At 62.4% G+C, this 112,352-nt stretch carries 111 protein-coding genes and 3 tRNA genes (2 of these 114 cut by a window edge); 49 read left to right on the top strand and 65 right to left on the bottom strand.

Going from position 1 to position 112,352, the window contains the following annotated elements; all coding sequences use genetic code 11:
* The 11 genes from flgL to flgB all read right to left on the bottom strand — a co-directional run.
* A protein-coding gene (flgL, locus tag F0185_RS02510) for a flagellar hook-associated protein FlgL (protein ID WP_167221235.1) crosses the window boundary here: on the bottom strand, positions 1–613 show its 5' portion. Its footprint begins 626 nt before the window's first position; only the first 613 of its 1,239 coding nucleotides appear in the window; the start codon lies at positions 611–613; the stop codon falls past the left edge of the window.
* Between the two features lie 37 nt (positions 614–650).
* Positions 651–2,615, bottom strand: a complete 1,965-nt coding sequence (flgK, locus tag F0185_RS02505) for a flagellar hook-associated protein FlgK (protein WP_167221233.1) — start codon at positions 2,613–2,615, stop codon at positions 651–653.
* A 69-nt stretch (positions 2,616–2,684) separates the two neighbouring features.
* Positions 2,685–3,671, bottom strand: a complete 987-nt coding sequence (flgJ, locus tag F0185_RS02500; protein ID WP_167221231.1) for a flagellar assembly peptidoglycan hydrolase FlgJ — start codon at positions 3,669–3,671, stop codon at positions 2,685–2,687.
* Between the two features lie 10 nt (positions 3,672–3,681).
* The gene (locus tag F0185_RS02495) at positions 3,682–4,788 is read right to left on the bottom strand and encodes a flagellar basal body P-ring protein FlgI (protein WP_166896863.1); all 1,107 of its coding nucleotides are present in this window, start codon (positions 4,786–4,788) and stop codon (positions 3,682–3,684) included.
* A gap of 11 nt (positions 4,789–4,799) precedes the next feature.
* A complete protein-coding gene (locus F0185_RS02490) occupies positions 4,800–5,444 on the bottom strand; it encodes a flagellar basal body L-ring protein FlgH (RefSeq protein WP_167221229.1) in 645 nt (214 codons plus the stop codon).
* A 16-nt stretch (positions 5,445–5,460) separates the two neighbouring features.
* A complete protein-coding gene (gene flgG, locus F0185_RS02485) occupies positions 5,461–6,243 on the bottom strand; it encodes a flagellar basal-body rod protein FlgG (RefSeq protein WP_167221227.1) in 783 nt (260 codons plus the stop codon).
* A gap of 74 nt (positions 6,244–6,317) precedes the next feature.
* Positions 6,318–7,064, bottom strand: a complete 747-nt coding sequence (locus tag F0185_RS02480; protein WP_167221225.1) for a flagellar basal body rod protein FlgF — start codon at positions 7,062–7,064, stop codon at positions 6,318–6,320.
* Between the two features lie 154 nt (positions 7,065–7,218).
* Positions 7,219–8,739, bottom strand: coding sequence for a flagellar hook protein FlgE (locus F0185_RS02475; RefSeq protein ID WP_167221224.1), 1,521 nt, complete (start codon positions 8,737–8,739; stop codon positions 7,219–7,221).
* Positions 8,740–8,778: 39 nt separating this feature from the next.
* Positions 8,779–9,492 (bottom strand): flagellar hook assembly protein FlgD, encoded by a 714-nt coding sequence (locus F0185_RS02470; RefSeq protein WP_167221222.1) that lies wholly within the window; start codon positions 9,490–9,492, stop codon positions 8,779–8,781.
* Positions 9,493–9,518: 26 nt separating this feature from the next.
* Complete coding sequence (flgC, locus tag F0185_RS02465) at positions 9,519–9,920, bottom strand: flagellar basal body rod protein FlgC (RefSeq protein WP_166896851.1); 402 nt, start codon at positions 9,918–9,920, stop codon at positions 9,519–9,521.
* Positions 9,921–9,922: 2 nt separating this feature from the next.
* Positions 9,923–10,345, bottom strand: coding sequence for a flagellar basal body rod protein FlgB (gene flgB, locus F0185_RS02460; RefSeq protein WP_166896849.1), 423 nt, complete (start codon positions 10,343–10,345; stop codon positions 9,923–9,925).
* Between the two features lie 183 nt (positions 10,346–10,528).
* Between flgB and flgA the strand changes: the two genes are divergently transcribed.
* From flgA to F0185_RS02445, 3 genes are all read left to right on the top strand, one after another.
* Positions 10,529–11,233, top strand: a complete 705-nt coding sequence (gene flgA / locus F0185_RS02455; protein ID WP_167221220.1) for a flagellar basal body P-ring formation chaperone FlgA — start codon at positions 10,529–10,531, stop codon at positions 11,231–11,233.
* A gap of 107 nt (positions 11,234–11,340) precedes the next feature.
* On the top strand, positions 11,341–11,646 hold the full coding sequence (gene flgM, locus F0185_RS02450) for a flagellar biosynthesis anti-sigma factor FlgM (protein WP_167221218.1): 306 nt from the start codon (positions 11,341–11,343) through the stop codon (positions 11,644–11,646).
* A 29-nt stretch (positions 11,647–11,675) separates the two neighbouring features.
* Positions 11,676–12,149 (top strand): flagella synthesis protein FlgN, encoded by a 474-nt coding sequence (locus F0185_RS02445; RefSeq protein WP_167221216.1) that lies wholly within the window; start codon positions 11,676–11,678, stop codon positions 12,147–12,149.
* Between the two features lie 84 nt (positions 12,150–12,233).
* Here the strand turns inward: F0185_RS02445 and F0185_RS02440 are convergent, their stop codons facing one another.
* From F0185_RS02440 to F0185_RS02430, 3 genes are all read right to left on the bottom strand, one after another.
* The gene (locus tag F0185_RS02440) at positions 12,234–12,521 is read right to left on the bottom strand and encodes a type II toxin-antitoxin system Phd/YefM family antitoxin (RefSeq protein ID WP_167221214.1); all 288 of its coding nucleotides are present in this window, start codon (positions 12,519–12,521) and stop codon (positions 12,234–12,236) included.
* A gap of 173 nt (positions 12,522–12,694) precedes the next feature.
* Positions 12,695–13,195, bottom strand: coding sequence for a hypothetical protein (locus F0185_RS02435; protein WP_167221212.1), 501 nt, complete (start codon positions 13,193–13,195; stop codon positions 12,695–12,697).
* An 11-nt stretch (positions 13,196–13,206) separates the two neighbouring features.
* Complete coding sequence (locus F0185_RS02430; protein WP_167221211.1) at positions 13,207–15,087, bottom strand: amidohydrolase; 1,881 nt, start codon at positions 15,085–15,087, stop codon at positions 13,207–13,209.
* Between the two features lie 332 nt (positions 15,088–15,419).
* On the opposite strand from F0185_RS02430, the gene F0185_RS02425 reads away from it, so the two are divergent.
* The gene (locus tag F0185_RS02425) at positions 15,420–16,523 is read left to right on the top strand and encodes a M35 family metalloendopeptidase (RefSeq protein ID WP_167221209.1); all 1,104 of its coding nucleotides are present in this window, start codon (positions 15,420–15,422) and stop codon (positions 16,521–16,523) included.
* 73 nt (positions 16,524–16,596) lie between these two features.
* Here the strand turns inward: F0185_RS02425 and F0185_RS02420 are convergent, their stop codons facing one another.
* The 6 genes from F0185_RS02420 to flhF form a co-directional block, all read right to left on the bottom strand.
* Entirely contained in the window at positions 16,597–17,097 is a 501-nt protein-coding gene (locus tag F0185_RS02420) for a hypothetical protein (protein WP_167221206.1), read from the bottom strand.
* 134 nt (positions 17,098–17,231) lie between these two features.
* A complete protein-coding gene (gene motD / locus F0185_RS02415) occupies positions 17,232–17,990 on the bottom strand; it encodes a flagellar motor protein MotD (protein ID WP_167221204.1) in 759 nt (252 codons plus the stop codon).
* A gap of 2 nt (positions 17,991–17,992) precedes the next feature.
* Positions 17,993–18,739 (bottom strand): flagellar motor protein, encoded by a 747-nt coding sequence (locus tag F0185_RS02410; protein ID WP_167221202.1) that lies wholly within the window; start codon positions 18,737–18,739, stop codon positions 17,993–17,995.
* Positions 18,721–19,452, bottom strand: coding sequence for an RNA polymerase sigma factor FliA (locus F0185_RS02405; protein WP_167221200.1), 732 nt, complete (start codon positions 19,450–19,452; stop codon positions 18,721–18,723). The genes F0185_RS02410 and F0185_RS02405 overlap by 19 nt, the downstream gene beginning before the upstream one ends.
* 15 nt (positions 19,453–19,467) lie before the next feature.
* Entirely contained in the window at positions 19,468–20,250 is a 783-nt protein-coding gene (locus tag F0185_RS02400; protein WP_370663962.1) for a MinD/ParA family ATP-binding protein, read from the bottom strand.
* A gap of 37 nt (positions 20,251–20,287) precedes the next feature.
* On the bottom strand, positions 20,288–21,616 hold the full coding sequence (gene flhF, locus F0185_RS02395; protein WP_167221198.1) for a flagellar biosynthesis GTPase FlhF: 1,329 nt from the start codon (positions 21,614–21,616) through the stop codon (positions 20,288–20,290).
* A gap of 243 nt (positions 21,617–21,859) precedes the next feature.
* On the opposite strand from flhF, the gene F0185_RS02390 reads away from it, so the two are divergent.
* A complete protein-coding gene (locus tag F0185_RS02390; protein WP_229476666.1) occupies positions 21,860–22,165 on the top strand; it encodes a GIY-YIG nuclease family protein in 306 nt (101 codons plus the stop codon).
* Between the two features lie 203 nt (positions 22,166–22,368).
* Here the strand turns inward: F0185_RS02390 and flhA are convergent, their stop codons facing one another.
* A complete protein-coding gene (flhA, locus tag F0185_RS02385; RefSeq protein WP_167221196.1) occupies positions 22,369–24,453 on the bottom strand; it encodes a flagellar biosynthesis protein FlhA in 2,085 nt (694 codons plus the stop codon).
* Positions 24,450–25,628, bottom strand: coding sequence for a flagellar biosynthesis protein FlhB (gene flhB / locus F0185_RS02380; RefSeq protein ID WP_167221194.1), 1,179 nt, complete (start codon positions 25,626–25,628; stop codon positions 24,450–24,452). The genes flhA and flhB overlap by 4 nt, the downstream gene beginning before the upstream one ends.
* Positions 25,629–25,800: 172 nt before the next feature.
* On the opposite strand from flhB, the gene F0185_RS02375 reads away from it, so the two are divergent.
* Entirely contained in the window at positions 25,801–26,289 is a 489-nt protein-coding gene (locus F0185_RS02375; protein WP_167221192.1) for a DUF6328 family protein, read from the top strand.
* A gap of 6 nt (positions 26,290–26,295) precedes the next feature.
* Here F0185_RS02375 and F0185_RS02370 read toward each other — a convergent pair whose 3' ends face one another.
* Together F0185_RS02370 and F0185_RS02365 are read right to left on the bottom strand one after the other, a co-directional pair.
* Positions 26,296–27,294, bottom strand: coding sequence for a fumarylacetoacetate hydrolase family protein (locus F0185_RS02370; RefSeq protein ID WP_167221190.1), 999 nt, complete (start codon positions 27,292–27,294; stop codon positions 26,296–26,298).
* Between the two features lie 19 nt (positions 27,295–27,313).
* Positions 27,314–28,030 (bottom strand): pseudouridine synthase, encoded by a 717-nt coding sequence (locus F0185_RS02365; RefSeq protein WP_167221189.1) that lies wholly within the window; start codon positions 28,028–28,030, stop codon positions 27,314–27,316.
* Positions 28,031–28,268: 238 nt separating this feature from the next.
* Between F0185_RS02365 and F0185_RS02360 the strand changes: the two genes are divergently transcribed.
* On the top strand, positions 28,269–28,679 hold the full coding sequence (locus F0185_RS02360; RefSeq protein ID WP_167221187.1) for a hypothetical protein: 411 nt from the start codon (positions 28,269–28,271) through the stop codon (positions 28,677–28,679).
* Positions 28,680–29,065: 386 nt separating this feature from the next.
* On the opposite strand, the gene F0185_RS02355 is transcribed toward F0185_RS02360, so the two are convergent.
* Genes F0185_RS02355 through F0185_RS02340 form a run of 4 tightly spaced genes read right to left on the bottom strand, consistent with a single transcriptional unit; the run spans position 29,066 to position 32,188 of the window.
* A complete protein-coding gene (locus F0185_RS02355; protein ID WP_167221185.1) occupies positions 29,066–30,064 on the bottom strand; it encodes a S49 family peptidase in 999 nt (332 codons plus the stop codon).
* Positions 30,065–30,108: 44 nt separating this feature from the next.
* Complete coding sequence (locus F0185_RS02350) at positions 30,109–30,483, bottom strand: Rieske (2Fe-2S) protein (protein WP_167221333.1); 375 nt, start codon at positions 30,481–30,483, stop codon at positions 30,109–30,111.
* Complete coding sequence (locus F0185_RS02345) at positions 30,483–31,142, bottom strand: HAD-IIIA family hydrolase (RefSeq protein ID WP_167221183.1); 660 nt, start codon at positions 31,140–31,142, stop codon at positions 30,483–30,485. The genes F0185_RS02350 and F0185_RS02345 overlap by 1 nt, the downstream gene beginning before the upstream one ends.
* 53 nt (positions 31,143–31,195) lie before the next feature.
* A complete protein-coding gene (locus F0185_RS02340) occupies positions 31,196–32,188 on the bottom strand; it encodes an RluA family pseudouridine synthase (RefSeq protein ID WP_187362416.1) in 993 nt (330 codons plus the stop codon).
* A gap of 685 nt (positions 32,189–32,873) precedes the next feature.
* Here F0185_RS02340 and F0185_RS02335 point away from each other — a divergent pair.
* The 6 genes from F0185_RS02335 (at position 32,874) to F0185_RS02310 (ending at position 41,694) form a co-directional block, all read left to right on the top strand.
* Positions 32,874–36,086: an Rne/Rng family ribonuclease gene (locus F0185_RS02335; RefSeq protein WP_167221181.1), complete on the top strand. Its 3,213-nt coding sequence runs from the start codon at positions 32,874–32,876 to the stop codon at positions 36,084–36,086.
* Between the two features lie 74 nt (positions 36,087–36,160).
* Entirely contained in the window at positions 36,161–37,495 is a 1,335-nt protein-coding gene (gene chrA, locus F0185_RS02330) for a chromate efflux transporter (protein WP_167221179.1), read from the top strand.
* On the top strand, positions 37,488–38,600 hold the full coding sequence (gene moaA / locus F0185_RS02325) for a GTP 3',8-cyclase MoaA (RefSeq protein WP_167221177.1): 1,113 nt from the start codon (positions 37,488–37,490) through the stop codon (positions 38,598–38,600). Before chrA ends, moaA begins: the two co-directional genes overlap by 8 nt.
* Positions 38,601–39,212 (top strand): molybdenum cofactor guanylyltransferase MobA, encoded by a 612-nt coding sequence (mobA, locus tag F0185_RS02320; RefSeq protein WP_167221175.1) that lies wholly within the window; start codon positions 38,601–38,603, stop codon positions 39,210–39,212.
* A gap of 20 nt (positions 39,213–39,232) precedes the next feature.
* Positions 39,233–40,516 carry a molybdopterin molybdotransferase MoeA gene (gene moeA, locus F0185_RS02315; RefSeq protein WP_187362415.1) on the top strand — a complete coding sequence of 428 codons (1,284 nt, stop codon included), beginning with the start codon at positions 39,233–39,235 and terminating at the stop codon, positions 40,514–40,516.
* 308 nt (positions 40,517–40,824) lie between these two features.
* A complete protein-coding gene (locus F0185_RS02310) occupies positions 40,825–41,694 on the top strand; it encodes an MHFG family PEP-CTERM protein (RefSeq protein ID WP_167221173.1) in 870 nt (289 codons plus the stop codon).
* Between the two features lie 187 nt (positions 41,695–41,881).
* On the opposite strand, the gene F0185_RS02305 is transcribed toward F0185_RS02310, so the two are convergent.
* Genes F0185_RS02305 through cqsA form a run of 3 tightly spaced genes read right to left on the bottom strand, consistent with a single transcriptional unit; the run spans position 41,882 to position 44,901 of the window.
* Entirely contained in the window at positions 41,882–43,219 is a 1,338-nt protein-coding gene (locus F0185_RS02305) for a DNA recombination protein RmuC (RefSeq protein ID WP_167221171.1), read from the bottom strand.
* A 15-nt stretch (positions 43,220–43,234) separates the two neighbouring features.
* Positions 43,235–43,624 (bottom strand): group II truncated hemoglobin, encoded by a 390-nt coding sequence (locus F0185_RS02300; protein WP_167221169.1) that lies wholly within the window; start codon positions 43,622–43,624, stop codon positions 43,235–43,237.
* Between the two features lie 32 nt (positions 43,625–43,656).
* On the bottom strand, positions 43,657–44,901 hold the full coding sequence (cqsA, locus tag F0185_RS02295; RefSeq protein ID WP_167221167.1) for an alpha-hydroxyketone-type quorum-sensing autoinducer synthase: 1,245 nt from the start codon (positions 44,899–44,901) through the stop codon (positions 43,657–43,659).
* A gap of 152 nt (positions 44,902–45,053) precedes the next feature.
* Between cqsA and F0185_RS02290 the strand changes: the two genes are divergently transcribed.
* Positions 45,054–46,352: a sensor histidine kinase gene (locus F0185_RS02290; protein WP_167221165.1), complete on the top strand. Its 1,299-nt coding sequence runs from the start codon at positions 45,054–45,056 to the stop codon at positions 46,350–46,352.
* Positions 46,353–46,371: 19 nt separating this feature from the next.
* Positions 46,372–47,364 carry a response regulator gene (locus F0185_RS02285; RefSeq protein ID WP_167221163.1) on the top strand — a complete coding sequence of 331 codons (993 nt, stop codon included), beginning with the start codon at positions 46,372–46,374 and terminating at the stop codon, positions 47,362–47,364.
* An 11-nt stretch (positions 47,365–47,375) separates the two neighbouring features.
* Here the strand turns inward: F0185_RS02285 and F0185_RS02280 are convergent, their stop codons facing one another.
* Together F0185_RS02280 and F0185_RS02275 are read right to left on the bottom strand one after the other, a co-directional pair.
* Entirely contained in the window at positions 47,376–49,910 is a 2,535-nt protein-coding gene (locus tag F0185_RS02280) for an ABC transporter permease (RefSeq protein ID WP_167221161.1), read from the bottom strand.
* Positions 49,911–49,940: 30 nt separating this feature from the next.
* Entirely contained in the window at positions 49,941–50,972 is a 1,032-nt protein-coding gene (locus tag F0185_RS02275) for an adenosine deaminase (RefSeq protein ID WP_167221159.1), read from the bottom strand.
* 708 nt (positions 50,973–51,680) lie between these two features.
* Between F0185_RS02275 and F0185_RS02270 the strand changes: the two genes are divergently transcribed.
* The 15 genes from F0185_RS02270 (at position 51,681) to F0185_RS02200 (ending at position 69,090) form a co-directional block, all read left to right on the top strand.
* Positions 51,681–53,603: a PrkA family serine protein kinase gene (locus F0185_RS02270; protein WP_099875539.1), complete on the top strand. Its 1,923-nt coding sequence runs from the start codon at positions 51,681–51,683 to the stop codon at positions 53,601–53,603.
* A gap of 103 nt (positions 53,604–53,706) precedes the next feature.
* Positions 53,707–54,975 (top strand): YeaH/YhbH family protein, encoded by a 1,269-nt coding sequence (locus F0185_RS02265; RefSeq protein WP_166896784.1) that lies wholly within the window; start codon positions 53,707–53,709, stop codon positions 54,973–54,975.
* A 30-nt stretch (positions 54,976–55,005) separates the two neighbouring features.
* Positions 55,006–56,532: a SpoVR family protein gene (locus F0185_RS02260; RefSeq protein ID WP_166896782.1), complete on the top strand. Its 1,527-nt coding sequence runs from the start codon at positions 55,006–55,008 to the stop codon at positions 56,530–56,532.
* Positions 56,533–57,181: 649 nt separating this feature from the next.
* Entirely contained in the window at positions 57,182–57,844 is a 663-nt protein-coding gene (locus F0185_RS02255; RefSeq protein ID WP_167221157.1) for an energy transducer TonB, read from the top strand.
* An 88-nt stretch (positions 57,845–57,932) separates the two neighbouring features.
* Positions 57,933–58,865, top strand: a complete 933-nt coding sequence (locus F0185_RS02250) for a MotA/TolQ/ExbB proton channel family protein (RefSeq protein ID WP_223164431.1) — start codon at positions 57,933–57,935, stop codon at positions 58,863–58,865.
* A 6-nt stretch (positions 58,866–58,871) separates the two neighbouring features.
* Positions 58,872–59,312 (top strand): ExbD/TolR family protein, encoded by a 441-nt coding sequence (locus F0185_RS02245; protein ID WP_167221155.1) that lies wholly within the window; start codon positions 58,872–58,874, stop codon positions 59,310–59,312.
* Between the two features lie 78 nt (positions 59,313–59,390).
* Positions 59,391–59,819 (top strand): ExbD/TolR family protein, encoded by a 429-nt coding sequence (locus F0185_RS02240; RefSeq protein ID WP_187362414.1) that lies wholly within the window; start codon positions 59,391–59,393, stop codon positions 59,817–59,819.
* Between the two features lie 67 nt (positions 59,820–59,886).
* A complete protein-coding gene (locus F0185_RS02235) occupies positions 59,887–61,125 on the top strand; it encodes a tetratricopeptide repeat protein (RefSeq protein ID WP_167221153.1) in 1,239 nt (412 codons plus the stop codon).
* A gap of 258 nt (positions 61,126–61,383) precedes the next feature.
* The gene (locus tag F0185_RS02230; RefSeq protein ID WP_167221151.1) at positions 61,384–62,355 is read left to right on the top strand and encodes a bifunctional riboflavin kinase/FAD synthetase; all 972 of its coding nucleotides are present in this window, start codon (positions 61,384–61,386) and stop codon (positions 62,353–62,355) included.
* Positions 62,356–62,427: 72 nt separating this feature from the next.
* A complete protein-coding gene (gene ileS / locus F0185_RS02225; RefSeq protein ID WP_167221149.1) occupies positions 62,428–65,355 on the top strand; it encodes an isoleucine--tRNA ligase in 2,928 nt (975 codons plus the stop codon).
* A 21-nt stretch (positions 65,356–65,376) separates the two neighbouring features.
* Positions 65,377–65,895: a signal peptidase II gene (gene lspA, locus F0185_RS02220; RefSeq protein ID WP_167221146.1), complete on the top strand. Its 519-nt coding sequence runs from the start codon at positions 65,377–65,379 to the stop codon at positions 65,893–65,895.
* 17 nt (positions 65,896–65,912) lie between these two features.
* Positions 65,913–67,133: a bifunctional phosphopantothenoylcysteine decarboxylase/phosphopantothenate--cysteine ligase CoaBC gene (gene coaBC, locus F0185_RS02215; RefSeq protein ID WP_167221327.1), complete on the top strand. Its 1,221-nt coding sequence runs from the start codon at positions 65,913–65,915 to the stop codon at positions 67,131–67,133.
* A 14-nt stretch (positions 67,134–67,147) separates the two neighbouring features.
* Positions 67,148–67,597: a dUTP diphosphatase gene (gene dut / locus F0185_RS02210; RefSeq protein ID WP_167221144.1), complete on the top strand. Its 450-nt coding sequence runs from the start codon at positions 67,148–67,150 to the stop codon at positions 67,595–67,597.
* A 12-nt stretch (positions 67,598–67,609) separates the two neighbouring features.
* Complete coding sequence (locus tag F0185_RS02205; protein ID WP_167221142.1) at positions 67,610–68,701, top strand: M48 family metallopeptidase; 1,092 nt, start codon at positions 67,610–67,612, stop codon at positions 68,699–68,701.
* Positions 68,698–69,090 (top strand): surface-adhesin E family protein, encoded by a 393-nt coding sequence (locus F0185_RS02200; RefSeq protein ID WP_167221140.1) that lies wholly within the window; start codon positions 68,698–68,700, stop codon positions 69,088–69,090. Before F0185_RS02205 ends, F0185_RS02200 begins: the two co-directional genes overlap by 4 nt.
* A 12-nt stretch (positions 69,091–69,102) precedes the next feature.
* Here F0185_RS02200 and F0185_RS35140 read toward each other — a convergent pair whose 3' ends face one another.
* Positions 69,103–69,237, bottom strand: coding sequence for a hypothetical protein (locus tag F0185_RS35140; protein WP_267875896.1), 135 nt, complete (start codon positions 69,235–69,237; stop codon positions 69,103–69,105).
* 50 nt (positions 69,238–69,287) lie between these two features.
* Here F0185_RS35140 and F0185_RS02195 point away from each other — a divergent pair, with 50 nt between their 5' ends.
* The 3 genes from F0185_RS02195 (at position 69,288) to F0185_RS02185 (ending at position 72,419) form a co-directional block, all read left to right on the top strand.
* Positions 69,288–70,295: an XdhC family protein gene (locus tag F0185_RS02195; protein WP_167221138.1), complete on the top strand. Its 1,008-nt coding sequence runs from the start codon at positions 69,288–69,290 to the stop codon at positions 70,293–70,295.
* 132 nt (positions 70,296–70,427) lie between these two features.
* Positions 70,428–71,324 (top strand): DNA-3-methyladenine glycosylase family protein, encoded by an 897-nt coding sequence (locus F0185_RS02190; RefSeq protein WP_167221136.1) that lies wholly within the window; start codon positions 70,428–70,430, stop codon positions 71,322–71,324.
* Positions 71,325–71,390: 66 nt separating this feature from the next.
* Positions 71,391–72,419, top strand: a complete 1,029-nt coding sequence (locus tag F0185_RS02185; protein WP_167221134.1) for a MerR family transcriptional regulator — start codon at positions 71,391–71,393, stop codon at positions 72,417–72,419.
* 80 nt (positions 72,420–72,499) lie between these two features.
* Here the strand turns inward: F0185_RS02185 and F0185_RS02180 are convergent.
* Positions 72,500–72,576: transfer RNA gene (locus tag F0185_RS02180), tRNA-Met, on the bottom strand.
* A 181-nt stretch (positions 72,577–72,757) separates the two neighbouring features.
* Here F0185_RS02180 and F0185_RS02175 point away from each other — a divergent pair.
* From F0185_RS02175 to F0185_RS02155, 5 genes are all read left to right on the top strand, one after another.
* Positions 72,758–73,342, top strand: coding sequence for an NUDIX hydrolase (locus F0185_RS02175; protein WP_166896687.1), 585 nt, complete (start codon positions 72,758–72,760; stop codon positions 73,340–73,342).
* Between the two features lie 3 nt (positions 73,343–73,345).
* Positions 73,346–74,074 carry a leucyl/phenylalanyl-tRNA--protein transferase gene (gene aat / locus F0185_RS02170; RefSeq protein ID WP_167221132.1) on the top strand — a complete coding sequence of 243 codons (729 nt, stop codon included), beginning with the start codon at positions 73,346–73,348 and terminating at the stop codon, positions 74,072–74,074.
* Positions 74,075–74,157: 83 nt separating this feature from the next.
* Positions 74,158–74,886, top strand: coding sequence for an arginyltransferase (locus F0185_RS02165; protein ID WP_167221130.1), 729 nt, complete (start codon positions 74,158–74,160; stop codon positions 74,884–74,886).
* Between the two features lie 77 nt (positions 74,887–74,963).
* Positions 74,964–76,001, top strand: coding sequence for a quinone-dependent dihydroorotate dehydrogenase (locus F0185_RS02160; protein ID WP_167221128.1), 1,038 nt, complete (start codon positions 74,964–74,966; stop codon positions 75,999–76,001).
* Between the two features lie 10 nt (positions 76,002–76,011).
* On the top strand, positions 76,012–77,058 hold the full coding sequence (locus F0185_RS02155) for an aldo/keto reductase (protein WP_167221126.1): 1,047 nt from the start codon (positions 76,012–76,014) through the stop codon (positions 77,056–77,058).
* 108 nt (positions 77,059–77,166) lie between these two features.
* Here the strand turns inward: F0185_RS02155 and F0185_RS02150 are convergent, their stop codons facing one another.
* The 7 genes from F0185_RS02150 to cysT form a co-directional block, all read right to left on the bottom strand.
* Complete coding sequence (locus tag F0185_RS02150) at positions 77,167–77,664, bottom strand: DUF6714 family protein (RefSeq protein ID WP_167221124.1); 498 nt, start codon at positions 77,662–77,664, stop codon at positions 77,167–77,169.
* Between the two features lie 126 nt (positions 77,665–77,790).
* Complete coding sequence (locus tag F0185_RS02145; RefSeq protein ID WP_167221122.1) at positions 77,791–79,017, bottom strand: DUF2325 domain-containing protein; 1,227 nt, start codon at positions 79,015–79,017, stop codon at positions 77,791–77,793.
* A gap of 10 nt (positions 79,018–79,027) precedes the next feature.
* Positions 79,028–79,303 carry a hypothetical protein gene (locus tag F0185_RS02140; protein WP_187362413.1) on the bottom strand — a complete coding sequence of 92 codons (276 nt, stop codon included), beginning with the start codon at positions 79,301–79,303 and terminating at the stop codon, positions 79,028–79,030.
* A 233-nt stretch (positions 79,304–79,536) separates the two neighbouring features.
* A complete protein-coding gene (locus F0185_RS02135; RefSeq protein ID WP_167221120.1) occupies positions 79,537–80,475 on the bottom strand; it encodes a CysB family HTH-type transcriptional regulator in 939 nt (312 codons plus the stop codon).
* Positions 80,472–81,545, bottom strand: a complete 1,074-nt coding sequence (locus F0185_RS02130) for a sulfate/molybdate ABC transporter ATP-binding protein (protein WP_167221118.1) — start codon at positions 81,543–81,545, stop codon at positions 80,472–80,474. Before F0185_RS02130 ends, F0185_RS02135 begins: the two co-directional genes overlap by 4 nt.
* A complete protein-coding gene (gene cysW / locus F0185_RS02125; RefSeq protein ID WP_167221116.1) occupies positions 81,542–82,477 on the bottom strand; it encodes a sulfate ABC transporter permease subunit CysW in 936 nt (311 codons plus the stop codon). Before cysW ends, F0185_RS02130 begins: the two co-directional genes overlap by 4 nt.
* Complete coding sequence (gene cysT / locus F0185_RS02120) at positions 82,474–83,376, bottom strand: sulfate ABC transporter permease subunit CysT (RefSeq protein ID WP_167221114.1); 903 nt, start codon at positions 83,374–83,376, stop codon at positions 82,474–82,476. Before cysT ends, cysW begins: the two co-directional genes overlap by 4 nt.
* Before the next feature lie 216 nt (positions 83,377–83,592).
* Here cysT and F0185_RS02115 point away from each other — a divergent pair, with 216 nt between their 5' ends.
* Positions 83,593–83,994: a hypothetical protein gene (locus tag F0185_RS02115; protein ID WP_167221112.1), complete on the top strand. Its 402-nt coding sequence runs from the start codon at positions 83,593–83,595 to the stop codon at positions 83,992–83,994.
* A 22-nt stretch (positions 83,995–84,016) separates the two neighbouring features.
* On the opposite strand, the gene F0185_RS02110 is transcribed toward F0185_RS02115, so the two are convergent.
* The 4 genes from F0185_RS02110 to F0185_RS02095 all read right to left on the bottom strand — a co-directional run bounded on the left by F0185_RS02110 (position 84,017) and on the right by F0185_RS02095 (position 86,720).
* Positions 84,017–84,790 (bottom strand): sulfite exporter TauE/SafE family protein, encoded by a 774-nt coding sequence (locus F0185_RS02110; protein WP_167221110.1) that lies wholly within the window; start codon positions 84,788–84,790, stop codon positions 84,017–84,019.
* A 160-nt stretch (positions 84,791–84,950) separates the two neighbouring features.
* Complete coding sequence (locus F0185_RS02105; protein WP_167221108.1) at positions 84,951–85,589, bottom strand: peroxiredoxin; 639 nt, start codon at positions 85,587–85,589, stop codon at positions 84,951–84,953.
* A gap of 54 nt (positions 85,590–85,643) precedes the next feature.
* On the bottom strand, positions 85,644–86,204 hold the full coding sequence (locus F0185_RS02100) for an RBBP9/YdeN family alpha/beta hydrolase (protein ID WP_167221106.1): 561 nt from the start codon (positions 86,202–86,204) through the stop codon (positions 85,644–85,646).
* Between the two features lie 129 nt (positions 86,205–86,333).
* Positions 86,334–86,720, bottom strand: a complete 387-nt coding sequence (locus tag F0185_RS02095) for a diacylglycerol kinase (RefSeq protein ID WP_166896715.1) — start codon at positions 86,718–86,720, stop codon at positions 86,334–86,336.
* 148 nt (positions 86,721–86,868) lie between these two features.
* Between F0185_RS02095 and F0185_RS02090 the strand changes: the two genes are divergently transcribed.
* Positions 86,869–87,648, top strand: coding sequence for an IclR family transcriptional regulator (locus F0185_RS02090; protein WP_167221104.1), 780 nt, complete (start codon positions 86,869–86,871; stop codon positions 87,646–87,648).
* A 79-nt stretch (positions 87,649–87,727) separates the two neighbouring features.
* Here the strand turns inward: F0185_RS02090 and pbpG are convergent, their stop codons facing one another.
* The 3 genes from pbpG to F0185_RS02075 all read right to left on the bottom strand — a co-directional run bounded on the left by pbpG (position 87,728) and on the right by F0185_RS02075 (position 90,503).
* Positions 87,728–88,801 carry a D-alanyl-D-alanine endopeptidase gene (gene pbpG / locus F0185_RS02085; protein WP_167221102.1) on the bottom strand — a complete coding sequence of 358 codons (1,074 nt, stop codon included), beginning with the start codon at positions 88,799–88,801 and terminating at the stop codon, positions 87,728–87,730.
* Between the two features lie 152 nt (positions 88,802–88,953).
* A complete protein-coding gene (locus F0185_RS02080; RefSeq protein ID WP_167221100.1) occupies positions 88,954–89,649 on the bottom strand; it encodes a nitroreductase in 696 nt (231 codons plus the stop codon).
* A gap of 8 nt (positions 89,650–89,657) precedes the next feature.
* Entirely contained in the window at positions 89,658–90,503 is an 846-nt protein-coding gene (locus F0185_RS02075) for a DMT family transporter (RefSeq protein WP_229476664.1), read from the bottom strand.
* A 426-nt stretch (positions 90,504–90,929) separates the two neighbouring features.
* Between F0185_RS02075 and phaP the strand changes: the two genes are divergently transcribed.
* Positions 90,930–91,499, top strand: a complete 570-nt coding sequence (gene phaP / locus F0185_RS02070) for a TIGR01841 family phasin (protein WP_166896724.1) — start codon at positions 90,930–90,932, stop codon at positions 91,497–91,499.
* Between the two features lie 117 nt (positions 91,500–91,616).
* On the opposite strand, the gene F0185_RS02065 is transcribed toward phaP, so the two are convergent.
* The 7 genes from F0185_RS02065 to F0185_RS02035 all read right to left on the bottom strand — a co-directional run bounded on the left by F0185_RS02065 (position 91,617) and on the right by F0185_RS02035 (position 97,286).
* Positions 91,617–92,342 carry an ABC transporter ATP-binding protein gene (locus F0185_RS02065; protein ID WP_166896726.1) on the bottom strand — a complete coding sequence of 242 codons (726 nt, stop codon included), beginning with the start codon at positions 92,340–92,342 and terminating at the stop codon, positions 91,617–91,619.
* A complete protein-coding gene (locus F0185_RS02060) occupies positions 92,339–93,112 on the bottom strand; it encodes an ABC transporter ATP-binding protein (protein ID WP_167221096.1) in 774 nt (257 codons plus the stop codon). The genes F0185_RS02065 and F0185_RS02060 overlap by 4 nt, the downstream gene beginning before the upstream one ends.
* Positions 93,113–93,133: 21 nt before the next feature.
* Positions 93,134–94,342, bottom strand: a complete 1,209-nt coding sequence (locus F0185_RS02055) for an ABC transporter permease subunit (RefSeq protein ID WP_166896729.1) — start codon at positions 94,340–94,342, stop codon at positions 93,134–93,136.
* A gap of 18 nt (positions 94,343–94,360) precedes the next feature.
* The gene (locus F0185_RS02050) at positions 94,361–95,290 is read right to left on the bottom strand and encodes a branched-chain amino acid ABC transporter permease (RefSeq protein ID WP_166896731.1); all 930 of its coding nucleotides are present in this window, start codon (positions 95,288–95,290) and stop codon (positions 94,361–94,363) included.
* 274 nt (positions 95,291–95,564) lie between these two features.
* Entirely contained in the window at positions 95,565–96,512 is a 948-nt protein-coding gene (ispH, locus tag F0185_RS02045; RefSeq protein WP_187362412.1) for a 4-hydroxy-3-methylbut-2-enyl diphosphate reductase, read from the bottom strand.
* Positions 96,513–96,573: 61 nt separating this feature from the next.
* Positions 96,574–97,029, bottom strand: a complete 456-nt coding sequence (locus tag F0185_RS02040; RefSeq protein ID WP_167221094.1) for an FKBP-type peptidyl-prolyl cis-trans isomerase — start codon at positions 97,027–97,029, stop codon at positions 96,574–96,576.
* A gap of 104 nt (positions 97,030–97,133) precedes the next feature.
* The gene (locus tag F0185_RS02035) at positions 97,134–97,286 is read right to left on the bottom strand and encodes a hypothetical protein (protein ID WP_167221092.1); all 153 of its coding nucleotides are present in this window, start codon (positions 97,284–97,286) and stop codon (positions 97,134–97,136) included.
* Between the two features lie 192 nt (positions 97,287–97,478).
* Between F0185_RS02035 and radC the strand changes: the two genes are divergently transcribed.
* The 3 genes from radC (at position 97,479) to rpmG (ending at position 98,734) form a co-directional block, all read left to right on the top strand.
* On the top strand, positions 97,479–98,153 hold the full coding sequence (gene radC, locus F0185_RS02030; RefSeq protein ID WP_167221090.1) for a RadC family protein: 675 nt from the start codon (positions 97,479–97,481) through the stop codon (positions 98,151–98,153).
* A 163-nt stretch (positions 98,154–98,316) separates the two neighbouring features.
* Positions 98,317–98,553: a 50S ribosomal protein L28 gene (gene rpmB / locus F0185_RS02025; protein ID WP_054264245.1), complete on the top strand. Its 237-nt coding sequence runs from the start codon at positions 98,317–98,319 to the stop codon at positions 98,551–98,553.
* A 10-nt stretch (positions 98,554–98,563) separates the two neighbouring features.
* Complete coding sequence (rpmG, locus tag F0185_RS02020; protein WP_197422130.1) at positions 98,564–98,734, top strand: 50S ribosomal protein L33; 171 nt, start codon at positions 98,564–98,566, stop codon at positions 98,732–98,734.
* Between the two features lie 77 nt (positions 98,735–98,811).
* Here rpmG and F0185_RS02015 read toward each other — a convergent pair whose 3' ends face one another.
* The 6 genes from F0185_RS02015 to F0185_RS01990 form a co-directional block, all read right to left on the bottom strand.
* A complete protein-coding gene (locus tag F0185_RS02015; protein WP_167221088.1) occupies positions 98,812–99,312 on the bottom strand; it encodes a low molecular weight protein-tyrosine-phosphatase in 501 nt (166 codons plus the stop codon).
* A 172-nt stretch (positions 99,313–99,484) separates the two neighbouring features.
* On the bottom strand, positions 99,485–100,696 hold the full coding sequence (locus tag F0185_RS02010) for a DesA family fatty acid desaturase (RefSeq protein ID WP_166896743.1): 1,212 nt from the start codon (positions 100,694–100,696) through the stop codon (positions 99,485–99,487).
* A gap of 212 nt (positions 100,697–100,908) precedes the next feature.
* Positions 100,909–102,261, bottom strand: coding sequence for a mechanosensitive ion channel family protein (locus F0185_RS02005; protein WP_167221086.1), 1,353 nt, complete (start codon positions 102,259–102,261; stop codon positions 100,909–100,911).
* 13 nt (positions 102,262–102,274) lie between these two features.
* A complete protein-coding gene (locus F0185_RS02000) occupies positions 102,275–103,591 on the bottom strand; it encodes an RsmB/NOP family class I SAM-dependent RNA methyltransferase (RefSeq protein ID WP_167221084.1) in 1,317 nt (438 codons plus the stop codon).
* Between the two features lie 12 nt (positions 103,592–103,603).
* Positions 103,604–104,221, bottom strand: a complete 618-nt coding sequence (purN, locus tag F0185_RS01995) for a phosphoribosylglycinamide formyltransferase (RefSeq protein WP_167221082.1) — start codon at positions 104,219–104,221, stop codon at positions 103,604–103,606.
* A gap of 112 nt (positions 104,222–104,333) precedes the next feature.
* Positions 104,334–104,732 carry a barstar family protein gene (locus F0185_RS01990; protein ID WP_166896751.1) on the bottom strand — a complete coding sequence of 133 codons (399 nt, stop codon included), beginning with the start codon at positions 104,730–104,732 and terminating at the stop codon, positions 104,334–104,336.
* 410 nt (positions 104,733–105,142) lie between these two features.
* Here F0185_RS01990 and F0185_RS01985 point away from each other — a divergent pair, with 410 nt between their 5' ends.
* The 5 genes from F0185_RS01985 to F0185_RS01965 all read left to right on the top strand — a co-directional run bounded on the left by F0185_RS01985 (position 105,143) and on the right by F0185_RS01965 (position 108,851).
* Positions 105,143–105,676 carry a YMGG-like glycine zipper-containing protein gene (locus tag F0185_RS01985; RefSeq protein ID WP_167221080.1) on the top strand — a complete coding sequence of 178 codons (534 nt, stop codon included), beginning with the start codon at positions 105,143–105,145 and terminating at the stop codon, positions 105,674–105,676.
* Between the two features lie 243 nt (positions 105,677–105,919).
* Positions 105,920–106,702 (top strand): spermine/spermidine synthase domain-containing protein, encoded by a 783-nt coding sequence (locus tag F0185_RS01980; protein WP_167221078.1) that lies wholly within the window; start codon positions 105,920–105,922, stop codon positions 106,700–106,702.
* 27 nt (positions 106,703–106,729) lie between these two features.
* Positions 106,730–108,541 (top strand): type IV pilus assembly ATPase TfpB, encoded by a 1,812-nt coding sequence (tfpB, locus tag F0185_RS01975; RefSeq protein ID WP_167221076.1) that lies wholly within the window; start codon positions 106,730–106,732, stop codon positions 108,539–108,541.
* 76 nt (positions 108,542–108,617) lie between these two features.
* A tRNA-Lys gene (locus tag F0185_RS01970) sits at positions 108,618–108,693 on the top strand.
* An 82-nt stretch (positions 108,694–108,775) separates the two neighbouring features.
* Positions 108,776–108,851 (top strand) — tRNA-Lys (locus F0185_RS01965).
* Between the two features lie 105 nt (positions 108,852–108,956).
* On the opposite strand, the gene F0185_RS01960 is transcribed toward F0185_RS01965, so the two are convergent.
* The 3 genes from F0185_RS01960 to F0185_RS01950 all read right to left on the bottom strand — a co-directional run.
* On the bottom strand, positions 108,957–110,480 hold the full coding sequence (locus F0185_RS01960) for a hypothetical protein (RefSeq protein WP_167221074.1): 1,524 nt from the start codon (positions 110,478–110,480) through the stop codon (positions 108,957–108,959).
* Positions 110,481–110,698: 218 nt separating this feature from the next.
* Entirely contained in the window at positions 110,699–111,052 is a 354-nt protein-coding gene (locus tag F0185_RS01955; RefSeq protein WP_167221072.1) for a hypothetical protein, read from the bottom strand.
* A 211-nt stretch (positions 111,053–111,263) separates the two neighbouring features.
* On the bottom strand, positions 111,264–112,352 hold the 3' portion of the coding sequence (locus tag F0185_RS01950; RefSeq protein ID WP_370663961.1) for an alanine/glycine:cation symporter family protein. 318 nt of this gene lie beyond the right edge of the window; the window shows 1,089 of its 1,407 coding nt (coding positions 319–1,407); its start codon lies beyond the right edge, outside the window; the stop codon is at positions 111,264–111,266.

Below are 112,352 nucleotides of genomic sequence, written 5' to 3'. Positions count from 1 at the left end.
GGCCCGATCCGGTGTTGCCAGGCGCGGCGCGGGTCTGGAAGTCGCCGTTACCGGTCATATTCCGTTCAAAAATGGCGTTGCCGGTCTCGCTGACCGGCATCGTGCGCGAGGAGCCGACCTGCAACATGCGCTGGCCCTGGTCACCGTTGTACTGGGCGCCGCCGGCGGTCTGGGTGAACGGCTGGGTATTGGCGCGATGCCCGGCAAACAGATAGCCGCCAACACCGTCCTCGGTATTGGCCACCGCCAGCAAGTCCTGCATGCGCGATTCGAGGTCGATCGCGATCGCTTCGCGGTCGGGCGGGGTCAGCGAGCCATTGCCGGCGTACACCGACAAGCGCTGGATTTCCTGCATCAGGGTGGTGGCACTGGTCAGCGCGCCTTCGACCTGCCCCAGCGAACTGTTGGCGTTCATGCGGTTGACCTTGAACTGCTCGTTGACCGATTGCGATTGCGCCAGTTCAAGCGCGCGCGCGGCCGCGACCGGGTCGTCGGCGGCCGTCACGAGGCGGCGGTTGGTCGACAGCTGCATCTGGGTCTTGGCCAACTGGCTCTGCAAGCTGCCGAGCTGGCCGGTGCCGTTGGCGTAGATGGTGTTGGTGCTGATACGCATGCTGGTTTCCCCGACTTATCGAACCGACTAATGTAAATTAACGACCGATCGACAGGATCGTGTCGAACAGCGTACTGGCCATCTGCATCACTTTACCGGCCGCCTGGTAGGCTTGCTGGTACTTGAGCAGGTTGGTCGCTTCTTCATCCAGGTTCACGCCAGAAACATCCTGCTGCGCCGCCGTCACCTGCTTGAGCAGGGTGTCGCCGGCCTGGCTGTTCACCTGCACTTCGCGCGTCTTGTTGCCGACAAAGCTGACCAGCTCGGCGTAGGCCGACTGGTAGGTCGCCTTCCCGCCATCGAGAATCGGCTTGGTCTGCAGGTTGCCCAGGAGACGCGCATTGCGGTTGTCGGCCGTGCCGTTGTTGTTCGGCGCGACCGTGAAGGTGTCGCCCGCGACTGGCGTGCCCGCAAATTTCAGGTTCACGCCGCCGAAGTTGTAGTTGGCGCCGGCGGTGAAGGGAATCGAGGGGGTGCCGGCCGGATACGTGGTCGGCACGCCGTTGGTGGTGACGGTCACCGCCTGGCCCGCCGGGAAACCGGACAGGCCGGCCGGCGTACCGCCCACGGTCAGGTTGACTGGCGCCGTCAAGGCATTGCCCGGCGTCAGGTACGAGGCGTCGACAGTGCCTTCGCTGATGGTCACCGTGCCCTTGTTACTGAGCGGCAAACTGGTGCTGATCGGCGCCGCCGCCGCAATCGAGTTGCGCTCGTTGACCTTCATCGAAAAGTCGGAGGCGCCGTTGATGGTCGGGCGCACCAGAAAGCTGTCGCCGGCGCTCGCGCTGCCGGTGACGGTAAACGCCACCCCATCGATGGTCTGCGGGCCGGTCTGCGGAAACGGGGTGATCTGGAACGGTTTCTTGTCCGACAGGCGCGTGACCGTGTAATTGCTGCCGTCGTAGCTGACGCTGTAGTCGCTCTGGGTCAGCGCGGCCGGGTCGACAATGGCCGCCTTGACGTCGGTGGTGCTGCCGACCGCATTATTGATGTTGCGTCCGACCACGGGCGCGCCGACCGTGAAGAAATCGCCGCCCGGATTGCCGGCCGCGTCGATGCCGAGGCGGTGCTGCTCGTTGAAGGTCTGGGCCAGGGTGATCGCCACCCGGCCCAGCGAATTCTGGGTACGGTCGAGGGTGCCGGAACGAAATTCCATCAGGCCGCCCAGCTCGCCGCCGGTAAAGGTGCTGTCGGGCAGCACGGTAACCTTGCCGGCAGTCACCAGGCCGACCTGCACCCGGCTCAAGTCGGTCGGCGAGGTGGTGGCCGCCAGTTCGAACGCCTTGTTGCCCACCACCAGCGGCTGGCCGCTGCCGATCGCCACTGTCAGGCTGTTATTGTTGCCGCGCGTAACCGTCGTTTTGACTTCCTTGTTCAGGTCGGCGATGAGTTGGTCGCGCGCATCCATCAGGTCGTTCGGTTCGGCGCCGGAGCCGGTGGTCAACTGGGAAATCTTGTCGTTGAGCTGGCCGATTTGCTGGGCATAGGAATTAATCACCCCCACCTTGGCCGTGATTTCGCTGTTCACACCCTGGCGGATCTCGCTCAGACGGTCATTGATGCCCTGGAAACGCGCCACCAGCGACTCGCCATTCGACAGCACCGCCTGGCGCGAGGCGGCCGAGGACGGGTTCGAGGCCATGTCCTGCACGCCCTTGAAAAAATCCTGCAAGGCGGGCGATAGCCCGGACGTGCTGTCCGACAGCAAGTTGTCGACCTGGCTGATCTGGGAGTAAAAGGCGTCGAGCGAGCTGACCTGGGTCTGGGCGGAACGCACCTGGCCGTTCAGGAAGCTGTCGGAATAGCGCTTGATCTGCTCCACTTCCGTGCCGCTGCCCACAAAACCGTAGCCGTAATTCTGCGCAATACCGCTCGACTGGATGATCGTCTGGCGGCTGTAACCGGCCACGTTGGCGTTGGCGATGTTGTGGCCGGTCGTGGACAGGCCCACTTGGGCGGCGAACAGGCCGGTCTTGCCGATGTTGAGGAGATTTCCAGACATGATGTGGTTTCTTTCCTTGAATATCTATATCTACGGCAAGTTGTCAGAAAACTTGAGCCGCGCGCCCGCCTAGGCCAGGTTGCGCTGGATAATCTTGGTCAGCTTGGCCGCGTACAGCGGATCGGTGGCGTAGCCGGCTTTCTGCAAGCCCTGGGCGAAACCGGCCGCATCCTGGGCGTTGGCCAGCACTTTTTCGTAGCGCGGGTTGTTGGTGATCAGTTTCGCGTAATCCTTGAAGCTGTCGGCATACGAATCATAGGCGCGGAATTTCTCGACCCGGGTCTGCGGCTTGCCGTTGACGTATTCGGTCGTGACTGCCGTGGCAACCTTGCCAGTCCAGCCAGGGCCGGCCTTGATGCCGAACAGGTTGTGGCTGGTGGCGCCGTCGGCATTGCGGATCTCGCGCCGGCCCCAGCCCGACTCGAGCGCGGCCTGGCCGAGCATGAACTTGGCCGGAATCCCGGTGGCGCGCGCCGCTTCGTCGGCGTGCGCGCCCAGCTTTTCCTGGAACGCGCGCACATGCGGCGACTGCGGCCGCCCGCTCGCGCTCACGCCGGGGGTGGCCGGGGCGCCGCTGGTGCCTGTCGTGGTCGGCGTGAGCAGCGCGCCCGGCGACTTGATCATTTCGCCGGCATCGCGCCCGGGCGGCATGGCGATCCGCTTGGCCGGCTGGTCGTTGGCAATGGTAAACGGCTGGGCCGGCTGGGCGATCGGGTCGCCATTGATCGCCAGCGCCTGCGCATTGGCGGCCGTGGTGCTCAACTGGCGGATCAGCACGTCGGCCAGGCCGACTCCGCGCTTGGCCAGGTTCTGGCTCATCTGCTGGTCCAGCATGGTGGTGAAGGTCTTGGTTTGCTGGCTGTCGAGCATGCCTTCGCCCTGCGGCGTGGCGTCGCGCATGCTTTTCATCATCATGTTGATGAACATGGCCTCGAACTGGGTCGACGCGGTTTTCAGCGCTTCCGGAGAGCCGGCCTTGGCCGACTGCTTGAGCCCGCCCAAGGCATTGGTGTCGAGGGCGAATTTGCTGCTCAGGTCGTTCGATGGGCCGATCATGATGGCATCCTCAAATGATTTCGAGTTCGGCGCGCAGCGATCCGGCCGCTTTCAGCGCCTGCAGGATCGAGAGCAAGTCTTGCGGCGAGGCGCCAATCGCATTCATCGCCTTGACCACTTCGGCCAGCGACGCGCCGCCCTTGACCAGGACCACCTTGCCCGGGTCTTTTTTGACTTCGACCTGGGTGTTCTGGGTCACCACGGTCTGGCCGCCCGAGAACGGCCCCGGCTGGCTGACCTGCGGATCGGAACTGATCGTCACCGACAGGTTGCCGTGCGAAATGGCGCAGGTGTCCAGGGTGACGGTCTGGTTCATCACCACCGAGCCGGTGCGCGCATTCATGATGACCTTGGCGGCCAGCTTGGACGGATTGACTTCCAGCCCTTCCAGCACGCCGATGAAGGCCACCCGCTGGTCGCTCGAGGATGGCGAACGCACGCGGATCACGCGCCCGTCCAGCGCGGTGGCGATGTCCGGGCCAAAATGGTTGTTGATCGCTTCGACCACGCGCGCCACGGTGGAAAAGTCGGTGGTATTGAGTTCCAGGCGGATCTGGTTGTTCTCGCCCAGGTTCGAGGCGACGGCGCGCTCCACCGTGGCGCCGGCCGAAATCTTGCCCACTGCCAGGTGATTGACCTGCACCTGCGCGCCGCCCGCTTGCGCGCCGACCCCGCCGACCAGCACATTGCCCTGGGCCATGGCGTACACCTGGTTATCGGCGCCCTGCAGCGGCGTCATGATCAGGGTGCCGCCGCGCAAGCTCTTGGCGTTACCGATGGACGAGACCGTGATATCGATGGTCTGGCCCGGCTGGGCGAAGGCCGGCAGCGAGGCCGTGACCATCACCGCGGCCACGTTCTTGAGCTGCAAGCTGGTACCGGGCGGCATGTTCACCCCTTTTGCCTGCAGCATCGAGACGATCGACTGCACCGTGAACGGGGTCTGGGTGGTCTGGTCGCCGCTGCCATCGAGGCCGACCACGATGCCGTAGCCGCTCAGCTGATTCTGGCGCACGCCGGCAATCGTCGTCAGGTCCTTCAGGCGCTCGGCCTGGACCGCCTGCGGCAGCAGGGTCAGCGACAAGGCAAAGGCGGCGGTTTTCAGGAATGCACGCATGGAAATTCCGATCAGAATGGCAGCAGGGACTGGAAGAAACGGGACACCATCGCCGTCATTTCGGCGCGGTCGATCTGGCTGTTGGTGCGGTACTCGACCCGCGCATCGGCCACCTGGGTCGACGAGACCGTATTGCCGGCGCCAATATTGTCCGGGCTGACCATGCCCGAGAAGCGGATGAACTCGACGCCCTTGTTCATCGCCACCTGCTTCTCGCCGGCCACGATCAGGTTACCGTTCGGCAGCACTTCGGTGACGGTCACGCCGATGGTGCCGGTAAAGGTATTGCTCGCGCTCTGGTTATCCGAATCGGAAAACTTGTTGGCGCCCTCGACCCCGACGGCGGCCCCGAACACGCCCTTGATCACGCCCGGTGCGGCGAAGCTGGCCGAGCCGGACTTGTTGCCCGAACTGGCGCCGGCTTTCACGGCCGCGGTGCGCTCGGTGATGTTAATGGTCAGCATGTCGCCGATGTGGCGCGCGCGCCGGTCTTCGAACAGCGGACGGTACTGCGAACTCTGGTAGATGGCGCCGTTGGCGGGCGCGCTCTGCTCGGCCATGAGCGGACGGGCGCTGGTCGGACGCTGCACGATCGAGCTCGGGGTGGCGGCGCAGCCGCTCAGCGCCAGCAGGGAAACGATGAGGAAAGTTTTCATGGGCTAGCTCCTGGGCTTACAGCTGCGACAGCTTTTGCAGCATCTGGTCGGACGTGGTGATCGCCTTGCTGTTGATCTCGTAGGCGCGCTGGGTCTGGATCATGTTCACCATTTCCTCGACCACGTTCACGTTCGAGGTTTCCACGTAGCCTTGCAGCAGCACGCCGGAACCGTTGGTGCCCGGCGTGTTGGTGTTGGCCGCGCCCGAGGCGCCGGTTTCCACATACAGGTTTTCGCCTTTCGACTCCAGCCCGGCCGGGTTCACGAACGTGGTCAGTTGCAGGCTGCCGATCTGGGATGGCGCCCCGGTGCCGGGCAGGGTCACCGAGACGGTGCCGTCGCGGCCCACGGTCAGCGACAAGGCATTCGCCGGCACGGTGATGGCCGGCTGGACCACGAAGCCGGACGAGGTGACCAGCTGGCCGTTCGAATCGGACTGGAACGAGCCGTCGCGGGTGTAGGCGGCGGTACCGTCGGGCATGAGCACCGAGAAGAAACCGGCGCCGTTGACCATCACGTCTTTCGAGTTGCCGGTCTGCTGGGGATTGCCCTGGGTGTGGATGCGTTCGGTCGAGACCACGCGCACGCCGGTGCCGATCTGCTGGCCCGAAGGCAGTTGGGTTTGTTGCGAGGATTGGGCGCCCGGCTGGCGGACATTCTGGTACAGCAAGTCTTCGAACACGGCGCGGCTGCGCTTGAAGCCGTTGGTGCTGACGTTGGCCAGGTTATTGGTGATGACGTCCAGGTTGGTCTGCTGCGCTTCGAGGCCGGTCTTGGCGATAAAAAGGGAACGAATCATGGTCTTCTCCAGTAACGGCGGCCGGCGAACATCGCCACGCACCGATCAATGAAGAGATTATGCGCTCCGCGGTGTTAACCCAAAGCGAGGATCTGGGTGGCTTTCGCCGCGTTGTTCTCGGCATTCTTCAGCAGGTTCATTTGCAGTTCGAAGGAACGGGCCAGCGAAATCATGGTCACCATGGCGTCGACCGGGCTGACGTTGGAGCCTTCCAGCGCCCCGCCGGCGACCGCCACTTGCGGGTCGGGCTCGGCCGCCACGCCGCTTTTCAGGCGGAACAAGCCATCGTCGCCGCGCACCAGGTCCTGCTCGGGCGGGTTGACCAGTTTCAGGCGCCCCAGAATGGTGGGCGCGCCCGGCTTGGTGGTGGTGGCGATGGTCGAGATGGTGCCGTCGCCGCCGATCGAGACCGACACTTCCGGTGGCACGGTGATGGAACCGCCGTCGCCCTGGATGGCGAAGCCGGCGGTGTTGGTGAGCAAACCGTTTTCATTCATTTGCAGGGCGCCGTTGCGGGTGTAGGCTTCGCTGCCGTCGGGCATCTGCACGGCGAGGAAGCCCTTGCCCTTGAGGGCCACGTCGAGGTCGCGCCCGGTCAGTTGCAGGGGGCCGGACGAAAAATCGGTGCTGGCCGTGGTATTGACCACGAAAGCGCGGGTGGCCAGCGGCAGGTTCTCGCCGACGATCGGCACCGCGCGGAAGGCGTCGATCTGGGCCCGGAAACCGGTGGTGGTGACATTGGCCAGGTTGTGCGAGGTGGTCGCCTGCTGCTCCAGGATGTGCTTGGCGCCGCTGCCGGCTGTGTAGATGAGTCTATCCATGATTTTTCCTTTACATCGTCGTTCCCGCGCAGGCGGGAACCCAAGTACATGTTAGCGGAACGACAAAACTTGGGTTCCCGCCAAGGGGGCCGCCGAGGCCGGGAACGACGAGATAGCGGCCGAAACGACGGGGTAGTGGCGGGAACGACGGTGTTTAACGCAGGTTGACCAAGGTCTGCAACACCGAATCCTGCGTCTTGATGGTCTGCGCATTGGCCTGGTACACCCGCTGCGCCGTGATCATATTGACCAGTTCCGCCGTCAGGTCCACGTTCGAGCTTTCCACCGCCGAGGCCTGCAAATTGCCGAAACTGCCAGAATTGGGCGTGCCGATCAGCGGGTTGCCCGAGGTCGGCGTCTGCGCCCACGCATTGTTCCCCAGCGGTTGCAGCCCGTTCGGATTGGCAAAATTGGCCAGCACCACCTGCCCCAGCGGACGCGATTCACCATTGCTGTACTGTCCCAGGATGGTGCCGTCGGGACCGGCCGAAAAACGCTGCAGATTGCCGGCCGTATAGCCGTCCTGGCTCGATTTCTTTTCTTCCGTGGCGTCGCCATACTGGGTCGTACCGGCAAAATGCAGGTCGAATTCGATGGTCGGCTTGGCGCCGGTCAGCGGAAACACCGGCAATTCGATTTGCAGCGGCAAGGTCTGCGGCGCCATCGCGGCGGCGTTCAGTATGCCGTTGGTGTCGAAATTGAGGTGGCCGGCGCGCACCGCCGGCACCTTGACGGCGGCGGCGATCAGCTTGTCGATCTCGCCCGGCGTGATGCCGGGCGTGCCGCCGGCGCTGGCGGCGGCGGTGGTAATGGCGGTCTGCTGGGCGGCGGTGGCGCCAGCGGTGCCGGCGGCGGCGGCGACGGCGGCGCCGGCGGCGGTCGCGTAGGCGGCGGCGGCCGCGACCAGGTCACCCGGTGGCACGGCGGTGGAGGCGGTCTGGAAGGCGGTGCGCGCGGTGGTCGCGGCGGTATCGGTCTGGGCCGCGGCGGCCACCGCCTGGTTGGTCATTTCCACCCCGTCCGAACCGACGTACACGTCCCACGCGCCGGGACCGGTCTTGACGTAGTAGGTCGACATCACGTGCGAATTGCCGAGGCTGTCGAACACGTCGATCGAGGTCTGCTTGTTGTAGGTTTCCGGATCGGTCGCGCTGAACGGCACCTTGGTCGGCAGCGGGCTGCGCGAATCGAGGTTGAGCTTGAGATCGACCCGGCTCGTTTCGAGCGGATCCATGTCCTTGTTGTCGATCTTCAGCGGTACCGCCGAGCCAGTGAGGATGTTGCCGGTATCGCTGACGCCGTAGCCGGTCAGCTTGGCACCCTGGGCGTTGATCACGAAACCGTTCTTGTCGAGCGAGAACTGGCCATTCCGTGAATATTGCACGTCGCCGTTGACATCGGTGCGGAAAAATCCGGCGCCGTTGATGGCGATGTCGAGCGGGTTGTTCGAGCTTTCGATATTGCCTTGGGTGAACTGCTGGGCGATCTGCGAGACTTTCACCCCGATCCCGGCCTGGTTGCCGCCGGCGCCGTTGAGCGAATTGGCGTACATGTCCGCGAACTGCGCCTGCGAACCCTTGAAACCGACGGTGCTGGCGTTGGCGATGTTGTTGCCGATAACGTCGAGCGATTTGGCTGCGCCATTCAAGCCGCTAAGTCCTTGTTGAAACGACATGGTGTTTCTCCTGAAAAAGTAAAAGTAGTAGCGGCTTGTTTACAAAATTTGCTTGACGTCGCTCATGGTCACGACGCCCCGCGAGGGCAGATTGAGCTTGACGCCATCCTTGGCGCTGGTGGTGACGCTGGCGACCGTGTCGAACGACAGGGCCTTGGCGTCTTTGATGGCTTCGCCGCCGCGTTCGGCGACGACACGAATCAGGTAATTGCCATCCTTGAGCGCGATCGGCTTGCCGGCCGCGTCGAGTTTGGTCGGGTCGACCACGCCATCCCAGGCCACCGGCACGGTGCCGGCCGCTCGCTGGCCGAGGTCGATGGTCTGGACATCCTTGCCGGTTTTCGGATCGGTGATGATCAGCTGCACCTTGTCGGCCGGGGTTTCCAGGTTCACGCCCATGATGCCCTTGCCGCCGGCCAGGGTCACGCCGTTGCCGTTCACCAGCACGCCATGCCCGATCAGGTTAGCGGCCTGCAAGCCTTCCGAATTCTGGTAGCTCGACTTGAGCGATTCCATGGTCGTGTTCAGCTTGTTGACGCCGGTCACCGTCGACAGTTGCGCCAGCTGGCTGGTGATCTGCGCATTGTCGAGCGGATTCATCGGGTCCTGGTTCTTGAGCTGGGTGACCAGCAGGGTCATGAACTTGTCGGTGTCCGCCTCGACGCTGCCTTCGACCGCTTTCGGCTTCTTCGGATTGACGGCGTTAAGCAAGTCTTGCGACATCACGGGTGCATTGGAATTGACGGTTGCCATGGCGGTTTCTCAGTTTATTACTCAGGTTATTGACCAATGGTCAACGTTTTCATCAACAGCGACTTGGCCGCGTTCATGGTTTCGACATTGGTCTGATAGGAACGCGAGGCCGACAGCATGTTGACCATCTCGTCGACCACATTTACGTTCGGCATGGCCACATAGCCCTTCTCGTCGGCCATCGGATGTTTCGGGTCGTACACCTGCTTGAGCGGGGAAGGATCTTCGATCACTTCGCGCACCCTGACGGCGGTCCCGGCGCCGTTGGTCGGGATCGCCTCGAACACCACCTGCTTGGCGCGGTAGGCCTCGCCGCTGGCGCTGGTGGCGCTGTCGGCATTGGCCAGGTTGCTGGCGGTGGCGTTGAGGCGCTGGGCCTGGGCGCTCATGGCCGAGCCGGACACGTTAAAGATATTAAAGAGCGACATGATTACTGGCCTCCCTGGATCGCCGAGGTCATCCCGCGGATTTGCATATTGATGAAGGTGACCGCCGCTTCGTAGCGCAGGGCGTTGTCGGCAAACTGATTGCGCTCGACATCCATGTCGACCGTGTTGCCGTCGACCGCGCCTTGGGCCGGGGTGCGGTACTGCACCGGGGTGCCGTTGGCCAGCACGTCGCCCTTGGCGGCGCCGGTCGCCATGTGGGCCGGGGCGGTTTGCTTGAGCACGCCAGCCGGCGGCGTGCCCTTGGCCAGCACGCCTTGCAGGGCGCTGGCGAAATCAATATCGCGCGCCTTGTAGTTAGGCGTATCCGCATTCGCGATGTTCGACGCCAGCAATTCCTGGCGTTGCGAGCGCAGGCTCAGGGCCGTCTCGTTAAAGCGCATGTAATCGTCGAGTTTGCCAATCATGTCGTGCTCCGCATCTGTCGACTGCCTCCGGGTTGGCGGCAATGTACTGGTGATGACAGGATGAATCATACGGACCCTGTTGCTTGCCCAATCGAACGATCAGGAGCGCCAAAACACGGCTATTCGGAAGTTCGGCAAGGTCGCGTGAAGTCTATGATGCTCTCATTCCTGAAAGCAATCACTATGAAAATCGCCTTCTTCACTGCCCTCTTGCTTGCCTCGCAATGTTGCTTCGCGCAGCCGGCCGCCGCGCCGGCGCCCGCCTTGCAAGACCCGGCCGTGCTCAAGCGCGTGGCGGAAGACTATCTGCGCGCCCAGAACGCGGCCCTGGCGGGCGAAGTAACGGTCACCGCCGGCCCCGTCAACCAGCGCATGAGCCTGGCCTCCTGCCCGGCCCCGCAAGCCTTCCAGCAGCCCGGCGCGCGTACCTCGGGAAAAACCACGGTCGGCGTGCGCTGTACCGCGCCGCTCGCGTGGACGGTGTATATTCAGGCACAGGTGAGCGTGGTGACCGATTACGTGGCCACCGCCGTGCCCCTGGTCCAGGGCCAGACAATTGAACAATCGCAATTAGTGTTGCTTAAGGGCGACATTGGGACGATGCCGAACGGAATCGTGACCGACATGGCGCAAGCGGTCGGTCGCACCAGCACGGTGTCGCTCGCTTCCGGCACGCCGCTGCGCCTCGATGCGCTGCGCGGCAAACCGGTGGTGCAGCAGGGACAACTGGTCCGGGTGGTCTCGAGCGGCAACGGGTTCCGGGTATCGGCCGAAGCGCGCGCGATCGGCAACGCCAGCGATGGCCAGGTGGTCCAGGTGAGAACGCCGGCCGGCGCCATCCTCAGCGGGGTGGCCAGGGCGGGCGGATTGGTGGAGGTGGTCTTTTAGCCAACTGTTCAAACTCGCGCGGGAATGCGCTAAAGTTTACGCCGCATGCGCCGTTACTTACGCAGACCCTGGAGTTTTTACCGCTCCGCCCAATGAAGGATGATGCTGTGAAAATTAACGACAACCTCAAAAGTAACCCCGGCCTGCCGGCGGCGAGTACGCCCGCAGCGAACGCCAAAAGCACCGAAAAAGCGGCCAGCGCGGCCCCGGCCAGCACCGACAGCGTCAAGCTGTCCTCGCAGGGCCAGGCCATGGCCAGTGCGGTCAGCAGCAGCAATGGCGTGTTCGACACCAAAAAAGTCGAGCGCATCAAGCTGGCGATCGCCGACGGCCAGTTCCAGGTCAATTCCGAGAAGGTCGCGGATGGCTTGCTCGACACCGTGCGCGACTTGCTGCATTCCCGAAAACGCTAACCGCGCCGGTTTTCCGGCGATACCAGACCATGTCAACCGCGACCCCGAGCACCACCCTGCCGCAAGAACTTGCCTTGATCACTTCCGTGTTGGAATTGATGACGCAGGAACAGCAACTGCTGGTCAGTGCGGACACGAGCGGCCTCGACCAGCTCACGCCGCGCAAGGCGCAGGCGGTGCTCGCGATGACGACGCTGGCGCAACAACGCCACACGCAACTGGCGGCGGCCGGCTTTGCGGCGGACGAGGCCGGCATGCAGGCATGGGTGGACGGCAATGGCGCGGCCGATGCATTATCCGGCTGGCAAGCATTGCTGGACAAGACGCGCGAAGCCAAGGAATTGAACCGTATCAACGGCATGCTGATCACCAAGCAACTGTCGCACACCAAGGGGCTGATCAACGCCATGCGCACCCCGACCAGCGGTGGCGAAGCGGGGGTGTACGGCAAGAGCGGCCAGGCCGCGCCGGGCGGGCCATCGAAGCGTTACGTGGTGGGCTAGGAATCTGCGCGACAAGCTGCCTGGTCTGTTATTGACTTGACGGTCGCCTGGTGCGGCCGTTTTGCCTAGTCGCCCGGCTGCCACTTAATCTTCGCTGCCGACTTCTTCATCTTCTGCTTCCAACTCAGCAAAGAAGTTGTCGTGGTCAGTCACATTGCCGTCTTCAATCGCCTTCTGGCCGAGCGCGAGCATCTTCAGGAGCGCTATCTGGTCGCGCGTTCGTTGGTAGCTCAAAATATCCTGAACAACGACCTGGATTTTTCCGTCAACCGTGATCATGAACGGTTCCCGCGTGGCTTGCACCTGCTTGATCACATCGCTGATGTTAGTCGCAAGAAAACTGACAGCTTGAATGTGTTTCAGGGGGTTCATAGGATCTCCCATTAAGAGGCCAAGCCATCTTAGCACGGTAAAAAAGGAAGGTGGAGCTGATCTCGCAGACCGGAAAGAGGCGCCCGGGGCACTTTGCTGTTGTTGACTGAACGCTCGCCTGGTCTTCATTTTCCAGACCCCAAAAAATTCGTCACGCGCCATCAGCGCAATGATCAGCCGCTTGAATTCAGACTGGCGCAAAGGCGCGCCTCCAGCCTTTCCCACGCACCGTCCAGAAATTGCGGCGATGACGAGTAGAAATCCCTCGTTTGATGATAGTTCAACGATTTGGCTCGATCGACATAGCGCCATCCGGCCGGGATCTCCCTGTCCTCATCGGGAAAGAGCACCGACCATATCAGGTTCAGCAGCGGCACGCATTCGCTTAACGCCACCCCGAACAGCTGGCAAGCCGGCGCGAGCCCGGGGCCAGGCGGCACATGCAACAGATACTTCAATGCCTGCCGGGTCTTTTCCAGGGTCGGCGGCGCCAGCTCCGCGAACAGCGGCGCGACGATCTCTTCGACGTACAGTTGACGATAAAGCGGCTTGCGAAGGTCCAATAAAGCCAGTTCCGCTTCATGCTCGCCCAGCATCGCCTCGCGGTAAATCGGGTCCAACGCAGTATGCAGGTAAGCGGTGTTGACCCGGATCGTGGTCGCCTGGCTCGCCATCGGCAGCCGGCCTACGGAAAACCGGGAGCCTGATGGACCACCTTGCCGCCCACGACCGTCTGCAGCACCTTGATGTCGGCGATTTCCTCATCCGGTATCTGGAAGAAATTGCGGTCCAGCACGATCAGATCGGCCAGCTTGCCCACTTCCAGCGAACCGACCTGCCCTTCCTGGCGCAAGGTATACGCGGCGTTCATCGTCACCGCCCGCAACACGGCGGCGCGCGGCATGCCCGGCGCCGCTCCCAGCCTGCCCGCGAACTCCGGACCGGCCGATGGCGCGTTGGTACGGGTCACGCCGACCTTGAGCGCGAACCATTCGTCGAGCGCGTCGACCGGCCAGTCGCTGCCGAACACCACGCGCGCGCCGGCGTCGAGCAGCAGCGACTGCGGTTCCAGGATCGCGTAACGCTGCGGTCCCAGGTAATCCTTCAGGCCCGCCACCGTGTCCGGCGCCGGCTTGCCCCACTGGAAAGAGAGCACCGCGCTGGCATCGAGCGCGGCAAAGCGGCCAAAGTCGGCCGGATCGACGATTTCGGCATGCGCCAGCGCCGGGCGCGCCTCCTTGCCGCCGGGCGCGGCGCGCAGGGCTTCGACGGCGTCGAGCGTTTCGCGCACCGCGCCGTCGCCATCGACGTGCACATGGGCATCGATGCCGGCCTTGGCCAGCCCGATCAATATCGCTTTGAGCGCCTCCGGCTTGAAGTAGGTCGGCGGCCCCTTGCTGTCGCCCGGCACCCAGTGCGGATGCCCCGGCGTGCCGCGGTCCACAAAGTACGGTGCCACCATGGTGCCGGTAAAGGCCGGCGCGGCGATCACGCCATCCATGTAGATCTTGGCGTGGCGCACGCGCATGACCGGGGTGACGCCGTCGCTCTCCTGATGGTAGCGCTTAGCCATCTTCAGCACGGACGCCACCGCGCGGGCCGGGTCAAGACCGTCTTCCGTCGCTACCTCGGCGGCGAAATGGGCGCGCGCGCTCAGCTTGCCCTGGCGCGCGATGGCGGCAAAGGCCGTGAAAATTTCTTCGTCGCTGCTGGCGTCGAGAAAACTGGTCACGCCCTGGCGGCCCAGCGCCTGCATGGCGAAGCTGGCGGCGGTGACGGTCTCGGCCGGGGTGGGTTTGGGCAGCACTTTGCTGACCAGCTCCATCGCGGCGTCTTCCAGTAAGCCGGTTGGCTCGCCGGCGGCGTCGCGCACGACCTTGCCGGTGTCCGGGTTTGGTGTGGCGCGCGTAATGCCGGCCGCTTGCAGCCCGCGCGTACTGACCAGGTAAGAGTGGCCGAACGAGGAGCGCACCGCGATCGGGCGCTCGGTCTTGATGGCGTCGAGCGTGGCGCGGGTGGTTTCCGCGCCGGCCGGCAGCATGCTTTGCTGGAACCAGTTAACCACTTGCAGCCATTTCTTGTCGCTCTTGCCGCCTTTGGCGCCGCGGTCCTTGTCGGCGCAGGCCTGGATGCGCGCCTGGAATTGCGGCACGGTCAGCGCTTCGTAGTTCAGGTTGCAATGCAGGAGGCGCTTGCCGCCCGACAGCGGGTGCATGTGGGCGTCGATCAGGCCGGGCATCAACATGCGCCCTTGCAGGTCGATGACGCGGGTCTGCTTGCCCTTGAGCGCGACCGCGCCGGCGTTGTCGCCCACGTAGACGATGCGCCCGCCGCGCACGGCCAGTGCCTGGTGCACGCTATCGGCGGCGTCGACGGTGTAGATGTAGCCGTTGCGGTAGATGACCTCGGCCTGGAGCGCGTCGCTGGCGCCGCGCTGCGCCCCGGCCTGGGCCGCCGGCAAGGCGCATGCCAGCGCCAGCGCGGCGACCGTACGCTTACCCAAGGCAAGCGCGATGCGCGGCGTGATGATGTCGCCGCCGTGCGGGCGGGCATTCTTGTTGGTCATCGATTCCCCTTCGTTCAATTAGCGCAACGGCCCCGTCGAGCCCCCGGCGCCAGAATACACGCTTGCTTCGTATGCGGCACGCCAAGGTCAAAATTTAACGTTTTTGTTAATTATCGATAGAAATTTTTTCTCCCGACAAGCCTGATTTCATTGAAGAAATTGCGCGAAAGCACATTCTTTTAAGCACAGCAGTGATACGTTCAGAATTCGCCCGAATGACACAATTACCGATGATTATGACTGTCCTGTGTCGATTGGGCATGTAAGGATGGGTTGTTGAGGCCGCCTTTGGCCCGGCACTCAGAACAAGCACATCACTCACGGAGAACTGTATGAACTGGAATCACTTGGTAAAAGCAAGCGTCGGTATCGTTGCAGCAGCAGCCTGCCTGGCAGCCCAGGCGGGGTCGAACGGGGTGACTGTCAGCCTGAGTCCCGAAAAATCCTCGCTCGGCAAGCAGGATGACGTGGTCGTGCGCGTGACCATCACCAACACCTCGTCCAAGCCGCAATACGTGCTGAAATGGCATACGCCGTTTGCCGGTGTGGAAGACCATCTGTTCGACGTCACCCGCGACGGCGTGGACGTACCGTACCAGGGCCGCCATTACAAGCGCCCTGCCCCGACCGCCAAGGATTACTACCTGCTCAAGCCGGGCGCCTCGCACACCGCCAAGGTGGAGCTCTCGTCCATGTACGACATGAGCGTGACCGGCGACTACGCGATCCGCTACCACGCGGCCTCGCTCAACCTGTTCAACTCGACCGGCGACGACGAGAACAGCCTGACCGCGCAGCAGGGCCAGCGCGAGATCGGCGAGATTGAATCGGCGCCGGTGTCGCTCTGGATCGACGGGCGCCTCGAGCGCGGCACCATCGTGGCCGATCCGCTCGAGCTGGCGGCGCGCCAGCAGGCTGCGGGAACGGCCGGCATCTCGTTCGCCAGCTGCAGCTCGTCGCAGCAGACCTCGATCAACTCGGGGCTGGCGGCAGCGAAAACGATGGCCAACAGCGGCCTGACTTACTTGAACAGCAACCTGCAAGGCACGCGCTACAAGAAATGGTTCGGCGCCTACACGTCGACGCGCTACGCGACGGTCAAGACGCACTTTAACAATATCAAGAACGCGCTCGATAGCAAGCCGATCGTGGTCGATTGCAGCTGCAAGGAATCCTACTACGCGTATGTGTACCCGAACCAGCCGTACAAGATCTACGTCTGCAACGCGTTCTGGTCGGCGCCGACCTCGGGCACCGATTCGAAGGGCGGCACCCTGGTGCACGAACTGAGCCACTTCAACGTGGTGGCGGCGACCGATGACTGGGCGTATGGCCAGTCGGCTGCGGCCAGCCTGGCGACCAGCAATCCGACCAAGGCCGTCGACAATGCCGACTCGCACGAGTATTTCGGCGAGAACACGCCTTCGCTGCCGTAAGCGAGCGGGCAATGGAAAACAGCCTGGCCGCGCGCGCGGCCAGGCTGTTTTTTTATCGCCAGCTTGATGCTGCTTATTGCTCCGCCGGCTGGGCCACCTGCGTATGCGTGAACACCGTCGAGGCCGGCTTCATCGTCTCGGGATTATCCAGCTGCTGCAGATCAAGCACGTAACTTCCCGTATGACTGAGCCGGTAGCGCTGCTTGCCCGGCTGAAAATCATACGCGCGCGTGATGTCGATGGTATTGCGGTGCACGCCGTTCGGCTCCACCTTCAAGTAATCGTCGGGCTGCGGCGGCGCCCGCTTGACCACCGGGCCGATGTAATTGACCGGCGCCGCACTGCCCACCACGCTGATGTCGAAATCCGGCCCGAACAGCTGCCGGCTCTGGTACGTCACCTTCCACAGATAGATCGGCTGCCTGGTCTTGTTACTCACCGTCAAGGTCACCAGCACCTTGCCGCCGCGCGAAGCGACCGATACCTTCTCGCTCACCCCACTCATCGGCTTATCCTTCGCATAGGCCAGTCCCAGCGCCATGAGCATCAATATGCCCGCCACGGATCGTTTCATCGGCTTGCTCCTTGTCTTGTGCTTGTCTTGTCGGTCCCGGCCGGCGGCGCTTGCCTGAAGCGGGGCCGGGTCGCCCGCCTGCGCCGTTCTCGACCATTGTGCACCGTTTCAGGCCTCACGCCAGCCCGGTTGAATCAACGGGTGGGGATTTCGGTCGTGGTATCGGGCAGCGCCGACAAGATTGTCACCGCCACGCGCCGGTTGCGCGCACGCCCTTCGGGCGTATCGTTGGATGCGACCGCGATGTTGGCGCCATGCCCCACGGCAGTGAGGCGCTCGGGCGCCACGCCGCTGTCGATGAACAGGCGCACCACGCTGCTTGCGCGCACCGCCGACAGTTCCCAGTTCGAGGGGAACAGCGCATTCCTGATCGGCGTCGGGTCGGTGTGCCCTTCCACCTGCACCGCGTGCGGATCGTCCTTGAGCAGCACCGCCAGCGCGCGCAGGGCCTGGTCCGATTCGGGTGTGAGGGTGGCGTCGCCCGGATCGAACAACACACTGGCATTGATTTCCACGCTCACCCCGCGGCTGTTCTGCGTCACCCGCACCTTGCCTTCGCGCACTAGCGGCGCCAGGGTCGAGGTCAGCTTTTGCGCGAGGTTGGTCAAGCGTTCCTTTTCGCTGCGCATGGCTTCGGCGCGCCGCTTGATCAGCGGGTCGGGCAGCACGATCAGCTGCGGCACGTTGCTGCTGGCGACACTGGCCGTCTTCTGGTCCTTGCCGCCGAAGGCGTCGCCCAGCGAGACCGAAAACACCTTGTATTTTCCTTCGTTGACGACCGAAATGGCGTACATGACCACAAAAAACGCGAACAGCAAGGTGATGAAATCGGCGTACGAAATGAGCCAGCGTTCGTGATTTTCGTGCTCGGCTTCGTACTTTTTGCGCGCCATGGTCAGGGCCGCGAGAGCAGGCAGGCGACGCGTTCTTCGATCACGCGCGAATGGTCGCCGCTGGCGATATCGTGAAAGACATCGGTGAGGATTTCGTACTGGGTCACCCGTTCGGCGACGATGGTCTTGAGCTTGTTGGCGATCGGGTAGAAAAACATATTCGCCAGCCCGACCCCGTACACGGTCGAGACGAAAGCGACCGCAATCCCGCTGCCGAGCTTACCCGGGTCGCTCAGGTTTTCCATCACGTGGATCAGCCCCAGCACCGCGCCCAGGATGCCGATGGTGGGCGAGTAGCCGGCCGCCGCCTCCCAGATCTTGACGGCCTGGCGTTCGCCGAATTCGTAGGCCGTCACTTCCATCTCCATCAGGCTGCGCAGCTTGTCGGGGGCGATGCCGTCGACCACCAAGCGCAAGCCCTTCTGCACGAATTTATCTTTGTTGACCGCCATGTATTTTTCCAGCGACAGCAAGCCGTCGCGGCGCGCATGCAAGCCCCACACGGCGATCTCGCGCGCCAGGGCGGCGCGCTGGCTCGGCGGCGGCGAGAACACCCAGCGCAGCATGCGCACGCCGCGCATGAAGGTCGGCGCTTCGCTTTGCAGCAGCACGGCGCCAACGGTGCCGATGACGACGATGGCAAACGCCGCCGGCTGCACCAGCGACGACAGCTTGCCCCCTTCCAGCGCCTGGCCGACCAGCAGGCCGGCCAGGGCCAGGAAAATTCCCGCTATGCTGGCCCGGTCCACGCCTGCTCCTTCAAGGACGCGCGCAGGCGCGCGACCGCCTGGGTGTGCAGCTGCGACACGCGCGATTCCGATACACCCATGACGGCCCCGATCTCTTTGAGGTTCAGTTCTTCTTCGTAGTACAGGCCCATGAGGATTTTTTCGCGCGGCGGCAAGCCGTCGATGGCGTCGATGACGGCCTGGCGGAAATCGCCGTCGAGCAGGCTGCGCAGGGGATCGGCATCGTCCACCGCATAGCGGTCGAGGAAGCTGTCGTTGCCGCCCTCGTTATCGTGGAAATCTTCGTAGTACACCAGCTGGTGGCCGCCGCCGTCGGTGAGCATGTCCTGGTAGTCGGCCAGCGACAGTTTCAAGCTCTTGGCCACTTCCGACTCGGTGGGCGGGTGGCCTAGCTTCTGCTGCAAGGTGCTCATCGCCGTTTCGATCTTGCGCATGTTCTGCCGCATCGAGCGCGGCAGCCAGTCGCTGCTGCGCAATTCATCGAGCATGGCGCCGCGGATGCGCAGCACGGCGTAGGTTTCGAATTGGGCGCCGTGGGTTTCCTCATAGCGGCTGATGGCGTCGAGCAGGCCGATCATGCCGGCCTGGACCAGGTCGTCGACTTCCACGCTGGGCGGCAGCTTGGCCTTCATGTGGTGGGCGAGCCGCTTCACCAAGGGCATATGCTCGGTCAGTAAATGGTTCTTGTCCGATTTCCCTTTGACGGTATACATAGATCTCAGTATGTTTTAAGAACCAAAATGGGAAGTCCCCCCTGTGTGCCCGAGCTGCGGCATGGCCGACAGGGCAAAGCGCCCCGCCAGTTGGCGAAATGCAACCGAGGCTCCCGCCAACGGGAACGCATCGACCACGGCCCGGCCCAAGCGCGCGGCCCGGTGCAGGTATTCGTCCGCCGGGACCGAGCCCATCGACGTGAGCTGTACGGCAAGGTAACGACTTGCCGCAGATGACATATTATCGTATACCACCTTCGCTTCCGCTTCGGATGCGCCCGTGACCAGAATTCCGAAGGGACGGCGTCCCAACTGTTGCGAAAGTCGCTTGATGAGGGAGTAGGCGGCGGTGATCGAGGCGGCGCTGGTGGAGACCTGGACCACGATCTCGGCACTGTCCATGATGGGCACCGGAAAAGTGTCGTCGTCGCCGAATTCGCCGTCGACGATGACGATGCCGGTCTGCTTGACCAGCACGTCGAAGGTCTTGGCCAGGCGGCGCGCCTCGTCCGGACCGCCGCGCGCGCGCGCCATGCTGACCACGCCGAAGCCTTGCGGCACCTGGTGGATGATCTGGTTCAGCGCGCACTGCTGGCGCGCCACCTGCAACAGGCTGGCGCGGTCGGCCACGCCGAGGCGCTGGGCCACGCCGTATTCGCGGTCGCAGGCGTCGACGATGAGCACGTCGTTGCCGGCGCGCGCGAGCGACGCGCCCAGGTTGACCAGCATGGCGCCCTTGTCGTCTTGCGGCGTGGCGGAAAGAAAGGTGACGATGCGTGGCTTGGGGCCGGCCAGCATCCGGCGCAGGCCTTCGGCCTGGTCGAAATCGAAATGATTAGCCAAGGGACACCTCGCGCAGGCTGCGGTCGTTGCGGGCGTTGCTGGTGTTAGCCATCAGCAGCGGCAGTTCGGCGTCCGAAAACTGGGTGGCGGCGGCGTCGCGCTTGAGGCGGAAGGCGCGGTCGACCAGCATGTTGCGGTCGGCCAGGTGCAGGTCTTCCGGCACGCGCTGGCCGTTCGAGACATAGAACAGGTTCAGTTTCTGGCGAATCACGACATCGAGCACGTTGCCGATCGAGGCCGCTTCGTCGAGTTTGGTCATGATGCAGCCGGCCAGGCCGCTGCCCTGGTAGGCGCGCACGACTTCGTTGAGGGTTTCGTTGGTCGAGGTCGAGTTCAGGCACAGCAGGCGCTTGACGTCGGCGCCGGTCTCGGACAGCATCGCCACCTGTTCGGCCACGTTCTGGTCGCGCTGGGAGACGCCGACGGTGTCGATCAGCACGGTATGCTTGTTGCGCAATTCCTTGAGGGCGATGCGCAGGTCCGATTCATCCTTGACCGAGTGCACCATCACGCCGAGGATCTTGCCGTAGATGCGCAATTGTTCGTGACCGCCGATACGATAGGCGTCGGTGGTGATCAGGGCCAGTTTTTCCGGGCCGTGGCGCATCACGCAGCGCGCGGCCAGCTTGGCGGTGCTGGTGGTCTTGCCGACGCCGGTCGGGCCGACCAGGGCGAACACGCCGCCCTTTTCCAGGATTTCATCTTCGTTCGAGATGGTGGTCAGGTTGCGCGAGAGGACCGTTTTGATCCAGCGCAGGCTCTCGGCGGCGTCTTTCCCGGCCGGCAGTTTTTCGATCAGATAGCGCGACAGGCTGGCCGAGAAACCGGCGGCCAGCATTTCGCGCAGTACCCCGGCTTTTTGCGGTTCGCGCTGCTGGGTGGTGCCCCAGGCGATCTCGGCCAGTTGGCTTTCCATCAAGCCACGCATGGCGCGGATTTCATTCATCATGCCCGACATTTCGGCCGCGGCGCTATCCTTGGCCTGATTCATGGCTTGCATCATCATGGATGACATTTGCGAGGCCATCATCGACATGTCGAACGATTCGGGCTGGACGGCGTAGGCCGGGGCCGGGGCCGGAGCGACGCGGCGGTTGGCGTAGCTTTCCGGCGGGATCGACAGGGATGGGCGCGGCTGGGCCATTTCGGACTCGGGGGCCGGCGAGGAAATCGAGGCGACGTCATCGCTGGCGAGGGCGAGGATTTCGACCACGCCATCGACGGGCCGGTTGGACAGGATGACGGCGTCGGGTCCGAGCGCTTCGCGTACTTTACGCAGTGCGTCGCGTGATGTTGCAGCCGTAAATTTTTTGACATTCATCGCCAACTCCTGGGGTTCCTGCCGGGTGCTCACATGAGCACTGACAGGGTCCATTATTGACGATGCAGGATGGAAACGATCTGGGGAGGAGGAAGGGAAAAGGGGTTCATTTCGATCGCGTCGTCCCCGCGCTGAGCAAACCGCCGCTCCCCGCCGTCGTTCCCGCGCAGGCGGGAACCCAAGTACGCGTAATCTCCCACACCATTGAGCCAGGGCAGAAACCAGCACTTGTAACAGCCCACCATGAATGCCATGGAAAAGCACAGCTATGTCTATATCCTTGCCAGCGATCCGTATGGCACCTTGTACACGGGCGTGACATCGGACCTGGTGAAGCGTATCTGGCAACATCGTAGCGCCCTTGCCGAGGGTTTCACAAAGCGCTATCGGGTGGACAAGCTGGTCTGGTATGAAATGCACTTTGATATCATGGAAGCGATCAAGCGCGAGAAGCAGATCAAGAAGTGGCGGCGCAACTGGAAAGTCAATCTGGTGCAGGCCGAAAATCCGACATGGCGGGATTTGTACCTGGACTTCACTGCGGACTGAAGAGACGGTCAGAGGTTAACAGCTCTACACGTAGCTCCGTCGTTCCCGCGCAGGCGGGAACCCAAGTTTGCTCCGCAGCCGACGGCTGAGCAAGAAACTTGGGTTCCCGCCTGCGCGGGAACGACGAGGTATAGGCAGAGCGGAAACGACGGGGGTAACGCTGAGAACAGCGACGCCTTGGCGCCTGCAAAACAAGGGAAAACTTACTGCGCCCCCACCAAACTGGTCACATGAATCGTCTTGGTCTCCGGAATCTCATTGTGCGACAGCACCTTCAATTGCGGCAGCGCCCGGCGCAAGAATTTCGACAACAAGGCCCGTAACGGCCCCGGCACCAGCAACACCGGCGTCAAGCCCATCTGCTCCTGCTGCGCCGCCGCCGCACCGGCCTGCTGCGCAATCGTATCGGCCAAACCCGGCTCGATCCCGGCGCCATCGCCACCGGCGCCCAGCGCCTGCATCAACAAGCGCTCAAGCCGGTTATCCAGGGTCATCACCGACAACTCATTCGTGCCAGGGAACAACTGCTGCACGATCGCCCGGCCCAGCGCAATGCGCACCACGGCGGTCAGCTCGGCCGGATCCTGGGTTTGCGTCGCATACTCGGCCAGGGTCTCGATCACGGTCCGCATATCACGGATGTGCACGCCTTCGATCAACAGATTCTGCAACACTTTCTGCAGGGTCGACAGCGACACCAGCTTCGGCACCAGGTCTTCCACCAGCTTCGGCGCTTCCTTGGCCAGGTGGTCGAGCAGGGCCTGCACTTCCGCACGGCCGAGCAACTCCGACGCGTGCGTGGTGATCAAATGGTTCAGGTGCGTCGCCACCACGGTACCGGCATCGACCACCGTGTAGCCCATGCTCTGCGCTTCGTCGCGTAACCCGGCATCGATCCACACCGCAGGCAGGCCGAAGGCCGGATCGGTGGTCACCAGGCCCGCCAGGCTGCCGCTGGCCATGCCCGGATTGATCGCCAGGAACTGCCCGTTCATCGACTCGCCGCTGCCCACTTCCACGCCCTTGAGGGTAATGCGGTAAGCCGACGGCTTGAGTTCCAGATTGTCGCGGATGTGCACCGGCGGCGCCAGGAAACCGACTTCCTGCGCGAATTTCTTGCGAATCCCTTTGATGCGTTTGAGCAGCTCGCCGCCCTGGGTCTTGTCGACCAGCGGAATCAAACGATACCCCACTTCCAGCCCCAGGGTATCGACCGGCATGATGTCTTGCCAGCTGGCCTCTTCCTGTTCGGTCGGGGCCGGCGGCGCCGGTGCTTCGATTTCTTCCGGCGGCGGCGCCTTGGCCTTCTTGTTAATCAGATACGCAGTGCCCGCCAAGGAACCGGCCAGCAACAGGAACACCAGGTTCGGCATGCCGGGAATCAAGCCCATGCCGCCGATGATCGCGGCGGTGATGTACAGCACTTCCGGCTTGGCGAACAACTGACGCACCAGCTGGGTGCCGATGTCCTGGTCGCTGGCCACGCGCGAGACCACGATACCGGCCGCGGTCGAGATGATCAGCGAGGGAATCTGCGCCACCAGGCCGTCACCGATGGCCAGCAGGGTGTAGGTCTTGGCCGCTTCGCCAAAGGCCATGTCGTGCTGGAGGATACCGACCAGCAAGCCGCCGATCACGTTGATCACGGTCACCATGATGCCGGCCACCGCGTCGCCGCGCACGTATTTCGAGGCGCCGTCCATGGCGCCGTAGAACTCGGCTTCCTGGGCGACTTCGGTACGGCGGCGGCGCGCTTCGTCTTCGGCGATCAGGCCGGCGTTGAGGTCGGCGTCGATCGCCATCTGCTTGCCCGGCATCGCGTCCAGGGCGAAACGCGCGCCCACTTCGGCGATCCGGCCCGCACCCTTGGTGACGACGGTAAAGTTAATGATGGTCAGAATGATAAACACGACGATACCCACCGTGTAGTTGCCGCCGATCAGGAAGTGACCGAAGGCTTCAATCACTTTACCGGCCGCGGCGCCGCCGGTGTGGCCTTCGGTCAGCACGATACGGGTCGAGGCCACGTTGAGCGACAGGCGCAGCATGGTCGACACCAGCAGGATGGTCGGGAAGGCCATGAAGTCGAGCGGCTTGACCGTGTACAGGCTGGTCAGCAGCACGATCACCGACAGGGCGATGTTGAAGCTGAAGAACACGTCCAGCACGAAGGCCGGCAAGGGCAGGATCATCATCATCAAGAGCATGATGATGATGGCCGGAGCGGCCAGGGCGTTGCCGCCGCCTTTCATTCCACGCAACCAGGAGGGCATATTCAGGCGGTTCATGGTGTGGCTCCGTTCTTCGGTTCAGGTGTGGTTTGCGATGCCGGGTCGTGCGGGTCGAGCTCGGGTGGTACGCGCAGCCTGGTCGGCCGGTCGGGGTAGGCTCCGCCATCCTTCTTGTAGGCGCGCAACTGGAACACATACGCCAGCACTTCGGCCACCGCCGAGTACAGCGCTTCCGGAATCTCGTCGCCGATCTCGGTATGCTTGTGCAGCGCACGCGCCAGCGCCGGCGCTTCCAGCATGGCCACGTTGTTTTCCCTGGCCAGTTCGCGAATCTTGGCCGCCACTTCATCGGCGCCCTTGGCCACCACGCGCGGCGCGCCGCGCTGGCCGTCGGCGTACTTGAGCGCCACCGCGTAGTGGGTCGGGTTGGTCACGACCACATCGGCGGTCGGCACGTCGGCCATCATGCGGCGCTGCGACATTTCGCGCTGCATCTGGCGGATCTTGCCTTTCATCTGGGGATTGCCGTCCGACTCTTTCGCTTCCTGGATCATTTCCTGGCGCGTCATCTTGAGCTTGTTCGCGTAATGCCAGATCTGGTACGGACCGTCGATCGCGGCCACGATGCCCAGGCCGCCGACGATGAACAGGAACGCCGAGCCGATCAGGTCGACCATGTGCGCGCTGCCGCTTTTCAGGGGCTCGACGGCCAGGCCGATGACGGCGTCTTTCTGGCTCATCACGACCATCCAGGCCACCGTGCCCACCACGATGGTCTTGGCAATGGCCTTGAGCAGCTCGACCAGGGCGTTGGTGGAAATCATATTGCTCAAGCCCCGGACCGGGTTCAGCTTGTTGAAATTGGGCATGAACGACTTGCTGCTGAACAGCCAGCCGCCGATCAGCAGGGGCGACGCGAGCGCCACGACCATCACGGCGAACGCCAGCGGCAGGCAGGCCAGCAAGACCTGGGCGATATCGCTGGCCACGCGCATGATCATCACGTTCGGGTTGAGGATTTGCTCGCGGTCCATGGACATGCCCGAGACCATGGTCGCATTGAGTTGACGGACGATGCCGGCGCCGAAGAACCACAGGGTGCAGCCGGCCGTCATCAGGACCGTGAACGTGGCCACTTCACGCGAGCGGGGCACGTCGCCTTCTTCGCGCGCCTGCTCCAATCGCTTGGCTGACGCTGCTTCTGTCTTTTCTGCGTCGCTTTCGTCTGACATGCCAGGCTCCCGTTAACAGATGCCATTATTCGCGATATTGCTCTGAAGCTATCCATCGATTAAGGCGGCAAACAGGGGTCAATTCCGGGCTCGATCCACTCCCTGGCAGGCGAACGCGGCTCTGGCGCGCGCTCTCGTATAATCGAAAATTATCAACTTCTACACGATTGCCATGAATTCGCTGGTTCCGCCCGACCCACAAGAGCCGCTCGTTGCGGCCGACCTCAAGGAAGACGGCGACTTTTCCGACATGCTCAGCGAGCAGCGCATCCTGCTGCCCGGGGCGCAGATGCTGACCGCGTTCCTGATCATCCTGCCGTTCAACGGCGGCTTCAAGCAGATCGTGCAGGCCGAGAAAATCGTGTTCCTGGCGACCTTCGTGCTGGCGCTGACGAGTTTAGTGTTGTTGAGTGCGCCGGCGATCCAGCACAGGCTAATGCGCCCGCTCAATGACCGGGCCCGCTTCAAGCGGGTGGCGACACGGCAGATCGTGGCCGGCGCGTTTTCGCTGGCGATCGCGCTGATCTTGGCCACCAACCTGGTGATGTCGGAAGTGTTCGGGCACATGGTCGGGCTGGTCATGGCGGGCGGGATCGCCACCTTCATCCTGTGCTTATGGTGGCTGTTGCCAGCCTATTTGAAGCGGATGCACGGGTATTGACGGGGATTAGCGTGCTTTGCGGGCCTCGGCCTGCTTGAGCTCCTGATCGATCGCGCCGAAGATCGACTTGCCTGCCGCGTCCAGCATCTCGATCTTGATCGTGTCGCCAAACAGCATGAACGGCGTGCTTGAGACCCCATCGGCGATCATCTCCAGCGCGCGCTTCTCGGCAATGCAGGAGTAGCCGCGTTTGGCGTCCTTGTTCGACACCGTGCCCGAGCCAAGAATGGTGCCGGCGCGCGCATTGCGTGTTTTACACAGATGTGCGAGCAGTTGGGCGAAGTTAAACACCATATCGACACCCGCGTGAGGCTGGCCGACCAGCTTGCCGTTCCAGGTCGAGCGTAGGGGCAAATGCACCTTGGCGTCCTGCCAGGCGTCGCCCAGTTCATCGGGCGTGACCGCCACCGGCGAAAACGCCGATGCCGGTTTGGACTGCAAAAACCCGAAACCCTTGCCCAGTTCGGCCGGAATCAAGTTACGCAGCGAAACATCATTGACCAGCAGCAGCAGGCGAATCTGGTCGAACGCCTGGTGCGGCGTGCTGCCCATCGGTATATCGCCCGTGATCACGGCCACCTCGGCCTCGAAATCGATGCCCCACTCTTCATGCGCCAGCACGATCGGGTCGGTCGGCCCGAGAAAATCGTCGCTGCCGCCCTGGTACATCAGGGGATCTTCCCAGAACGAGGCAGGCATCTCGGCATTGCGCGCCTTTCTCACCAGCTCGACGTGATTAACATACGCCGAGCCATCGACCCACTGGAACGCGCGCGGCAGCGGCGCCATGCACTTGGCGGGATCGAAGTCGAAGCCGCGCGAGGTGCGCCCGCCATTCAGCAGAAGGTACAGCTCGCCCAACTGGGGCGCGATGAAGGCCCAGTCGTCCAGCGCCGCCTGCAGCGTGGGCGCGATGCCATCGGCCACGTGCGCCGTTTTCAGGTCGCGCGCGACCACCACCAGCTGGCCATCGCGGCTACCGTCCTTGAGCGTGGCTAATTTCATACGGTTACATAAGGCGACATCAAGCCGGCACCAGCAAGTCCCGCTGGGCCTGGTCCAGGTAGCACCATTCACCCTCGGCCAGGCCGAGCGACTCCAGGGTCAGTTGGCCGATGGCGGACCGGTGCAGCGCACTGCAATGGTTGCCGGCCGCGGCCAGCATGCGTTTGACCTGGTGATACTTGCCTTGTTCCAGCACGATTTCGAGCTGGTGCTCGCCGCGCTGCACACAACTGAGCGCCGCCAGTGGCGCCGGCTCGTCATGCAGTTTGACGCCGGACAGAAGTTGCGCAATCAGTTCAGGCGTGACGCTGTCCTGCGTGGTGGCCTGATATATCTTGGGGACGTGCCGTTTGGGCGAGGACTGGGTGTGGATGAACGGGCCATCGTCGGACATCAGCAACATGCCGGTGGTGTCGTGGTCGAGCCGTCCGACCGGTTGCACGTCGCGCCAGGTGAATTGTTCCGGTAGCAAGGTCAGTACGCCCGGATGGTGGCTCGGCTTGCGCGAACACTCGACGTTGACGGGTTTATGCAGCGCGATGTACACATGTTCGCGGTAGACCCACTCGTCGTCGAAGATCGTCATGACCAGGCCATCGGTCTCGATCGCGGTCTTGTAGTCGGTGTGCGGGGCGCCCTTGATGACGATTTCGCCATCGTCGATCAGGGTGCGGCAATATTTGCGTGTGCCGAATCCCTGCGATTGCAGGATGCGGTCCAAGGATAATTTACTCATGGGCGAGACTTTACCAGATGCGCTCCCCGGGGGATAGGAATCGGCCTACTCGGTTGTAGGAGAAAATGCCGAACGGCGCGAATTACGGAAGATCCATTACGCATCTTTGACACAGATCAAGAGTGACGAGAGTCCGATTGTTACACTGAAACTTCAGTAGGAATCGGCCTAACGCCCCCTGCTAATGCTTACGGCACCATTAGGATAACTGAACAGTACAAACATGATGAGGACCAGGATGCGCACCATTACTAACGCCGCGACGCAATTGGACAACACCGACTTCCTGGAATCGGCTGCCGACAATCTCCCCGACAATCCGCTGGCGCAGTCGGCGCTGGAAACGACGCGTGACGCGATTGCGCGCTGGACCGGCGGCATCCACCTGCCGCGCATGCTGGTGCCCGGCATGGTGCGCGTGTCGCCGCAGGCGCGCTGGTACGCCCAGGCCAATCAGGGCTTCCAGGACTGGCTCAGCCAGGGTGGTTTTCAAGGCGTCGAGGGCGATGCGGCTGGCGCCGGGCTGGCCGATGCGGGCCTGCGCGCCGATTGCGCTGGCCACCTTGCGCTTGATGTTGCGTCGTCGGAGCAGATGGGCGACCGGCTGCGCACGGTGGATGCCGAAAACAGCGATTTTTGCCTGGATTAATGCGATCTCATCGTCCTGCAATGGCGGACGGTGACGCGAGCGGCTTCACACGGCCGTTCGCGCAAGCGAAACGGGCATAGAAACGCGCATCGAAACGCGCATCGAAACCTGGCTGAATAAACATCGGTGGGAATACATCGGTTGAATACAGCGGCTGGATGGAAAACGACGGCTTTTACGCCGCCGTTCCCATGTCCCCATGCGAGGACGTCATGCGAGGAATTGTAATTCTCTCTGTACCGCATCATGATGCGGTTAGTAGTTCATTTCAAACAATATTCTGCCAACACACGCTTTACTTTTTATATCGGCCTCCCGTGGAAAGAACTACAGGTCTAATATAGAACACCTGTCCGAACTTTCAAGGAAAATATTTAAAATCAATCTCAACGCAACACCGGCCGGGCCGATGGCCCCAGCGTTTTGACCATGCCAGCCCCCACCGAAGCGCCGAATTTTTTCAGCACCCGCTCCGGCAAACCTTCATGCGCCGTGTAGTCGACAATGTCTTCCGCCTTGACCACGTCGCGCGCGGTCGTCTCGACCGTGCCAAAACCATCGGCCAGGCCCATCTCGACCGCCCTGGCGCCGCTCCAGAACAGGCCCGAGAAAGTCTCGGGTGTCTCTTTCAGGCGCTTGCCGCGCCCGGTGCGCACCACGGAGATGAATTGCTGGTGGATTTCGTTGAGCATGGCCTGGGCATGCGCCTTGTGCTTGTCCGATTGCGGGCTGAAAGGATCGAGGAAGCCCTTGTTCTCGCCGGCGGTGAGCAAACGCCGCTCGACCCCGAGTTTATCCATGGTGCCGGTAAAGCCGAAACCGTCCATCAGCACGCCGACCGAACCGACAATACTGGCCTTGTTAACAAAGATCTTATCGGCCGCCGCCGCGATGTAATAACCGCCCGAGGCGCAGATTTCATCGACCACCACGTACACCGGCTTGGCCGGATACGCCTGTTTCAGGCGCAGGATCTCATCGACGATATTGCCCGCCTGGACCGGGCTGCCACCCGGGCTGTTAATGCGCAGGACCACCGCCACCGAGCCGGCGTCGGCAAATGCCTTGTTCAGGGAGGGGATCACCACATCGGCCGATCCGCTGCCTTCCGATTCGATGCTGCCGTCGATTTCGATCAGGGCGGTATGACGTCCCAGCGTTTCCATGTCGGAACCGCTGAAATCGAAATCGAAAAACGCCCACAGCGCGAAAAACGCCAGCCCCAGGAATGTCAGCTTGAAGAAAATCCCCCAGCGGCGCGTGGCGCGCTGTTCGCGCACCGTGGCAAAAACCAGCTTTTCCAGGGTCTCGCGCTCCCAATTGCCGGTGGTCGGCGCCGCTGCCAGCATGTTGTCCTTGGCATCGCCGAAAGTGTTGTCGGTCATAAATCGCTTTACGTAAGTGGTTTCCGGTGTGTGTTGCCGCCTGCTCAGGGCGCGGGCGGCTTGATGAACTCGTCGGGATGCCAGTAAATCTGTCCGTCTTGCTCGCGCACGCCGATCGGGCGCAGGCGTCCGCCCTTGCACGGTCCGCCGGCGCAAAAGCCGCTCTCGGGAACGTAGATGGCGCCGTGGGTCGAGCACATCAGGTACACGCCGCTGGACTCGAAGAACTCGCCTTCGGCCCAGTCCAGCTCGATCGGCACGTGGGCGCAGCGGTTCAGGTAGGCATACACCGTTCCCTTGTGCCGCACCACGAAGCCGGTGGCCTTGTCGCCAAAGGCGACGACGCCAAAGCGCACCCCGCGCCCGCCTTCGAGCACCTGGTCGGACGGACAGACCAGTACCTCGCCTGGCTCGGCCATCATGCGTTCTCGCTCAGCCAGGTGCGCAGCTGGGCCACGGTTTCAGCCGAATAGACCGGGTTGCAGGCGCTGAGCTGCTCGTGCGGATGGGCGCCGTACTGCACGGCGATCGCGGCCGCGCCGGCGTTATTTGCCATGAGCAAGTCGTGCGTGGTGTCGCCAATCATCACCGTGCGCTTGAGGTCCTGCCCCAGCTCACGCGTCAGTTCCTGCAGCATGGCCGGGTGCGGCTTGGAGAATGTCTCATCGGCGCAACGGGTGGCGTCGAACAGCGACAGCAGCCCGACCGCATTCAGGGAACGATTCAGGCCCACGCGGCTTTTGCCGGTGGCCACCGCCAAAAAGTAGGCTTCCTGCGAAAGTTCGGTCAACATCTCGCGAACGCCGTCGAACAACACCAGTTCGTGGTCTTTCGATAAAAAATGAAAACGGTAACGCTCGACCATGCGCGGGTATAACGCGGGATCGATATTCGGCATCACGGCCTGCATCGCTTCGTGCAAGCCCAGGCCGATGACGTGCGAGGCGGCATCGTCGCGCGGGATCGGCAAGCCGAGGTCCTTGGCGGCGGCCTGGATGCACTTGACGATGGTGGACGTGCTGTCCATCAAGGTTCCGTCCCAGTCGAAAACGATCAGATCAAATTGCTTGCGTGCCATGTATTGCGGCCGCTTGTGGCGGCCGGCTCCTTCCAGGATTGATCAACGCGCAGTTAACGCGGTGCTGTGTTCAGCGGTTTCCCCAAGCTTACCAAGAAACGTTCGCATTCTGCGGGCAAGGGCGCATTTATCGTCACATCCTTGCCGGTTTCCGGATGGGTAAACGTGATTTGATGCGCGTGCAGGAACATCCGCTTGAGCGCGCCACGGCTGGCATCGGCCTTGAGCAACACACGGTTCAAGGCAAAATCGCCGTATTTGTCGTCGCCAAGGATGGGAAAGCCCGACGAAGCCAGATGAACGCGAATCTGGTGGGTGCGCCCGGTTTTCAGCTCGGCTTCGAGCAGGGCGAACTTGTCGAACTTGCGCAGCAGGCTGAACACGGTATGCGATTCCATGCCGCCGGCCTGCACGCACACGCGCCGTTCACCGTCGGCGGTGGTGTACTTGTGCAAGGGCAGCTTGATATGCTGGCGCGCATTTTTCCAGTCGCCGTAGACCATGGTCAGGTAGCGCTTGTCGGTCAGGCCGTCGCGCATCTGCTCGTGCAGGTTGGTGAGGGCCGAACGCTTTTTGGCCAGCAACAACAAACCCGAGGTTTCGCGGTCGAGCCGGTGCACCAGTTCCAGGAACTTGGCGTCCGGCCGGGCCGCGCGCAACTGTTCGATCACGCCATACGATACGCCCGAGCCGCCATGCACCGCCACGCCGCACGGCTTGTCGATGATGAGCAGGTGCGCATCTTCGAACAGGATGGGGAACTCGGCGCCCGGCACCACGGCGGTCGATTTCTCGGCCACGCGCACCGGCGGAATGCGCACCACGTCGCCGCTTTCGAGCCGGTACAACTGGTCGATGCGGCCCTTGTTGACGCGCACCTCGCCCGAGCGCAGGATGCGGTAAATATGGCTTTTTGGTACGCCCTTGCAGACCCGCAACAAGTAGTTGTCGATCCGCTGTCCGGCTTCTTCTTCAGTGATTGTGACAAACTGGGCTTGAACGGGGGCCTGTGATGAAGGGGGAACAACATCGTTTTGCATCTTCATTTGCTCTGTCTTCCCAGAAATTCTCTCTAAGTCCTTCATTTTGAATATATAATCGACAGGCGGCGGTCAAACCTCTGCTGGTGTAAGAATTAAAACGATATTTTACACAGGGGCGTCTCCATCGGCCCCGCCAAATTGCAAATTCGATGGAAAAAATGTGTACGCACATCCCGGCGCGAATCAAGGTTGCACCGTTGTTGTAATCGGATAACGCGCAAGGCTGCGGAATGGATTGTTTGGAATTGTAAGGATAAGTACTGGCAAGCTGTCCCTCGGGGCCAGCTCGCCGGATGATGGCGTCGATAACGCTTGTCGTTTTCGCCCGACCCGAAGTAAGCCTCATCCTGAAGGCTTGAGAATTAGGGCTGGTGTTTAAGCCCCGTATCGAAGTCTTAGTATGTTCGCTGGCGACGGTCTGGCTCACTGATTTCGCTCGGCCTGGCTTTGTCTGTACCCCGCATAATCCGGGGCTGCTGCAGCTTAGTTGCAGGCGATGCGTCACTCGGCATGTCGATCGACCCCACCGCGCCCTGTTGCGGCCGTGACGCTTTGCGTCGCTGCGCCGTGCGAAAAGGCATACCCACCCTCCACTTCCCTTCCCGCGTACATCCCCTGTACTTTTCGCCGCCCTGCGCACAGCGCAGCGTGGCACTGGAACGGCCCCCGGGTCGCGGAGTCAATAAAAATGAAACGCATGTTGTTTAACGCTACGCAGCAGGAAGAACTGCGCGTAGCGATTGTCGACGGTCAGAAACTGATCGACATCGATATCGAGACCGCCGGTCGCGAACAGCGCAAATCGAATATCTACAAGGGCGTGATTACCCGGATCGAACCGTCGCTCGAAGCCTGCTTCGTCAGCTACGGCGAAGACCGCCACGGTTTCCTGCCATTCAAGGAAGTCGCCCGCACCTATTTCCGCGAAGGCGTCGATGTCCGTACCGCCTCGGTCAAGGAAGCGCTGCGCGAAGGCCAGGAAATCATGGTCCAGGTCGAGAAAGAAGAACGCGGCAACAAGGGCGCGGCCCTGACCTCCTTCGTCTCCCTGGCCGGCCGTTACCTGGTCTTGATGCCGAATAACCCGCGTGGCGGCGGCGTCTCGCGCCGGGTCGAAGGCGAAGAACGCCAGGAACTGCGCGAAACGATGGATAAGCTGGACCTGCCGCAGGGCATGTCGGTGATTGCCCGTACCGCCGGCATCGGCCGCAACGTCGAAGAACTGCAGTGGGACTTGAATTACCTGATGCAACTGTGGCGCGCGATCGAAGGCGCCGGCAAGTCGGCCAGCGGCGCCTTCCTGATCTACCAGGAATCATCGCTCGTGATCCGCGCGATCCGCGACTACTTCCAGCCCGATATCGGCGAGATCCTGATCGATACCGACGATATCTACGAACAAGCGCACCAGTTCATGCGCCACGTGATGCCCGACATGATCCACCGGGTCAAGCGTTACAGCGACGATGTACCGCTGTTTTCGCGCTTCCAGATCGAACACCAGATCGAAACCGCGTATTCGCGCACCGTGCCCCTGCCTTCCGGCGGCGCGATCGTCATCGACCACACCGAAGCGCTCGTTTCCGTCGACGTCAACTCGGCCCGCGCCACCCGCGGCGCCGACATCGAAACGACGGCATTCAATACCAACTGCGAAGCGGCCGAAGAAGTAGCACGCCAGCTGCGCCTGCGCGACCTTGGCGGCCTGATCGTCATCGACTTCATCGACATGGAAGTGGCGAAGAACCAGCGCGAAGTCGAAACCCGCCTCAAGGATGCCCTGCACCATGACCGCGCACGCGTTCAGATGGGCAAGATTTCCCGTTTCGGCCTGATGGAACTGTCGCGCCAGCGCCTGCGCCCTTCGCTGTCCGAAGGCTCGCACGTGACGTGCCCGCGCTGCTCCGGCACCGGCCACATCCGCGATACCGAATCGTCCGCCCTGCAGGTGCTGCGCATCATCCAGGAAGAGGCGATGAAGGAAAACTCGGCCACCATCCATGTGCAGGTACCGGTCGACGTTGCCGCTTTTTTGCTCAATGAAAAGCGTGGCGAAGTGCTCAAGATCGAGAACCGCCACCGCATCAGCGTGATCCTGATCCCGAACAAGCACCTCGACACGCCGCACTACAAGCTCGAACGCATCAAGCACGACGATCCGCGCCTCGAAGACAGCCAGGCCAGCTACAACCTGGCCGAAGAAGCTGAAACCGACATGGCTTACAGCAAGCGCCAGAAGGAAGAAGTCAAGCCGCGCCAGGAAGCCGTGGTCAAGACCATCACCCCGGACCAGCCTGCCCCGGTGGTGGACCGCTCCGAAGTGCTCAAGCCGGTCGCCCCGCCAGTCCAGGCGCCGGTGCTGACCGCGCCCGAGGAAGAAGGTTTCATGGCCAAGATCATGAACTTCTTCTTCAAGAAGGAAGCACCCGCCATCGTCGCCCCGGCGCCTGTGGCCCCGGCCAAGCCGGCCGCGGCCCCTGCCGGTCGCGAAGACCGCAACGGCCGTGGTCCGCGTGCCCGCACCCGTGGCGGCAAGCCGGACGGCCGTCCCGAGCGCGAGCCGGGTAAACCTGCCGCACTGGAAGAAGCCGGCAAGCCGGGCGATGCCGCCCGCCCGCCACGTCCTCCACGTCCACCGCGCGAGCCGCGTGAGCCGCAGGTCGACGCCGCCGGTGTTCCGGTGGCGCCACGGGCGGAGCGCCCGGAGCGTGCCGAACGTCCGGAACGCGCCGAACGCCCTGAGCGTGGCGAGCGTCCGGAACGCGCCGAGCGTCCCCCGCGTCCACCGCGCGAGCGCGCCGACTACCGCACCCCGGTCGCCGAAGCGAAGACCGATGAACTGGCCGTGTCGCCCGTCGTGGCCGCCGCAGCCGCAGTCAACGTCGCCGTGCCGCAAGGCGATGACGAAGCCGCCCTGCCGAAAATGATCACCACGATCGGCCCGAACGGTGAAGAAATCGAAGTCGAAGCCGGTGGCGATGAGCCGCGTCGTCGTCGTCGTCGTGGCGGCCGCAACCGCAATCGCCGCGACCGCGACCAGGCCGAGGGCATGGACGGCGAAGACGGCGACCTTGTCAACGAAGCGAGTTTCACCGTCGAACCAGCGCCAGCGGACGCCGAAGTGTCTTTCGACAAGGTTGCAGCGCCGGTGTTCGAAGCGGCTGAGCCTGTCGTGCAGCTTGCCGCAGCCCAGCCGGTCGTTGTCGAAGCTGCCGCGCCAGTAGCAGCCTTGGAAGCCGAAGCCGCGCCTGAGCCTGTGTCGGAATACGTCGTCGCGCCAGCGCCGGTGGAAGCCGCAGCGCCGGCACCAGCGCCAGCACCAGTCGAAGCTGCAGCGGCCCCGGCCGTGGTAGTGGAAGCGGCGCCTGCGCCTGCCGAGCCGGCTCCAGTGGCCGAGGTGGTCGCCGAAGCGCCAGAAGCTGCGCCGGAAGTTGCCCCAGTACGTGAAGAAATCGTACCTGCAACCATGTTCACGCCAGCCGAACCGGTTGCCGACGTTGCCGAAGTTGCCGAAGTTGCCCCGGTACGTGAAGAAATCGTGCCTGCAACGATGTTCACCCCGGCCGAGCCGGTCGCCGAGGAAGCCGCTGCCGAGCCAGCACCTGCGCCTGTGGCGGCTCCGGCACCAGTGGCCGCTCCGGCACCCGAGCCTGTGGCAGTGGCGGAACCTGCACCGGTGCCAGTAGCGCCAGCGCCAGTGGCCGCAACACCGGTTGCCGACCTGACCGAGATCCTCGGTTCGGCCGGCCTCACCCTGGCAGCGACCGATCCTGAAAAGCTGCGCGCAGCCCGGGAAGCGACCGCCAACGCAGCGCCGCCGGTGCGCGTGCCACGCGAGCGCAAGCCGCTGCCGCCGCAAGTCGATGAGCCGCTGGTCCAGGTCGACACCAGCCGCCAGTAATCACGCGGTCACATAAAAAAGGGAAGCTTCGGCTTCCCTTTTTTACGCCACAACGTCACGTAGCGAGACTAATAATGACCCTGCCCGCCGACACCCGTCCCGATTCCGTCACCTTGCGCGTCGCCTTCTGGTACTGGCTCAAGCTCGGCTTTATCAGCTTTGGCGGCCCGGCCGGCCAGATCGCGCTGATGCACACCGAACTGGTCGAGCGGCGCCGCTGGATCTCCGAACAGCGCTTCCTGCACGCGCTCAACTACTGCATGCTGCTGCCCGGCCCCGAAGCGACCCAACTGGCCATCTACATCGGCTGGCTGATGCACAAAACGCGCGGCGGCATCCTGGCCGGGCTGCTGTTCTTCCTGCCCTCGCTGCTGATCCTGATCGTGCTGTCGTGGATCTATATGGCCTACGGCACCCTGCCGGTGGTGGCCGGCATCCTGTACGGCATCAAGCCGGCGGTGGTGGCCGTGGTGCTGGCGGCGGCCTGGCGCATCGGCTCGCGCACCCTGAAAAACCGCACCCTGCTGGCGATCGCCGTCGCCGCTTTCCTCGCCATCGCCGTGGCCGAGGTGCCGTTCCCGCTGATCGTGCTGGTGGCGGCCGCCATCGGCATGCTCGGTGGGCGGCTGCTGCCGGCCCACTTCCAGGTCGGCGGCAAGCACCCGGACAGCCGCGCCTCGTACGGCGTGGCGCTGATCGACGACGACACCCCCACGCCGGCCCACGCGCGCTTTACCTGGCCGCGCCTGGCCAGGGTGGCCCTGGGCGGCCTGGCGCTCGGCGGCGGCGTGTGGCTGCTGCTGGCCTGGCGCTACGGCGCCGCCGGCGCGCTGGCGCAGATGGGCTGGTTCTTCACCAAGGCCGCCTTGATGACGTTCGGCGGCGCCTACGCCGTGCTGCCCTACGTGTACCAGGGCGGCGTGGAGCATTACCAGTGGCTTACGGCGGCGCAGATGATCGACGGCCTGGCGCTCGGCGAAACCACGCCCGGCCCCTTGATCATGATCGTCGCCTTTGTCGGCTTCGTGGGCGCCTGGAGCCACGCCATTTTCGGCGCCGGCAGCGTGCTGCTGGCCGGCGTGGCCGGCGCCTGCGTGGCCACCTTTTTCACCTTCCTGCCCTCGTTCATGTTCATCCTGGCCGGCGCCCCGCTGATCGAAGCGACGCGCGACAATGTGCGCATGACGGCGCCGCTGACCGCCATTTCGGCGGCGGTGGTGGGCGTGATCGTCAGCCTGGCGCTGTTCTTCGGCCAGCACGTGTTCGTGCGCGCCGGGCAGGTCGACATCGCCGCCATCGCCATCAGCGCGGGCGCCTGCGTGGCCCTGTTCCGCTTCAAGGCCGGCACCATCAAACTGCTCGCCGCCTGTGCCGTCGCGGGCCTCGTGCTATCGTATCGGCATGGCTGAAAAAATTATCATGCTCAGCGACGGCCGCGCGCCGCCGCCGGCAATCCCCGCGCGGCTCGATGCGCCCACCGGCCTGTTGGCCGACGCGCTCGGGCGGCCCCTGCACGACCTGCGTATTTCGGTCACCGACCGCTGCAATTTCCGCTGCGTCTACTGCATGCCGAAAGAAGTGTTCGACAAGGACTACGCCTACCTGCCGCATTCCTCGCTGCTCTCGTTCGAGGAAATCACCCGCCTCGCCACCGTGTTCGTCGCCCACGGCGTCGAAAAGCTGCGCCTGACCGGGGGCGAACCGCTGCTGCGCAAGAACCTCGAACGCCTGGTCGGCATGTTAAGCAGCTTGCGCACCCCGGGCGGGCGCGCGCTCGACATCACCCTCACCACCAACGGCTCGCTGCTGGCGAAAAAAGCCCAGTCGTTAAAGGACGCGGGCCTGAACCGGGTCACCGTGTCGCTCGATTCGCTCGACGATACCACCTTCAAGCGCATGAACGATGTCGACTTCGCGGTGGCCGACGTGCTGGCCGGGATCGACGCCGCCCACGCCGTGGGCCTGGGGCCGATCAAGATCAACATGGTGGTCAAGGCCGGCATGAACGACCAGGAAATCGTGCCCATGGCGCGCCACTTCAAGGGCAGCCCGTACATCCTGCGCTTCATCGAATACATGGACGTGGGCGCGTCGAACGGCTGGAACCTGGCCGAAGTGATCCCGTCGGCCGACGTGGCGCGCCGCATCTCGGCCGAGATGCCTTTGGTGTCGCTGCAAGCGAACTACAACGGCGAAACCGCCGCGCGCTGGCGCTATGCCGACGGCGGCGGCGAGATCGGCCTCATCTCGAGCGTGACGCAAGCGTTCTGCAAGGATTGCTCGCGCGCTCGGCTGTCGACCGAGGGCAAGCTGTACACCTGCCTGTTCGCCAGCCGTGGCCACGACCTGCGCGCCCTGCTGCGCGACGGCCGCAGCGACGCCGAAATCTCGGCCGCCGTCGGCGCCCTGTGGAACGTGCGCGCCGACCGCTATTCCGAAACCCGTACCATCAACACGAGCGGCATTGATGAACATCGAGAAAAACGCGTCGAAATGTCGTACATCGGCGGCTAAATGACAGCACTTGACGATATCACCGGCCTGGTTCTGGCCGGCGGACGCGGCACCCGCATGGGCCACGTCGACAAAGGCCTGCAAGCCTTCCGTGGCGCCAGCATGGCGCAGCATGTGATGCGCCGCCTGGCGCCGCAGGTGGGTGCGCTGGCGATCAACGCCAATCAGAACCTGGCAACCTACGCCGGATTCGGCGTGCCGGTGTGGCCCGACCGCCTGACCGGTTTCGAAGGCCCGCTGGCCGGGCTGGCCACCGGCATGGCCAGCTGCGCCACGCCGCTGCTGGTCACCGCGCCGTGCGACTCGCCGTTCCTGCCACCCGACCTGGTGGCGCGCCTGCACCAGGCGTTGACGGCCGAGGGCGCCGACCTGGCGCTGGCCGAAACCGTGGAACCCGGCCCTGACGGCGCGCCGCGCATCCAGCCGCAACCCGTGTTCGCCCTGGTGCGCACGGCCGCCCTGCCCCGGCTCGAAGCCTACCTTGCCGGCGGCGGGCGGCGCATGGATGGCTGGTACGCCGGCATCACGGTGGCGCGCGTGCGCTTCGACGATGCCGGCGCCTTCCGCAACATCAACACGCTGGACGAACTGCGCCAGTGCGAACCAGAATAATCCCCCTACCTGCGCACACCATGACCCTGCCCACCCTGAACGACGTTACCAGCTGCCTGTCCGCCTACGATCCGGACGCCCTGCCCGTGCGCGACGCCCAGCGCATCATCCGCGACTTCATTGAGCCGGTAGGCGCAATCGAGCAAGTGCCGCTGCTGGCGGCGCTGGACCGGGTCCTGGCGGCCGACATCATCTCGCCGATCAGCGTGCCGGCGCACGACAATTCGGCCATGGACGGCTACGCGCTGCGCGGGGCCGACCTGTGCGCGACCGGGCCGCTCACGCTGGCGGTGGTGGGCACCGTGTTCGCGGGCCGTCCGTCGGCCGCGCTTCCGGCCAGCGGGCAATGCGTGCGCATCATGACCGGCGGGGTCATGCCGGCCGGCTGCGACAGCGTCATTCCGCAGGAGCTGGTGGCGGCCATCGGCGCCCACAGCATCACCATCGCCCCGAATGTGATCCGCAGCGGCGACAACCGCCGTTTCGCCGGCGAAGACCTGATGGCCGGCAGCGCCGCCCTGCGCAAGGGTAAAGTTATCCGCCCGGCCGACCTGGGGCTGCTGGCCTCCCTCGGCATTGCCACGGTGCCGGTGACGCGGCGCCTGCGCGTGGCATTCTTTTCCACCGGCGACGAACTGCGTTCGATCGGCCAGCCGCTCGACCCCGGCTGCGTCTACGACAGCAACCGCTATACGCTGCACGGCATGCTCACCCGCCTGGGCTGCGAGATCGTCGACATGGGCATCGTGCGGGACGATCCGCAAGCGCTGGAAGACGCGTTGCGCCACGCCTGCGAGAACGTGGACGCCATCGTCACCTCGGGCGGCGTGTCGGTCGGCGCGGCCGACTACACGCGCGAGATCATGGCCAAACTGGGCGACGTGAGCTTCTGGAAGATCGGCATGCGCCCGGGCCGCCCGCTGGCGTTCGGACGCATCGCCTCGCACGGCCATACCGCCTTCCTGTTTGGCCTGCCCGGCAATCCGGTGGCGGTGATGGTGTCGTTCTACTTTTTCGCGCGCGACGCACTGCTGCGCATGATGGGGGCCGACGCGCCGCTGCCGCTGTTGAAGGTGCGTTCGGCCTGCGCCATCCGCAAAAAACCGGGGCGTACCGAGTACCAGCGCGGCATCCTCGCGCGCGCCGACGATGGCGCGCAAACGGTGCGCATCACCGGCTCGCAAGGCTCCGGCATCCTGCGTTCCATGAGCGAGGCCAACTGCATGGTGATCTTGCATGATGAACAAGGAAACGTCGAGTCAGGCGATCTGGTGGATGTCATGCTGTTCGAGGGTTTGATTTAAGGAATGCCACATAGTCGATGATTATATCGATGCAGTATTTGCAACTTAAATTTATCCTAGCGGAAATTTATTGGATAATGGCATTATTTTACGCGTAATTTAGTGGCATTTTTGATAATTATGTTGTTTTCAAGTCACCCTATTTTGTCATAGCTTGTATTTATATTGCCGTGTCATCGGGGGCGTTTTCATAGGGAAATGACTTACCAGCATCATTAATAGCATTTTATTGTTATTGAAATTGCACCGTTTTTTTGAAAAACGCTTGTTAGTATTGATCTTCAGGCAAACCCATCGGGTCAGAGATCATGAAGCGCGCAAGCAGCATTACCGTCGCAAGTTACAAGGTCGCGGGGCCTATGTCGGCCTGCGTGTTGATGCTGGGAGCGGCGCTGATGCTGGCGGCCACGCCATCCCAGGCGGCCGCCGCGAGCCGCGTCGCCAAGTGCGACTGGGACCGTCCCGGCGTGAACCCGTTCATGGGCGACGTGGTAGCGGCGGTGGACCGTTACCGCGACATTCCGCCGCTGGTGCGCGCGCGCCTCAAGGAGCGCATGGCCGACCGTAATTTCGACGAATTCGTCACCATCGGACGCGATTCGATCAAGGGCCAGAACTACTACGCCCCCAAGATCCGCGACATGCATTTCGGCGCCGGCACGGTGTGCGGCAACGTCTCGCGCGCCGGCTGGAGCGCGCGCACCAGGCAAGCCGGATTGGTGTACTGCGAAGGCGATCACTGCATCCTGGTGCCGACCGTGTGCCGCAACGTGAGCCGCATCCACCGCCTGGGCACCAGCGGGCCGTCGCGGGGCCGCCCTGGAACCGGTGGGCCGGGCTCGTCGACCTCGCTGGCCGACGAGCCGGCGCCGCCCGAAAGCGAACTGGACATCGCGCTGCGCGGCGGCAGCGCCACGACCAAGCCGGTGCTGCCGGAGCGGGCGCCAGCCACGCCGCCGGGCGCGATCGCCTATCAGGGCTCGATTCCCGTGACGCCAATCGGCACCGGTGGGTTCGGGCCGCCGTTCAGGGACGGGCCGACGACGGGCATCGACCTCACGCCGGTTCCCGAGACCAACGTACCGGCGGTGCCGGTGCCCGAACCGGGACAGTCGATGATGATGGGACTGGGGCTGGTGGCGGTGTTCGGTGCGGCGCGGCGGCGCGTCCGGGTGTAATCCGTCTGCGTACGCTGTTTTTACCGCTGCCTTCAAAACCGTCTTTCCCGCGAAGGCGGGAATCCAATTTCTTACCGCAGCTACCGGCGGCTCGCCAAACTTGGCTTCCCGCCTGCGCGGGAAGTCTTTTCTGCCAGTGGCAGGAAAGACGGTTCTTGTTTGGCGCTTACGGCTTACGCGCTACGTTCTATGCCTCGCTATCCAGATCCGGCCCCAGCATCAACTGCGCCGCCTCGCTCGGCAGCGCCTCCACCGATTTCAGCTTGCGCGACATCTGGCGACTGCGCACTTCGGCGCTCTCGATATTCTTGGCCGCCTTTTCCAGCGTCAGCCTGGTCTGCGTGAGCACATCGCCGAACTTGGTGAATTCTGTCTTCACCGCCCCCAGCACCTGCCACACTTCCGACGAGCGCTTTTCCAGCGCCAGCGTACGGAATCCCATCTGCAAACTGTTCAGGATCGCCGACAAGGTCGACGGCCCCGCGATCGACACGCGCAAGGTGCGCTGCAAATCGTCGGCCAAGCCCGGCCTGCGCATCACCTCCGCATACAGCCCCTCGGTCGGCAGGAACAAAATCGCAAAATCGGTCGTCAACGGCGGCGACACGTATTTGTCGCAGATGGTCTTCGCTTCCAGCCGCACCGCCCGTTCGAGCTCGCGCCCGGCCAGCGCCACGCCATCGGCGTCGGCCCGGTCGGCCGCGTCGAGCAGCCGTTCGTACTGCTCCTTGGGGAACTTGGCGTCGATCGGCATCCACACCGGCACGCCGCCATCGACATGACCGGGCAGCTTGATCGCAAATTCGACCCGCGCGCCGGTGCCGGGAATGGTCTCGACGTTCTTCGCATACTGGTCCACCGTCAGCACCTGTTCGAGCAGCATTTCAAGCTGCACTTCGCCCCAGGTGCCGCGCGTCTTGACGTTGGTGAGCACGCGTTTCAGGTCGCCCACGCCGATGGCCAGCTGCTGCATCTCGCCCAGTCCCTGGTGCACCCGCTCCAGGCGCTCGGAGACCTGGCGGAACGATTCGGACAGGCGTGTCTCGAGCGTCGCATGCAGCTTCTCGTCGACCGTCTTGCGCATTTCTTCCAGGCGCGCGCCGTTATCGTTCTGCAGGTCGCGGATCTTCGCTTCCAGGGTCGAGCGCACTTCCAGCATGCGCTGCGCGTTCGACTCGGTCAGCGCCGACAAGGTCTGGTGCATGGTGTCGGCAAAGCGCTTGAGCGTGGCCGACTGCTCTTCGCGCCCGCTGACGCTGGCCAGGTGAATCTGCTGGCGCATGCTGTCGAGCTGCTGCACGGTGGCGCCGTGATATTGCGCGAGGCTGGCGCCGATGTCCTGGCGCGTGCCTTGCGCCCCGGCCTGCAGTTCCAGGCGCAGCTCGCGTTCCAGCCGCTCTAACTGCAGCTTGTCCGATTGCGCGCCGGCGTCGCCATTGCCGCGCGCGCGCAGCAGCATGAGCGCCTGCAAAATGATGATGACGACCGCCAGCGCGGCCAGGATCAGGAATTCGGTCTGGTTCATGGGATCAATCGGACATCAACCGGGCTGGTTGCGCATCCAGTCGGCGGTCTGGTAGAACGACTCCATCAGGCGCAGGCGCAATGCTTCGTCGATGCCGATATCTTCCATCGCCCACGCCATCGCGCGCAGCCATTGATCGCGTTCGCTGCTGCCGATGGCAAACGGCAGGTGGCGTGCACGCAGGCGCGGGTGGCCGTACTGTTCGACAAACAGGTCGGGCCCGCCCATCCAGCCGCTCAGGAACATGAACAGCTTGTCGCGCGAGCCTTCCATGGACGGCGGATGCAGCGCGCGGATGCCGGCAAACTCGGGTTCGAGTTCCATCAGGTCGTAGAAGCGGTCGACCATCTCGCGCACGCGCGCTTCGCCACCGATGACGTCATACAGGGTTTGTGGTTCACTCATGCCGCCATGATAGCGCAGCATGCGCGCCGCTGTCAGACCAGTGTGAGGCGGCGCGGGCGCCGTGTCGACGGCCAGCTGTCCATCCCGACCTCCAGGCGCATGTCGGCGCAGGCCGCGAGCAGGCGCGCGCACTGCGCATCGGTCAAAGCGCTATTGAGCGTGAGGCGCACCAGCGAGCGGTTCTTGGCGGTGGCCGGGGCGCAGAACACGGCGCCGTAAATCCCGCGCTTTTCCAACGCCTTGCGCAGCGCCAGCGTGCGCGGTTCCGGCCCGGCTTCGAGCGCGATGATTTGTTCGCTGCCGTCGTCGACGTTGTAGCCCAGGGCGCGCAGGCCGTCGCGTACCGTGCGCGTGACGCGCGCCAGCGCGGCGCGCCGCCCGTCGGCCCCGGCGATGAAGTCGAGCGCGGCGTCGAACCACGCCAGCTCGTGTTCGAGCAGGCAGGAGCTGAAAATCGCCGGGCGCGAGGCCGACAGGAAGTAGCCCTTGAAGTGGCTGGAACAGGTAATGAAGCCGGCGCGCCCGGCAAAGCTCTTGGCCAGCGAAGCGGTGCGAAAATGCACCTGGCCGGCCAGGCCCAGTTGCGCCACCAGCCCGGCCCCGCGCGGGCCGTGCGTGCCGAGCGAATGCGACTCGTCGACCACCAAAATGCTGCCGCTGTCGGTGGCGATGCGCGCAATGTCGAGCAAGGGCGCGACGCTGCCGTTGGTGCTGTACAGCGCATCGACCACGATCACGCCGGGACCGTGCTTGCGCACCTGGCGCTCCAGGTGCGCCGCATCGTTGTGCAGGAACGGCAGCGCCGTGGCCTGCGCCGACTGCACCCCTTCCCACAGCGAGGCGTGCGCCATCATGTCGAGATAGACCGGCACACCAGGCCCGGCGATGGTTTGCAGCAGGCCGACGTTGGCGGCCCAGCCGGACTGGGTCAGCACCCCGTCCGGCGCCCCCATGAAGGCGGCCAGCTTCGTTTCCAGCCGGTGCTGGGCGCTGCCCTGCTGCAGGAACACCGACGACATCAGCATGCCGCCCTGGTTGCGCACCAGGCAGCGCGCCTGCGCCTCGAGCAAGGCCGCTTCGCCGGAAATGCACAGGTAATCGTTGCTGGCCAACATGATCGCGCCGGGCTGGGGTGCTGTCCACACATGCAGGTGTTCGCCGCCCAGCAACTGCGCCACCCGCGTGACGTAGTGCTCGTCCATGCGGCCGGTAACAAACGCTGGCATGTCCGGGTGCGCGCGCAAGGCAGGCGAAACTTGATCGACAGCAAAAGACATGAATTCTCCTTGGAAAAAGCATCTATTCTGTGCCGCCCTTCCTTGACAATCCTGCAACATCGATGGACCTTGACATATATCAAATTGCAAAATATCAACATAGGTCAAGATTGTCCTTTCCCGCCTACCCTTGCGAGCCAGGAAACCTTTCCATGACCTTTGCCAGCGCCACCGCTCCGTTTTCCGCCGACCGCCTGCGCCGCTCCCTGCTGCAGTGGTTCGTCAGGCACGAGCGCCACCACGCGCATGCGACCAGCCGCTTCATCCTGCTGGCCTGGATCGGTTTCCTGGGCATGCCGGCCTACTATACGATCTGGACCTACTGGTTCCCGCAGGAGTTCGAAAGCCTCGCCTTGCGCCTGGTCGGCGCCGCCCTGTGCCTGCCCGCGCTGGCGCCCGGCCGCCTGCTGTGCGGGCGCTTCGTCAACGCCTATCTGTTCGTCGCGCTCACCTACGTGCTGCCGTTCCAGTTCACCTTCATGTACCTGATGAACCACGGCTCGGCCGTGTGGAGCCAGTCGATGCTCATTGCGCTGACGGTGCTGTTCCACTTTCGCACGCGCTGGGCGGTGGCCGCCTGCGCCATCGGCAGCGTCCTGGCCTGCGCCCTGTTCGCGCTGGTCGGCGAGGCCGCCTTCATGCTCAGTCCCACGGTGCTGGAACAGCTGCCGATCTATGCGTTTACGATGATCGCCGTGTCGGTGGCCAAGGCCGGGCGCGGGGCGCTGGCGGGCGAAAAGCTGGCCGGCATGGCGCACGCCCTGGCCAGCGTGTCGCACGAACTGCGCACGCCGCTGGTCAGCGTGGAGGCCAATGTGCGCGGCATCTGCCGCCGCATCACGCCGCCGGCCAGGGCCAGCGAGGCCGACTGGCAGGCGATGAGCGAGGCGATGACGCGCATCCAGTACGAGGTGCGCCACATGAACCACATGATCGACCTGTTCCTGCTCTCGGCCAGCGCGGTCGAGCAGCGCCTCGAAGCGACCGAGGTGGTGTCGATGCGCGAGGTGGTCGACTCGGTGATCCGGCGCTATCCGTTCGCGGCGCAGTCGCAGCGCGACGCGGTCAGCGTCGATATCCGCACCGACTTCCGCTTCGCCGGCAAGTACGAGCTGTCGGTGGTCATTTTGCTCAACCTGCTGCGCAACGCGCTCAAGGCGCTGCACCGGGCCGGCAAGGGCCGCATCCGCATCGTCGTCGACGGCCGTCCCGAACAACCGCGCCTGCTGGTGATCGACACCGGCTGCGGCATCGCCGCGCGCCAGTTGCCGATGATCTTCCAGCGCTTCTATTCCTACCCTCCCAGTTCCGGCGCCGGCATCGGCCTGGCCTTGTGCAAGGACATCATCGATGCCTGGCAGGCCAGCATCCGCTGCGTCTCGCGCGAACCTGGCTTCACCATGTTCGTGCTCGAGTTCCCGCGCGTGGCCGTGGCGCCGGAGCCGCATTGACCTCTATGAAAGACCCAGCATGCCCCTGCCGATCTACAGCCATCCCAGCCTGACCGTCCTGATCGACGACAGCGACAGCTTCCTGAAAAGCGTCGCCTTCCAGCTCGACCCCGCGCTGGCCAGCAAGTGCTTTGCCGATACCAGCAGCGCGCTGGCCTGGATCGGGGCTCACGGCGAGCGCGAGCCGGGCCGGCTGGCGGCCAGCCACGACACCTATCCCGATTCAAAAGAGCGCTGCAACGTAGCCTTCGATATCGACCAGATCCACCGCATCAGCTTCGAGCCGCAGCGCTTCATGACGCCGTCGGTGGTGGTGGTCGATTACTCGATGCCGCAGATGGATGGCCTCGAACTATGCGAGGCGCTGCGCCACCTGCCCTGCAAGAAAATCCTGTTTACCGGCGTGGCCGACGAGAAGGTGGCGGTCGACGCCTTTAACCGCGGCCTGATCGACCGTTACATCAAAAAGAGCGACGACGGTGCGCTCGACAAGCTCGAAGCCGAAATCGTGGCGCTGCAGGCCGAGTATTTCGCAGCCCGCTCCGACCCCTTGCGCGACCTGCTCAAGCTGCACAACCACAGTTTCTTGAGCGACCCGGCGTTCAGTGCGGTGGTGCGCATGGTGGTCGAGCAGCACGGGATCGTGGAGCACTACCTGTATCCGAATCCGGCCGGTATTTTGCTGTACGACGCGCGCGGACGCGCGCAGCTGATGGTGGTCGAGACCGAGGCGGGGATGAATGCGCACTATGAAGTCGGCTGCGACAACGATGCGCCGCAGTCGTTTTTGCAGGCGGTGCGCGAGCGCTGCATCGTGCCGTATTTTCGCGAGGGCGACGGCATGTATGCGCGCGATTTTGCCAAGAACTGGCATCGCTGGACCGCGCCGGCCCAGCGATGCCGCGGCGCCCAGAACTACTACTGGGCGCTGTTCCCGCTGGCGCCCGGTGAGCTGGAGCAACCGGCCCACCCGTTCTCGAGCTTCCTGAGCGAGCGCGAGACAGCGCTGTGAAGTTGGCGGTGTTACGTGCCGCGCAAGGTCTGCAACGGCGGCTGGCGCAGCACGTTGCGCAGTCCGAGCCAGCCGCCGATGATGGCGCACAGCGCGCCCACCACCAGGCCGGCCAGCCATACCATCGGGCTGAAGGTCCATGGGAACTTGAACTGGTAGGTCGCCAGCGCCCACCCCAGCGCCGCCGCGCCCGACGCGGCCAGCAGGCCGGCCAGGCCGCCCACCAGCGAAAATTCGATCCACTGCGCGCGCGAGAGCTGCTTGCGCGTCGCGCCAAGGGCCCGCAGCAGGCCCGATTCCCGGGTGCGCTCGTCCTGGGAACCCATCAGCGCCGCATACAGCACCAGCACGCCCGAGGCCAGGGTGAACATGAACAGGAATTCGACCGCCGTCACCACCTGGTCCAGCACTTCCTGCAACTGGCGGATGATGCCGCTGACATCGATCACGGTCAGGTTCGGGAAATCGCGCGTCAGGCTGTTGGTGAAGGTGCTCTGCGCCGGCGGCAGGTGGAAGGCCGTCATGAAGGTTTGCGAGGTCTTTTCCATCGCGGCCGGGTTGATGATCACGAAAAAGTTCGCGCGCATCGAGCCCCATTCCAGCTTGCGCAGGCTGGTCACTTTGGCGTCGACCAGCGTGCCGCCGACATCGAAGCGCAAGGTGTCGCCCAGTTTCAGGCGCAAGGTCTTGGCGATGCCCTGCTCGACCGAGGCTTCGGCCACGCCCGGCCCATCCTTGTACCACTGGCCGGCCACGATCTCGTTCGAGGCCGGCATGTCGAGGGTGGTCGAGAGGTTGAATTCGCGGTCGGCCAGGCGCTGCGCGTTGTCGTCGTCGGCGTAGGTGGCGGCGCTGACCGGCTGGCCATTGACGGCGGCCAGGCGCCCGCGGATCATCGGGAACAGCTGCGCTTCGCTGACCCTGGCGGCGGCGATGCGCCTGGCCACATCATCCTTCTGCTCGGGCAGGATGTTGATGATGAAGCGGTTCGGCGCGTCCGGCGGAGTGGCGCTGCGCCAGGCGGTCATCAGGTCGCCGCGCACCACGGTCAGCAGCAGCAGGGCCATGAGGCCGAGCGCCAGCGAGACCACCTGCACGATGGTGGCGCCCGGACGGCGCTGCAGCGAGGTGACGGCAAAGCGCCAGCTCTGGTTGTCGATGGCGCCGCGCAGCGTCTTGAGGGCCGCCAGGCCGCCCCACGCCACCAGCGCGAAGAAGGCAAAGCCGCCCAGGAAGCCGGCCGCGGTCGACAGCGCCAGCTTGACGTCGCCCGCCTGCCACAGCAGCAGGCCGACGAACACCACCAGGCCCAGGCCATAGGTGGCCAGCGCCATCGGCTTGGGTGCGGCCTGTTCGCGCCGGATCACGCGGTTGTGCGGCACGTTGCGCAGCTGGAGCACCGGCGGCAGCGCAAAGCCGACCAGCAGCAGCATGCCGGTGGCCACGCCCTGCACGGCCGGCAGGAACGAGACCGGCGGCAGGTCGGTGCTGAGCATGGAGCCGATCAGCTGCATCAATACATAGTGGCCGCCGAAGCCGACCAGCACCCCGAGCGCGCTGCCGACCAGGCCAATGAGGGCAAACTCGATCAGGTACAGCATGGTGACCTGGTTCTGGGTCAGGCCGAGGCAGCGCAGCATGGCGCAGGCGTCCAGGTGGCGCAGCATGAAGCGGCGCGCGGCCATGGCCACGGCGACCGCCGCCAGCATGGCCGAGAGCAGCCCGACCAGCGACAGGAAGCGGTCGGCGCGGTCGAGCGTGGAACGCATTTCGGGACGGCCATTTTCGAGCGATTCGACGCGCACGCCGCGCACCTTGCCAGCCTCGATGCGGGCGCTGATCCATTCTTCGAAGGCCTTGACGGCTTTGCTGTCGTTGCTGGACGCGGCGCTCACCTGCAGGCGGTACGTCACGCGCGAGCCGTTGTCGACCAGGCCCGTGGCAGCGAGATCGGCCAGCGGCAGCATCACGCGCGGCGAAAAATTGGCGAACGAGGGGCCGCGGTCCGGCTCCGAGGCGATCAGCTGGGCGATCGTGAATTCCTTGTCGCCCACGCGAATGCGGCTGCCGACGTTTACTTTCAAGGCGGTCAGGATGTTGGGGTCGACCCACACCGTGCCCGCCGCGGGCGTGGCGTCGGTCTTCTCGCCCAGCGCGGCGCTGGCCTGCTCCAGGTTGGTGCTGATGCGCAGCTGGCCGCGCAGCGGGTAGCCGGGCGAGACGGCCTTGATGGCGGCCAGTTGCGACACCGATTGTTCGCCCTCGCCCGCCTGCGCCATGCTCGGAAACGTCACCGTATCGGCCAGCACCAGGCCGCGCCTGACGGCTTCGGCGCGCCAGGCCGGGTCGAGCGGCTGGTCGGCATTGACCAGCAGGTCGGCGCCGAGCAACTGGTGCGCATCGCGATTGAGGCCGTTGCGCATGCGGTCGATGAAAAAACCCACCGCCGACAGCGCCGAGACGGCGATGATCAGGGAGATCAGCAAGAAGCGCAGTTCACCGGCGCGCCAGTCGCGCGCGGTCATTCGAAGCGATTGAATCAGCATGGCGGGGGCGGTGGTGTATTAAATAGTGACTTAAATGGCGACGCCGGGACTGGCGCCCGCGCCGGCAAAGAACTGGTCGACTTCGGCGAGGAAGGCGCGCTTGGCTTCCGGCTCCAGGAAGGCCGCCGTAAAGCTGTTGCGGGCCAGCTGGCGCGCGTGGGCGACGGTCAGGGGCAAGGCGTCGAACACGGCCACGAAGTTATCGTTCATGTAGCCGCCGAAGTAGGCCGGGTCGTCCGAGTTGACGGTGGCGACCAGGCCGGCCTCGAGCAAGGTCACGAGGTTGTGTTCTTCCATCTCGCCGAACACGCGCAGCTTGACGTTCGACAGCGGGCAGACGGTCAGCGCGATCTGTTCGCGAGCCAGGCGCGCGGTCAGTTCCGGGTCTTCCAGGCAGCGCACGCCATGGTCGATGCGCTCGACATTGAGCACGTCGAGCGCGGTTTCGATGTAGGCCGGCGGGCCTTCCTCACCGGCGTGGGCCACCAGGCGCAGGCCGAGCTGGCGGCAGCGCTCGAACACGCGCGCGAATTTTTCGGGCGGATGGCCGCGCTCGGACGAGTCGAGTCCGACACCGATGATCTTGTCGCGGAACGGCAACGCTTCTTCCAGGGTGGCAATGGCGTCGTCTTCGCTCAGGTGGCGCAGGAAGCACATGATCAGGGTCGCGCTGATGGGACCGTCCTGGCAGGCGCGCCAGATACCGTTGATCATGGTGTCGAAGGGCACGCCGCGCGCGGTGTGGGTTTGCGGATCGAAAAAGATTTCGGCATGGCGCACGTTGTCGGCGTGGGAACGCACCAGGTAAGCCATGGTCATATCATAGAAGTCCTGCTCCTTGAGCAAGACACTGGCGCCGGCGTAATAGATGTCGAGGAAGGATTGCAGGTCGCTGAAGGCATAGGCCGCGCGCAGCTCTTCGACCGAGGCATAGGCCAGGGAAACACCATTTCTTTGCGCCAGCGCAAAGATCAGCTCCGGTTCGAGCGACCCTTCGATGTGGATGTGCAATTCGGCCTTCGGCATCTGTTGCACAATATTTCTCATCTGGTCGTTCAGCATAGTATTTCTCCGTCGGTAATAGGTGTGTCGTCAGGCAGCAGTGTAGCGCAAGCGCGGGGCGCAAGCGCGCCACCGGCAAAGTTCAGCTTGGAAAATGTGTGACACGCACGGTGATTTTCGTGCGCCATCGGTCGCAGAGTTCGTGCACTATCCAATCAACCAAGATGGTCGCGATGTCGTTCTTTCATTAGTGCAGGAAACCTTGATCAAGACGACATGCATAACGAACATCCAAGGCAAAAATGAGACAGTAAAATCTCTGGCCAAAATCAATTTTTTCTTTGCAAATCAGGCACTTAACACGGTTACATCAGCTTACTCTACATTACTTTGACTTCCGCAACCATTAGGCACATAATAAATTTCACAGGCGTAAGAAGAGCTTGTCGAACCACGCAAAATAGCCGGGCGATACCGGTAAAAACAATAAATATCGTTAGCCGTTTTTTGTTTCGGAATTGCTGGAACAGGAAAGCCGGCGGCGGTTCAAATGGAGTACCCCAACGAACAGAGGGGGCCTCGAAACACCGTAGCGGGCGGCGCAAGTTTCGTCAGAGAAGCGCAGCCGTACCAAGGTACGGTGAGCATCGCAGGACGAAAATTGCGTTGCCCGGCAGGTTTTTCGAAGCCCCTCAGGGCTGGACAGCACGCCGACGGTACGACTGCCAGTGACAGTGAAGTAGTGACAGCACATTAAAGGACATTCAAATGACCATTTTTGACAACTACGCAGCTCGCTATGAGCGTACCCGCGAAGAGGAGTACTCCCTCTCTGAGTATCTGGCACTGTGCAAAAAGGACAAGCTGACCTACGCCAGCGCGCCCGAACGCATGCTGGCCGCGATCGGCGAGCCGACCCTGGTGGACACGCGCAACGACACGCGCCTGTCGCGCATCTTCGCCAATAAAGTCATCAAGATTTATCCGGCCTTCCGCGATTTCTACGGCACCGAAGAAGTCATCGAGCAGGTGGTGTCGTACTTCCGCCATGCCGCGCAGGGACTGGAAGAACGCAAGCAGATCCTGTATCTGCTCGGCCCGGTCGGCGGCGGCAAGTCGTCGATCGCCGAAAAACTCAAGGTCCTGATGGAACAGGTGCCCTTTTACGCGCTGAAAGGCTCGCCGGTGAACGAATCGCCGCTCGGCCTGTTCAACGAGGAAGAAGACGGCGTCATCCTGGAAGAAGATTACGGCATTCCACGGCGCTACCTGCGCACCATTCCGAGCCCGTGGGCGGTCAAGCGCCTGCACGAATTCAATGGCGATATCAACCAGTTCCGCGTGGTCAAGCGCTATCCCTCGGTGCTCAAGCAGATCGCCATTTCCAAGACCGAACCGGGCGACGAGAATAACCAGGATATTTCTTCGCTGGTCGGCAAGGTCGATATCCGCAAGCTCGAAGATTATGCCCAGGACGATCCGGACGCCTACAGCTACTCGGGCGGCCTGTGCCTGGCCAACCAGGGGCTGATGGAATTCGTCGAGATGTTCAAGGCGCCGATCAAGGTGCTCCATCCGCTGCTGACGGCCACCCAGGAAGGTAATTACAAGGGCACCGAGGGCTTCGGCGCGATTCCCTTCGACGGCATCATCCTGGCGCACTCGAACGAGTCGGAGTGGAAGACCTTCCGCAATAACCGTAACAACGAAGCGTTCCTGGACCGGATTTATATCGTCAAGGTGCCGTATTGCCTGCGCGTGTCCGACGAAATCAAGATTTACGACAAGCTGATCCGCAATTCCTCGCTGGAACAGGCCCCGTGCGCGCCGGGCACCATGAAGATGATGGCGCAGTTTGCGATCCTGTCGCGCCTGAAGGACCCGGAAAATTCGAGCGTTTTCTCCAAAATGCTGGTCTACGATGGCGAAAACCTGAAGGACACCGATCCCAAGGCCAAGTCGATGCACGAGTATGTCGATTACGCCGGCGTGGACGAGGGCATGAACGGGCTCTCGACCCGCTTCGCGTTCAAGATTTTGTCGAAGGTCTTTAACTTCGATAATACCGAAGTGGCGGCCAATCCGGTGCACCTGCTGTATGTGCTGGAGCAGCAGATCGAGCGCGAGCAGTTCCCGCCCGAAACCGAGCAGCGCTACTTCTCGTATATCAAAGAGCACCTGGCGCAGCGCTATGTCGAATTCATCGGCAAGGAAATCCAGACCGCCTACCTGGAAAGCTATTCCGAATACGGCCAGAACATTTTCGACCGCTACGTGACGTTCGCCGACTTCTGGATCCAGGACCAGGAATTCCGCGATCCCGACACGGGCGAGAGTTTCGACCGCGATTCGCTCAACAACGAACTGGAAAAGATCGAAAAACCGGCCGGCATCAGCAATCCCAAGGATTTCCGCAACGAGATCGTCAACTTCGGCTTGCGCGCACGGGCCACCAACGGCGGCAAGAATCCGGCCTGGACCAGCTATGAAAAGTTCCGCACCGTGATCGAGAAGAAGATGTTCTCGAATACCGAGGAACTTTTACCGGTCATTTCGTTCAATGCCAAGGCCAGTGCCGAGGACGCGAACAAGCACGCCGATTTCGTGGCGCGCATGGTGGAAAAAGGTTACACCGCCAAGCAGGTGCGCCTGCTGTGCGAATGGTACCTGCGCGTGCGCAAGTCGTCGTAAGGCGGCCGGGATAGCGGGCCGCCGTGGTCCGCCCGGCGCGCGCCACGGCGTCCGCTACGGCGCCTGCCAGGGCGCAAACAGGATTTGAAGCAGGAGGCCCGTTTTGACTTACCTCATCGACCGACGCTTGCAAGGCAAGAACAAGTCTGCGATCAACCGAGAGCGCTTCCTACGGCGATATAAAAGCCAGATCAAGGACGCTGTCGGGCGGGCCATCAAGGGCCGCTCGATCACCGATATCGAGAATGGCGAGAAGGTATCGATTCCCGTCAAGGATGTGAACGAGCCGAATTTCGGCCACGCCCACGGCGGCGTGTGGGAAACCATCAATCCCGGCAACAAGGAATACCAGAAAGGCGATCAGTTCAGCCGGCCCAAGGGCGGCGGCGGCGCCGGGCGCGGCAAGGCCGGCAACAGCGACCAGCAATCGGAAGACGATTTCATCTTCGAGCTTTCGCGCGAAGAATTCATGAATTACTTCTTCGAAGACCTGGAATTGCCGAACATGGTCAAGACCCAGCTGACCGCCACCACCGAATTCAAGAACCAGCGCGCCGGCTACAATATGTCGGGCACGCCGTCCAATATTCACGTGCTGCGCTCGCTGCGCGGGGCGCTCGGACGCCGGATCGCGGTCGGCGGCAGCTCGCGCAAGGCGGTGCTGGAAGCCGAGAACGAACTGGTCGCGCTGCTGGAAGAAGGCGCGCCGCTGGACCACCCGCGCGTGGTCGAGCTCAAGCGCCTGATCCATCACCTGCACACCAAGCTGCTGGCGATTCCCTTTATCGATCCGTTCGACCTGCGCTACAGCAACCGCATCAAGGTGCCCAAGCCCATGACCCAGGCCGTGATGTTCTGCATCATGGACGTGTCGGGCTCGATGGACGAGAGCCGCAAAGATACCGCCAAGCGCTTTTTCATCCTGCTGTACCTGTTCCTCAAGCGCGCCTACGACAAGATCGAGGTGGTGTTCATCCGCCACCACACGGCCGCCTCCGAAGTGGACGAGGAAGAATTCTTCCATTCGCGCGAGTCGGGCGGCACCGTGGTGTCGTCGGCGCTGCACCTGCTGACCAAGGTCATCGGCGAGCGCTACGGCAGCGGCGAGTGGAACAGCTACGTCGCGCAAGCCTCGGACGGCGACAACTGGGACAACGACTCGGTGCTGTGCAAGCAGTTGCTGATCAACACCATCATGCCGGCGGTCCAGTACTACACGTATGTGGAAATCACCGACGGCCCGCCGCAGAACCTGTGGGAGCAGTACGCCGAAGTGTCGGACCACCATCCGAACTTTGCGATGCAAAAAATTGTCACACCGGCCGATATCTATCCGGTCTTCCGTGAACTCTTCAAGAAGCAAGCGAAATAGCCAACTCGTCGGCACCAGGAGAACCCAGCCATGCCAAGAGACCCCAAACATCCGCGCGCCCTGCCCGAACAGTCGGAATGGACTTTCGACCTGATCGAGCACGCGCATGAAGAAATCCGCCGTGTCGCCAAAAGCTTCGGCCTCGACACTTACCCCAACCAGCTCGAAATCATCACCGCCGAGCAAATGATGGATGCCTACACCTCGGTCGGCATGCCGGTATCGTATAACCACTGGTCCTTCGGCAAGCATTTCCTGTCCACCGAAAAGAGCTACAAGCGCGGCCAGATGGGCCTGGCGTACGAGATCGTCATCAACTCGAACCCCTGCATCGCCTACCTGATGGAAGAGAACAGCCTGACCATGCAGGCCCTGGTCATCGCCCACGCTGCCTACGGGCACAATTCATTCTTCAAGGGCAATTACCTGTTCCGCACCTGGACCGACGCCGACGCCATCGTCGACTATATGGTGTTCGCCAAGAACTACATTGCCGAGTGCGAACTGCGGCACGGCATCGACGCGGTCGAGCTGCTGCTCGATTCCTGCCATGCGCTGCAGAACTATGGCGTGGACCGCTACAAGCGCCCGGCCAAGCTGTCCCTGGCGCAAGAGAATGCGCGCCAAAAAGAACGCGAAGAATATGCCCAGTCCCAGGTCAACGCCCTGTGGCGCACGGTGCCGCGGCGCGACGAGGAAGCGGCCGACGTGGCCATTCCGCGCTTTCCGCCCGAGCCCGAAGAAAACCTGCTGTACTTCATCGAAAAGTATGCGCCCCTGCTCGAACCATGGCAGCGCGAAATGGTGCGCATCACGCGCAAGATTTCCCAGTACTTTTATCCGCAGCGCCAGACCCAGGTGATGAACGAAGGCTGGGCCACCTTCTGGCACTACACGATTTTGCAGGAACTATATAAAGAGGGCATCGTCGGCGATGGCTTCATGATGGAGTTTTTGCAAAGCCATACCAACGTCGTCTATCAACCGCCCGCCACCAGCCAGTATTACAGCGGCATCAATCCGTACGCGCTGGGCTTCGCCATGATGAGCGACATCCGCCGCATCTGCGAGAACCCGACCCAGGAAGACCGCGACTGGTTTCCCGCGATCGCCGGCACCGACTGGCGGGTAGCGCTCGACTTTGCGATGCGAAACTTCAAGGACGAAAGTTTCATTGCCCAATACCTCTCGCCGAAACTGATCCGCGACTTCCACTTCTTCGCCGTGCTCGACGACGACAAGAACGAGAAGCTGACCATCTCCGCCATCCACGACGAGCGCGGCTACCGCTACGTGCGCCAGCAGCTGGCCGAACAGTACAACCTGGGCAACCGCGAACCGAACATTCAGGTCTGGCAAGTGAACACGCGCGACGACCGCGCCTTGACCCTGCGCCACACCCAGTTCCAGCGCCGCCCGCTCAACCAGCACGCCCAGGAAGTGCTCAAGCACGTGGCGCGCCTGTGGGGCTTCGATGTCCATCTGGACACGGTCGATCCTTCCGGGAACATCCTCAGCAGCCTCGAATGCAAGCGCGAGAAGCGCAACCGGCATTGATCAAGCAGCCGGTGCAACGCCGGCTGCCGGGCCCTCCACCCGGGCCTACCAGATGAGCGCAACAGAATCGTCCATGTCCGCGCAAAAAAGACTGGTACGCGCGCATCTATATGCTATATTGCTGACGTGATGACAGTCATTAGCCAGGCGCATAGCTTGGCGCGCCCGACCAGCCCGGCATCCCCGCGATGACGACTATTCAGGCGCTGCGCAGCCAGCCTTTCGACAGCAAGTTCCCGGATGCGCAACCGTGGCTTTCAACAGTACGCCCCCCATCACTGAAACTCGTTATAGTTAGCATAATCACCACGAAATGGTCGAATGTTATTTGGTGACAGTGTCAGTAAGGTGTAAGAAACAACGGGCCAAATGCAGTATTCGCTGCATTTTGTACGTTTAAACATGTTCCTCATATTTACGTAGTATTTTTGTATTGCTTTTTTTACCAGAAGATGCAGGTCAGGGCTCTAGCGAGGCTTTTGACAATCGTTTTCACACTCTGAATCACACCGATTTGGAGCGGCAAAAATGTATGGTAAAAAAAGAATTCGTAGGTATAATTCGCCGACGTCCCGGATGCGGCTCAAGGTCTTGTCGTGTTTTGTGGGTTTAGTAGCAACAAAAAGAGTTGGTATTGGAGAAAGCAGGCATGAATTTTTCGCATGATAAGAACCCCGGGAAGAATTTCACTGGCATTGCTGTCGTTATCGCTATTCACGCATTGGTGGCTTGGGGGATCGTAAGCGGTCTTGGCACCCGCATGGTTGCGAAAATGACTGAAGCAGTGGAAACCAAGATTGTCGAAGAGGTCAAACCTCCTCCACCGCCGGACGTTCCGCCACCACCGCCGCCGCCTGAAATGAAGGCGCCTCCGCCTCCGTTCATTCCGCCGGTCGAAGTCAACGTACAGCAGCCGCCACCGGTGCAAAACACGATCGCCGCGGCGACCAATGTCAAGCCGGCCACGACGGAACTGCGCCCTCCAGCGCCTCCTGCGCCGCCAGCACCACCGGCGCCGGCCAACCCGAATCCGGTCCGCGTCGCTGCGGTCGCCGATTTCAACACTTGCGCAAAACCGGAGTTCCCAAAAGCTTCCTTGCGTAACGAAGAAACCGGCACGGTTACCCTGTCTTTCCTGATCGGTACCGACGGTCGCGTCGCCGATTCGAAAATCGTCAAGTCGAGCGGCTTCAGCGCCCTGGACAAAGCGGCGAAAGAAGGCATCGGCAAGTGCAAGTTCAAGCCAACCATGGTCGATGGCAAGCCGGAACAAGCGTGGATGCAAATGCAATACGTCTGGACGCTGGATTAAGAACCGAGGCGGCAGTTTAGTCTCACTACTGTGATTTTCGTTGTCATTATGTTCAGCGAACTGATTATTTTATAAATTTGGAGGAAGCATGTTTAAGAATACCCGTTTGTCCGCTGCACTGGCGGCTGTCCTGTTCTCGGTTACAGCAGCTTCGGCGCTGGTCTCCGCACCAGCTTTCGCTGACGCTCCTGCTCCAGCGGCAGCCCCTGCGGCAGACGCAGCGGCTCCAGCTGCGGCACCAGCACCAGAAGCAGCTGCTCCAGCAGCGCCGGCGCCTGAAGCAGCAGCTCCAGCAGTCAAAGAAGGCGAAAAAGAAGCCGTCAAGAATCCGTACGGTATCGAAGCCCTGTGGGCCGAAGGCGACTTCGTTTCCAAAGGCACGCTGATCATTCTGTCGCTGATGTCGATGGGTTCGTGGTACATCCTGATCACCAAGCTGATCGACCAGGCTAAAATCTTCAAGCAATCGAAAGAAGCCCAGGCCAAGTTCTGGAAAGCATCGTCGATCGCAGCTGGTTCGGCTACCCTGAAAGAAGGCAGCCCATTCCGCTTCATCGCTGAAACCGGCACCAAGGCAACCAATCACCACGATGGCGCCCTGCTTGAGCAGATCGACCTGTCGACCTGGGTGACGATGTCGATCCAGCGCGCTGTTGACAAAGTTCAATCGCGTCTGCAAGACGGCCTGTCGTTCCTGGCAACCGTTGGTTCGACCGCACCGTTTATCGGTCTGTTCGGTACGGTGTGGGGTATCTACAATGCGCTGACCGCCATCGGTATGTCGGGTAACGCATCGATCGATAAAGTGGCAGGTCCGGTGGGTGAAGCGCTGATCATGACCGCGTTCGGTCTGTTCGTTGCGGTTCCTGCGGTTCTGGGTTACAACTGGTTGGTTCGTCGTAACAAGTCGGCAATGGAAGATGTCCGCTCGTTCAGCGCTGACGTTCACTCGGTCCTGATTTCGGGCGCCATGTCGACGAGCGAAGCTGGCCGTGCTGCCGGCGCTAAAAAGATCGGATAATTCACCATGTCCATGAGCGTCGGCTCCGATAGCGGAGAAGAAGATGCAGTCATGTCAGAAATCAACACGACGCCGCTTGTCGACATCATGTTGGTTCTGCTGATTATCTTCTTGATTACGAGCCCGGTTGTTCTGAAGCTGCAAAAGATCGCGTTACCTTCGGAAACCAACCAGGCATTGAAACCTAAGCCAACCACGGTGAACATCGTTGTCAATAAAGAAGGCAAGATGTACTGGAACCAGACTATCCTCAACAACACGGACGAACTGTTCGAGTTCTTGAAGAAAGAGGCGGTCAAGTTGCCTCAGCCTGAAGTTCACGTCCGCGGCGATCAGCAAACGCGTTACGAGTTCATCGGCAAGGTGATGTTCACGGCACAGCGTGCTGGGATTCAAAAGGTCGGCTTCATTACGGAACCACCAGATAAAACTGGTGGCACCCGCTAAGTCCTCCTTGAGCAGGGCGCGGGACCAGCAACACCGGTCCCGCGCCCTGCGGGTTCCAACATTAGAAAAGGAAACATCATGAGTATGAGTGTCGGTTCTCCCGCCGCAGGCGCGGATCCGGAACCAATGATGGAAATGAACATGACTCCCTTGATCGACGTGATGTTGGTCTTGATTATCATGTTGATCATCACGATTCCGAAACAAAACCATGCAGTCAACCTGAACATGCCTGTCGGTCCTTCAACGGTACCGCCGACGCCGCCTGTGGTCATCACGATCGACGTCGACTTCGACGGCACGATTTTGTGGGACAACGCAGTCGTCGCCAACCGCTCGGACCTGGAAGCGAAGATGAATAACGTCGCCGCCATGGCTGACCAGCCGGAAGTGCACCTGCGCCCCAACAAGCTGGTTGAGTACAAGTATGTTGCCGGCGTGATGGCAACTGCCCAGCGCCTCGGTGTGAAAAAGATTGGTATGGTTGGTAACGAACAGTTCCAATAAGCGCTATTGCTAATTGACGATACGGCAGGGTAACCCTGCCGTTTCGCTTTTGATTGAAAGAGTCCCAATGATCAAGTTTCGTCTCGCACATCTCGGCCTCGCCATGGCCGCTCTTGGCTTTACCGCAGCAACGCCCGTCGTCGGACTGTCCACTGCCTACGCAGCAGAAGCGGTGCGCGCGGAAATCGGTGGTCCTTTGCAGGCTGCCCAGAAAATGATGCAAGCCGGACGCGCGAAGGATGCGCTCAACGAACTGCGCAAGCTCGACAGCAAAAACCCGACCGCGAATGAGCAATACCTGATCGAACGCGTGCGCGCCGCCGCCGCCTCGACCGCCGGCGACTACGATACCGCCGCCCGCTCCTTCGAAAAACTGATCGACTCGGGCAAATTGTCCGCCAGCGAACGCGCCAATTTCTCCGAAGGCTTGATCGGCATTTACATGCGCGCCAAGGAATTCGGCAAGGCCAATGCGGCCATCCAGAAATCGCTGAAAGACCGCGACGATCCGAAGCTGCGCGCTTACCTGATCCAGAATTACGTGTCGATGGGTAACACCGCCGAAGCCACCCGCCTGCTCAAGGCAGACCTGGCCTCGTACGACAAATCCGGCCGCACGCCGCCGGAAGAACCGCTGCAAATGATGGCCAATCTGCAGAACAAGAGCGGCGACAAGGCCGGCTATGTCGATACCATCGAAAAACTGGCAGCCCACCATCCGAAACCGAGCTACTGGGCCGACCTGCTGAACCGTATCGTCGGCAAGCAAGGGTTTGCCGACCGCCTGCGCGTCGACGTGTCGCGCCTGCAACTGGCCAACAACCTGCTGAAAAAGCCGAGCGAATACATGGAACTGGCCCAGCTGGTCCTGCGCGACGGCGCCCCTGCGGAAGCGGTCAAGATCGTCGAGAAGGGCTACAAGGCCGGCATCCTCGGTGTGGGCACCGATGCAGCACGTCACCAGCGCCTGAAAGACCTGGCCGACAAAAACCTGGCCGATTTCAACAAGAATGTCGCCATCACCGAAGCGACGCTGGTCAAAGCCGGCGATAAAGATGGCCTGGTGAGCCTGGGCTACGGCATGGTGCAAGCCGGCCAGACCGAAAAAGGCCTGGCACTGATGGAAAAAACCATCGCCGCCGGCGGCCTGACGCGTCCCGACGACGCCAAGCTGCGCCTGGGCCAGGCTTACGCCGTGGCCGGCCAGAAGGCCAAAGCCATCACCACCCTGAAATCGGTTGGCGGCAAGGAAGGCACTGCCGAACTGGCACGCTACTGGATCATGGCCATCAACCATCCGGCTTGATCGTCACCACCAGGTAGCATCCTGAAAAGCGCTGTCTGCATCTTGCAGGCAGCGCTTTTTAGCTTTGACCGTATAATCGCTACTTCGATAATTCATGGGGACCTCGAAAAACCGTAGCGAGCGGCGCAGTTTCGTTCGGGACGCGCAGTCCGAGAAGCGCAACCGTACGAAAGTACGGTGAGCATCGCAGGGCGAAAATTGCGCCGCGCAGTAGGTTTTTCGAGGTTCCCTCATGCACAGACATCCCAAGAGCACCCTATGAAGGTTTTTCGCGGACTTCCCAACGACAGGGCGCGCGCGCCCTGCGCACTGACGATCGGTAACTTTGACGGTGTCCATCGCGGCCACCAGGCATTGTTGGCGCGCGTGTGCGCCGCCGCCTCCAACCTGGGACTGGAAGCGGCCGTGATGACGTTCGAGCCGCATCCACGCGAATTTTTCGCGCGCCGCGCCGGCGACCTGTCGCGCGCGCCGAACCGCATCGCCAACCTGCGCGACAAGCTGCAATCGCTCTCGAACGCCGGCATCGACCGCGTCATCGTCGAACACTTCAACGAACATTTCGCCGCCATCTCGCCCGACGATTTCGTCGAGCGCGTGCTGGTCGAGGGCCTGCACGTCAAGTGGCTGATGGTCGGCGACGACTTCTGCTACGGCGCGCGGCGCGCCGGCACGGTCGCCATGCTGGTCGAAGCGGGCAAGCGCCACGGCTTTCATGTCGAGACGCTGCCCACGGTGATGCACGGGGCCCAGCGCATCTCCTCATCGGCCGTGCGCACGGCGCTGGCCGCGGGCGACTTCGAGCAGGCCGGCCAGCTGCTCGGCCACCCGTACGCCATGTCGGGCCATGTGATCCACGGCGCCAAGCTGGGCCGCACGCTCGGCTTTCCGACCTTGAATTTACGCGTGGCGCACCGCCCTGCCCTGTCCGGCATTTTCATCGTCCAGGTGCATGGCCTCGGGCCCGCGCCGCTGCCGGCCGTGGCCAGCCTGGGCGTGCGCCCCACCGTCGACGACAGCGGCCGCGTGCTGCTCGAGGTGCACGTGTTCGACTTCGCCCAGTCCTGCTACGGCAAGATGGTGCGTGTCGAATTCCTCGAAAAGATCCGCGACGAAGAAAAATACACCGACCTGGCCACCTTGACCGCCGCGATCACGCGCGACAGCGACCAGGCGCGCGCCTGGTTCGCCCGGCGCGCCGCCGCCCTCACCGCCACTGACCGAATTTGACGCCGCACGCATGAAGCGCTGCAGCACGCGTCACGATCCAAGACACCCAGATACACCTCTTTGAAGAAAAATATGTCCGACAATAGCCAAACCAGCAAGCCAGAGCAGAACCAGCAAGCCCCGCAGGGTCCTAAAAAAGAAGGAAAAAAGGATGCCAGGCCGGTGAGCAAATACCCGGTCAACATGACCGACACCCCGTTCCCGATGCGCGGCGACCTGGCCAAGCGCGAGCCGGGCTGGGTCAAGCAATGGCAGGACAAGAAAATCTACGAGCGCGTGCGCAAGGCGGCCAAGGGCCGTCCGATGTTCGTGCTGCACGACGGCCCGCCGTACGCCAACGGCGATATCCACCTCGGCCACGCCGTCAACAAGATCTTGAAAGACATGGTCGTCAAGTCGCGCGGCATCGCCGGCTTCGACGCGCCGTATGTGCCGGGCTGGGATTGCCACGGCATGCCGATCGAAATCCAGATCGAAAAACTGCACGGCAAAAACCTGCCGACCGCCGACGTGCTGACCAAAGCCCGGGCCTACGCGCTCGAACAGGTCGACCGCCAGCGCGCCGGCTTCATTCGCCTGGGCGTGCTCGGTGAATGGGACAATCCGTACCTGACCATGGCCTTCCGTAACGAAGCGGACGAACTGCGCTCGCTCGGCGCCCTGCTCGACAAAGGTTATGTGTACCGTGGCCTGAAACCGGTGAACTGGTGCTTCGATTGCGGCTCGGCCCTGGCCGAAGCGGAAGTCGAATACCAGGACAAGCGCGACCCGGCCATCGACGTCGGCTTCGCCTTCACCCAACACGAGAAGCTGGCCGCCGCCTTCGGCCTGGCGGCGCTGCCTGCCGGTGACGGCTTTATCGTCATCTGGACCACCACGCCGTGGACCATTCCGTCCAACCAGGCGCTCAACGTCAATCCGGAAGTCACGTACGCGCTGGTCGAAACCACGCGCGACGGCAAGCCGCTGCTGCTGATCCTGGCCGCCGACCTGGCCGAATCGTGCCTGGCGCGCTACAAGCTCGAAGGCAAAGTCATCGCCACCTGCCTCGGCGCCGCGTTCGACGGCATCGCCTTCAAGCACCCGCTGCACGCATCCGACGCCTTTTTTGACCGTCTCTCGCCGGTCTACATGGCCGATTACGTCACCACCGAAAGCGGCACCGGCGTGGTTCACTCGGCGCCGGCCTACGGCCTGGACGACTTCATTTCGTGCAAGGCGCACGGCATGAAGGATGACGAAATCCTGACCCCCGTCATGGGTGACGGCCGCTTCGCGTCGACCCTGCCGCTATTCGGCGGCATGACCATCTGGGAAGCGTCGAAGCCGATCTGCGCGGCGCTCACCGCCGCCGGCGCCCTGTTCGAAGTGAAGATGTTCGATCACAGCTACATGCACTGCTGGCGTCATAAAACCCCGATCGTCTACCGCGCCACCTCGCAGTGGTTCGCCGGCATGGACGTGACCCCAAAAGACGGCGGACCGACCCTGCGCGAAACGGCCTTGAAGGGCATTACCGAAACGCGCTTCTTCCCCGACTGGGGCCAGGCGCGCCTGCACGGCATGATCGAAAACCGTCCCGACTGGACCCTGTCGCGCCAGCGCCAGTGGGGTGTGCCGATGGCCTTCTTCCTGCACAAAGAAACCGGCCAGCTGCATCCGCGCACGCCCGAACTGCTGGAACAGATCGCAAAAATGTTCGAAGAGCGCGGCATCGACGCCTGGCTCAGCATCGAGCCGAAAGACCTGCTCGGTGACGATGCCGACATGTACGTCAAGAACAAGGACACGCTCGACGTCTGGTTCGATTCAGGCTGCACCCACCAGACGGTGTTGCGCGGCTCGCACGCGGCCCAGTCGCACTTCCCGGCCGACCTGTACCTGGAAGGCTCGGACCAGCACCGCGGCTGGTTCCATTCGTCGCTGCTGACGTCTTCGATGCTCAATGGCTGCCCGCCGTACAAAGCCCTGCTCACGCACGGCTTCACGGTCGACGCCGAGGGCAAGAAGATGTCCAAGTCGCTCGGTAACACGATGGCGCCGCAAAAAATCTCCGACACCCTCGGCGCCGACATCCTGCGCCTGTGGGTCGCCTCGACCGACTACACGGGCGAGCTGTCGATCTCCGAAGAGATCTTGAAGCGCGTGACCGAATCGTATCGCCGCATCCGCAACACCCTGCGCTTCCTGCTGGCGAACACCTCCGACTTCGACCACGCCAAGCACGCGCTGCCCACGGCCGACCTGCTGGAAATCGACCGCTATGCGATCGCCGCCATGGGTGCGCTGCAAAACGACATCGCCAGCCACTACGAGCGCTACGAATTCCACCCGGTCGTCTCCAAGCTGCAGAACTACTGCTCGGAAGACCTGGGCGGTTTTTACCTGGACATCCTCAAGGACCGCCTGTACACGTCCGCCGTCGATTCGCCGGCACGCCGTTCGGCCCAGACCGCGCTGTGGCACATCACGCAAAGCCTGCTGCGGGTGATGGCGCCGATGCTCAGCTTTACCGCCGAGGAAGCGTGGGCCGTGTTTGCCGACGCCGACGCCTTCGCCGCCAGCGACGAGACCATCTTCACGCAAACCTTCTGGACCCTGCCGCAAGTGGCCGACGGCGCCGCCCTGCTGGACAAGTACGCGACATTGCGCGCGGTGCGCACCGACGTCACCAAGCAGCTCGAAGAATTGCGCGTCTCCGGCGCCATCGGTTCGTCGCTGCAGGCCGAGCTGACCATCAAGGCCAGCGGCGACAAATACCGCCAGCTGGCGAGCCTGGACGACGACCTCAAATTCGTCTTCATCACCTCGCAGGCGAAGGTAAGCGAAGTGGCCGACGAAGCCGCCGAAGCGATCGAGGTAGCCGCCTCCGGTGCGCCGAAATGCGAGCGTTGCTGGCATTATCGCGCCGACGTCGGCAGCCACGCCGAGCACGCGGGCCTGTGCGGCCGCTGCTTCAGCAATTTGTTCGGCAGCGGCGAGAAGCGCGCCTTCGCATAAACAAAAAGAAGAAACCGACCCATGGCCACCAAAAAGAAACAGCTGTTCTCGTCCTCGCCGCAAGGCGGTTCCGGCCTGATGCCCTGGCTGGGCATCGCCGCCATCGTGATCCTGATCGACCAGTTGACCAAGATCGCGATCCAGAAAACCTTCGTGTTCGGCGAAGAGAAGGTCATCACCTCCTTCTTCAACCTGGTGCTGGCCTATAACAAGGGAGCCGCCTTCGGTTTCCTGAACAGCCAGCCCGGGTGGCAGCGCTACTTCTTCACCGGCGTGGCCGTGATCGCGGTCGGCTTCATCTTGTACATGTTGAAGCGCCATGCCGGCCAGCGCCTGTTCTGCTGGGCGCTGGCGCTGATCATGGGCGGCGCCATCGGCAACGCCATCGATCGCCTGGCGTATGGTCATGTGGTCGACTTCCTCGACTTCCACATCGCCGCCTTCGGCCACTTCCCGGCCTTTAACATCGCCGACAGCGCCATCTGCGTCGGCGCCGCGCTGTTCGTCTTCGACGAGCTGCGCCGCGTGAACCGGCAATAAGGAGACGGCCCATGACGATGGACCTGCAAGGTAAGAAGATCGTCCTCGGCCTGTCCGGCGGGGTGGCCTGCTACAAGGCGGCGGACCTGTGCCGCGCGCTGATCAAGCAGGGCGCCTCGGTGCAGGTGGTCATGACCGACGCCGCCACCCACTTCATCACCGCCGTGACCATGCAAGCCTTGTCCGGCCATCCGGTCCACACCGACCAGTGGGATCCGCGCGTGGCCAACAACATGGCCCACATCGACCTGACCCGCGCGGCCGATGCGATCCTGATCGCGCCCTGCTCGGCCGACTTCATGCGCAAGCTGGCGCACGGGGTATGCGACGACCTGCTCTCGACCTTGTGCCTGGCGCGCCCGCAACGCGTGCCGCTGCTCGTCGCCCCGGCCATGAATGTCGAGATGTGGGAAAACCCCGCCACCCGCCGCAACGCCGCCCAGCTGCGCGCCGACGGCATCAAGATCTTCGGCCCGGCCGCCGGCGAACAAGCCTGCGGCGAAACGGGCCTGGGCCGCATGCTCGAGCCGGCCGAGCTGCTCGACGAAGTCATCGCCTCGTTCCAGCTCAAGGTATTGGCCGGCAAGCGCGTCCTGATCACCGCCGGGCCGACCTTTGAAGCGATCGACCCGGTACGCGGCATCACCAACCTGTCGTCCGGTAAAATGGGTTACGCCATTGCCCGCGCCGCGCGCGAGGCCGGCGCCGAGGTCACGCTGATCTCCGGCCCGACCGCGCTGGCAACGCCGCACAGGGTGCGCCGCACCGACGTGCAAAGCGCGCGCCAGATGCACGACGCCGTGATGAACGCCGTCGGCGGCCAGCATGTGTTCATCAGCGTGGCCGCGGTGGCCGACTGGCGCGTGTCCAACGCCAGCACGCAAAAAATGAAAAAACAGGACGACGGCGCCACGCCGACCCTGGAGTTCGAACAGAATCCCGACATCCTCGCGTCGGTCGCCGCCACCACCTCGGTATCGGGCTGGCCTTACTGCGTCGGTTTTGCCGCCGAATCGGAGCGCCTGGAAGAATACGGCGCCGTCAAGCGCGAAAAAAAGGGCATTCCTCTTTTGGTCGGCAATATCGGCCACCACACCTTCGGCCAGGACGAGAACAGCATCATGCTGTTCGACGACACTGGCCACACCGTACTGCCGCGCGCCGACAAGCTCACCCTGGCGCGCCAGCTGATTTCAGAAATCGCAAGGCGCATCGAACAGCGCTCCCTGCTCAAGTAAAAAGTAAGCGCACCATGAAAACCATTGACGTCAAAATCCTCGACCCACGCATGAAGGACCAGCTGCCGGCCTACGCCACGCCGGGCAGCGCCGGCCTCGATCTGCGCGCCTGCATCGACGAACCGATCATCATCGAAGCCGGCGCCACCGTGCTCATTCCCACCGGGCTGGCGATTCACGTGAGCGACCCCGGTTACGCCGCCATGATCCTGCCGCGCAGCGGCATGGGCCACAAGAACGGCATCGTGCTGGGGAATCTGGTAGGCTTGATCGACTCCGACTATCAGGGACAACTGATGGTATCGACCTGGAACCGTGGCCAGAACGCCTTCACGCTCAACCCCATGGAGCGCCTGGCGCAACTGATCGTGGTGCCGGTGGTGCAGGTCGGATTCAACATCGTCGACGATTTCGACACAAGCGAACGCGGTGCCGGCGGTTTCGGCAGCACCGGCAAACACTAATTGGAGATTCCTATGGCCCGTTTCACTGGTCTGCTTCCGGCTGTGCCGGTAATCTGCCTGGCATTCATGTTGTCGGCTTGCGAGACGACCGGGCCAGCCCCTGATGCCACTCCCACGGTCCCCATGCCGCAGCAGCCGGTCGAGCCGCCAGTGCGCGCGGTCACGCCGCGCATGGCCGCCGCCGCCGAAGCGCTGACCAAAATGGCGGGCCTGCAGGAACGCCTGTACCGCATCGCGGCTCCACTCCTGATTAACAATACGGACTTGTGCAAGTCGTCCACGCGCAACCTGCTCGGCTTCACCGCGCGCAACCGCTACTGGTATCCGGGCGAGTACAACGAGGCCGCGCAGATCGCCTTCGGCATGGGCGAGCGCCTGCAGGTGACGGGCGTACTGGCCGGCAGCGGCGCCGCGCGCGCCGGACTGCGACGTGGCGACAACCTCATTTCGGCCAGCGGCAAGGCACTGCCGGTCGGCCCCAACGCGTCGAGCACAGTCGGTTCCGTGTTCGGTCCCCTGGTCGCCAAACAGGCCAGCCTGGCGCTGCAGATCGAACGTGACGACAAGACCCGCGAGCTCACCGTGCCGGTCACGCGCGCCTGCGGTTTTGCGATCGAACTGGGAAATGCCGATAACGTCAACTCGTATGCCGACGGTTCGCGCGTCATGGTTACGCGCGGCATGCTGCAATTCGCAAAAAACGACGAGGAGGTCGCCTACCTGCTGGCCAAGGGCATGGCGCACAACATTCTCGGACACGCCACCTCGCAGCGCAGCGTCGGCACCATCGGCAGCATCATCGACAACCTGACCAACGTGCGGCCCGATACCTCGATGTTGATCGGCACCGGCGGCATGAAGGCCATGCCGCCGGAACTCGACGCCGCCGCCGACCATCTGAGCATGTACCTGCTGGCGCGCGCCGGCGTGAGCATCGATGGCGCGCCGGCGTTCTGGAAGCGCCTGGCCTCGACCTATCCGGCCACGGTGTTGAACGGCTACGTCGCCAACCACCCCGGCACTGCCGCGCGCCTGGCCGCGATCGACAAGGCCGTGGCCGACATCAAGTCCAAGCACGCCGCCAAGAAAACCATCGCGCCATGAAAAAACTGCTGCTCGCCTGCCTGATGCTGCCATTGCTCGCGCAGGCGGCGCAGTGGATCAAAGTCGGTTCGGCCGCGGGCAGCCAGTCGTTCATCGACAAGAGCAGCATCATCAGGAGCGAGAAGAGCTACAAGGTCTGGTCGCTGGTGTCGTACGCGAAGGAACAGGCCACGCCCGAAGGCACGCCCTACCTGTCGATGAAGGCGCTGCACCTGTATTCATGCGCAAACCGCACCACCACCTTGCTCAGCCAGGTGTACTACGCCGAGGCGATGGGCAAGGGGCCGGTTTCGCAAAGCTTCAAGTACGAAAAATTCGCACCGGAAGACATCGTGCCCGACAGCGTGTCGGACGGCGCGCTGCAGGTCATCTGCAAGCGCAGGAAGTAAAACCGCGCATTTTCAGCCTGGGAAATTCGGGAAGTACGTCCCCATGATCCAGGTCAGCACGCCGCAAAACACCACCACCCCAACGAGGACGATCAGCAAACGGCCGAACTTCGGCGAACCATCGTCATTTTTTGTATCATTGCTCATCTTCCCACCCACCATGTGCTCGATTCAGGAGCGCCAGTATATTCGATTCAATGGACAGCATAGACCTGGAAGTATTAAAGACCGCCTCGGCGTGGATCGCCTCCGGTCACCGCTGCGAATTGATCACCGTGATCAAGACCTGGGGCTCGAGCCCGCGCCCGATCGGCGCCACGCTCGCCATCTGCGACGACGGCCGCGTGGTCGGCTCGGTCTCGGGCGGCTGCATCGAAGATGACCTGATCGAGCGCGTGCGCCGGCACGGCATCACGCGCGCGATACCCGAGGTGGTCAGCTACGGCATCAGCGCCGACGAAGCGCACCGATTCGGCCTGCCCTGCGGCGGCACCATCGAACTGGCGATCGAGCCGCTGTCGCACGACAGCGCCATCGACGAACTGCTGGCGCGCCTGGAAGCGCACGAACTGCTGGCGCGCCGGCTCGACCTGGCCAGCGGCGCGGTCACCCTGGCGACGGCGCAGCCGGGCGCCGTGCAATTGCTGGCGGACGGCGTGCTGACCACGATTCACGGCCCGCGCTGGCGCCTGTTCATCATCGGCGCGGGGCAGCTCTCGCGCTTTTTAGCGCAGATCGCCACGGCGATGGATTACTACGTCACCGTGTGCGACCCGCGCGAAGAATACCGCGCCGGCTGGAACCTGCCGGGAGTGCAGCTGGTGCACATGATGCCCGACGACCTGGTGCTCGAATCGCACCTCGATCACCGCAGCGCCGTGGTGGCGCTCACGCACGACCCCAAGCTGGACGACCTGGCGCTGATGGAGGCGCTCAAGTCCGACGCCTTTTACGTGGGCGCGATCGGCTCGCGCCTGAACAACGCCAAACGGCGCGAACGACTCAAGCAATTCGACCTGTCGGATGCGCAGCTGGCGCGCCTGCACGGGCCGATTGGCCTCTACATCGGCAGCAAGACGCCGTCCGAGATTGCGATTTCGATTCTCGCGGAGCTCACCGCCATCAAGAACGGCGTGCCGGCCGAACTGCAGGTGCGCCATGCGGCGGCGCTGGAACCGGCCCGCACCGAGGTGTGCGCGCTCTAGCCGATTGAATAACAAGAAGCGGCTTTTCCGCACGCGGCCGATGCGGGTCACCGGGTGCGGGTCACCGGGTTCACGCCATTTGGACCGCGTGCTATCGTTGCGCCCTCTCCCAACAGCAAACAGGGCCGCAACGTGCAAACGTCGATTTCTCTTCCGCCAGGTTACCGCAGCGCCGACATCCTCGCCTTCCACAGCCGCGACCCGGAAGGCGTGGCCGAACAGGTGACGCCGGCGCGCATCCGCAAGGGCGTGATGATCGGCGGCGTGCCGGTGCTGCTCGACATCGCCCTCGGCCCCGACGCCGCATTGTGCTCGGTCCATGCCGACGGCGCGCTCACGCCAGGCGACGTGCGCCAGGTCGACGACGCCCTGCTCAACATCCTGGCGCTGCGGATCGACCCTGCGCCGTTCTTGGCCGCGGTGGCGGCCGACCCGCTGCTGGGACCCGTGGTACAGCGCCAGCCGGGTTTACGCATCGTGCAGTCGGCCACGATTTTCGAGGCGCTGACCTGGGCCATCATCGGCCAGCAAATCAACCTGACCTTTGCCATCGCGCTGCGCCGCACGTTCATCTTGCAGGCCGGCCGCCAGCACAGCAGCGGCTTGTGGTGCTACCCCGAAGCGCGCGATGCGGCGCGCCTCGATGCGGACGCCCTGACCACCCGCAAATTCTCGCGCTCGAAGGCCGACACCTTGCTGCGCCTGGCGCAGCTGGTCGACAGCGGCGCACTGACGCTCGATCGCCAGCAGGACGCGGGGAGCGTCGCGGCGGCGCTGCTGGCCATCAAAGGCATCGGCCCGTGGACCGTCAACTACGCACTGCTGCGCGGCTACGGTTACTCCGACTGCTCGCTGCATGGCGACGTTGCGATCCGTGCGGCCTTGCAGCACCTGCTGGGCGAAGACGCCAAGCCGGACATGGCGCGCACCGAAGCGCTGCTGGCGCACTACGCGCCGCACCGGACCATGGCGGCGGCCCACCTGTGGGCCAGCCTGCATCCGCGCCCGCAAACCGACGCTGGCGATTAAGCGCTTGACCCTAACGCCACGTCAGACTCCAGACTGTGTTCACGCATGAAGACAAGGAGCGATTCGATGAAGTTAAAAATAGGCGAGCTGGCGAAACGGTCAGGATTGACGGTGCGCGCGCTCCATCATTACGACGCCATTGGCTTGCTCTGTCCTTCGGCGCGTTCCGAGGCCGGCTACCGCCTGTACAACCGCGACGATATCGCCCGCCTGCACCAGGTGCAGGCGCTGCGCCGCTTTGGCGTGTCGCTGGCCGACATCGGAACCTTCCTGGCCAATCCGGGCTCCAACCTGTCGGGCATCGTGGAGCAGCAGATCACCGCGCTGACCCGCCAGATCGACCGGGCCGGCATCTTGCGCGCGCAGCTGACAACGCTGCAGGGCGAACTCGATGCCGGGGTGGAGCCGGACCTGGCCGCGTGGCTGACCACTTTGGAGTTAATGACCATGTACGATACCTATTTTTCAAAAGAAGAACTGAAACAGCTGCCGTTTTTCGCCGGCGACGCCGCCTGCATCGCCGAGTGGGATGCGATGGTGGCGCGCTTCAAGCAAATGATCGCCGCCGGCACGCCGACATCAAGCCCTGCCGCGCAATTGCTGTCGCAGGAATGGATGTTAAAGTTGGAGCGTGACACCAACGGCGACCCGGACATCATGGTGCGCATCCTCGCCATGCAGGCGCGCGAACCGGCGCTGCGCGAGCAGAACGGCATCACGCCGGAGGTGGAGGCGTTTTTGAAGGAAGCATTCACCCAGTCGCGCCTGGCGATGTTCAAGAAATACGTCTCGCCCGCGGAGTTCGCGTACATGGATGCGCACTACCGCCTGCGCATGGACGAGTGGCCGGCGCTGATCGCGCGGGTGCGCAAGGCCATCGCGGACGGCGCGGCCCCGGACGATCCGCCGGTACGGCAGTTGATGCGCGAATGGATCGATTTATCGCAGTCGTTCGCCGGCGACGATCCCGCCACGCATGCGAAAATCCGCACCGCTTACGAAAAAGAACCGCTGCTGATGATCGGCAGCTGGATCACCGATGAGATGAAGGCGTTCATCGGGCAAGCCATGGCGGCCATGCGCCAGCATTCCTGAGCTGGCGCAAGCACTGAAAGCGCTGTCCGCAAAAGCGAAAGCCGCTGATTCCTGTAAGAGAATCAGCGGCTTGCTGTGTTTGGTTGCGGGGACAGGATTTGAACCTGTGACCTTCGGGTTATGAGCCCGACGAGCTGCCAGACTGCTCCACCCCGCGTCTGTATGTAGCTATTATAGGGGCCTTTTCAGAATTAGGCAATATTAATCCAATCAAGATGTGCGATAGCTGTAAACCAAACGCGGGCGCAGGGGCGTCAGCACGCTTTTACGCCCCGCGCGCACCGCATCCAGCCTGCAATCGGTGTACAGTAAGCGAAAATCATTCTTCCCATTTGACTATGAAATTTTGTTCCGAATGCGCCCATCCCGTCGACCTGCTCATCCCGGAGGGCGATAACCGCCCCCGCTATGTGTGCAAGCAATGCGCGGCGATCCACTACCAGAACCCCAAGCTCGTCGTCGGCTCCATTCCTGTATGGCAACCGGAGGGCGAAGAAGTGCGCGTGCTGCTGTGCAAGCGCGCGATCGAACCGCGCCACGGCTTCTGGACCTTGCCGGCCGGCTTCATGGAAAACGATGAAACCACCGCCGAGGCCGCCGTTCGCGAAACCGAAGAGGAAGCCGGCGCCGACATCGAGATCGGCAACTTGTTCAGCCTGCTTAATGTAGCCCAGGTGCACCAGGTCCACCTGTTCTACCTGGCCCGCCTGCGCAGCCTGGACTTTGCGCCCGGCATCGAAAGCCTGGATGCACGCATGTTCGCCGAGCACGAGATTCCGTGGGACGACCTGGCCTTCCCCACCATCCGGACCACCCTGGAACTGTTTTTCGCCGACTGCGCCCGCATGCGCGACGGCGGCGGCTTCGGCTTCCACACGCACGACGTGGTGCGGGCGATGCGCATTGCCAGCGATCCCGAATAAGCCATGATTCCCTGGCTTGAGACCGATTCGCCGTTTCCCGACGTCGCCGCAGCGCTCACCTCCGACGCGCCGGGCCTGCTGGCGGCCGGCGCCGACCTGTCCCCGGAGCGCCTGCTGAGCGCCTATCGTCATGGCATTTTCCCCTGGTTTTCCGAAGGCCAGCCCATCCTCTGGTGGAGCACCGACCCGCGCATGGTGCTGATGACTGAAGATTTTCGCATCAGCAACAGTCTGCGCAAGGCCCTGCGCCGGGTCGAGCGCAGCATGGAAGAAGGCGGACGCTGGCAGGTGCGCTTCGACAGCGCTTTCGGGGACGTGATGCGCGCCTGCGCCGCCCCGCGCAAGGACGGGCCGGGCACCTGGATTTCGGACGACATCGTCGCAGGCTACAGCGGCCTGCACGCGATGGGTTACGCCCACTCGTCGGAACTGTGGCTCGATGGCGAACTGGTTGGCGGCGCCTATGGCGTGTGCATCGGCCGCATGTTCTACGGCGAGTCGATGTTCGCGCGCGTGACCGACGGTTCCAAGATCGCGCTGGCCTTCCTGGTCGCCTTTTTGCGCCGCCACGGCGTGGCCATGATCGACTGCCAGCAGGAGACCGGCCACCTGGCGTCGCTGGGCGCGGCACCGATCACGCGCAGCGCCTTTTTGGCGCATTTGCGCGACGCGATCGCCAAGCCCGGCATCGCACAATGGAAACCGGGCTCGCCATTTACACAGATGCCGTAAACAGCGTAAAGTTTGGCTACAATAGAACAGAAGGAAGCAACCAGGGCCACCATTCGCAACCACGCCGTATCGAAAGCGACTGCATGACGCACTTAAACGACCTGCCTTTCTCGACGCTGCAGTTCTACACCACAGCGCCCTACCCGTGCAGCTATCTCGACGCCCGGCAGGCGCGCTCGCAAGTGGCCACCCCTTCGCACCTGATCAACGCCGACGTCTACTCCGAACTGGTCAAGAATGGCTTCCGGCGCAGCGGCATCTTCACCTATCGCCCTTATTGCGACGGCTGCAACGCCTGCATTCCGGTGCGCGTGCGCGCCACCGAATTTGCCCCCAGCCGCGGCCAGCGGCGCGCCTGGACGCGCCACGCGGCGCTGGTGGCCACCGTCGCCAACCTGAGTTTTTCGGACGAACACTACGCGCTTTACCTGCGCTACCAGACCACGCGCCACGTCGGCGGCGGCATGGACCAGGACAGCCGCGACCAGTACGCCCAGTTCCTGCTGCAAAGCCGCGTCAACACGCGCCTGGTGGAGTTCCGCGATGGCGAGGGCGTGCTGCGCATGGTCTCGATCATCGACGTGCTGTCGGACGGCCTGTCGTCGGTGTACACGTTTTTCGACCCCGACGTGCCAGGCGCCTCCTTCGGCACCTACAACGTGCTGTGGCAGATCGCCCAGGCCAGCGAACTGAAACTGCCGTTCGTGTATCTCGGATACTGGATCGAGCAAAGTCCCAAGATGGCCTACAAGATCAACTTCCGGCCGCTCGAAGCGCGCATCGACGGCATCTGGAGCCTGCTCGATCGCTAGCCGCTTGTGGATGGGCAGTGAGCGGCCAGCCCCGGCGCACGGTAAAATGCGGGCACCCGCACCAACCCGAGCACTCCATGTCCCAGAAACTGCTGTATGCCTTAGGTCGTCCCCTGCTGTTCACCCTCAAGCCCGAGACGGCGCACAACGTTACCCTGCCCTTCCTGCGTAGCGCGGCCGCGCTGGGCCTGACCGGCCTGTTAAGCAAACCCGCGCCCGATCCGCGCACCGTCATGGGCATTACCTTCCCCAACCCGGTCGGCCTGGCCGCGGGCCTGGACAAGGATGGCGCCTACATCGACGGCCTCTCAAGCCTCGGTTTCGGCTTCATCGAAGTGGGCACCGTCACGCCCAAGCCGCAGCCGGGCAATCCCAAGCCGCGCATTTTCCGCATTCCGGCCAGGCGCGCCGTGATCAACCGCATGGGCTTCAATAATGGCGGGGTCGATGCCTTCGTCGCCAACGTGCAGGCGTCGAAATTTTACCAGGACAAGCAGGGCGTGCTTGGCCTGAACATCGGCAAGAACGCCAGCACGCCGATCGAAAACGCGGTCGACGACTATCTGCACTGCCTCGAAAAAGTGTACCCGTACGCCAGCTACGTAACGGTCAATATCTCCTCGCCGAATACCGCCAACCTGCGCCAGCTGCAGGGAGCGTCGGAACTGGACGCGCTGCTCTCCCGCCTGAAAGACGCGCAACTGCGCCTGGCCGACCAGCACAAGCGCTACGTGCCGCTGGCGCTCAAGATCGCGCCGGACGTCGACGGCGACCAGATCAAGGATATCGCCAGCGCCCTGCTGCGCCACAAGATCGACGGCGTCATCGCCACCAACACCACCCTCAGCCACCGCGAAGTCGAGCGCATGAAACACGGCCAGGAAACCGGCGGCGTGTCGGGCGATCCGGTATTCGAGCTGTCGAACATCGTGATCCGCGCGCTGCGCCAGGAACTGGGCGACGCAGTGCCGATTATCGGCGTGGGCGGCATCATGCGCGGGGCCGACGCCAAAGAAAAGATCCATCTGGGCGCCTCGCTGGTACAGTTATATACCGGCCTGATTTACCAGGGACCGGGCCTGATCCGCGAATGCGCGCAGGCCCTTCGACCATAAGGAACGCACCATGATCAAGACCAGGCTCGGACGCACCCCGCTCGAGGTATCGAAAATCTGCCTCGGCACCATGACCTTCGGCGAGCAAAACAGCGAAACCGACGCGCACAGCCAGCTCGATTACGCGCTCGAGCGCGGCATCAATTTTGTCGACACCGCCGAAATGTATCCGGTCATGCCGCGTCCGCAGACGCAGGGCGACACCGAGCGCTTTATCGGCAGCTGGCTCAAAAAGAGCGGCCGGCGCGGCGAGATCGTCCTGGCCACCAAGGCGGCCGGGCCGAACCAGAACCTGCACTGGGTGCGCGAAGGAAAGCAGGACCTCGATGCCGCCAGCCTGCGCGCGGCGGTGGAAGATAGCCTGCGGCGCCTGCAGACCGACCATATCGATTTATACCAATTGCATTGGCCGAGCCGCAATGTGCCGATCTTCGGCGCCACCGCGTTCGACCCGGCCCAGGAGCGCGCGGCCATTCCCGTCGAAGAGACCCTGGCCGGGCTGAAGGAACTGATCGACGCCGGCAAGATCGGGCATATCGGCCTGTCGAACGAGAGCGCGTGGGGCGTGAGCGAATTCGTCAAGCAGGCCGAGATGAAGGGACTGCCGCGCATCGCCAGCGTCCAGAACCTGTACAACCTGACCGCGCGTAAGTTCGAGACCAGCCTGATGGACGAAACCTGCTTTCGCGAAGATGTGGGTTTGCTGGCCTACAGCCCGCTGGCGTTCGGCCAGTTGAGCGCGAAGTACCTGGACGATCCCAAGGCCAGTGGCCGGTTGACGATTTTTCCGGCGTCGTGGAGCCCGCGTTACCTGCGCGCGCCGGTGCTGGCGGCGGTCAAGGAATACGCGGCCCTGGCGCGCGCCAACGGCATGACGCCGACCCAGATGGCGCTGGCGTGGTGCTACTCGCGCTGGTTCGTGGCCTCGACCATCATCGGCGCGACCAGCCTGGCGCAGTTGAAGGAAAATATCGACGCCATGTCGGTGACGCTGGCGCCGGAAGTGGTGGCCGAGATCGACGCGATCCACGCGCGCATTACCAACCCGGGCGCGTAAGCGTCATTGACCGTCACGCTACTTGGAACCGTCGTTCCCGCACAAGTGGCGACGACAGGGGACGCTCAGATAGAAGGCAATGCGCAAGCTGCCCGCTTGATCAAAAAGTCAGGGATCGAGGCTTTCAAGGAAATCCAAGGCTGTCTGGATCTCCGAAAGGCAGTATGCGCTCCAATGTGGATGCCCTTTAAGCCACTCCACGAAGTGGATCAGGCATGTCACTTGCTGCCTGCTTAATGCGGAAAACTGATGCCTTTTATCGGCCTCGAACTCCTTCTCTGGAGCGAGGCTATACAGAAGGAACTCTGTCTCCGATTGATCGTACTTGGCCTCTGGTCTCAGGCAGAACGGCAGGTAGTGAGGGAGCGCCCACACCCACCCCTTCGCTGAAAGCGACGACAGTTCCCGATGGAGGACCCGGATGACCGCGTCTCCAACGGGTTCTCCCCTGAAGTTATCGATATCTCGCGCAAGGAAATCGCAGTGATAGCAGCCGTCGTGATGAACGCGAAGATCTGATTTCCTCGGCATCGCGACGGGCGGGAAGGCGGTTTTGATTTCAGCGAGGAGCGCCTCAGTTGTCATGTATTGGTAGCGTGCCGTCACGCAGTTCACGGACGGTGAAGGTATCGGCAAGCCTCACCATCCGACTTAAGGAATAACGCCGAAAATTTTCCTGAAGCGAGCATTGTACATGCTCGTACAGGCGCTGGAACAGCAGGGATGCTGTTCCTACCCCTCCGCCAGAATCGCGATCTGGCGCAGCCCGCGCGAAAAACTCGTGCTGCTCGGATTTTCCACGAACACGCACTGCTTTCCGGTGCGCTTGCAGTGCTCCTTCACGCGCCAGTAGGCGTTGTGGCTGATGCAGCCGGTCTGGCAAATCACCAGGTCGGCCGCCGCCAGATTGGCGTCCAGCAGATCGGCGCCGTGCTCCTGTCCACCGTCATGGTGCGCGAACCTGGCCCCCGCCTCCTCCGTCATGCAGCGGTAACTGGCCACGCTGGCGCTCCTGCCGCCCACGCACAGCAAGGTCTTGTCGACCAGCTGCGCGGCGGCGATGGCCTCGGCAGCGTCTTCCTCGCACACCGGCGCCTCGACCGGCCGCGCCGCCTGCAAGGCGTCGAGCTGGCGCGTGGACGCCGCCAGTTGCTGGCGCAGCTGCGCCAGCTGCGCATCGCGCGCATTCAAGCGCTGCGCCGCATCATCGAGCTTTTGCTTGAGCCGCGTGCGCGCTTCCAGGTCCGGCACCGAGGCCGCCAGTTCCGCCATGTCGGCCTGCAAAAATGCGACCTTGCTCTCGCGCGCCACCAGCTCGGCGCGCGCGGTCATCAACTGCGCCTGCACCTGTTCCAGCTCGCGCGCCTTGTCGGCCAGCGTGCGCACGTGGCGCTGCTGCGCTTGCGCCAGTTCGGCCGCCAGCGCGGCATTCTCTTCCTGCAGTTCGAGGTAGTGCGCGTGGTCGATGCGCGTGTTGGCGCCGGCCTGGTGCTGGATCATGTGCATCTCGCGCAACACCGTGTCCTGCACCAAAAAGTCGCTGCGCGGGTGCGTCAGCGCGGCCCAAAAAGCCCCGGCCACGTCGCCCTGCGCGATCGCCTGGCGCCACAACAGCATGACGGCGTCGCCGCTGCGCGCATCCTTGAAACGCAGCAGCACCAGCGCGTAACGCTGGTCGAGCGCATCCTGCAGCAGGTTCGAGATGCGGTTGCGGTTGGCGCATTCGGCCACCGCGCCGACGTGGATTTCGTAGTCGTCGGCCAGGGCCTGGCCGCGCACGCCCTTGTTCACCAGTTTGCGCAGCACCCCGAGCGGCAGGCACACGCCGATCACCGGGCAGTGGGTATTGGCCGGCAGCTCCCACAAGCGCTGGCGGCGCGACGACGCGGTGCGCGAAGCGGCTTCGCCGTCAGGAGGGAAGAACCGCGCGAGCGGCTTTTTGGCATCGTGGTCGCACATACGCTTCTCCTTAATGCAGCTTGGGGCCGTGGCGCGCTTCGTCGATGACGGCGGCAGCGGCGGCGGCGGCGTTGGACTGGGCTACGTGATCGAGCCGCGCCTGGGCGTCACCGACCATGCTTGAGAGCGCGCGGAACGCTTCCGGCGTGAAGCGCACCGAGACGTGGTTCAGCGACAGGTGCAGCACACTGCATTCGGGGCAGATGCTGACGTGGCCGATGGTGCTGTCGGCGATCGTCACATGCTGGCAAGGTTCGCTTGGATTCTGTGGATGTTTGCTCGACACGATGCTTCCTTGACGGTATGCAGTGGCTGGCAACGGCGGCGGGCTATGCGTGGGTGGATGGCTTGCTGAAATCAAGTATAAACGAGAATCATTCGCATTTGCAAGCGATGAAAGCAGGCTGTCGTCTCCGGCACTGCCGCAACCCACGTCCCGCGAAGGCGGGCACCCAGGTTCGTGCCGAAGCGCTTGGCTGCGCTACGAACCTGGGTTCCCGCCTTCGCGGGAACGACGTTTTACACTTCGCGCGGCGCGTCGGCGTCGAGCGCGCGTTCGATATCGGCGCGCGAGACATCCGGCGCAAACTGTTCGATGAAGTGATACGCATACGCGCGCAGATAGGCGCCGCGCCGCACCGCCAGGCGCGTCACGTTGGCCGCGAACAGGTGCGACGCTTCCACCGCGCGCAGCCCCTTGTCGCGCCCATGGTCGAACGCCATCGAGGCCACGATCCCCACGCCCATCCCCAGGCTCACGTACTGCTTGATGACGTCCGAATCCATCGCGGTGAGCACGATGTCGGGACGCACTCCAGCCTTGGCGAACGCCGCATCGATATGCCCGCGCCCCGTGAAACCGACATCGTAGGTAATGAGCGGATAGTCGGCCAGGTCTTCCAGCCGGATTGGCGAGCAGCCAAGCAGCGGATGCCCGTCCGGCACCACGATCAGGTGGCTCCAGCGGTAGCACGGGAACGACACCAGGTCCGGAAACTGCGACAGGCCCTCGGTGGCGATGCCGATATCGGCCTTGCCCGACAAAACCCACTCGGCGATATGATCGGGAGCGCTCTGCTGCAGCGCGATGCGCACCTCGGGGAAGTCCTTGCGGAACGACTGCACCACTTTCGGCAGCGCGTAACGCGCCTGCGTATGGGTGGCGGCAATGGTCAGGGTGCCGCTGTTCTTGCCGGCGTATTCCATGCTGGCCTGCTGCAGGTTCTCGGCTTCGACCAGCAGGCGGTCGATGATTTTCAGGATGCCCTTGCCCGGATCGGTCAAGCCGGTCAGGCGCTTGCCGTTACGCTCGAAGATCACCACGCCAAGTTCGTCTTCGAGCTCGCGGATCTGGCGGCTCACGCCCGGCTGCGACGTGAACAAGGCGTTGGCCACCTCGGTCAGGTTGTAGCCGCGCCGGGCCGCTTCGCGGATGGACCGCAGTTGTTGGAAATTCATATCGCCGCTCCCTGATCGACAAACACCTGCATCCGGCGCGGACGCACCACCAGCGTTTCGCCTTCCTTCAACGCCAACTGCCGATAGCGCTCGTTGGGAATGACCGCTTCGATCAATTCGGCGTTGTCGGCGCGCTCAAGATCGAGCTGCGCCAGCGGGCCGATCGCATGCGCGCGGCGCAGCTTGACGACGATGCCGTCCGCGCCCGGCGTATAGCGGTCGATATCGAGATCGTGCGGGCGCACGTAGGCGGTGCCCTGCCCATTGCTGGCCGAGGCATGCTCCGGCACCGAAAAACTGGCGTCGCCGCTGGCCATGACGCCGTCGTTCACGCGCCCGTGGAACAGGTTCACATTGCCCAAAAAGCCGTACACGAAGGGCGAGGCCGGATGGTTGTAGACCTGCTCGGGAGAGCCCAACTGCTCGACCCGGCCCTTGTTCATCAGGACCACCTGGTCCGACACTTCCAGCGCTTCTTCCTGGTCGTGGGTTACAAAAATGCTGGTCACATGCAGGTCGTCGTGCAGGCGGCGCAGCCAGCGCCGCAGTTCCTTGCGCACCTTGGCGTCGAGCGCGCCGAACGGCTCGTCGAGCAGCAGCACGCGCGGTTCGACCGCCAGTGCGCGCGCCAGGGCGATGCGCTGGCGCTGCCCGCCCGACAGTTGCGGCGGATGGCGGTCGGCCAGCCAGTCGAGCTGCACCAGTTCGAGCAGTTGCTGCACCTTGTGGCGGATCTGCTGTTCGTTCGGCCTGTCCTTGCGCGGCTTGACCCGCAAGCCGAAAGCGACGTTCTCGAACACGGTCATGTGCTTGAACAGCGCGTAATGCTGGAACACGAAGCCGACCTGGCGTTCGCGCACGTGGCGGTCGGACGCATCCTGGCCATCGAGCAGCACATGCCCGCTGTCCGGATGCTCCAGCCCCGCGATGATGCGCAGCAGCGTGGTCTTGCCGCAGCCCGATGGGCCGAGCAGCGCGGTCAGTTCGCCCGAGGGGAACTGCAGCGAGACGTTGTCGAGGGCGACAAAATCGCCGAACCGCTTGTTGATATTCCTGACTTCGATCGTCATGATCCGTGCTCCATGTTGCGGTCTGCGGCGTGCAGCGCGTGCGTTTCGCGCAGCCGCCATTCGACAAAGGTTTTGATCGCCAGGGTCACCAGCGCCAGCAATGCCAGCAGCGAGGCGACGGCAAAGGCGGCCGCGAAGTTGTATTCGTTATAGAGAATTTCGACGTGCAGCGGCATGGTGGTGGTCTCGCCGCGGATGTGGCCAGACACCACCGACACCGCGCCAAATTCGCCCATCGCCCGCGCGTTACACAAAATCACGCCGTACAGCAGGCCCCATTTGATGTTCGGCAGGGTCACGCGCCAGAACGTGGCCCAGCCCGAGGCGCCCAGCACCAGCGCGGCTTCTTCTTCCTCGTTACCCTGCGACTGCATCAGCGGAATCAGTTCGCGCGCCACGAACGGGAAGGTGATGAACACCGTCGCCAGCACGATGCCCGGCACCGCGAACAGGATCTTGATGTCATGCCTGGCCAGCCACTCGCCGAACCAGCCCTGGGCGCCGAACATGAGCACATAGATCAAACCGGCGATCACCGGCGAGACCGAGAACGGCAGGTCGATCAAGGTGAGCAGGATCGACTTGCCCCGGAATTCGAACTTGGCGATGCACCACGCCGCGCACACGCCGAACACCAGGTTGAACGGCACCGAGATGAAGGCGGCGATCAGGGTCAGCTTGATGGCGGCCACCGCATCCGGATCGATAATCGCCGCCACATAGGTTTCGGCGCCCTTCTTGAACGCTTCCGCAAACACGGCGGCCAGTGGAATGAACAGGAACAGGGTCAGAAAGACCAGGGCGATGAGTTTGAGCAGCGCGCTGACCCAGACCGGTTCGAGCGGGTGCGAGCGGCGCAGGAACAGGTCCCGGAACGAGCGGCGCGCACGGCCGGTAGCGGGCGTCGCCGCCTGGTTAATCGCAGTGCTCATTTTTTACCGGTCCTGGCGCGTGTCCACGCCTGTAGCAGATTAATGGCCAACAGCAGCGCGAACGAGGCCACCAGCATCACCACGGCAATCGCGGTGGCGCCGGCGTAGTTATACGCTTCGAGCTTGATGTAGATGAGGAGCGGCGTGATTTCGGAGATCATCGGCTGGTTGCCGGCGATGAAAATGACCGAGCCGAATTCGCCGGTGGCGCGCGCGAACGAGAGCGCAAAACCGGTCACCAGGGCCGGCATCACGGCCGGGAACACCACCCGGGTGAAGGTTTGCCAGGCGTTGGCGCCAAGGCTGGCGGCGGCTTCTTCGAGTTCTTTTTCCAGGTCTTCCAGCACCGGCTGCACCGTGCGCACCACGAAGGGCAAGCCGATGAAGGTGAGCGCCACCACCACGCCGAACGGCGTGTACGACACCTTGATGCCAAGCTCGGTGAAGTATTTGCCGATCCAGCCGTTGGTCGAGTACAGCGCGGTGAGCGTGATGCCGGCCACCGCGGTGGGCAGCGCGAACGGCAGGTCGACCAGCGCATCCATGATGCGCTTGCCCGGGAATTCATAACGCACCAGCACCCACGCGACAATGCCGCCAAAGAAGGTGTTAATCAGCGCCGCGATAAAGGAAGCGCCGAAGCTGAGGCGGTAGGAGGCGATCGCCTGTTCCGACGCCACCACTTCCCAGAACGCCGGCCAGGTCATGCTGAAGGTCTTGAGGAATACCGACGACAGTGGAATGAGGACGATCAGGCACAGGTAAAACACGGTGAAGCCGAGCGTCAGGCCAAATCCGGGCAAGACCCGGCGCGGGGTCTTGACGTAGAACCAGCGGAAAAGCCAGTCGGAGCCGGGAAAGATCTTGGGCGGCTTGTCGCTGGGAAGTGAAGGGGACATGGGGCCTCTTATTACAAATTCGTCTAATAGGCGGCAATAATCGCATCAGAACCTCATAACGCAAACGAAGCATTTCTTATTTGTATAGATCGATATGCTATTAAGATTGCGCCGAACGCGCGGCTGCGGATGACTTGAGCGGGCGCAAACGCGGGCTTGAACGGCTGAACCCGGCTCGTCCCGGCGCTGTCTGACATACAGCGATCAGGAGGAACCATGGACAACCATGAACGTTTGCAAGAAAGCGGCGGCGCGCCGGACAGTTGCCGGGCAGCGGAAGCGGACGCGATGCTCAGCGTCAGCGTGCCGCCGGGGCTGCGCGCCATCTTCCACGTCTGGGCGCAGGAGTGCGACCCGGCGCCGATGCTGCCGCGCGGCGGCGACACGCAGGCGCTGGTGGCGGCCTACGTGCGCCTTGGCGCGGCGGCCGGGGCCACGCCGGTCGAGCGCGAACTGCTGGTGCGGGTGTACGTGAATGCGGCGCTCAATTGCGAGTTTGCGCTGTGGACCGAACTGCGCCATGAAGCGGCGACGGTGCTGCGCTGGCTGGCGCCGATCGTCGTCGGCGACCCGTTTCTGCGCGCGCGCGTGGCGCAGGTGTGGCCGAGCCGGCCCTGAGCGCGGCTGGTTTTAACGGAGTTTAATAGACCAGCTTGACCGCCACCAAGGTGAGGGTGGTTGCCAGCAAGCCGCGCAAAAAGCCTTCCGGCACCGATTTGGCGATCCAGGAACCGAGGGTGATGCCTGGCAGCGAGCCGATCAGCAGCATGGCGAGCAAGGCCCAGTCGATCGAGCCGAGCCACCAGTGGCCGAAGGCGGCAATCGCGGTCAGCGGCACGGCGTAGGCGATGTCGGTGCCGGCCACTTCCGCCGGCGTCATGCGCGGGTACAGCATGACCAGCAAGGTCGCGCCGATGGCGCCGGCGCCGATCGAGGAGACCGTGACCAGCACGCCCAGCAGCGCGCCGGAGACAATAGTGGCGGCCGCCAGCGCCCTGCCCTGCAACTGGCGCTCGGGCCTGGCGTTGATCCAGGCCAGCATCTTGCCTCGGAACAGCAGCGCAATCACGGTCAGCATGACCGAGCCGGCGATGGAGTAACGGATGATCTGGCCGATTTCCTTGTCGAGCGCGCCGAATTGCTTGAGCGCGAAGGTGGCGGCCACGGCGGCCGGCAAGGCGCCGAAACAGAGATGGCGCACGATATCCCAGCGCACGGTGCCGCGCAGGCGGTGGGTAAACGCACCGGCCGACTTGGTAATGGAGGCGAACGCAAGGTCGGTGCCGACGGCGACCGAGGGCGGCACGCCGAACAACAGCGTGAGCAGCGGCGTCATGAGGGAACCCCCGCCGACACCGGTCATGCCGACCAGCAGGCCGACGGCAAAACCTGAAACGATATACGTAAGTTGCATGAATGAGCCCCTGGAATACCTTCAGGGTATAGGGACTCAGCCGTGATTCAAACAACGGAAAGCTTATTTGCTTATGCGTTTCAGGGCGGCGTGGTGAAAATGGTAATGCCGGGGAGTCCTTTCCGCCACTGGCGGACAGGACTTCCCCGCGCAGGGCAGCTTACTTGTTCGGCTGCGGCGTCACGCGCAGATACGCGCGCTCGGCGGTGTAGCCTTTCGGATACTTTTGCTTGATCAATTCCGGGTCTTGCACGCTCAGCGGGATAATCACATCGTCGCCATCGCGCCAGTTGCCGGGCGTGGCCACGGTGTAGGCATCGCTCAGTTGCAGGGCGTCGATGACGCGCAGCACTTCGTCGAAGTTGCGCCCGGTGCTCATCGGATAGGTGATCGACAGGCGGATCTTTTTCTTCGGATCGATCACGAACAGCGAGCGCACCGTGGCCGTGGCCGACTGTTCCGGGTGGATCATGTCGTACAGGGCGGCCACCTTCTTGTCGGCATCGGCGATGATCGGAAAGCCGACCACGGTTTTTTGCGTCTCTTCAATGTCCTTGATCCAGGTTTTATGCAGGTCGGCCGGATCGACCGACAGCGCAATGGCTTTCACGTTGCGCTTGTCGAATTCAGGCTTGAGCTTGGCAGTCAGGCCGAGCTCGGTGGTGCAGACGGGCGTGAAATCGGCCGGGTGCGAGAACAGCACCACCCACGAGTTGCCAGCCCATTCGTGAAACTTGATCGTTCCCAGCGAAGAATCCTGCTCGAAATCGGGAGCGGTATCGCCCAAACGTAAACTCATTGTGATCTCCAATCGTTCATCGAAAGTTGTTCGAAAGTTATAAGCGGATGTCAATCATGCCGAAAAGGCCAGCGTCCTATTGTGCGCCAATTCGCCCAGGCGCTGCAAATACTTGTAACCGGCCGGCCAGTCGCCCAGGCCTGAGTCGGCATTGATGTGTCCCAGCCGGCCCTGCTCGATCAGCTCGCTGCCCCAGCGGCGTGCCCACAAGGCCGCGTGTGGCGCGCTCATCCACGGATCGTTGGCGCTACTGACCAATATGCTAGGGCAATCGAGCGACAGCGCGGGCAGGCGCTCGGCCACACCGAATTTGTCGGGATCGGCCGGCGCGACCAGCAGGGCGCCGGCCACGCCGTCGCTGCTGCGGGCGATGCTGTGCACCGCTGTCAGGCAGCCGAAACTGTGCGCCACCACCAGCGCGGGACGCGGATCGGATCGGCGCACCTGGTCCAGCCGCGCCGCCCAGGCCTCCAGGTCGGGCTGGTCGAAATCATCCTGGCGCACGCGCACGAATTCCGGGTGCAGGCGCTGCCAGCGCGACTGCCAATGGCCCGGTCCGCTGTCATGCAGTCCACTGACCACGATTACTTGAAAATGGGGAAAGAGTTCCGTCATGGCGCCACCTCCTGGAACACCAGAATACGGCCCGATGCGGCGAAAGCGAAGGAATCGTTTCGCGGTTCGATATGCGGCCCGCGCATAAGGCGGGCCGGCTTGCGACAATCAGCGCACTAGCGCAGTGGACTAATAGAAGCGGTTGAACAGCACCACCGCCCACGAGGCCACGGCGATCATGACCGCCAGCATCACGGCGGCGCTGCCGAAATCCTTGGCATTCTTCGATAGCGGATGGCGTTCGAGCGAGACGCGGTCGACCACGGCTTCGATGGCCGAGTTGATCAGCTCGACGATGAGCACCAGCACCAGCACGGCGATCAGGAACAGTTTCTGGAAGGAAGAAATTGGCAACAGCAGGGCGATGACGGTGCCGATAACGACCAGGAACAGTTCCTGGCGGAAGGCATGCTCGCTTGCCCAGGCCGATTTGAAGCCATCGATCGAATAGCCGGTCGCCGCCACGATGCGTTGGAGGCCGCTTTTGCTCTTGAATTCACTGACAGGCTCGGTCATGGAGTCTCTTCAAAAAAACAGGTAAAACGCATTATGCCCCGCCCCGCCGCCGCTGCGCCATCTTTGCCGCGCCGCAAAGGGAAATTGCCAATCCTTTTCACATTGTGGTATAAAGTACGGACATATACTGCACTGCACCAACCACATCATGAAAATCGACACCGTTGAAGCGCCCAAAACCTCGATCCAGGTCATCGAGCGCATGGTGGCCTTGCTCGACGCGCTGGCCAACTATACCGATCCGGTCAGCCTGAAAGAATTGTCCAAGGTGTCCGGATTGCATCCATCGACTGCGCACCGGATCCTGAACGACATGGTCATCACGCGCTTCGTGGACCGGGTGGAACCCGGCACTTACCGTCTCGGCATGCGTTTGCTGGAGCTGGGCAATGTGGTGAAAAGCCGGCTGTCGGTGCGCGAAGCGGCGCTCGACTACATGCGCTCGCTGCACAAGAAGACCCAGCAGACCATCAACCTGTCGGTGCGCCAGGGCGACGAGATTGTGTACATCGACCGCGCGTTTTCGGAGCGTTCCGGGATGCAGGTGGTGCGCGCCATCGGCGGACGCGGCCCGCTGCACCTGACCTCCACCGGCAAGCTGTTTTTGTCGGTGGATGAACCGAAGGCGATCCGGGCGTATGCCACGCGCACCGGGCTGGCCGGGCATAACAAGAATTCGATTACCGACCTGGGCAAGCTGGAACGCGAGCTGAGCGTGGTCAGGACGCGCGGTTATGCGCGCGATAACGAAGAGCTGGAACTGGGCGTGCGCTGCATGGCGGCGGGCATCCATGACGATTCGGGCAAGCTGATTGCCGGCTTGTCGATTTCAGCGCCGGCCGATCGCTTGCAGGAAGAATGGCTGGAGGACCTGGTGAGCACGGCGAGCCAGATTTCGGCGACCCTGGGGTATACCGGGCCGGTATAGTGTCATTTCTGCCATTGGCAGAAATGACTTCCCGCGCAGGGCCAGGCGCCCCCGCGGCAATGACGGTTCACTGGCTACTTCACGACAAACCGGGCGGGCGCAAGCCCTCCAGCCAGCGCCGCATCCGTCCCGCATCGGCGGTGCGCGATTGCTTGCCCTTCGAATCCAAAAACACCATGATCACGGCGCGGCCCTGGATCACGGTCTGCATCACCAGGCAGCGCCCCGCTTCGTTAATGAAGCCGGTCTTTTGCAAGCCGATATCCCAATCCGGCATCGCGACCAGATAGTTGGTATTGTTGTAATGCATCAGCCGGTCGCCCGCATCGACGGTCGATTTCGGATCGGTCGAATACTGGCGCAGCAGCGGCTGGTTGTAGGCGAACATGGCCAGCTTGGCCAAATCGCGCGCGCTGGCCACATTGCGGCTCGACAGCCCGCTCGAATCGACATAGCGCGTATCGTTCATGCCCAGCTGGCGCGCCTTGGCATTCATGGCTTCGACAAACCCCGCCACGCCACCCGGATAATTGCGCGCCAGCGCAGCCGCCGCCCGGTTCTCCGAACTCATCAGCGCGATATGCAGCAAGTTGGCGCGCGTCATCCTGGAACCGACGCGCAGGCGCGAACTGGTGAATTTTTCGTGATCGACGTCGTCCTCGGTGATGTTGAGCACCTCGCCCATATCCTGCTGCGCTTCGACCACGATCAGGCCGGTCATCAACTTGGTGATCGAGGCGATCGGCAAGGCGATATTCGCGTTCTTTTCGAACAATACCTCGGCATTGTTCTGGTCGAGCACGAAGGCCACGTTGGATTTGAGGTCGAGCGGGTCGGACGTCTGGTTCAGGCCGGCACGGTCGCCGGCGCTCTGGCGCGCCCGTTCGGGCAGCGAGGCGGCGACGATCACGCGCTGGTACACAACCTTGCGCTTGCCGCGCACCATGACGGTACGGCGCACCATGGTGTTGCGGCTCTCGGCGACCACGCGGGGAGCGACTTCGCGCCGTTTGAAGCGCGACTTGCCGACGGCCTGCTTCTTGACCTTGCCCGCACTGACCCCGGCCTTGGCTTTGGCCTTGACCTTGGCCTCGACCGGCGGGGTGAAAGCGAACAGCAGGGAAGCGATAGCGCCCAAGACAAACTTATACATCTGAATTCCTTTGAAGCGAGCTGACCTTTATATCGCTGAAGTCTAGCAAAGTACTCAGCAATCGCAAACGAATTTGACATTCGGAGGAAGTCTTGTGCCGGGCTACAACGTCGTAGCCAGGGCGCTCCTTGCGTCCGTCACAGTGTACGCGTTTATTCCATGAAGCGAACAAAGCTTGCCACAGGTTCGCGCGCGGTCACCAGGGTGTTCTCGATCTTGTCCGGATCGGCGAACCCGAGCGCCATGCCGCACACCAGCATCTCGGTGGGGGGCAGCTGGAGATGCTCGGCAATGACCTTGTGATACGGGGTAAATGCCGCCTGCGGACAGGTATCGAGCCCGCGCCCGCGCGCGGCGACCATGATGTTTTCAAGGAACATGCCGTAATCGAGCCAGGAGCCCTGCTCCAGCACCCGGTCGATGGTGAAAATCAGCCCCACGGGCGCATCGAAAAAACGGTAGTTGCGGCCGAACTGGGCGTGCATGCCGGCCTTGTTGTCGCGCTCCAGGCCCAGCAGCGAATACAGGTCCAGGCCGACCTTGCGGCGCCGCTCGATGTAGGGCGAGGTCCATTCGCGCGGGTAATAGGGATACTCTTCCACATGCTGGCGGGCCAGTTCGGGATCGTTGTGGACCGCCAAAATGGCTTGCGACAAGCTCTCCTTGGCCTGGCCGGTCAGCACCGTGACCTTCCATGGCTGGATATTGGTGCCGGACGGCGCGCGCGCGCTCACGGCCAGGATCTGCGCGATATCTTCGCGCGCGACCGGGGTCGGCAGGAAGGCACGGATCGAACGGCGCGAGCTGATCGCGGCGTCCACGATGGTTTGTTCTTTGCTAACCAACATTGTTTCTCCTATTTTTTGACAACACACACCACACCGATGACCGCCACCAGCATCCCGGCCACGCCGAGCCAGCTGAAGGCTTCGCCGAACATCAGCCAGGCCATGACGGCCGTGGTTGGCGGCGTCAGGTACAGCAGGCTGGTCACCTGGGTCGCATCGCTGCGGCGGATTAACTGAAACAGCAGGAAGATGGCGCCGATCGAGAGCGCAAACACCGACCACATCCACGCGCCGATGAAACGCGGCGTCCACGTGATGCTGCTGAGCGACCAGTCGAGCCCTTCGAACAGGATCGCGACCGGCAGCAGCACCGCCACGGTCGAGGCGAACTGGATCACGGTACCGGTGCGCAAATCGAAACGCGGGCAAAAATGCTTCTGGTACATCGTACCAGCGGTAATCGACAGCAGCGCCAGCACGCAAAAGCCGATCGCCAGCGGCGACAGGCCGACCAGGGTGATCTTGGCATACACCACCAGCGCCACGCCGGTCAGGCCGAACAGCAGGCCCAGCCACTGGCGCGGGCGCACCGTCTCGCCGATCAGGGGAGCGCAGGCGGCGGTGAGGATCGGTTGCATGCCGACAATCAGGGCGGTCACCCCCGCCGGCATGCCGAGCTTGATGGCGCACCAGACGCCGCCGAGGTAGCCCGCCTGCAACAGCAAGCCGGCCACGGCGATATGGCCGATGCTGCCTTTCGGCCACGGCGCCTTCCAGATCAGGACGATGGGCAACAGCACCACCAGCACCGCCGCGCAGCGCAGCAGCAGGAAGGTCAGCGGTGGCGCGTACGGCAGGCCGAACTTGGCCACGATGAAGCCGGTACTCCACAACAGCACGAAAAACACGGGCATCGGTGACAGCCAGGGCGCACTGTGGCGCGGCGCAACATTTTTAAACGTTTCGTTTGACATATATCAAGGGTTGCGCTCGACGTCAAAACGTCAAGGCGCCGTATCAACAGGTTGGACAGCGCGAACCGCGAGTCTAGCATGGGCCTCATTGCCATGTTATCAAGGCCGGTTTTGTCTATGACAGCGTGGCCGCCGGCTGGCTGAAAACCATGCCGCCGGCGCTGTGCGGACCGGCTATTTCCATTGATCACGAGAGATTTGTGCACTGCACAAGATTCGCTTGACTCTGGTCGAGAAATCATTAAAATAGACTTTGTTGCGCTGCACAATCCTATTGTTCAGCCTTGGCTTGACAGATTTTTCTGCCTCACCGGTTCAACGCAGCATTTATCAACAATACTATTAATCAATATTTGGAGAATATATATGTTTGCAATCCCTGAGCAGTTTTCGAACGCCACCAAAGCTAACTTTGAATCGCAGTTTGCGCTGTACTCGTCGCTGACGACGAAGGCCTTCGAAAGCATTGAAAAGCTGGTCGAGCTGAACATCACCGCTGCCAAGGCAACGCTGGAAGAGTCCTCGATCGCTACCAAGCAACTGCTGTCGTGCAAAGACCCACAAGAATTTTTCTCGCTGACCGCCGCCCAGGCTCAGCCAAATGCTGAAAAAGCGATGTCGTACAGCCGCCAGCTGGCTGCAATCGCTACCGGCACCCAGGCTGAGTTTTCGAAAGCCGCCGAGTTCCAGATCGCCGAAACCAACCGCAAGGTGATTTCGCTGGTTGACGAAGTCAGCAAGAATGCTCCTGCCGGTTCGGAAAACGTGGTTGCCGCGATCAAGGCATCGATCGGCAACGCCAACGCCGGCTACGAGCAGATGAGCAAGACCGCCAAGCAAGCTAAAGAAGCCATGGAAACCAATGTGAACGCAGCGGTATCGCAGTTCACCCAGGCTGCACAGAACGTTGCTGCACGTACCACCGCCAAGCGTTAATCTGGCGCTGTTGTCGTGAAGTAAAAAACCCCGCTCTGCGGGGTTTTTTTATGGGTGGTGCAATCGTGCGCGCACGCTGCACCGTCTTGTATGACGTAAAAAGTACGTCCCCGGCGCTTACTCCTCGCCCAGGTAGGCCGCCTTCACGCGCGGATCATGCAGCATGTCCTGCGCGTTGCCGCCCATGATGATCGCGCCGGAATCCATCACATAGCCGCGATTGGCCGCTTCCAGCGCCAGTTTCGCGTTCTGCTCCACCAGCAGCACCGTGATCCCCTGCTTGTGCACGTCGCGGATGACTTCGAAAATCTTTTCCACCATGATCGGCGCCAGGCCCATCGACGGCTCGTCCAGCAGCAACAGGTTCGGATGGCTCATCAAGGCGCGCGCCATCGCCAGCATCTGCTGCTCGCCGCCCGACAAGGTGCCCGCCATCTGCGCCGCGCGCTCTTTCAAGCGCGGAAACACCGTGAACCACTTTTCCACATCGGCATCGATCCCGGCCTTGTCATTGCGCGTGTAAGCGCCCATCAGCAGGTTTTCGTGGATCGACATGCGCGTGAACACGCCCCGCCCTTCCGGCACCATGGCCAGTTTCTGCTGTACCAGCTCGAACGACTTGCTGCCCTTGAGCGAGGCGCCCATGTAGCTGATCGTGCCCTCGACCTTGCAGTCTGGCAAAGTGCCGGTGATGGCTTTCAGGGTGGTGGTCTTGCCGGCGCCGTTGGCGCCGATCAGGGTCACCAGCTCGCCCTTGTTCACTTCCAGGTCGATGCCCTTGACGGCCTTGATGCCGCCGTACGCCACCTTCAAGCCCTGGATCTTCAGAATATTGTCGCTCATGCGTGAGCACCTCCCAGGTAGGCTTCGATCACTGCCGGATTTTTCTGTATGTCGGCCGGTAAGCCTTCCGCGATGGGTTTGCCGTATTCGAGCACGGTGATGCGGTCGCACAGCCCCATCATCAGCTTGACGTCGTGTTCGATCAACAGCACGGTCTTGCCTTCGTTCTTGATCTTGATGAGCAACTCGCGCAGCGCCAGTTTTTCGGTCGCGTTCATGCCCGCGGCCGGTTCGTCGAGCGCCAGCAGTTGCGGATCGGTGGCCAGCGCACGCGCGATTTCCAGGCGGCGCTGGTCGCCGTACGACAGGAATTTGGCGGTGCGCTTGGCAAACGCGCCAATGCCGACAAAGTCGAGCAACTCCTGCGCGCGCGCGCGGATCGCCGCTTCTTCGAGGCGCGCCGCCTTGTGCCGGAATACCGCGCCGAACACGCCCTGGTGGGTGCGCACGTGGCAGCCGACCATCACGTTTTCGAGCGCCGTCATCTCGCCGAACAGGCGGATGTTCTGGAAGGTACGGGCAATGCCGGCCTTGGCCACCAGGTGCGGGGCCGACGGCGAATACGGTTTGCCGGCCAGCGCGAAGGTGCCGGTATCGGGCTGGTACAGCCCGGTGATCACATTAAAGAAGGTGGTCTTGCCGGCGCCGTTGGGGCCGATCAGGCCGTAAATCTGCCCGCGCATGATCTTGATGCCGACGTTGGTCAGCGCTTGCAAACCGCCGAAGCGCTTGTTCACGCCTTCGATGTGGAGAATGACTTGTTCGCTCATCTGGATATCCTCACGCCGCCATCAGGCCGGCAACTCGCCGCTTTTGTTGGTCTCGGCGGCATCTGGCCGGTCTTCGTGCTTCGGCGACGGCCACAGGCCGGCCGGACGGTTGAGCATGATCAATACCATCGCCAGGCCATACAGCAACTGGCGCAGCACTTCCGCTTCGATCAGGACCTTGCCGAACAAGGTCATCTGCAAGGGTTCCACCACGTGGCGCAGCACTTCCGGCAAGGCCGCCAGCAGGATGCCGCCCATGATCACGCCCGGAATGTGGCCGATACCGCCCAGCACCACCATCGCCAGCACGGCAATCGATTCGGTCAGCGAGAACGATTCGGGCGACACGAAGCCCTGGAACGAGGCGAACATGGCGCCGGCCACGCCGCCAAACGAAGCGCCCATGGTGAACGCGAGCAGCTTGACGTTGCGGGTGTTGATGCCCATGGCCTTGGCCGCGATTTCATCTTCGCGGATCGCCACCCAGGCGCGTCCCAGGCGCGAGTGCTGCAGGCGCGAAGTGATGAACACGATGGCGATGCACAGGAACAAAAACAGGAAGTAGTAAGCGTTCACTGACGGCATGCCGTAGCTGCCGATGAAGACGGTCGCCTTCGAGCCCGGCTCGCCAGCGAGCGAGACGCCGAAAATGCGGATCGGATCGATCAGGTTGATGCCCTGCGGACCATTGGTGAAGTTGATCGGGTCGTTCAGGTTGACCATGAAAATGCGGATGATCTCGCCGAAGCCCAGGGTCACGATGGCCAGGTAGTCGCCGCGCAGCTTGAGCGTGGGCGCGCCCAGCAAGGCGCCGAACAAGCCGGCCGTGGCCGCCGCCAGCGGCACGATCAGCCAGACCGACAGGTGGATCCCGCTCTCCCTGATTTCCGGCCCCATGATCGCGACCAGCCATTCCCCGAACACCGGAAACTGGTTGACGACCGATTCGAGCAGGGCGGCAAATTGCGGCGAGGCCAAGAGGCCCGTCATGTAGGCGCCCACGGCAAAGAAAGCAATGTAGCCGAGGTCGAGCAGGCCGGCGAAGCCGACCACGATGTTCAGGCCCAGCGCCAGCATGATGTACAGCAGGGCCATGTCGACGATGCGCACCCACGAGTTGCCGAACTGCTGGGCAACGAAAGGGAAGATCAGCAAAGTCAGCAGCAGCGCCACCATGCTGATGCGGGCCTGGCGCGGGTGGGTTTCAAAATTGAATGAGAGCAGAGCCATGATGTTCCTTTTCTGTGCTCAGGCACGGTCGGCGACGCGCTCGCCCATGATGCCGGATGGCCGGATCGTGAGCACGATGATCAGGACGACAAAGGCGAAAATATCCTGGTAGTGACTGCCCAAAAAGCCGCCGGTGGCCGCGCCGATGTAACCGGCGCCGAGCGCTTCGATCAGGCCGAGCAGGATGCCGCCGATCATGGCGCCGTAAATATTGCCGATGCCGCCCAGCACTGCGGCCGAGAAGGCTTTCAGGCCGGGCAGGAAACCCATCGCGAATTGAATCGAGGAATAGTTGGCACCCCACATTACACCGGCCACCGCGGCCAGCGCCGCGCCGATGGCAAACGTCGCCACGATGACTTTATTGGAGTCGACCCCCATCAAGCCGGCCACGCGCGGATTTTCGGCGGTGGCGCGCATGGCGCGGCCCATCTTGGTTTTTTCGACCAGCAACACCAGCGCGCCCATCGACATGCCCGCCAAGGCCAGCAGCAACACCTGGGTCTGGGAAATCACGGCGCCGCCGATATGGATCGGTTCGCTCGACAGCAGTTGCGGGAAGGACAGCGGGCTGCGGCCCCAGATCATCATCGAGAACGTGGTGAGCAGGGTCGAAATGCCGATCGCGGTGATCAGGGGCGCCAGGCGCGGCGCGTTGCGCAGGCGCCGGTAGGCGACCCGCTCGATGAGGATATTGACGATCATGCACACCGGAATGGCGCCGATGATGGCGATGGCCAGGTCCACATACCCGGGCAGGCCGGGCGCGACGATCTCGAGGCCCTTGAGGATCGACAAGCCCACCATGGCGCCGATCATCAGTACGTCGCCGTGGGCGAAGTTAATCAGGTTGAGCACCCCATACACCATGGTGTAACCCAGCGCGACCAGGGCATACATGCTGCCGAGCACAAGGCCGTTGATAATTTGTTGGATAAAGGTATCCATGATGACCCCGTTTCAATTCGATCTAACAAAAACGGCACCCGGGGAAACCCCCGTAGTGCCGCTCCTGGCCTGACGCCGCTTGTACACTTCGCTGTCCCTGGCCACGGGACCGGCGGTTTTTCATGTCTTTGCTGCAACCGCGCGTCATCAGAACGAACATGACGTCCCGATGACAACATCTGAGCGTCAACATCATAACGAGGTTTAGAAAAAACTAATATCGGAAAATCATACGTGTTCCGAATTTAATTTTGACAAACGGCCATGCTTTGGGTTATGCAACCCCGACCTTGATACCGTCTAGTCCCTTGGGCAAGGGGAAGGTGACATGCTCTTCCACGCCATCGAGTGCGCGCACGCTGCGCGCGCCGAGTTCCTTGAGGCGGTCGATGACAGCCTGGACCAGCACTTCCGGCGCCGAGGCCCCGGCGGTCACGCCGATGCGCAGCTTGCCGACCAGCCATTTCGGATCGATCTGCGAGGCGTTGTCGACCATGTAAGCGGGGGTGCCCTTCTTTTCCGCCACTTCGCGCAGGCGGTTCGAATTCGAACTGTTGGGGCTGCCGACAACGATCACCACGTCCACCTGGGGCGCCATGAACTTGACCGCTTCCTGGCGGTTGGTGGTGGCGTAGCAGATGTCGCCCTTTTTCGGCTCGATGATGTTCGGGAATTTTTCCTTGAGCGCGGCGATGATATCGGCCGTGTCGTCCACCGACAAGGTGGTTTGCGACACGTAGGCCAGCTGGTCGGGCGTCTTCACTTGCAAGGTGGCCACGTCGGCCACGGTTTCGACCAGGTGCATGCCCTCCTCGGTCTGGCCCATGGTGCCTTCGACTTCCGGATGGCCGTCGTGGCCGATCATGACGATCTCGCAACCCTGGCGCCGCATCTTGGCGACCTCGACGTGCACCTTGGTCACCAGCGGACAGGTGGCGTCGAAGATGGTCAGCCCGCGCGCTTCGGCTTCGGCGCGCACCGCTTTCGAGACGCCGTGGGCGGAAAACACCAGGGTGTTGCCGGCCGGGACATCGTCAAGCTCCTCGATGAAGATCGCGCCCTTGTTGCGCAAGTCCTCGACCACGTAGGCGTTGTGCACGATTTCGTGGCGCACGTAGATCGGCGCGCCGAATTGTTGCAGGGCGCGCTCGACGATTTCGATTGCGCGGTCGACGCCGGCGCAAAAACCGCGCGGCTGGGCCAGGAGAATTTCGCTGTCCATGATGAACCTCTTTGTCTTATTTAAACAACGTTCTGTACAACAGTTATATGTATGACGACAATCAAAGTACCGAAATCAGGCGAACTTCGAATTGCAGCGACTGGCCAGCCAAAGGATGGTTGAAGTCGAACGTCACCGCGTCCTCGCCGAACTGGCGCAGCACGCCGGCGAAACGGCCGCCGCCCGGTGCGGCGAAGTCGACCAGGTCGCCCACTTTATAGTCGGCGCCGGGGGCGGAATTCTCGTCCAGGGTGGCGCGCGAGACATCGCGCACCAGCTCCGGGTTGCGCTCGCCGAAGGCTTGCGCCGGGGCCAGCTGGAAGGTCTGGTGCGTGCCTTCAGGCAAGCCCATCAGGCAGGTTTCGAGGAAAGGCGCGAGCTGGCCGCTGCCCATCATCAGGGTGGCCGGGTTGCCGGCGAAGGTCGTGATCAGATCGGCGCCGTCTTGCGTGGCCAGGCGGTAGTGCAGGGTCAGGTAGGCCGATTCGGTGACGACGGCGGGGGTGGTAGTGGACATGGTCGGTATCGAGGCGTGCAAAGCGACATTGTAAGCCACCGTGGCCCGAACGGTCTCGCTTGCCCGCATTTGATTGCAGGCAAGTGCGCAAGCCGGGCGACTGCTCAGCAGCCGCAGCTGAAGCTGTAGCTGTCATTGCCGAGCACTTTCCAGGTCCCGTTGATGTTGACCAGCACCAGGCGGTACCAGCGCTGCGCCGGCGCGGCGTGGGCCATCGAGGCCAGCAGCGCGATTCCTGATAGGGCGATTATGCGCATTCAACCATCCGTCGATTTCAAAATGCCTTCCAGGTTCCCGCCGATTGTCATGGCGGGATCAGTAAGGCGCGCCTCGGCACGCCGATAATGGCCTGTCGTGCTGCGATCCGAGCAGCGGAGCGAATGCCCGCGTCGATCGTCGCTCGCCTGACGCTCGCCATGTTGCAATTTTAACATTCAATTGGAGACACGATGGGAATCAAGGACTGGCCCGAGCAGCAGCGTCCGCGCGAGCGGCTCATCAGCGAAGGGGCGGCGGCGCTGTCCGACCCGGAATTGCTGGCCGTCTTCCTGCGCGTGGGCGTGCGCGGCAAGAGCGCGGTCGAGCTGGGGCGCGACCTGCTGTTGCGCTTCGGTTCGATCAACGGCCTGTTCGGCGCCAGCCTGCTTCAATTTTCGACGGTGCACGGCCTGGGGCCGGCCAAGTTCGCGCAATTGCAGGCCGTGATGGAGCTGGCCCAGCGCGCCATCGGCGAGCGGCTCGAAAGCGGCGAACTATTGAACTCGCCGGAAGCGGTGCGTCAATACCTGCGCATGCAGCTCGGCCGCCAGCCGCACGAATCCTTCCTGGTGCTGTTCCTGGACGTCAAAAATCGTCTGATCGCCTGCGAGGAAATGTTCCGCGGCACCTTGACCCACACCAGCGTCCACCCGCGCGAGGTGGTGAAGGCGGCACTGGCGCGCAACGCGGCCAGTATCTTGCTGGCGCACAACCACCCGTCCGGTGCGCCCGATCCGAGCGAAGCCGACCTGTTGCTGACCCGTTCTCTGGTGCAAGCCCTGGCGCTGATCGATGTACGCGTGCTCGATCACTTCGTTGTCGCAGGCCCACATGTGCATTCGTTCGCCGAGCACGGACAGATATAGCCACCGTGAAGGTCGCACCCGCGCGATCCGGCGAGCATCCACGAATGTTAAATTTTGAAGAAGATCATAAGACACAATTGTTTTTCACAAGTCGTTGATTTAACTTCGCTTTTCACGCTATACTCTTGTTTTTCCAATTTTGGATATATTCAAGGAGTGCGCTATGGCACGTGTTTGCCAAGTAACTGGCAAGGGCCCGATGGTTGGTAACAACGTCTCCCACGCTAACAACAAAACGAAACGTCGTTTTTTGCCTAACCTGCAAAACCGTCGTATTTTTGTGGAATCGGAAAACCGCTGGGTCTCCCTGCGCCTGTCCAACGCCGGTCTGCGCGTAATCGACAAAGTCGGCATCGATGCCGTGCTGGTCGACATGCGTGCCCGTGGCGAAAAAGTTTAATTAGGGAGCTATCATGGCAAAAACTGGCCGCGACAAAATCAAGCTGGAATCGACCGCAGGTACGGGTCACTTCTACACCACCGATAAAAACAAACGCACGATGCCTGCTAAAATGGAGATCATGAAGTTCGATCCTAAAGCACGCAAGCACGTGATGTACAAAGAAACCAAGATCAAGTAATCCGCGATCCCGATTTCAGTACCAGAAGAGCCGCCACGCAAGTGCGCGGCTCTTTTGTTTTCTGAGGCTCTTTTGTTTTATGCGGCGTCGCCTTGCGCGTCGATGCGCGCGCGCAGACTGGCCACAAGGCCGTCGGCGGCGTCTTCAATATAGTCGAGGACCAGTTCGAAACCATCGATGTCGCCCCCGTACGGATCGGGCACCACGTCCGCATCCGAACGGGTGGCGAACTGCATCAGCAGGCCGATTTTGTGGTGGTACTGCGGCGGACAGGCGCTTTTGAGCATGGCGATGTTCTGCAGGTCCATGCCATAGATATGATCGAAGTTCTCGAAATCGGCCAGGGTAATCTGGCGCGCGCGCTGGTTCGTCAGGTCGATGCCGCGACGGGCGGCGTGATCGCTCGAACGCGGGTCGGGCGCGTGGCCGATCCGGTAGTTCGAGGTGGCGGCCGAATCGATCAGCAGGAAAGGGTCGAGTCCGGCGGCGCTGGCGCGGCTGCGGAATACCCCTTCGGCGGTCGGGGAACGGCAGTAATTGGCCATGCAGACGAACAGGATGGCGATTTTCTTGGTCATGGGCTTACCCTTCGATGATAAAGCGGCCGGCATTGCGCCTGCGGCTGTAAACTGCAAAACCGTCATTCCCGCGCAGGCGGGAATCCAAGCTCCTTCGCGTACCGGAGGGGCCTTGGATTCCCGCCTGCGCGGGAATGACGGTCTGTGAGTCTGGTGGCTGAAAAGACGCGTGCTATGCGTAACTGCGCAGGCGCAGCGAGAATTCCTGCAGCGATTTGATGCCCGACGCTTCGGCGCGGGTGCACCAGTCCTGCAACTGTTGCAGCAACTGGTCGCGCGTGAAGTGCGAGCGTTCCCAGATCGCGCCCAGTTCCACGCGCATCTGGTGCATCGTTTCCAGCGCTTTGCTGTGCTGGAACAACTCGATCAACTGCTGTTTCTGCGGATCCTCCAGCTTGCCCGGCTCACGCTGCAACAGCTTGCGCGACGATTTCAGGAAGCGTGCTTCCAGCTCGGCCTTGTGCTTCAGATGCTCGAACTCCTCGCGCCAGGCTTGCTTGACCGATTTGGCGTATTTGGCCATCACGTCATAACGGTTGGCGATCACCGACTGCAAGGTTTCCAGGTCGGCCACCGTCTTGCCAGGCTCGAAAGCCGGCTTCGGCGCCACTTTCTTCACCTTGGCCAGGCCCAGGGTTTCCAGCACGCGGATATAGAACCAGCCAATATCGAATTCGTACCATTTCGACGACAGCTTGGCCGAGGTGGCAAAGGTGTGGTGATTGTTATGCAGCTCTTCGCCGCCGATCAGGATGCCGAACGGGATGATGTTGGTGGCCGCGTCGGAGCAGTCGTAATTGCGATAACCCCAATAGTGGCCAATACCGTTGATGATGCCGGCAGCGGTAATCGGAATCCATGCCATCTGGATCGCCCAGATGGTCACGCCGATCACGCCGAACAAGGCAAAATTGATGACCAGCAGCGCTGCCACGCCCTGCCAGCTGAAACGGGTATACAGATTACGCTCAATCCAGTCGGTCGGCGTGCCGTGGCCGTACTTTTCCATCGTTTCCAGGTTTTTCGACTCGGCGCGATACAGCTCGGCGCCTTCGAACAAGACTTTGCGGATGCCGCGCGTGACCGGGCTGTGCGGATCTTCGGCGGTGTCGCATTTGGCGTGGTGCTTGCGGTGAATCGCGGCCCACTCCTTGGTGACCTGGCCCGTGGTCAGCCACAGCCAGAAACGGAAGAAATGACTCGGAATCGCATGCAGGTCCAGGGCGCGGTGCGCCTGGTGACGGTGTAAATAGATGGTGACGCTGGCAATCGTGATATGCGTTACGATCAGCGTGTAAATCACGACTTCCCAGCCGGACAGGCCAACCAGGCCGGTCGACATAAACTCAAGCACAGCGTTCAAGGTGGTGCTAAACAAATTCATTCCCGCTCCAAAATGGTGATCGTTGGCATCTCGACCATGCCGCATGGAAACGATCGAGTGAGCCATTTTACGACGATACCGTACCGCACGGTACGATTCTCACCAATCATTTCAGTAGGAAACCTCGAATACGCAGCGCAAGCGGCCCACCCGCGTCCGCGAAGCGCACACCCGGACGACCTTGCGGCAGTCGGCGCAGGCTCATTGCGGACTCACTGCGGGCTGGGGGGCGGGGTTTCCACGCTCTCCGGTACGGGACGCGCCATGCCGGCCAGCACCGTCATCATCTGGGCATCGAGCAAGCGCGTGTCGCGCGCAGGATACGCCAGCCTGATCTGGCCGGCCTGGATCAGGGCATAAATCTTCTTGTTCACTTCCGAAATCACGCCGCCCCGGCCGTTTTCCGGGTCGCGGATCCAGAAACCGACTTCCAGGTCGTAGCCGTCGGCGCCGAATTTGCTCAGCGAGACGCCAGGCGCCGGATCTTCCAGCACCCGTTCCACGCCCTGCGGCTGCTGTTCGAGCAGGGGCATGATGACCGCCAGGTCGCTGTCGTAGGCCACGGTGATGGTGGTCGCTACCCGGATCGAGCGGTTCGACAGCGATTGATTCTGTACCGGGCCGGAAATGAGCATTTCGTTCGGCAACACCGTTTCCACCCCATCGAGCCCTTGCAGGACGGTGTAGCGGGTATTGATATGGGTGACCTTGCCGGTGAATTTATCGACCGAAATCATGTCGCCGATGGCCAGGCTGCGTTCGAGCAAGATAACGAAGCCCGACACATAATTGCTGGCGATTTTTTGCATGCCGAGGCCGAGGCCGACGCCGAGCGCGCCGCCGAACACCGACAGCACGGTCAGGTCGATGCCCACCAGCGTCAAGCTGCCGAGCACGGCAATAATGATCAACACGGCGCGGCTCATGCGTCCGATGACCGCGCGCGAGGAGGTGTGGATGCCCTGCACGCCCATCAGGCGCTCTTCCAGCGAGGCGCCGGCCCACAATGCCAGCATCAGCAGGATCACGACCGAGACCACGGCCTGGAAAATCGAGGCCAGCGACACCTTGTTTTTGCCGAGCGGCAGCTTGGTGTCGTCGAGGAATTCGAACACATCCGGCCAGAGCCCGGCGATATACAGGGCCACGGCCAGCCAGACCAGCATGGCGAAGATTTTTTCGAAGGTGAGAATGGCGGCCCCGACCGGGCCGTGGCGCGCGAACACGCGCCGCATCAGGTAGAACGCCAGGCGGATCACCGCCAGCGAGGCGAACAGCGGCAGCGCCAGGCGCAGCAGGTGCACATTGTAGCGTTCCGCCACGAACAGCAGTTTGGCGATGGCAAGAAACCCGACCACCGCCAGCGGACTGAGCACATAGGAGAAACTTTCCACCCCTATCTGCACCACCCCGTTTCCGGAGCGGCCGCGCAGCCAGGCGCGCCGGATCACGTAACCGAGCCCCCATCCAAGTACGATACAAACCGCGATGGCCCCAGCCTGGTACAAAAAGCTGGGTTTGTCGAAATCCTCGATCAGGTCGGACAGAACGTTCGATAAGGGCATGGGCTAGTCGGTGTTATGCGTCGGCGTCGGCGTCGGCGTCGTCAGCCGGCTTGTCTTTCGGCGGCTTCGGGGCCATTGGCTTGCGTTCCATCACGGCGGCGAAGAAGCCGTCGGTCTGGTGCTTGTGCGGCAGCAGCTTGAGATAGTCGCCCATGTCCAGGTCGATTTTTTGCTCAGCGAGCACTTTGCTCATCGGCACCAGATCGAACTCCGGGTGTGCGGCCAAAAATTGCGTGACGATGAACTCGTTCTCTTCGTCCAGCAGGCTGCAGGTGGCGTACACCAAGCGTCCGCCGCCCTTGAGCAGGCGCGCCGCGCCGTCCAGGATCGAGGCTTGCTTTTCCTGCATTTCGGCGACGGCTTCGACTTTCTGGCGCCATTTCACGTCCGGATTGCGGCGCAGGGTGCCCAGGCCCGAGCACGGGGCGTCGACCAGCACGCGGTCGATCTTGCCGGCCAGGCGCTTGATCTTGGTATCGCGTTCGTGCGCGATCTGCACCGGATGCACGTTCGACAGGCCGCTGCGCGCCAGGCGCGGCTTGAGCTTGGCGAGGCGTTTTTCCGAGATGTCGAAGGCGTACAAGCGGCCCGTGTTGCGCATCAGCGCGCCCAGCGCCAGGGTCTTGCCGCCGGCGCCGGCGCAGAAATCGACCACCATTTCGCCGCGCTTGGCGCCGACGATCTGGCTCAACACCTGGCTGCCCTCGTCCTGTACCTCGATCGCACCGCTCTTAAACAGCGGCAGGTTTTGCAGGGTGGGCTTTTTGAGCACGCGCAGGCCGAGCGGCGCGTACGGCATCGGCATCGCCTCGATCGGCGCTTCGGCCAGGCCGGCGACGACTTCGTCGCGCGTGGCCTTGATCGAATTGACGCGCAGGTCGAGCGGCGCGGGCTGGTTCAGGGCGTGCGCCAGGGCCAGCGTTTCGGCTTCGCCGTACTGGGCCACGAACTTGTCGAACAGCCACTTCGGCAGGTTCGAGCGCATTTGCGGCGGCATCAGGTTACGGTCGATTTGCGCGATGCGGTTCAGGAATTCGGTTTCTTCTTCGGTCAGGCCGCCCAGCGAATCGACGCCGACCGCTTCGGCCAGGCCGAGGATGGTCAGGCGGCGCATGGTCGGGCTGGAGGTCGCTTCGGCGAAGTCGGTGAAGAACGATTTGTTGCGCAGGATGGCGTAAATGCCTTCCGCCACGGCGCCGCGCTCGCGCGAGCCCAGGCGTGGGTGGTCTTTGAAGTAGCGCGACAGGGTGGTGTCGGCGGGCGCCGAAAAACGCAAGATCTCGCGCAATACTTCTTCTGTATTGGCGAGAATCGCTGGTGGCAATCTCATGGTATTCCTTGGTTAATTATGTGTTGTATCGGCGATGCGAACGTCGCCGTTGTCGATGCTGAGCCGGTCCTCGACGAACAGGCGGATCGCGCGCGGGTACAGCGTGTGTTCCTGCACCAGCACGCGCGCGGCCAGTGTGTCCGGGGTATCGCCCGGCAGCACGTCGACTTCCGCCTTGAGCACGGCCGGGCCGTGATCGAGTTCGGCGGTGACGAAATGCACCGTGGCGCCGTGCCTGGCCACGCCGGCGTCGAGCGCCTGCTGGTGGGTATGCAGGCCGGGAAACAGCGGCAGCAGCGAGGGATGGATATTGAGCATGCGCCCGTCGTAATGGGCGACAAAGCCTGGCGTGAGGATGCGCATGAAGCCGGCCAGCACCACCAGGTCGGGCGCAAAGCCGTCAATGGTGTCTTGCAGGGCGGCGTCGAACGCTTCGCGCGTGGCGAATTCCTTGTTGGCGACCACGGCGGTCGGGATGCCGTGTTCCTGGGCAAATTCGAGCCCTTTGGCGTCAGCCTTGTTGCTGATGACGGCCGCGATACGCGCCGGCCACTGCTCTTCCCGAGCAGCATGGACGACGGCTTCCATGTTGCTGCCGCGCCCGGAAATGAGGATCACAATGTTTTTCATAGCGCGCATTGTACCCTGAGCGGCTGGCCGGACCAATAAACCGGGATACAATTGTTGCAGCGCAGCACGGATGCGCTGGCGGCCCGACGCGCCGCCTGGCGCCGCAAAAGGCTTATTCGAAGGAGTAAAACACGCGGAACGGCACTTTTTTCTCGGCCCAGTAGTCGGCGGCGTCGCGGAACACGTCGAGCAGGGTTTCGCGCGCTTCCTTGTCGAATTTCTGCGTATTGGGCAATTGTTCGAGGACCACGATAAAACCCGGCTGGGCGCCGGCTTTATGAATGGTATCGGTCAGGCATTCGCGCAGGGCGTCGAAGTTCTTGCCGCAAGGCTTGGGAAAATAGAAATTCTCGGCGATGCGTCCGCACACCTGCTGCTTGGTCAGTGTATCGGCGCAATGCGCGTACAGGAAATGCTGTCCCAGCCGGACTGCTTCTTCTTGCAGTTCCACGACACGGAAGGCACGGATGGACTGCACAAGATTGGGCGGCACTGTAATCAACAAACTCATTTTTCCCTCAAGTCGTCCTGGTGTGGTCGGGTGCGTTTCAGTACTATTGTTGCCGATGCGTCGCGCTTACCGGGGAAAACGCCGATCTCCTGCTACCGTTGCCACCCGCCAATATACCCCCTAATCGTATAAGGGTAACGTTTTGTGGTTACTGAATCAACCCGAATGTGATTTGAACCACAACATTTGTAATAAATCAGAGCAATTTCTCTAGAATGACTCTAATTTGGAGGACTTGCGATGGAAGGGCGCCCGATTCCGCGACCACTTGCCGCCCGTATTCTCGCTGTTACAAATTGTTGCCATGCGGATTTCAAAATCGGGACTGACAGGACTACCATGGTGTCGTGGTTCTCAGGCTTGGAACTCAGAGCCCTCTTACATTGTCTTACCCTACAACGAGGTATCCCATGAACATGCACACCAAACTGATCGTGACAGCCCTGGGCTTTTGCGCCCTGCCGTTTGCCCAGGCCAGCGAATTCGCCGACTACGGGCGTGTGATCCGCGTCCAGCCGCGGGTCGAGCAGATCCGCCAGCCGCGCGAGGAATGCAAGACCGAGTACGTCCAGGTGCCGGTACAACAGCAGCAGCAGCAGCGTAGTGCGGGCGGCGCCATCATCGGCGGCATCGCCGGCGCCTTGCTGGGCAACCAGGTCGGCGGCGGCAGTGGCCGCGCGGCAGCCACGGCGGCCGGCGCGATCGCCGGCGCGGTGGTTGGCGACCGGGTCGACAATAACGGCCGCCCGGTGCAGGCCCAGCAGCAATACATGCAGGAACAGGCGGTGCGCCAGTGCCGCATGGTCGACGCGTACGAGTCGCGCACGACGGGCTACGATGTCACGTACGACTACCGCGGGCAGACGTACACCAGCCTGATGGACCGCGACCCGGGCCAGCGCATCCGCCTGCGCGTGTCGGTGGAGCCGGAGCGGGGGCAGTAAGTTGGGACGCTTCAACAATTCAAGAGCTTGTTAGCACCGCTAACCTCAAACCGTCATTCCCGCGCCAAGGCGGCCCTCGGCGGGAATCCAAGGCACCTTCGCTTAGCAGAGATGCCTTGGATTGCCGTGGGGGCGCCTAGCCCTGCGCGGGAATGACGGTGTTACGGGTAATGGTTTCCGCCGCATTTAGCTTGCACTCCAGTAAGCCATCCACCGATAATGGGCGATCGAATCAGGCGTCCTATGCTCATCAAACGAAAATCCATCGAACAGGCCGAATCCTCGCGCCGTCCAGCCCGTAAGCCCAAGTTTGCGCCCGTCACGCTCTCCGAACAGGACGGCGTGCGTTATCTGCATTTCGGCACCGAATGGGTGCAGGGCGCCATGCGCATCCGCAAACCCGACTGGCCCGAGCTCGAATATGCCCAGCAAATGATGGCCTGGATGCTGTTCATCGAGGCCCCGCGCGCCATCGCCCAGCTCGGCCTGGGCACGGCCACCCTGAGCAAATACTGCTACAAGACCTTTCCCGAGGCAACGGTGACGGCGGTCGAACTGAACCCGTCCGTCATCGCCATCTGCGCCTCGATGTTCAAGATGCCGCCCGAAGACGAGCGCCTGCGCGTGCTCGAAATGGATGCGCTCGACTTCGTCAACGATCCCGCCAACGCCGACGCCTTCGACGTGCTGCAATGCGACCTGTACGACGCCACCGCGCGCGGCCCGGTGCTCGACACGCCCGAGTTCTACCAGGCTTGCAACGCCTGCCTGCGCGACGGCGGCATCATGACCGTCAACCTGTTCGGCGACCATCCCAGCTTCGCACGCAATATCAAGGCGATGAAATTTGCCTTCGCCCATGTGATCTGCCTGCCGGAAGTCCACGACGGCAACGTGGTCGCCCTGTGCTTCAAGCAACGTCCGGCAATCGACCCCGAGGCGCTCGCCGCGCGCGCCGCGCAGATCGTCACGGCCACCAAACTGCCGGCCAAATCGTGGGTCAAGGGCTTGCTGGCGCCCAAGTAAGTGCCAACAGCCATCGGAGAAAACGGATTGAACGCAGAACATCACGTAGCCAGCGCGCCGCCCAAGCGGACCACCCCCAAGTCGCTCGACCTGCAGGCGATCTTTTCGTGGCTGCTGGCCGACGGCATCGTGGAAAAGGTCAACGTCAAGGCCAATTACGCGCAGGCCCAGGGCATCCTCAAAACGGCGGTGGGCTCCATGCATCCGCTCTCGGCCGTCGCGCAGTGCAAGCTGGTCTCGGCCATCGCCCCGCAGCGCCTGCTCACGCTCGACGTGCTCACCGAATGGGCTGCGGGCAAGGTCAGGCTGCCGTTTATCCGCATCGACCCGCTCAAGATCGACTTTACCAAAGTGGCCGATGTGATGACCGCGAGCTATGCCGCGCGCTTTAACATCCTGCCCATCGAACTGAACGGCACCACCCTGGTGGTGGCCACCGCCGAACCGTTCTCGGTCGAGTGGGAAGCCGAGATCACCAAGGTATCGCGGCGCAAGATCGAGCTGGTGATCGCCAACCCGCTGGAAATTTCGCAATATATTTCGCAGTTCTTCAGCCTGGCCAAGTCGATCAAGGACGCCAACAAGTCCAAGGGCCAGGACCTGGCGCTGCGCAACAACTTCGAACAACTGGTCGAACTGGGCAAGTCGAACAAGCTCGACGCCAACGACCAGCACGTGGTCAACATCGTCGACTGGCTGTGGCAGTACGCCTTCGAGCAGCGCGCTTCCGATATTCACCTCGAACCGAAGCGCGAGATTGCCTCGGTGCGCTTTCGGATCGATGGCGTGCTGCACCAGGTCTACCAGGTGCCGGCGGTGGTGATGATCGCCATGACGGCGCGCATCAAGCTGCTCGGGCGCATGGATGTGATCGAAAAGCGCCGCCCGCAGGACGGCCGCATCAAGACCCTTACCAGCGGCGGCCAGGAAGTCGAGCTGCGCCTGTCGACCATGCCGACCGCCTTTGGCGAAAAGCTGGTGATGCGGATTTTCGATCCGGAAGTGGTGGTCAAGACCCTGCCCGAGCTCGGCTTTCCGGCGGACGACGCGGCGCGCTGGGATGGGCTGACCACGCGCCCGCACGGCATCATCCTGGTGACCGGCCCGACCGGCTCGGGCAAGACCACCACCCTGTACACCACGCTCAAGGCGCTGGCCACCACCGAAGTCAATGTGTGCACGGTGGAAGACCCGATCGAGATGGTCGAGCCCTCGTTCAACCAGATGCAGGTGCAGCCCGGCGTCGACCTCGGCTTCTCCGAGGGGGTGCGGGCGCTGATGCGGCAAGATCCCGACATCATCATGGTGGGCGAGATCCGCGACCTGGCCACGGCCGAAATGGCGATCCAGGCGGCCCTGACGGGCCACCTGGTGCTGTCGACCCTGCACACCAACGATGCGCCCTCGGCCGTGATGCGGCTGCTGGAACTGGGCGTGCCGCATTACCTGCTGGAAGCGACGCTGATCGGCATCATGGCGCAGCGCCTGGTGCGCACCCTGTGCCCGCTGTGCAAGGCGCCCGGGGGCGAGCTCAACGACGATGTGTGGGAAAGCATCGGCGGCTCCTGGAATATTCCCAAGCCCGAGGTGGTGTACCGGCCGATCGGCTGTCCGGAGTGCCGCCAGACGGGTTTCCGCGGCCGTACCGGCCTGTACGAGTTGCTGACGGTGACGGAAGGCTTTACCAACATGATCGGCAAGCAGACCGACCTGGCGACCTTGCGCAAGCAAAGCGTGGACGACGGCATGAAACCGCTGCGCATCGCCGGCGCGTACAAGATCATCGAGGGGATGACCACGGCCGAGGAAGTGCTCAAAGTCACCGCCAAGCTGACCTGAACCGGGGCGCGATAACAGCTGTTGCAAAACTTCCTAGCGGAAAACGAAATCGCCAGCTATAATATTGCCTCTTTCGGGGTCGTTAGCTCAGCTGGTAGAGCAGCGGACTTTTAATCCGTTGGTCGCAGGTTCGAATCCCGCACGGCCTACCACGAATTCGCAGTAAGCAATGAAAGCAGTTGCGAGCGATCGCCACTGCTTTTTTTGACAGTTTTATGTTGTACGTTTTACCTTGGGTCGTTAGCTCAGCTGGTAGAGCAGCGGACTTTTAATCCGTTGGTCGCAGGTTCGAATCCCGCACGGCCTACCAAGATGCAAGAAAAAAGCCCACGAACGCAAGTTCGTGGGCTTTTTTTGTCTGGCACTCGTGCGCCGGCGACCTATTGGCAAGAATGACCTATGAAACAGGTTTTATTCATGTCAGTGGCTTAATGTTGTCTTTGACATCAACTTTTAATCGTTTTGCCACCTCCACGTATTTTTTCGGCAGCAGACTTTCCAGTACCAGGAATACTCGCACTTGCGGAGGTTTATCAGGGCAGTCCATGAGTGCCTGCGCTTCAAGAACGGCCTGATATTTCACGACCTGATACAGGCCGCGCTCATAATCCCGCTCAAGTCCGTCAGAGACCGCGGATTTCACTTCAACCCCGATCCACCAATCATCCGACTTAAAGAAAACGTCAATTTCATCGCCGGATCGCAACACATATTCGTTCGATGAGAACCATGACGCGTCGGCGCCGACCAGTTCCGGGTGGTTCTTCACGAATAGTTTAAGCGCCTTGTGTTGCTCCGACTCGCCGCCGCCCCAACCACCGCCAGCGTTTTTCTTATTCTCACTATCAACGGCGGGCACCGGATCCAAACCGAGACGCTCGAGGACTTCATTCCACCTGTCGCCAAATCGAATGATTTTTTCATGCTCATTCGCCAGTTTCGACCGCTTCTCCGCCAAAATCAACTGCTCGTATCCGATCCATCGCTCCTTGACACCAATCCCTGGCAATCCCTTATTGGGGCCTTGCCCTGCGACCACTATTGTCGTCAGATACGGGATGGGCTGGGACCAATTGAGGTCGACGCCCTCGATCATCGATGTCACACGACTGAGAACGTGGCCAAGGCCGCGCGCCCACGGTTCGCCATGCTTGTTCAGACGGCCCAAGCTTCCGGCAAGTTCCTTATAGGTCAACGTCTCCATTAATTGATCGTTTTGCTTGAGCACATGGGCGATTAGAATGGGGAGGCAACGCTTTGCATACGTTTCCGTAGACGCCTTCTCATGTTCATCCTGGGCGAAAAGCACAAGATCATCATCAGCGTCTTCATCCTCTTCATTACTATCATTTTGATCTGGGATTTCGTCAGGAATTCCCACCTTCCGCTGCGCTGTAGTCATGCCGGGAAAATCCCCGCGCGGACTGACTAATTCGTACAAATAGGCTGGCTGCAGTGGCCCCTCCTGCCTCATCCGGCCAAAGGCCTCCTCCACTCTCAATCGTTCCAGCATTGCCGCCTCCGAAAAATCGAAGATTCGCTTGAGCTCATGGGCGCGATCCAAATAAAAATATTTCACGCTTCTTGCGTCAGGTTCATTCGTGTGGAAATGAGGCTCCGCTTCATAGCCAACTACCCGCAGCCGATCTTTCGCTGCCCTTCGCAAATTCTGGTCGGCTTGCGCGCCGTGCTTCACGGCGGGACCCTTCCACAATTTCATCTTTCCACCAATCTTTACAAACTTACGCACTTTGGCCCCAAGAGGGTCAAACACGCTAACGATCTCATCCGTCCAAAGCGTGCAAACGAGAATGTCGTCGCTTCCAAAAGCGTTCCAGGGTGTATCAAGCTGTGCGTATCCCTTTCCCCGCGCATGAGTATTCAAACCACACGTCATCAGCCAAAATTCATGACAGCTTTTCTCGATTCGTTCATTCACTGGCGTGACTCCATATTGGGGGAAAGACATGTGACAACTATGACATGTCGCGGCATAGCAAAGCAACAGCCAATTTCCCTTGATTCAAGTAGCGCAAAGCGGGAAAGGGAAATTTAGCGACTTGGAAGAATCGTTGCAAATATGCCATGAGCGATCTGCTTCGAAGATGATTCAATGCCCCCACGTCGCAGCGCGGATATGTGCGCCTGCGCCGTCGTCTATTTGTTTTGAAAATACAGAACGATCAGGCCCAACGGTGCGACGAAGACTGCAATCCCCAGCACAATCGCTAGCACCAACAGATTCCAGAGCAGCAGCACGACCACGCTCACGTAGTAGGTGCCGTCACCGCGGAGCAAACCGAACACGCTGGAAACGAAGTGCCGCGCATACGGATAGAGCACGACATTGGCGATCATCAGGGCATACATCGGCCACAGAATCCCGAATTCGCCTTTTTTGGACAACATGAAGTTGAAGATGATCGCCGTGGGAATCAGCGCATAGATGAACTGCCGGACGTAATAGGCGGGCCGCAAGCCGAAAAACGTTCTTGAAATAATGGGGTGCATTGAATACTCCGAAAATGATCTGCTCGCTGCGCCCATCATGGCGATGGCTTGCCAACGGGCTTGCTACCTTGCAAAGTGTTGCATGTTTGCCATGCCGCCGTCAAATCGATTTGTCGATACGAGGGCAGCTCACGACCAAGGGGGCACAAACGCCCCGTTGGTGCGCTACGGCGCCAATGCGACTGACGGCCATCAAGGCCGCCTTTGACCGCTATTTTTTCGCCGCCGCTGCGCGCTTTTCCCAAAAACTGGCATTCTTGATACCCAGCTTGATCGGGTCGAAGGAAATCGCGCCGCCGGCCTTTAACTGGGCTTCGTAATCGCGCAGGCACAGCATGGTCGGTTTGGCCATGAAGAAAATGATCAGGATGCCGATGATGTTAATCCACGCCATGATGCCGACACCAATATCGCCGAGATTCCAGATATAGCCCGCGCTATTGATCGTGCCGTAAGTCACCATCGCCATGATCACCAATTTCACCATGACCAACGGCACGCCGCGCTTGAAAAAGCGGTTCAGGTAGGCGATATTGGTTTCCGCAATATAGTAGTAAGCAATAATGGTCGTGAAGGCGAAGAAGAACAGTGCCACGCCGACAAACATCGGACCGAAGCCGCCGAAAGCCGACTGCAGCGCCATCTGGGTAAATGCCGCCGAACCTATTTCGGTACTGGCAGGCAGGTTTTGCACGATAAACTGGCCATCGGGCAGCGTCCCCTGGACGTTGTACTGATTGGTAATCAAGATCATCAAGGCAGTGGCAGTGCAGACCAGCAGGGTATCGACGTAAATCGAAAACGCCTGCACCAGCCCCTGCTGGGCCGGGTGCTCGGTTTCCGCTGCGGCCGCCGCATGGGTTCCCGTCCCCTGCCCGGCTTCGTTGGAATAGACACCGCGCTTCACGCCCCAGCCGATGGCAGCGCCAAAACCGGCTTGCGCCGTAAATGCATCCGAAAAAATCAGGCTGAAGACGCCGGGCAGCTTCTCGATGTTCATTCCGACAACAACCAGCGCCAGCACGATATAGCCGAGCGCCATGAAAGGCACGACGTATTCGGTAAATTGCGCAATGCGCTTGATGCCGCCGAAAATGATCACCGCCAGCAGCACCAGGATGGCGCCCAGGCCGATCAGTTTATGGGTTCCCACCGGACCCAGAACGGTGTCGACCATGTCGCCGTTGCCGAAAATCTGGGTTACGGCATTGCCGACGGCATTGGCTTGCACGCCAGGCAGGAAGATGCCGCAGGCGATGACGGACGAGATGGCAAAGGCGATGCCCAGCCAGCGCCAGCC

The organism is Massilia rubra, assembly GCF_011682065.1.
GTDB classification, from domain to species: Bacteria; Pseudomonadota; Gammaproteobacteria; order Burkholderiales; family Burkholderiaceae_D; genus Telluria_A; species Telluria_A rubra.
The sequence above is the reverse complement of the archived record's forward strand: the minus strand, read 5'-3'. Positions and strand labels throughout refer to the sequence as shown.

What these genes read in the sequence shown, in the direction of transcription:
- F0185_RS35140 (WP_267875896.1), bottom strand. Translation starts at nt 69,237, where the DNA reads ATGAGCAATGATACAAAAAATGACGATGGTTCGCCGAAGTTCGGCCGT.
- F0185_RS02475 (WP_167221224.1), bottom strand. Translation starts at nt 8,739, where the DNA reads ATGTCGTTTCAACAAGGACTTAGCGGCTTGAATGGCGCAGCCAAATCG.
- purN (WP_167221082.1), bottom strand. Translation starts at nt 104,221, where the DNA reads ATGAAAAACATTGTGATCCTCATTTCCGGGCGCGGCAGCAACATGGAA.
- F0185_RS02065 (WP_166896726.1), bottom strand. Translation starts at nt 92,342, where the DNA reads ATGAGCGACAATATTCTGAAGATCCAGGGCTTGAAGGTGGCGTACGGC.
- F0185_RS02370 (WP_167221190.1), bottom strand. Translation starts at nt 27,294, where the DNA reads ATGAAATTAGCCACGCTCAAGGACGGTAGCCGCGATGGCCAGCTGGTG.
- F0185_RS02365 (WP_167221189.1), bottom strand. Translation starts at nt 28,030, where the DNA reads ATGAGTAAATTATCCTTGGACCGCATCCTGCAATCGCAGGGATTCGGC.
- F0185_RS02115 (WP_167221112.1), top strand. Translation starts at nt 83,593, where the DNA reads ATGGACAACCATGAACGTTTGCAAGAAAGCGGCGGCGCGCCGGACAGT.
- F0185_RS02280 (WP_167221161.1), bottom strand. Translation starts at nt 49,910, where the DNA reads ATGCTGATTCAATCGCTTCGAATGACCGCGCGCGACTGGCGCGCCGGT.
- F0185_RS02345 (WP_167221183.1), bottom strand. Translation starts at nt 31,142, where the DNA reads ATGGCACGCAAGCAATTTGATCTGATCGTTTTCGACTGGGACGGAACC.
- cysW (WP_167221116.1), bottom strand. Translation starts at nt 82,477, where the DNA reads ATGAGCACTGCGATTAACCAGGCGGCGACGCCCGCTACCGGCCGTGCG.
- F0185_RS02080 (WP_167221100.1), bottom strand. Translation starts at nt 89,649, where the DNA reads ATGTTGGTTAGCAAAGAACAAACCATCGTGGACGCCGCGATCAGCTCG.
- F0185_RS02425 (WP_167221209.1), top strand. Translation starts at nt 15,420, where the DNA reads ATGAACTGGAATCACTTGGTAAAAGCAAGCGTCGGTATCGTTGCAGCA.
- F0185_RS02250 (WP_223164431.1), top strand. Translation starts at nt 57,933, where the DNA reads ATGTTTAAGAATACCCGTTTGTCCGCTGCACTGGCGGCTGTCCTGTTC.
- flgG (WP_167221227.1), bottom strand. Translation starts at nt 6,243, where the DNA reads ATGATTCGTTCCCTTTTTATCGCCAAGACCGGCCTCGAAGCGCAGCAG.
- F0185_RS02230 (WP_167221151.1), top strand. Translation starts at nt 61,384, where the DNA reads ATGAAGGTTTTTCGCGGACTTCCCAACGACAGGGCGCGCGCGCCCTGC.
- F0185_RS02430 (WP_167221211.1), bottom strand. Translation starts at nt 15,087, where the DNA reads ATGACCAACAAGAATGCCCGCCCGCACGGCGGCGACATCATCACGCCG.
- F0185_RS02375 (WP_167221192.1), top strand. Translation starts at nt 25,801, where the DNA reads ATGAATTCGCTGGTTCCGCCCGACCCACAAGAGCCGCTCGTTGCGGCC.
- ispH (WP_187362412.1), bottom strand. Translation starts at nt 96,512, where the DNA reads ATGGACAGCGAAATTCTCCTGGCCCAGCCGCGCGGTTTTTGCGCCGGC.
- rpmB (WP_054264245.1), top strand. Translation starts at nt 98,317, where the DNA reads ATGGCACGTGTTTGCCAAGTAACTGGCAAGGGCCCGATGGTTGGTAAC.
- flgJ (WP_167221231.1), bottom strand. Translation starts at nt 3,671, where the DNA reads ATGATCGGCCCATCGAACGACCTGAGCAGCAAATTCGCCCTCGACACC.
- flgC (WP_166896851.1), bottom strand. Translation starts at nt 9,920, where the DNA reads ATGTCGCTCTTTAATATCTTTAACGTGTCCGGCTCGGCCATGAGCGCC.
- F0185_RS02050 (WP_166896731.1), bottom strand. Translation starts at nt 95,290, where the DNA reads ATGGATACCTTTATCCAACAAATTATCAACGGCCTTGTGCTCGGCAGC.
- flhF (WP_167221198.1), bottom strand. Translation starts at nt 21,616, where the DNA reads ATGAATGTCAAAAAATTTACGGCTGCAACATCACGCGACGCACTGCGT.
- F0185_RS02000 (WP_167221084.1), bottom strand. Translation starts at nt 103,591, where the DNA reads ATGAGATTGCCACCAGCGATTCTCGCCAATACAGAAGAAGTATTGCGC.
- F0185_RS02495 (WP_166896863.1), bottom strand. Translation starts at nt 4,788, where the DNA reads ATGCGTGCATTCCTGAAAACCGCCGCCTTTGCCTTGTCGCTGACCCTG.
- F0185_RS02185 (WP_167221134.1), top strand. Translation starts at nt 71,391, where the DNA reads ATGAAGTTAAAAATAGGCGAGCTGGCGAAACGGTCAGGATTGACGGTG.
- F0185_RS02165 (WP_167221130.1), top strand. Translation starts at nt 74,158, where the DNA reads ATGACGCACTTAAACGACCTGCCTTTCTCGACGCTGCAGTTCTACACC.
- F0185_RS02290 (WP_167221165.1), top strand. Translation starts at nt 45,054, where the DNA reads ATGACCTTTGCCAGCGCCACCGCTCCGTTTTCCGCCGACCGCCTGCGC.
- F0185_RS01985 (WP_167221080.1), top strand. Translation starts at nt 105,143, where the DNA reads ATGAACATGCACACCAAACTGATCGTGACAGCCCTGGGCTTTTGCGCC.
- F0185_RS02145 (WP_167221122.1), bottom strand. Translation starts at nt 79,017, where the DNA reads ATGTGCGACCACGATGCCAAAAAGCCGCTCGCGCGGTTCTTCCCTCCT.
- F0185_RS02405 (WP_167221200.1), bottom strand. Translation starts at nt 19,452, where the DNA reads ATGTATACCGTCAAAGGGAAATCGGACAAGAACCATTTACTGACCGAG.
- radC (WP_167221090.1), top strand. Translation starts at nt 97,479, where the DNA reads ATGGGAATCAAGGACTGGCCCGAGCAGCAGCGTCCGCGCGAGCGGCTC.
- F0185_RS02340 (WP_187362416.1), bottom strand. Translation starts at nt 32,188, where the DNA reads ATGAAGATGCAAAACGATGTTGTTCCCCCTTCATCACAGGCCCCCGTT.
- flgA (WP_167221220.1), top strand. Translation starts at nt 10,529, where the DNA reads ATGAAAATCGCCTTCTTCACTGCCCTCTTGCTTGCCTCGCAATGTTGC.
- F0185_RS02135 (WP_167221120.1), bottom strand. Translation starts at nt 80,475, where the DNA reads ATGAATTTCCAACAACTGCGGTCCATCCGCGAAGCGGCCCGGCGCGGC.
- F0185_RS02005 (WP_167221086.1), bottom strand. Translation starts at nt 102,261, where the DNA reads ATGCCCTTATCGAACGTTCTGTCCGACCTGATCGAGGATTTCGACAAA.
- flhA (WP_167221196.1), bottom strand. Translation starts at nt 24,453, where the DNA reads ATGAACCGCCTGAATATGCCCTCCTGGTTGCGTGGAATGAAAGGCGGC.
- aat (WP_167221132.1), top strand. Translation starts at nt 73,346, where the DNA reads ATGATTCCCTGGCTTGAGACCGATTCGCCGTTTCCCGACGTCGCCGCA.
- F0185_RS01980 (WP_167221078.1), top strand. Translation starts at nt 105,920, where the DNA reads ATGCTCATCAAACGAAAATCCATCGAACAGGCCGAATCCTCGCGCCGT.
- F0185_RS02075 (WP_229476664.1), bottom strand. Translation starts at nt 90,503, where the DNA reads ATGCCCGTGTTTTTCGTGCTGTTGTGGAGTACCGGCTTCATCGTGGCC.
- F0185_RS02240 (WP_187362414.1), top strand. Translation starts at nt 59,391, where the DNA reads ATGAGTATGAGTGTCGGTTCTCCCGCCGCAGGCGCGGATCCGGAACCA.
- flhB (WP_167221194.1), bottom strand. Translation starts at nt 25,628, where the DNA reads ATGTCAGACGAAAGCGACGCAGAAAAGACAGAAGCAGCGTCAGCCAAG.
- F0185_RS02175 (WP_166896687.1), top strand. Translation starts at nt 72,758, where the DNA reads ATGAAATTTTGTTCCGAATGCGCCCATCCCGTCGACCTGCTCATCCCG.
- F0185_RS02195 (WP_167221138.1), top strand. Translation starts at nt 69,288, where the DNA reads ATGGACAGCATAGACCTGGAAGTATTAAAGACCGCCTCGGCGTGGATC.
- chrA (WP_167221179.1), top strand. Translation starts at nt 36,161, where the DNA reads ATGACCCTGCCCGCCGACACCCGTCCCGATTCCGTCACCTTGCGCGTC.
- flgB (WP_166896849.1), bottom strand. Translation starts at nt 10,345, where the DNA reads ATGATTGGCAAACTCGACGATTACATGCGCTTTAACGAGACGGCCCTG.
- F0185_RS02335 (WP_167221181.1), top strand. Translation starts at nt 32,874, where the DNA reads ATGAAACGCATGTTGTTTAACGCTACGCAGCAGGAAGAACTGCGCGTA.
- F0185_RS02055 (WP_166896729.1), bottom strand. Translation starts at nt 94,342, where the DNA reads ATGGCTCTGCTCTCATTCAATTTTGAAACCCACCCGCGCCAGGCCCGC.
- F0185_RS02435 (WP_167221212.1), bottom strand. Translation starts at nt 13,195, where the DNA reads ATGGCGAGCCAGGCGACCACGATCCGGGTCAACACCGCTTACCTGCAT.
- flgK (WP_167221233.1), bottom strand. Translation starts at nt 2,615, where the DNA reads ATGTCTGGAAATCTCCTCAACATCGGCAAGACCGGCCTGTTCGCCGCC.
- F0185_RS02360 (WP_167221187.1), top strand. Translation starts at nt 28,269, where the DNA reads ATGCGCACCATTACTAACGCCGCGACGCAATTGGACAACACCGACTTC.
- F0185_RS02040 (WP_167221094.1), bottom strand. Translation starts at nt 97,029, where the DNA reads ATGTCCACTACCACCCCCGCCGTCGTCACCGAATCGGCCTACCTGACC.
- F0185_RS02305 (WP_167221171.1), bottom strand. Translation starts at nt 43,219, where the DNA reads ATGAACCAGACCGAATTCCTGATCCTGGCCGCGCTGGCGGTCGTCATC.
- F0185_RS02060 (WP_167221096.1), bottom strand. Translation starts at nt 93,112, where the DNA reads ATGAGCGAACAAGTCATTCTCCACATCGAAGGCGTGAACAAGCGCTTC.
- F0185_RS02095 (WP_166896715.1), bottom strand. Translation starts at nt 86,720, where the DNA reads ATGACCGAGCCTGTCAGTGAATTCAAGAGCAAAAGCGGCCTCCAACGC.
- F0185_RS02275 (WP_167221159.1), bottom strand. Translation starts at nt 50,972, where the DNA reads ATGCTGAACGACCAGATGAGAAATATTGTGCAACAGATGCCGAAGGCC.
- motD (WP_167221204.1), bottom strand. Translation starts at nt 17,990, where the DNA reads ATGGCGCGCAAAAAGTACGAAGCCGAGCACGAAAATCACGAACGCTGG.
- moaA (WP_167221177.1), top strand. Translation starts at nt 37,488, where the DNA reads ATGGCTGAAAAAATTATCATGCTCAGCGACGGCCGCGCGCCGCCGCCG.
- F0185_RS02490 (WP_167221229.1), bottom strand. Translation starts at nt 5,444, where the DNA reads ATGAAAACTTTCCTCATCGTTTCCCTGCTGGCGCTGAGCGGCTGCGCC.
- F0185_RS02355 (WP_167221185.1), bottom strand. Translation starts at nt 30,064, where the DNA reads ATGACCGACAACACTTTCGGCGATGCCAAGGACAACATGCTGGCAGCG.
- F0185_RS02270 (WP_099875539.1), top strand. Translation starts at nt 51,681, where the DNA reads ATGACCATTTTTGACAACTACGCAGCTCGCTATGAGCGTACCCGCGAA.
- coaBC (WP_167221327.1), top strand. Translation starts at nt 65,913, where the DNA reads ATGGACCTGCAAGGTAAGAAGATCGTCCTCGGCCTGTCCGGCGGGGTG.
- F0185_RS02160 (WP_167221128.1), top strand. Translation starts at nt 74,964, where the DNA reads ATGTCCCAGAAACTGCTGTATGCCTTAGGTCGTCCCCTGCTGTTCACC.
- lspA (WP_167221146.1), top strand. Translation starts at nt 65,377, where the DNA reads ATGGCCACCAAAAAGAAACAGCTGTTCTCGTCCTCGCCGCAAGGCGGT.
- F0185_RS01990 (WP_166896751.1), bottom strand. Translation starts at nt 104,732, where the DNA reads ATGAGTTTGTTGATTACAGTGCCGCCCAATCTTGTGCAGTCCATCCGT.
- F0185_RS02300 (WP_167221169.1), bottom strand. Translation starts at nt 43,624, where the DNA reads ATGAGTGAACCACAAACCCTGTATGACGTCATCGGTGGCGAAGCGCGC.
- cqsA (WP_167221167.1), bottom strand. Translation starts at nt 44,901, where the DNA reads ATGTCTTTTGCTGTCGATCAAGTTTCGCCTGCCTTGCGCGCGCACCCG.
- F0185_RS02260 (WP_166896782.1), top strand. Translation starts at nt 55,006, where the DNA reads ATGCCAAGAGACCCCAAACATCCGCGCGCCCTGCCCGAACAGTCGGAA.
- dut (WP_167221144.1), top strand. Translation starts at nt 67,148, where the DNA reads ATGAAAACCATTGACGTCAAAATCCTCGACCCACGCATGAAGGACCAG.
- F0185_RS02245 (WP_167221155.1), top strand. Translation starts at nt 58,872, where the DNA reads ATGTCCATGAGCGTCGGCTCCGATAGCGGAGAAGAAGATGCAGTCATG.
- mobA (WP_167221175.1), top strand. Translation starts at nt 38,601, where the DNA reads ATGACAGCACTTGACGATATCACCGGCCTGGTTCTGGCCGGCGGACGC.
- F0185_RS02090 (WP_167221104.1), top strand. Translation starts at nt 86,869, where the DNA reads ATGAAAATCGACACCGTTGAAGCGCCCAAAACCTCGATCCAGGTCATC.
- F0185_RS02255 (WP_167221157.1), top strand. Translation starts at nt 57,182, where the DNA reads ATGAATTTTTCGCATGATAAGAACCCCGGGAAGAATTTCACTGGCATT.
- F0185_RS01955 (WP_167221072.1), bottom strand. Translation starts at nt 111,052, where the DNA reads ATGCACCCCATTATTTCAAGAACGTTTTTCGGCTTGCGGCCCGCCTAT.
- F0185_RS02350 (WP_167221333.1), bottom strand. Translation starts at nt 30,483, where the DNA reads ATGGCCGAGCCAGGCGAGGTACTGGTCTGTCCGTCCGACCAGGTGCTC.
- F0185_RS02015 (WP_167221088.1), bottom strand. Translation starts at nt 99,312, where the DNA reads ATGACCAAGAAAATCGCCATCCTGTTCGTCTGCATGGCCAATTACTGC.
- F0185_RS02010 (WP_166896743.1), bottom strand. Translation starts at nt 100,696, where the DNA reads ATGAATTTGTTTAGCACCACCTTGAACGCTGTGCTTGAGTTTATGTCG.
- F0185_RS02205 (WP_167221142.1), top strand. Translation starts at nt 67,610, where the DNA reads ATGGCCCGTTTCACTGGTCTGCTTCCGGCTGTGCCGGTAATCTGCCTG.
- F0185_RS02445 (WP_167221216.1), top strand. Translation starts at nt 11,676, where the DNA reads ATGTCAACCGCGACCCCGAGCACCACCCTGCCGCAAGAACTTGCCTTG.
- phaP (WP_166896724.1), top strand. Translation starts at nt 90,930, where the DNA reads ATGTTTGCAATCCCTGAGCAGTTTTCGAACGCCACCAAAGCTAACTTT.
- F0185_RS02420 (WP_167221206.1), bottom strand. Translation starts at nt 17,097, where the DNA reads ATGAAACGATCCGTGGCGGGCATATTGATGCTCATGGCGCTGGGACTG.
- F0185_RS02400 (WP_370663962.1), bottom strand. Translation starts at nt 20,250, where the DNA reads ATGCTGGCCGGCCCCAAGCCACGCATCGTCACCTTTCTTTCCGCCACG.
- F0185_RS02390 (WP_229476666.1), top strand. Translation starts at nt 21,860, where the DNA reads ATGAATGCCATGGAAAAGCACAGCTATGTCTATATCCTTGCCAGCGAT.
- F0185_RS02310 (WP_167221173.1), top strand. Translation starts at nt 40,825, where the DNA reads ATGAAGCGCGCAAGCAGCATTACCGTCGCAAGTTACAAGGTCGCGGGG.
- F0185_RS02470 (WP_167221222.1), bottom strand. Translation starts at nt 9,492, where the DNA reads ATGGCAACCGTCAATTCCAATGCACCCGTGATGTCGCAAGACTTGCTT.
- F0185_RS02480 (WP_167221225.1), bottom strand. Translation starts at nt 7,064, where the DNA reads ATGGATAGACTCATCTACACAGCCGGCAGCGGCGCCAAGCACATCCTG.
- cysT (WP_167221114.1), bottom strand. Translation starts at nt 83,376, where the DNA reads ATGTCCCCTTCACTTCCCAGCGACAAGCCGCCCAAGATCTTTCCCGGC.
- moeA (WP_187362415.1), top strand. Translation starts at nt 39,233, where the DNA reads ATGACCCTGCCCACCCTGAACGACGTTACCAGCTGCCTGTCCGCCTAC.
- pbpG (WP_167221102.1), bottom strand. Translation starts at nt 88,801, where the DNA reads ATGTATAAGTTTGTCTTGGGCGCTATCGCTTCCCTGCTGTTCGCTTTC.
- F0185_RS02035 (WP_167221092.1), bottom strand. Translation starts at nt 97,286, where the DNA reads ATGCGCATAATCGCCCTATCAGGAATCGCGCTGCTGGCCTCGATGGCC.
- F0185_RS02440 (WP_167221214.1), bottom strand. Translation starts at nt 12,521, where the DNA reads ATGAACCCCCTGAAACACATTCAAGCTGTCAGTTTTCTTGCGACTAAC.
- F0185_RS02200 (WP_167221140.1), top strand. Translation starts at nt 68,698, where the DNA reads ATGAAAAAACTGCTGCTCGCCTGCCTGATGCTGCCATTGCTCGCGCAG.
- F0185_RS02155 (WP_167221126.1), top strand. Translation starts at nt 76,012, where the DNA reads ATGATCAAGACCAGGCTCGGACGCACCCCGCTCGAGGTATCGAAAATC.
- ileS (WP_167221149.1), top strand. Translation starts at nt 62,428, where the DNA reads ATGTCCGACAATAGCCAAACCAGCAAGCCAGAGCAGAACCAGCAAGCC.
- F0185_RS02105 (WP_167221108.1), bottom strand. Translation starts at nt 85,589, where the DNA reads ATGAGTTTACGTTTGGGCGATACCGCTCCCGATTTCGAGCAGGATTCT.
- F0185_RS02100 (WP_167221106.1), bottom strand. Translation starts at nt 86,204, where the DNA reads ATGACGGAACTCTTTCCCCATTTTCAAGTAATCGTGGTCAGTGGACTG.
- F0185_RS02110 (WP_167221110.1), bottom strand. Translation starts at nt 84,790, where the DNA reads ATGCAACTTACGTATATCGTTTCAGGTTTTGCCGTCGGCCTGCTGGTC.
- F0185_RS02235 (WP_167221153.1), top strand. Translation starts at nt 59,887, where the DNA reads ATGATCAAGTTTCGTCTCGCACATCTCGGCCTCGCCATGGCCGCTCTT.
- F0185_RS02285 (WP_167221163.1), top strand. Translation starts at nt 46,372, where the DNA reads ATGCCCCTGCCGATCTACAGCCATCCCAGCCTGACCGTCCTGATCGAC.
- F0185_RS02130 (WP_167221118.1), bottom strand. Translation starts at nt 81,545, where the DNA reads ATGACGATCGAAGTCAGGAATATCAACAAGCGGTTCGGCGATTTTGTC.